This window comes from Foetidibacter luteolus (assembly GCF_009650435.1).
Classification (GTDB): Bacteria; Bacteroidota; Bacteroidia; order Chitinophagales; family Chitinophagaceae; genus Foetidibacter; species Foetidibacter luteolus.
The window spans coordinates 1-115,343 of the sequence record NZ_VVIP01000058.1; the positions used below are offsets into that span (position 1 = coordinate 1).

The window sequence follows — 115,343 nt, forward strand, 5'->3', positions numbered from 1 at the left end:
TGCAAACCTACGAACACCTGCAGATAACACTGATGCAACTCAGGAGATTGCAGCATCATTACGATGGCCGGCATGTTTTGGCCATTGACCCGCACAGGATACAATCAGCAACCCGGCGTACAATGCCCCACAAAAAGAAAAGACCGGATGAACCGGGGCATAAAATGATGCAGACCTTTTTTTGCGTGGATGCATTCAGCGGCCAGCCCCTGGCTTTTACGCTTGGCTCCTCCGGCAAAAACTGCAGCCCTGCCACCCTGCAACTGGCCGATATAATTGAACAGGGTGGGCCTTTTTATAGCCGATAAGGAGCACTTCACACAGGAGGTGGGTGATTATTTTTGTCAGCACCCAACATTTGACATATTAATGCCGGCACCTGCAATTAAAAAAATTACAGGCCGCCTGGAGCACCTGCAATACAAACCCCTGTGGGCAGGATATGCACTGGCCTGCACAGACTTTGCCTTTGACAACAGTCCCCATACTCTGAAATTATTGGTACAACGCCAGGGAGAGCGGGAGGATGCCTATAATTACAAACCATTCTTAACTACCTCCAGCCAGACAGCCCTCGAATTGGTTACCCAAATATTCCCGCAACGGTGGACAATAGAAGAATTCTTCAACTTTAACGGGGATATAGGATGGAACAGGGCCTCCACCTTTAACCTCAATATAAAATATGGAAAACAAACCCTGGCACTCATAGCACAGGCTGCCACCCACCAACTCAAAAACAAATTGCCCGATAACTACAAAAAATGGACAGCAGCGCATACAGCACAACAGGTACTCACTAACATGGAAGGGGATATCAGGGTGGAAAATGACACCATCATTGTAACCTACTACAGAGACCATGAAGCACTGCAGCTACGAAACCATTATGAAAACATAGCCCAGCGGCTTGAAGCAGAAAATGTCAACCCAAAAATCCCATGGCTCTTTGATTATAAATTAGACTTTAGATTTAAATAACTAAAATCAATTAGTACAATAAAAAAGCTGAAACTTCAGAACCATGAAAAACCGTCGCTGGTATCAAAAAAAATGCTTGAAATAATATAGCCGGGCAGGATGGCGACAGTACCTATCTTATACAAAAGCTGCCGGTAGAAACCGGCAGCGTGTAGAGAAACCAAACACTATATATCTATCTAACTACCACTAAAACATGTAATATAGATGGCCGGGGCGTTCCGGCGGGTTTACATTTACACAATACATACGTTGGCGATGCAATTATAGATTACCCGGCCCTTGTTAAAGTAGTGAGTACGTAGGTGTAACACCCGGGGTTGTCTGTAAAACAGATTTACGGGTAATGTTTCTACACGCGGTGCATACAATACCAGGTAAAAGTTCAACGGGTTTTGCTCAGTTCAGCTTTTTAAAAAAAAGGTTGGCTATAATGATTGGCTACAGCAGCGCCCAGGTTTTCTTTTAACGGGCCCGGATTTAGCCTTACCACCTCCCCTACCAATATGATGGCCGGGTTACCCAACCCAGCATATTGGGCCCGGAAAGCGATATCCCTGACGGTTCCGGTTACCATTTTAGCCTGCGGAGTGGTGCCATCTTGTATGATAGCTACAGGGGTTTCGGCCCTGCCTTCTGCCGCAAATAAATCCATAATGGCTTCCAGCTTACTCATGGCCATTAATATAACAACGGTAGCGGATGATTTTGCAGCCAGCTTTATATCAGGCGATATCCCGCCGCTCTGGGTGGTGCCGGTAGTAACCCAAAAGCTTTCATTAATGCCACGGCAGGTTAAAGGTATCATATGAGATGCCGGAACAGCCAGCGCACTGGAAATACCCGGTATTACTTCCACCTCTATGCCGGCTTCCCTTGCCGCATCTATTTCTTCCTGCGCCCGGCCAAAAACAAAGGGGTCTCCCCCCTTCAGTCTTACCACATGGCCGTGGCTATAAGCATGTTCTACAATAAGGTGATTGATTTCCTGTTGTGAAAGTGCATGGCAGCCATAACGTTTACCCACAAATTGCTTAATGGCCCCGGGAGAAGCATACTCCAGTAAAGCTTCGTTTGCCAGCGCATCATATAACACAACAGCGGCGTTTTTAATGGTGCGGATAGCTTTTAGGGTAATTAGCTCCGGGTCTCCCGGGCCTGCACCTACCAAAGAAAGAAGCTTTTTCATATTACATTTATAATTATATTACTTAAATCATATTTTCATTTCAAATTTAAAAAATATTTCCGTAATTTTATGACATAAACAATAAATTAAACATTAAATCTGCCAGTTTAAAACTTTCTTTTATTGTATATATTTTTTTACAATACGACTGCTTGCCATCATTCTTACATTAACCAATAAAATATTACAGATGAAACTTGTAATAATCGGTAATGGAATGGTCGGCTATAAATTCTGCGAGAAACTGCTTACTAAAACCGAGGCGCAGAAATTTGATATAACCGTTTTCGGCGAAGAAACACGCCCCGCTTACGACCGTGTTCACCTGAGCGAATATTTTGCGGGCAAATCAGCCGACGACCTGGCGATGGCGCCTACTGACTGGTATGCTTCCCATAATATTAAACTACACCTGGGAGACCCGGTTACCCATATTGACCGGGAAAACAAACAGGTAACCTCTCATCTTGGCATAACACTTAGTTATGATTACCTGGTACTGGCCACCGGTTCATCCGCTTTTGTTCCGCCTATACCAGGCGTGGAAAAAGAAGGTGTGTTTATCTACCGCACCATTGAAGACCTGGAGTTAATGACCGCCTATGCCAAAAAAGCCAGGAAAGGCGCTGTTATCGGCGGTGGGCTTTTAGGTCTTGAAGCAGCCAAAGCCATGATTGACCTGGGTATTACCGATACGCACGTTATTGAGTTTGCCCCCAGGCTAATGCCCCGCCAGATTGACGAGGCCGGCTCTAAAATCCTGCAGCGCAAACTGGAAAGCCTCGGATTAAAGATTTTCACCAATAAAAATACCTCTTCGATTGTAGGCCATCCTCACATCTCAGCCATGGAGTTTACCGATGGTTCCAGCATCGCCGTTGACATGCTCGTTATCTCTGCCGGCATAAAGCCCAGGGATGAACTTGCCAGGCAATGCGGGCTGGAAACCGGTAACCGCGGCGGCATTGTGGTTAACAACCACATGCAAACCAGCGACCCGGCCATCTTCGCCATTGGCGAATGTGCCCTTTACAAAGGCATGATATATGGCCTGGTTGCGCCTGGTTATGCCATGGCCGATGCGGCAATAGCTAAAATCATTTCCCTGGATACCCCCTCAGGGGATGGGGGTTTTACCGGCTATGACATGAGCACCAAGCTTAAACTTATTGGCGTAGATGTAGCCAGTTTTGGCGACCCTTTCATTTCCGGCGATGACTGCCGCACAGTAGTTTTTGAAGACACTGTGAAAGGCATCTATAAACGCATCAACGTATCGGCCGACGGTAAACATTTGCTGGGCGGCATTTTGATAGGCGATGCCGAAGCCTATAACATGCTTTTACAAACCTGCAAAAACAAAGTAGTGCTGCCACCTAACCCGGAAGATGTAATACTTGGCTCACGTGGGGGCAGCGAGGCGGATGCCGGCGCCGGCGTGGCAGGTCTTCCCGGCGATGCGCTTATCTGCAGTTGCGAAAGCATTACCAAAGATGCCATTTGCAATGCTGTAACAGCTAACGGCTGCGAAACCGTTGACAGTATTAAAAAATGTACCAAAGCGGGCACCGGTTGTGGCGGCTGTGTACCGATGATTAAAGACCTGGTGCTGCACACCATGAAAGCGCAGGGTAAATATGTACGCAACGTTTTGTGCGAACACTTCAGTTATTCAAGGCAGGAACTGTACGACCTGGTGAAGCTGAAACAATTAACCTCTTACGATGAAGTGCTGGATACTGTTGGCCACGGCGATGGCTGCGAAATATGCAAACCGGCCATAAGCTCTATATTGGCCAGCCTGTGGAATGACATGATCCTGAAAAAAGGCAATGATACCGCGCAGGACAGCAACGACCGCTACCTGGCCAACATACAAAAAGGTGGTACTTACTCTGTAGTGCCACGCATACCCGGTGGTGAGATTACCCCAGACAAATTGATTGTTATTGGCGAAGTAGCTAAAAAATACCACCTGTATACCAAGATAACCGGTGGCCAGCGCATTGATTTATTCGGCGCCCACCTCTCCGACCTGCCCGACATTTGGTCTGAACTTATCGCCGGAGGTTTTGAAAGCGGCCATGCCTATGGCAAAGCATTGCGCACTGTAAAAAGCTGTGTGGGCAGCACCTGGTGCCGTTTTGGCCTGCACGACAGCGTAAGCTTCGCTATACGGATAGAAGAACGTTACCGCGGCCTTCGTGCGCCGCACAAGTTGAAATCCGCCGTTTCCGGCTGCATCCGCGAATGCGCAGAAGCACAATCCAAAGACTTTGGTATCATCGCTACAGAAAAAGGCTGGAACCTGTATGTGTGCGGTAACGGAGGCTCCAAACCGCAGCATGCGTTGCTGCTGGCTACTGACCTTGACAGCGAAACCTGCATACAATACATAGACCGTTTTTTGATGTTCTATATTAAAACGGCTGACCCGCTTACACGAACTGCTACCTGGCTTAATAAAATGGAGGGCGGCATTAACTACCTGCGCAACGTAGTGGTAAACGATAGCCTGGGCATCGCTGGGCAATTGGAAGCAGAAATGCAATTGCTGGTTGACAACTACAAATGCGAATGGAAAGAAGTAGTAGAAACACCCGAACTGCGCAAACGCTTCAACCATTTTGTAAATGCACCTGCGGAGAAAGACCCAACCATCGCATTTGACGATATGAGGGGACAGAAGAAAGCGAAGTGGTAATTCTTTGGCGAGTGGAAAATGGGGAGTAGCGAGTAGGAAGTACAGGGTTTCAGCTTGAAATTTTCTGAACACCTCTTCAGGGGATGGGGGTTTTTGAGCCCAACGACAATACAAGCATGCAACCCAGTTGTGTCACTCACTTGTACGTTCTGAACGCTACGCAGCAAATCCGTCTCCGTAACAACATCGCTCTTTGATGAACTAAATTATAGCCCGGCATTGCAGGTTCTGGACAAACAGGCAATACCAACGGGTACAAAGAGATTTAACACTTAAAACTTGCATTCATGAACAACACACAAGTATTGCATCCTGCTCATGAACCGGATGCAACAAAACATTCTACCGGCTACCATCCTTCAGGAGATGGGGGTAGCTGGTTCGCCGCATGCGCCGTACATGATGTTCCTGACAATGGCGGCGTATGCGTAAAATACGGCGAAGAACAAATAGCCCTCTTTAAATTCAGCCGCCGAGGCGAATGGTACGCATCTCAAAATCTTTGCCCGCATAAACAACAGATGGCATTAAGCCGCGGTATGATAGGCTCTCACAACAGCGAACCCAAAGTAGCCTGTCCTTTCCACAAAAAAACTTTCTCCCTCAAAACCGGCGAATGCCTTAGCGGCGATGAGTGCAGCATCAAAACTTACCCGGTAAAGATTGAAAATGACCTGGTGTACATCGGAATTACCGCTGGTGGCAATGATTGAAAAGAGGTAACGATTTGAAACAAAGCCAGGCGTTTTTAATACCCGCTTAAATGCCGCCCAAAGATGGGAACGATGAACGGATTGCGACGCAACAGGCGATGCTATGAAATACTGACGCTGGTATCCAAAAATAAAAGGTGGGAAAATCTCGATCAATTAATAATCAAAAAAGAAGATTTTTCTCCATTCGAAGCTTCCTAACTCCCCCTTTAGGGGGTTGGGAGGTAAAAGCCCGGCAGGTGGCAGCCTAACCGGACTTTTGAAGGTTTTAAATAGATAGTCATTCACACTTAAAACCCAGTCAAATATAAATGAAAAATACATTTATAAAAATTTCAATATATGCGCTTGGCAGCATAGCAGCCACACAGCAGCTAAAGGCGCAGTTAACCATCGGCGCACAGTTGCGCACCCGCACCGAATACCGTGACGGGCAGGGCTCGCCCCTCTCCAAAGAGACCAAACCGGCCATCTTTACTTCGCAAAGAACAAGAGTATCCTTAGCCTACAATATGTACCGCTTAAAGTTTGGCGTAACCGCGCAGGATGTACGTGTATGGGGGCAGGATGTTTCTACCATTAACCGCACCACCACACAAGACAACAATGCCCTTATGCTGCACGAAGCCTGGGCAGAAATTTTATTAACTGATACAACACTTAAAAACAAAGCATTAAGCTTAAAAATAGGCCGCCAGGAATTGGTGTACGATGACCAGCGCCTGATAGGCAACCTGGACTGGCTGCAACAGGCACGCCGCCACGATGCAGCAGTATTGAAGTACGAAACACCCTTGCTTACGCTGCATGCAGGCGCTGCTTTTAACCAAAACAAAGAAAACGCATCGGGCACAGTATACAACAGCACTGTTCCCGGCAATTACGCTGCAACCACTAACGGTGGCACTATGTATAAAAGCATGGAGTTTTTGTATGCGGCAAGGAAGCTGAAGAAAGGCATCGTTTCATTCTTGTTCTTTGCCGACCAGTTCAGTAAATTTCATAACGATACCATCAACAGCGTTCCATCCAAAACTTTTATGCCCGGTACCTGGGGCAGGGCCACCACAGGATTTTACCTTAACAACAGTTTCAGCAAACTAAATGTAACCGCTTCGGCCTATTACCAGTTTGGCAAAACAGCGGCAGGACAAAAGCTAAACGCAGGGTTGCTGAGCGGACTATTAAAGTATTCATTCAATAAAAAGTTTAGCGCCGGCCCGGGTATTGATTATACCACCGGCGGCAGCAGCGGCGCTACCAGCAACACGTTTGACCCTTTGTATGGCACACCGCATAAGTTTTGGGGGCTGATGGATTATTTCTATGCCGCAAACGGCTTCGGCAAAGGCGGCCTTGTGGATTATTATGTCAAAACAAAATTCAAAGCATCAGACAAGTTCTGGCTTACCGCTGATATACACCAGTTCAGCAGCGCGGCCAAAGTACCTGCAGCAGGCGAAGACAACAAAAAGAAAAGCTTCGGCACCGAGCTGGACATAGTAGGCCAATACAGCCTTACCAAACAGGTAAGTTTTGAAGCAGGCTACAGCCATTTTGCCTCCACCTCTTTATTGTCATCGGCCAATGTAAAAAATATAGCCAACGCACAGGGCGGTAATAACTGGGCTTACCTGATGATTAACGTAAAACTGTAACCTCCCCCCCGAAGGGGAGCCAGGAAGCCCATATTATTCACCAGCCTCCATAACACCCCTTTAGGGGATGGGGGCACCATTCACCACTCACAATTCACCACCATGTCACAACAATTAACCAAACTAAATATATTCAGCCTCAAGGGTGTTCAAATGAAAACCTTTCACACCACCTGGCTCATGTTCTTTGTATGCTTTTTCGGGTGGTTTGGCCTGGCGCCGTTAATGCCCACCATACGCGAAGACCTGCACCTTACCAAAGCGCAGGTAGGTAACCTTATTATAGTTTCTGTTTCTTCCACCATTATTGCAAGGCTTGTTATTGGCAAACTGTGCGATACCTGGGGGCCACGCATAACAGCGGTACGGTTGTTACTCATCGGCTCGCTGCCCGTATTCCTGGTAGGCCTGTCAAAAGATTACACAACGTTCCTGCTGTTCCGCGCCGCCATCGGAATCATCGGCGCTTCTTTTGTCATTACACAGTTTCATACCTCCATCATGTTCGCACCCAATATTAAAGGCACGGCCAATGCCGTGGCAGGCGGCTGGGGCAACCTGGGCGGCGGCATTACCAACATGCTGATGCCCGTAATATTCGCCACCATAGTAGGTTTCGGTTACACCAAAGCCGAAGCCTGGCGCTATGCCATGATTATACCGGGCCTGATGATGCTGTTTGTAGCATGGCTGTATTACCGCTTTACCAAAGACACACCCGAAGGCAACTACAAAGAAATTGGCAAAACAAAAGCCGCTGCGCAAAAAACAGATTGGTCAGTTTTAAAAGACTGGCGGATATGGGCGTTAACCCTGGCCTATGCCATGTGCTTTGGTATGGAAATAACTTTTGACAATGTAGCCTCGCTGCATTTTGTAGATACGTTTAAACTGTCACAATCAACAGCGGGTTTATGGGCGGGCGTGTTTGGCTTTATGAACATTTTTGCCAGGGCGCTGGGCGGCATTGTATCAGACAAGGTGGGCAAACGTTTTGGCATGCGTGGCAAAGGTTTGCTACTGGCCGGCGTACTGCTGCTGGAAGGTATCGGCCTGCTCATTTTCGCACAGGCAGGCACGCTGGGCGTGGCCATCATATCCATGCTCACTTTCGCGTTATTCCTTAAAATGGCCAATGGTGCTACGTATGGTATCACGCCTTTTATAAACGATAAAAATGTTGGGCTCATCAGTGGCATTGTTGGGGCAGGCGGCAATGTAGGCGGTATGTTGTTCGGCTTCCTGTTCAAATCTCAAAGCATCACGTATGCACAGGCGTTTACTTATATCGGCTTTATCGTAATGGCCGTTGCAGGCATTGTATTGGTAACAAGATTTGTTAAGCCTGTGGCCGTAGCAAAAATGCAGCATGGTGCGGAAATGGCGGCAGCATAAACGCCATAAAAAGTGAAATACAATTATGTACTTAGCTGCATTACTACTATTAGGCTTCTGTTGTGTCACTCACTTGTACTGCAGCAATTCTACTCACCAACTGCTGCAGTAGCCTGCCCTGAGCAAAACGAAGGGATCTGTACTTTATTCAGCAAGGTGCAGCAACCCGCATATGTCATAGCAAACTAAACGGATAAGCTTTGAGCGACTTCAATAAAAATCAAGAGGCTATCAAACTCACCCTTTAGGGGGCCGGGTGTATTCGCAGACAAACTAAACAGATAAACTTTGAGCGACTTCGGTAAAAATCAAGAGGCTAACAAGCTCCCCCTTCAGGGGGCCGGGGGGTACCGTACCACCTGTTGTTATTGCGGTGTAGGGTGCGGGGTTGTTGTGCACAAAGACCGCGACGGCAAATTAAGCGTTGAAGGAGACAAAGACCATCCTGTAAACCGCGGCATGCTCTGCAGCAAAGGCATGAACCTGCATTACACCGTAATGGACAAAAGCGACCGGTTGCTATACCCTGAAATGCGCTACAACAAAAACATGCCGAAGCAAAGGGTAAGCTGGGATGCGGCCCTGGAAAGAACAGTTGCCGTGTTTAAAACGCTGATTGATAAATACGGCCCCGATTCAGTTGCGTTTTATGCTTCCGGCCAATGCCTTACCGAAGAATATTATGTAATTAATAAACTGATCAAAGGTTTTATAGGTAGCAATAACATAGATACCAATTCGAGGCTTTGCATGAGCAGCGCGGTAGCAGCCTACAAAATGAGCCTGGGGGAAGACAGTGTTCCGGTTGTTTATGACGACATTGAACTAACGGACTGCATTTTTGTGGCCGGCGCCAACCCGGCGTGGTGCCACCCTGTTTTATGGCGAAGGGTTGAAGCCGCCAAAGCAGCCAACCCACACCTGAAGATAATCGTTAGCGACCCACGCAAAACGCAAACCTGCGCCAATGCAGATGTACACCTGCAGCTAAGGCCGGGTACGGATATAATACTGCACCACGCCATAGGAAGGGTATTGATTGAGAATGGAGATATTGACATTCACTTTATCAAACAGCATGCAGAAGGTTTTGAAGCCTACCGCGATAAGGTTATGCAGCGCGGTATTGCCGAAGCAGCAGCCATTTGCGATGTACCGGAACAATTGATTTACGAGGCCGCAGAACATATTGGCAACGCCGGTGGCTTTATAACCATGTGGACGATGGGCTTAAACCAGAGCGTAGTGGGTGTAAACAAAAACCTAAGCCTCATTAACCTTAACCTGGTAACCGGCAAGATTGGCAAGCCCGGCAGCGGGCCACTTTCTTTAACCGGCCAGCCTAATGCCATGGGTGGCCGTGAAGTTGGCGGCCTTAGCAACCTGTTGCCTGCACACCGCAACCTGAACAATGAAGAAGACCGCTTGTATGTTCAGCAGTTCTGGAAAAGCAATCCCCTTTCGGCAAAGCCTGGTTATACCGCAACAGAAATTTTTGAAGCGCTGAACGATGGCCGGCTGAAAGCAATATGGATTATGGGCACCAACCCGCTGGTTAGTTTGCCTGATGTACGTATGGCCGAAGCGGCCCTTCAAAAGGCAAAGTTTGTGGTAGTGCAGGAAGTGAGCAACAGGGCAGAAACCCTGCGGTATGCCGACGTAGTATTACCTGCCGCTGCCTGGGCTGAGAAGGAAGGCACCATGACCAATGCGGAAAGAAGGATAACACACCTTAGCAAAATAACTGAAGCACCGGGAGAAGCTTTGCCTGACGCGGAAATTATTTGCCGCTTTGCCCAAATGATGGGCTTTGATGGCTTTGATTACAAACAGCCATCAGATATTTACGCCGAACACTGCCGCTTAACCGAAGGCACACATATTGACATCAGCGGTTTGAGCTACGAATTGCTGAAACAAAAAAGAAGTGTTCAGTGGCCATACACAAAAAACGAACACAACAACAGCACAAAACGTTTATTTGAAGACCACAGGTTTTATACGTCGTCCGCTAAAGCTGTAATTCATGCGGTTGACGATAGTAATCAGTCAGAACCGCTAACCAACAACCTGCCTTTAATATTAACCACCGGCCGCATACGGGACCAATGGCATACCATGAGCAAGACCGGCAAGGTGAACAAACTGAAGCAACATATTGCCAACTCATTCCTGGAAATACACCCTGATGATGCAGGCAAAAGAAACATACACGAGAACGACCTGGTTGAAGTAACCAATGCGAGAGGCAATGTAAGAGTAAAAGCAAAGCTTACGGAAGACATTAAACCCGGCGTTGTGTTTTTACCCATGCATTGGGGAAAGATTTTAAACAACGATTTAAACAGGGCCAACAATTTAACCAACAATCTTGTTGACCCTGTATCTAAAGAACCTGATTTTAAGTTTTCCGCGGTAGAGGTAAAGCGTTATCAAAAGCCCAAACAAAAAATAGTGGTGATTGGAGCCGGTGCCGGGGCTTGCGGCTTTGTAAGAAGTTACAGGGCGCTGAATACTGAAGATGAAATTGTGGTCTTCAGCAAAGAGAACTTTCCGTTTTACAACAGGGTAATGCTGCCGGATTATATCAGCGGTGTACAGCAGTGGGAACAACTGGTGAAGATGACTGACCGTGAAGAATATGAACTGAACATTACTTTACACCGGGGTGTTAGCGTTGAGCATGTAGACAGAGCAAACAAACAGGTTACCGACAGCAACGGCAGCGTACATAGTTATGATATACTGCTGATGGCCACGGGCAGCCGTGCAGCGCCCCTACGGGATATGCCACCGTTACCCGGCATATTTACCATGCGCAGCAGGCCGGATGCGGATGCGTTTAAACGGCATGTTAACCCGGCCAATGGCAAAGTAATTATTGTGGGCGGGGGCCTGCTGGGTATTGAATTGGCTGCATCGTTACGTGAAGTGAATGTGGAAGTAACCGTTATACAGCGCATATCCCGCCTGATGGACAGGCAGCTTGACCCATTGGGCAGCCAGTTATTGCACGAAGAACTCACCGACAAGGGTATTGACATTTACTACAATGACGAAATTGAACGCTTTTTGGGCAATACACAAATAGAGGGCATACGCTTAAAAAGCGGGCTGCTGATCAATTGCCAGGCGGTTGTGGTGGCTATTGGAACAGTTGCCAATATTGAACTGGCGAAAGCCTGCGGGCTGGATTGCAAACGGGGTGTTGTAGTGGATGAATACCTGCAAACCAGCGACCCGGATATTTTCGCTATTGGAGAGATTGCGGAATTCAAAGGGTTTCTTTACGGCATTACGGCTGCGGCTGAACAGCAGGCGGAAATTGTGGCGCAATACCTGAACGGGGATATTGCAAAATATTATGAGGGCTCTTTGCTGATGAACATTTTAAAGATGCATGGCACAGACCTTTGCTCACTCGGCATAACCCAATGCCCTGATGACCCGGCCTATGAAGAAGTGGTGTTTATTGACAAAGCCAAACGCTACTACAAAAAATGCATCATACACAACGACAGGCTTGTAGGCGCCATACTGATTGGCGACAAAAGTGAGTTCCTGGAGTTTCGTGACCTGATACAAAACAGGATGGAGCTAAGTGAAAAGCGTTTGCTGTTATTGCGTTCGGGCAAAAAGGCTGAACCCGTAATTGGCAAGCTGGTATGTAGCTGCGGCAGCGTGGGCGAAGGCAATATTGAAAATAAAATAAAAGCAGGTTGCATTGAGTTAAAAGCACTGTGCCAGGCCAGCGGCGCAGGAATGGGCTGCGGAAGTTGTCGCCCGGAAGTACAGGCTATCCTGGAGAAACACATGGGCAAGTACGAAGTTAGAAATACGAAGTACTTGTAAATATGTAAGATGTTTGATGTGGGATGTACGATGTAACAAGTACGAAGTTTGAAGTACGAAGTACCTTTTTTATGTAAGATGTTTGATGTGGGATGTACGATGTAAACAAAGTACGATTTACGAAGTACGAAGTACCTTTCTTATGTAAAGTGTTCGATGTGAGATGTACGATGTAACAGGTACGAAGTTTGAAGTACGAAGTACCTTTTTTATGTAAGATGTTTTATGTGAGATGTACGATGTAAACAAAGTACGATTTACGAAGTACGAAGTACCTTTCTTATGTAAAGTGTTCGATGTGAGATGTACGATGTAACAGGTACGAAGTTTGAAGTACGAAGTACCTTTTTTATGTAAGATGTTTTATGTGAGATGTACGATGTAAACAAAGTACGATTTACGAAGTACGAAGTACCTTTCTTATGTAAAGTGTTTGATGTGAGATGTGCGATGCAACAAGTACGAAGTTTGAAGTACGAAGTACCTTTATGTAAAGTGTTTGATGTGGGATTTACGATGTATAGCTGCAAACTGGCTATCTACGCTTAGATAAAAGCTGAATAAAGAACAAGGCGTACAAGAGTGCGACGCAACGGAGGCCTCATGGTAGTTCATCCAGCCGGGCCCAAAAAAATTTTGAACATGAAAGATTATTCAATCATTAAAATCAATTTTCCCGGCGGTATTATATCACCGGGAAATTTGTACAACATATTAGTGGCGGCGGGTAAAGCAAGCGTACAACAGGTTAGGTTTGGGCTGCGGCAACAATTGCTGGCAGAAGTAGCAGCGCCGGACATGCCCGTATTTACCGCAGAACTGGCAAGCCTTGGCATACACTACGAGACAGATGCGGACAAATATCCCAACATATTAAGCTCCTACCCTGCCGCGGCCATTTTAAGTACACATGGCTGGCTTACGGAAGGCATTTATAAGGATGTGCTGGACATGATGGGGACGCCGCCAATTCTGAAGATAAATCTTTGTGATGCCAACCAGAGTTTTACGCCATTGCTTACCGGCAATATTAACTGGGTATCATCTCCCCAACCGCATTTCTGGCATTTATTTATCAGGTTTCCTAAAACAAATACGGTGTATGAATGGAGGGACTTGATATATACGAATGATGTGGCAAGGATGTCGAAACATATTGAAGAGCTGATATTGCAATGTGCAGCTTTATTTTATGATAACCCGGATGCAAGTGGCGATGATTTATACAATATGGTACAAAGAGAAAATTACATAAGTAAGCAGGCAGAAAAACCTGTTGCAATGCCTGTTTTTAACCTGCCGTATTACGAAGGGCTTAACCGGTACTACGATAAATACTGGCTGGGCATTTACAGGCGAGATGAATTGTATGACACAGAATTTTTGAAAGCCCTATGTATACTTTGCCTGGAAACAAGGATAGGGTTGTTATGCGCTACACCCTGGAAATCACTTATTATAAAAAACATAGAAGAGAAAGACCGGATATTATGGAACAACCTGCTTACCAAATTCCAGGTTAATGTACGGCACGCGGCCAACGAACTCAACTTCCAGGTAGAAGATAACTGCAATGAAGGGCTGGCCCTTAAAAGGCTGCTGGTAAAGCACTTGAATGATAATGATACCAGGACCTCGGGCATTTGCATTGGTATTAAAACAAGAAGCAAAAGTGAAATTTTCAGCAGCATTCTTGTAAAGCGCAGGGCATTGCTTAAGATTGGGCGGCTTGAATTATTTTACGTGTATGATATTCTGTGTGCACATGACTTTAACCCGAACGAAAGAACAGCAATGGCTTTTAGCAAAGGAAACCCCAAAGCATTGCTGCCGGAACAATTGAGAAGAGCTATACTGGCCGCCTGCAACCAACAGGGTAAGAACATTAACCTTGCAGAAAAAAGAGCTGCAGCAAAGAAACAAAAGACAATTACCGATAAAGTTAACCGGCAACGAACGGTACATCAATGCATGCATTGTCTTACAGTGTACGATGAGGCGTTTGGGGAGCCCGATAACAATATACTGCCGGGAACTGCTTTTAACACAATAGCTGAGTCTTATCAATGTCCTTTATGTGAAGCGGAGAAGAGTAATTTTAAGGAAATAACAGTTGAAGAGACGGCAATTGCTTAATGAAATTTACTACAGTGTTCTCTTGCCAGACCATGTGCCTTTCAATGCGTCTGCCTTATTCTCCCACTGGCCGGCACATGTGTTGTTATTTAGTTTTCCGGTAAATGTGGCCCCGGAACTGGCGGTACCGGAAATATTGTTACCATTGATGGTACCATCAACAAGATAAGACTGGTTAAACCTTCCCGACTTTGAAAGACCGGTAATGATATTGCCCTGAATAAGCGCCGTAAAAGGCCCAAAATCATTACCCGCTATGCTGCCTTCAAAACACCTTACCAATTGCGAGGATGTTTCTTTTTTTACGATAACACTTATTTCGGGATGATCATCAATAGAAAGGCTGGCCGTGGGATTAGTGCCGTTTGCGTTTACATTGAAATACAACGAGCTGAATTTACCCGAAAAGTAGGCGCCTGTTATGTCCTGGCCATCCTGCACTGAACTTGTAGTTATTAAAGTGTCTTGTTTGTTGTCAAGCGTTACAAAGGCAGCTATTACACCAGGGGTATTGCCAACAGCAATCTTTACAGTTCCGGATGAGCCAACAAAAACGCCTTTATAAATACCGAAAGAAGAATTGTTGAATGAAGCTTTAGCTTCCGGCGTTTTTGCCAGCATTGTATCCGCTACAGACCCTGTGATTTTTAATGAAACACCTGCTTTAACTGTAACGCTATGCTCTTGGGGGTAAAGCGCAATGCAAACTGCGTCTGCATCAACTATCAAATCATAGTCAAGAAAAACAACACTGTTAGCGGAAGGGATAGTTGCATTGCCCCAAGTGGAAGCATCGCTCCAATTGCCTTGCTTAACATTTCTTACTGTGTCCTGGGCAGTCGTCAGTCCGGCAATACCCAATAGCATGGCTAACACAAAAAAGAATCTCATGGTGTTTACAGAGGTTGATATGTTTTGAAATAAAGTTTACCGGCAGCGTATGCAGGTTTAGGGCTTAACAAAGTTTATTGGAGCAAGTAATTTGCTAATATAATCATGAAATAGAGAAAGGCAGCAAGCAAGGTTAAAAAAATTGGCAAGGTTAATTCAGGTTCGCCATACCGGCGCCGTTAATATGCTGTAAAACAACATCAGCCTCTGCTTTAATATCATCCAGTAACTCCGTGGCGGCAGTTACATTAAATACATGCATTGTTTCGAGTAAGCGGGCCAGGTGCGCCAGTTCATCCATACCAGCCACCAGCGCTGTACCTTTTAACTTATGCGCCGCGGCATTTAGTGCCGGCAGGTTATTTTGTGACAATGCTTCCTGCAGTTCAACCAATGACAATGACAGTTCTTCCCTGGAAAGCTGCAGAAATTCATCAAGGGCTTCCATATTATTATCAAGAAACGCTACTACCTGGTTTAAGTTAAAATGCCGCTTTTCTTTTTCTAAGGTAACTGCTTCAACCGGCGCCGTTTCCTTTGCATATACCCACTTATCCAGCACCTGCAGCAAATGCTCTTCTACAAAAGGCTTTGTAATAAAATCATTCATCCCCGCTTCCAGGCAACGCTCCTTCTCCCCTTTTACATTACCGGCTGTTAAAGCTATAATGGGCACATGCGTATGTTGTTGCATAAGCCGCAGGTTACGGGTTGCCTCGTAGCCGTTCATTTCCGGCATTTGTATATCCATAAAAATAATATCAGGCTTTACCAGCCTGCAATGGGCCAATGCATCGTTGCCATTACGGGCTTCCAGTATAACAGCCTGCGGAACGGCTCTCTTAACAATAGTTTTTGCCAGCAGCATGTTAACGCTGTTGTCTTCCGCTATCAGCACGGTTATATCATGCTTCTGTGTTGCTTTTTTGTTGCTGGTCTTTGCTTCAAAGCCCTTCGTCCCTTTTAGGGATACGTTAGAAAGCGCTTTGAACAGTTCCTGCATCTTAACAGGTTTCGCTATGCGGGTATTTATCTTCAGTTCTTCACAGCACTTTATCATTTTTTCATCATCGGCAGAACTATATAAAAGTATAACGTTGGTGGCCGATACAGGCCCTGAAAAATTCTCTCTTATTTTACGGGTAGTCTCCAGGCCATCCAGGTGCGGCATGTGGTAGTCCATAAAGATGGCATCAAAACTTTCACCGCCAGCCAGCAGGTTAAGGGCGTCAAACCCGTTACGTGCCTCTACGGAAGTAATGTTTTTAAGCAGCAGCATCTCCTTTAAAATGTAACGGTTGTTATCGTTATCATCTACAATCAAAACGTGCTTAACTGCGCCTTCGTCCTGCCAGTTAACAGCTTCGCCATGCGCAGTTTTTACCTTTAAATCAAAATAAAACCGGCTGCCATACCCCGGCCTGCTTTCCAGCCTCATGCGGCTGCCCATAAGCCCCAGCAACTTGTTGGAAATGGTTAAACCCAGGCCCGTGCCGCCATACTTGCGGGTGGTAGAAGCATCCTCCTGCAAAAAAGCCTCAAAAATCTTGTCCTGTTTTTCTGCCGGTATGCCAATACCGGAATCCAGCACTTCAAAACGCAGCACTGCCTCTTCCGGAGAATGCTGATTAATTATATCAATCTTCAGCTCTATTTCACCTTTTTCGGTAAACTTAATGGCATTGCCCAGCAGGTTTATCAACACCTGTTTAAGCCTTATCTCGTCGGCCCAGATAAACCGGGGAAGGCCCGGCGGTACATGCAGCAAAAGTTCCAGGTTTTTCTGCTGTGCCTGGTAACTGATGATATCCGTGGCCTGGCTGGCCATTTCATGCAGGTCGCACTTGCTTATGTCCAGTTCCAGTTTACCCGCTTCAATTTTAGAGAAATCAAGTATGTCGTTAATAATATTCAGCAATGCGTTGGCAGACTGGTTAACAATAGAAAGGTATTGCTTCTGTGTATCGGTAAGGGCGGTTTTCAGCACCAGGTCTGTAAAGCCAATAACGCCGTTAAGCGGCGTACGTATTTCATGGCTCATATTAGCCAGGAATTCTGATTTGGCAATGCTCGCCTGCTCGGCATTGTACTTGGCCTTGCGTAATTCTTCCCGTTGCAGGCAAACCTGTGTTATATCCTGGGTAAACATCATAATGCCGCCAACAGTGCCATCATACTGGTACCAGGGCCTTACCTCCCAACGCAGGTATTGATCCTGCTGCCAGCCCGGCGGCCGCCATATATCTTCATCATTGGTTTCCACTACGCCATCCAGGCAGCGCTGGTGTATGGCTTTCCACTCCTGCGTTATGTTTGGAAACACTTCGTAATGAGAACGGCCAATCAACTCCTTCCCTTCCAGCCTGTATTCTTCCACCCATCGTTTGCTTACTGCCACGTAATTAATATCCCTGTCAAACATGGCTACGGCCGCAGGGGCATGGTCCACAAAAGCCAATAACCTGGAGCGTTCTACGGACAAAGCATGCTCTGCCTTGCGCCGTTGTGTAATATCTGTGGCTATGCCCAGGTAACCAATAATACATTCATTAATATCCCTTATAGGCGTTACCACCAGCGATACGGTACAACGTGAACCATCTTTTCTTATAAACGTCCAGGTTCTTTTATCAGAGCCGCAAATTTCAGATTTATGCACAAACACCCGGTAACCTTCTACAGGTGTATTGAATTCTTCGGTAAGCGCTATGCCAGCCAGCCGTACCTCCTCCGCATCGTGTATTATTTCCGGGGTTTGCTTACCTACCATTTCTTCGGCGGTATAACCCAGCAATCTTTCCGCCCCTTTGTTAAAAACGGTAATAATGCCATCAGTGCGGGATGCAATAATACTTACCTCGGAAGCCGATTGCAGCACATCATTAAACAATTTGCGTGAATGTATAATTTCAAGTTCCGCCTTCTTCTTATCATTAATGTCCTGCAGGGTGCCATACAACCTTTTGCAAATGCCATTCTCCATGCCTGGGTTCCCTTGAGCCCTTACCCATATTTCCCGGCCCTTTGCAGTAACAATCTGCAACTCGAGATCCCAGGGCTTACCTTCTGTTACTGCGGCATGCAGGGCTTGCTTAATCTTGTCCCTGCTATCACCGTGGTTATAAAAATTCAATGCTGTTTCCAGTTCTGGCACAAAGTCTTCTTCAACTTCATGTATGGCACGTGTGGTGGCAGACCAATATATCTTTTGCCTGGTTAAATCAAATTCCCAACCACCCACTTTGGCAACCTTACTCGTTTGCTCCAGCATCTCTTTGGTTTTTGTAAGGTCTTTTTCCAAAAAGTGCCGCTCGGTTATATCTATGGCATTGCCTATTACATAACTTTTACCATCTGCATTCTTTTCAATAACATTATTAAACATCCATATTTTGGGTGTGCCGTTTTTATGCCGGGTATACATAACGCCGGATACTTTGCCCGCAACTGCTATTTCCCGGAGATAAGCGTCAAGAAAAGTATGTTGCTTTGCAGGAACTATATCGTACAGGCTCATACTCAGCACCTCTTCTACCGTGTAGCCCAGCATACCCGCGCCGGCAATGTTTACAGAAATAAACCTCCCGTCAAGGTCGTGGGTGCACATAAGGCCCTGGGAGTTTTCAAAGAAAGATTTCAGGCTGTTCTCGCTGCTTTTTAATTGCTGCTCTCTTGCTTTATCCGCGGATATATCTCGTGCAATAGCGAAAAAGTTGCCCGAAGCAGGCTCTGGCGAAGCAGTCCATTGCAGCGATTTATAAGTACCCTGCCTGGTGCGTATGCGGTTGGTGAAATTGATAATAGAACTGCCCGAAGTAAGCTTGGCCACCTCTTTAAGTGTGCTTACCACATCTTCTTTATGAACCAGCTCAAAAAGGGAAGTTTTCAGCAAAAAAGATTCATCCCAGCCAAGTACAGCCTGGAAAGCCGGATTTACCTTACTAAAAAAACCATCCGCGCCGGCAATACATACCAAATCCCTGGAAACCTGGAAAAGCCTATCAAAGTGCCTGATTTCATCTTTCTGCTCCTGCTGCAATACAGACTGCACCAGTTGAGCGGCCAGCAGTTGCAACGTTTTTTCCTGCTTGTCGGTAAGCCTTCCCGGTACTTCATCTGCCAGACATAACACCCCCAGAACATCACCCTGTGGATGTATAAGCGGGTAGGCCGCGAAAAATTGGATAGAGGGCTTTCCGTGTACAAACGATATCCTCCTGCATTCAGGATTGCGGTCTATATGCTCAACCTGGATAACAGCGCCAGTGTTAACAGCTTCCTCGCAAAGCATGCTTGCCAATTCTTCACCACATGTATCCAGAACAACATCAAAGTGTACCCATTCGTTATCCCGGCTTTTTGTAGAAATAAATGAGGAGGAAACGTTGCAGCTTAAGCGTGCCAGTTCGGTAATGTTACCATACTCCGCACTGTTAAGCAGCTTAAGGGTTTCATTGTTACACACAAGGCTGGTGTTTTCAGCCGGTTCTTCGGTTAATGTACGCATGGATATTGTATTATCAAATTAGCAGCTCAATCATTGAAGCCATGCTTTCAAAAGGCGGGTCAGCTATCAAAAGGTACAAAAAACCTGGTAAAACACTTTACAAAGAGAGATAATTAATAACAGAGCTTTTATTAAAATTGGGTTGAAATCAATTAAAATACTCTCATGGCGTACAGCCCACGTCCACAATGTCTTTTTTATGGGCCCGGCATTGGTTTTTCATGGTATCGTCCGTTGCGTCGCACTCTTGTACCTCCGGTTCTTTGTGGCAGCTTTTAAGCGGGTATTAAAAAGCTTTGTATTTTGTTTAGCTTTCTTCAGCAAGACTTAAAGCATATCTTCTCCATCAAATTGCATGAATGAAAAAGCTGTACACATTTTTAGCAACTGTTACTTTCTTGTCTTCATGTCAAAAGCATGCTTCCATTTCCCTGGCTAAAGAAAATACCCGCCAGGTAATAGCCATACAACCTTTGGAATATTACGACCCGGCAGAACTGGCTTTTCTCCAAAAAAGGTTAAGCAGTACATTTAAAATACGTGTCAGCATCCTGTCTCCTGTTACTATTCCTTCTACATTCATCAATCGTTGGGTTGATGCCTGTTCCGCAGATTCTTTGTTACAATACCTGAAAACATTTGCAAAAGACAGCATAGCTGAAGTAATTGGCCTAACGCACAAAGACTTATATGTTACCCGCGAAATGAAAGCCGATTCATCCGGCAAGCAGGTATCGTTTACAACTACAAGAAGCATTTTTGGACTGGGTTATATTAACGGCAACACCTGCATTATCTCCGATTATAAATTAACCACACCGGATACTGCCCTGTTACATAACAGGCTGATAAAAGTGACCTTGCATGAACTTGGCCATAACCTGGGCCTGGGTCATTGTCCCGAAACCGGCTGCCTTATGTCTGAAACCAACGGAAACATGGCTATGCTTAATAAAGCAGGCAGCAATTACTGCAACAGGTGCAGGAAGAAATTACGGTAACATGAATTGTTTAAACTGGGTACCTGCTATAGTGTAAGCACAATTAAAACCTGCCTTGGGCTGCGTTTTTGTTGCCGCATAGCGAATCTAACCGTACAAGAGTGCGACGCAAGGGACGCCACATACTAGTACCTCCTGCCGGGCCCATAAATATTCTCGCAATAACCACTATAATGCAGTAAAACCAATTGCAAAATAGTTAGTCGCCAGGCATACCGGTTAACAAACGCAAAAAAATTTTGTTTCCTATACTGTACCTCCTATTTTTGCACCCCGATTGAGAATTGGCCAATGGTGTAATGGTAACACAGCAGATTTTGGTTCTGTTATTCTTGGTTCGAGTCCAGGTTGGCCAACACGGGTTACGGGATAATGCAGTTAAATGTGTTATCCCGTTTTTTATTCATTAATAGTAACGTTGCTTACTTTTTTCCAACGCAAATTTTATCCTTTACGTTCTTAAAGCGGTTGATTTCGTACCCGTGAAGTTGGATGCAGCAGTATTGTGCTGACAGGTTTTAGTGCCAGGAAAACAGTGTGTTACAAGATTGGAAAAATTGAAAGATGCAGTTAATCATGCACCAGGGCAACAGACATAAACATCCTGTCAAACGCAAGCATGGCCAGTTCGGGGGTTTCGGCATACACCACTATATTAGGATGCTCCCCGGAAATGTGGCTGGCACACCATTCGTCGCCATGTTTGAAGATAGATGGCTTTAGTAATTGTACGGAATCCGGAACAGGTATAACGCTGTACTCCAGGTGAAAATGTTGGATGAATTGAGCAGGCATTTCAATGGATTTAGCAAACGTTAGGAAATCTGGTTTTTCGGACGCTTCATTTGGCAAATCAGCGGCTATAATATTACAGCAATTTTCTGAATTCCGGCCAAAAATGGGGCTGAAAATTTTCCTATACCGGAAAATTTAATCTTTACCAGGCGACATCAAAAAGCTATATCAATTTAGCCCTGAAAGCCCATCTGACGGCCATTGTAAGTAACTTTCTGTAAATAGAAAGGGCCGCGGCAAACCGCAGCCCCACTGTATCAAAAAATGGGCAAGTAAGCTAGTTAAGCGACCTGAAATCTACCGGAACCAATTTGCTTACGCCGGGCTCCTGCATGGTTACGCCGTATATCACATCCACGGCGCTCATGGTCATTTTATTGTGTGTTACAATGATGAACTGGGAGTTTTCACTGAACTTTTGTATCATCTGCGTAAACTTGCCCACATTGGCATCATCCAGCGGCGCATCCACTTCATCCAGTATACAGAACGGCGCCGGCTTGATAAGATAGATAGCAAACAACAGTGCCGTAGCAGTTAATGTTTTTTCCCCGCCGCTCAACTGCGTTATGGACGATGGGCGTTTACCTTTTGGCTTGGCAACAATATCAATACTTGTTTCTGCCAGGTTTTCCGGGGTTTCCAGTACCAGGTCCGCTGTATCTTCTTCTGTAAACAATGCCTTAAAAACTTTCTGAAAATTATCCCTAACCCGGTTGAAGGTATCCAGGAACTGCTGGTTGGCGGTTGCCTCCACTTCCTGAATGGTTTGCAGCAGGCTTTCTTTGGCTGTAACCAGGTCGTTCTTTTGTTCCAGGATAAACTCGTAGCGCTTTTTCATTTCTGTAAAAGCCTCTATGGCTGTCGGGTTAACTTCGCCCATATTTTCCAGGCGTTTCTTCATGCGGTCACTGGTGGCCTGCAGTTCTTCCAGCGGGCTGTCGGTAATCCTGTCCTGGTCAAGTATTTCGTCCAGCTCCACTTTAAACTCCACGCTCAGCCTTTCCTTCATACCGGCCAGTTGCAGCTTAAGGTCGTTCAGCTTGTCTTTTATTTCGCCAAGCAGGTGTTCTGCCATTTCGCGGCTTTTGGCTTTATGGCGCAGTTCGCTTTCTTTGTCCGTAAGGCTGCTGCGCTGGCTATAATAAGCCTGGTCTGCTTCATTCAGTTTCTTTTCTTCCTCTTCTTTGGTGCGCAGCAATAACAGCAGGTTTTCTTCCGCGTCTTTCAGTGCCTGTTCGCTGTCTGCTATACTGCCGGAGGCTTCAGAAAGCTGCTGCGTATTCAGTTGTACCTGGTCATGCAGTTCGTTCAATTGGTTTTGCTTAAACACAAGCTCCTGCTTTAACGCAGCAATCTTGCTTTGCTGGCGGGTAAGCTGCAGGTTTATTTCATTATACACGGCAGATGCGAAATTGTATTCCTGTTCCGCCAGTTGATAATCCTGTTCCACTGTTTTCAGCTCCTGGCTGGTTTGCTGTAGCTGGTTGTTTAGTTCCAGCAACTTATCCCGGGTATCTGCAATAGCATCCTGCTCGTCCTGCAGGCGCAGTTCAATATCCTCAATGCGTTGCTGGGCATTTTGCTGGGCAGACTGCAGATTTTCTATCCTGTTCTTTGTTGCAAAAACCTGGTTGGTAAGCTGGTTGATTTCGTTTTCTGTTTGCTTGATGGTATTTTCTTTCAGTTGCTCGTTGTAGCCAATTACTTCGCTATGTTTTTGCTTAATTTCCGCCCGCAGGGAATTTACAACAGCATCCTGCAACACTATTTCATCGTGAAGCTTTTCCAGGTTTTTGGCGCGGCCTATTTTCTTTCCTTCAAACAGCCCCACACTGCCGCCTGTAAGTGTATATTTTCCTTTTACATACTTGCCGGTTTTTTCCAGCACAACCGCGCCATTGCTGTTAACAAGCGCTTCATCGTTCTCAGCAATGTACACATTGCCCAACAGGTATCCGGCCAGCTTGCTGTACTGTTCATCTACCTCAATTACGTCCAGCGCTTTTATGGTATGCTTAGGCTGGTAGCCCTCAGCATTTACTTCCTCCAGCTTTTCCAGCATAAAGAAATTAGCCTTACCCTTTTTGTTGGCATCCAGCAGGTTTACAGCCTGCAGGCCATCTTCCAGGCTATCTACCACGTAGTAGTTCAGGTAAGGTTCCAGCACATTTTCAACGGCCGCACGGTACTCTTCCTGTACATAAATGATATCGGAGAGTATGGGCACATCTTTTTTCCATTGTGGGTTGTTGTGCAGGAATTTTACACTTTCAGGGTAGCCTTCCATGGAGTCAATCAGGCTTTTTAACAACGCATGCTCGTTGCGCTTGCTATCCAGTTTGCGGGTTTCTTCCGCCAGTTCTGTACGCAGGCTTTCCAATACCTGTTGCGTTTCAAATATTTGTGCTTTGGTACGTTCATGCTGTTCCTGCAGTTCCCGCAGTTCTTCCCGCCTGGCGGCCAGGTTTTCTTCCTTTTCTTTCAGCTCGTTATCCAGTTGCTGCAACTGGTAGGAGCGGTTCTGTTTTTCATCTCCCAGTTGGGCATTGCTGCGCAACAGGTTTTGAATGGAAGTATCCGCTACGGCCACTTTTTTCTCGGCCTCAAACTGGCTGCGTTGTATCTGCTGGTACCGGCTGCGCAAGGTATCCAGGCCGGAGCGTTTGCCATCAAAATCCCGGCGTTTGTCTTCAATGTCCATTTTGGCAGCCTCTACCCTATCCTGCAAATCAGCAAGGCGGCCTTCTTCATCGCCCACCTGCATTTGCGTATACTGAATGGAATCTTCAATAGTTTTCAGTTGGCCGGCGGCTTTCTGCAAAAATTCGTTAAGGCTGGTTTCTTTTTCTTTCAGGTAATGCAGCTTCTGGTTAGCCAGGTTCTTTTCGTTTTCTTTGGTGCGCAGGTTTTGCTGCAGGTCGTTAAACGCGTGTTGCATGGCCTGCAGTTCTTTCTCCTGCTCAATAAAGCCAACTTTCTCCTGCTCAATCGCCGCTTCTGCCGTGGCTATCTCCGCCTCCAGTTGAAACTTTTTGTTGGTCTCCGCTTCCTGCTGCTCATTTAACTCTTTGTAAGTAATGTTGAAGCCCTGCAAGGAAGCTTTGGCCAGTTCTATGGATATTTCCCGGTATTCTTTTTTTATCTCGTAGTATTTCTCCGCTTTTTTAGCCTGGTTTTCCAGCGTTTTAAGTTGGTTGTTTATTTCAAAAAGCAAGTCTTCAATGCGGCTTAAGTCCATCTCCGTAGCATCCAGCTTGCTCTTTGCTTCTTTCTTGCGGGTTTTGTAGATAGTTATACCGGCAGCCTGTTCCAGCATACGGCGGCGGCTGTTCTCTTTGTCCTTAATGATATCATCCACCATACCCAACTCGATAATAGCGTAGCTGTCTGTACTTACGCCGGTATCCATAAACAGGTTATGAATGTCTTTAAGGCGGCAGCTAACATCATTCAGGCGGTATTCGCTGTCTCCGTTCTTAAAAAAGCGGCGTGTAATGGTTACAGTGCTGAATTCCGTGGGCAGCAGGTTCCTGGTGTTTTCAAAAGTAAGGCTTACTTCTGCCAGGCCGCTGGGGCTGCGGGTTTTAGAACCGTTAAATACCAGTGCCTCCAGGTTTTCGCTGCGCAGTGCAGAAATTTTCTGTTCGCCGATTACCCAACGTATGCTGTCAATGATATTGCTCTTGCCACAACCATTGGGCCCGATAATACCGGTTATGCCTTCATCAAAGCTTACCACGGTTTTATCGGCAAAACTTTTAAACCCCTTTATTTCTAAGCTTTTTAATCTCACGGTCTATCCCATTTTATCAACTGCGAACATAAGCCAATTTTCAGGTATCTGCCAATGAACAAATTACGCTGTGGAGAAGAAGTGGAAAGAAACGGTTAACAGCCCGCAATGGCATTGGTTTTCAATAAATTTCCGGCCTTCATTTAAAATATTTCCTGCAATTTTTTTGGGATACCAGCTATGGTATTTCATAGCATCGTCCCTTGCGTCGCAATCACTTTATCTTTCTGTTCATTGGGCGGCTTTTCAGACCCGGGTAGAGAATATCGAACAAGGACAAGGAATGCCGAATGAAGAATCAAATGCATCCTACTCACCATTCACCACTCACCATTCACCACTCACCATTCTAATATCGAACAAGGAACAAGGAATGCTGAATGAAGAATGAAATGCATCCCACTCACCACTCACCATTCACCACTCACTACTCCCCCTACCCGGGTCTGAAAAGATGCCATGAAAAACCAACCGATGAACGGATTGCGACGCAACGATGATGCCACGGGTGATATGGCTGGTACCATAAAAATTTTGGCGGGTATGATTTAAAATCGTTCTACACCTTCTATCTCCATTACCAGGTTTTCTCCGTAAGCGCTGGCCGGCGTTTGGTAGCCTGGCCTAAAATTTCTGTTCAGCGCTTTTTGTACAATCAGCAGGCTGCTTAAAGCGGTCAGTTCATACGCTTCGGGACAGCGCAGCCAGCCCGCAGCCTGGTTGCCGGCAGCATCTGTAACCTGGCCCCATACCAGGCTTACCGCTTTTTGCCGCATGGCATCGTCTGGCCCCGCAGGTTTTTTATCAATAGACTTTTGCACCAGTCTTTTTACAAAGCCGGTGCGTAATAACCAGTTAAACGCTTTTTGCAATTTCAGCAGTACCCATACAGGTTTGGGCATGGCGGTATAGCTTTCTATATTGGGTATGCCCGTGGTAAAATACGCCGTTGATACATCGCCCCAGGGTATGGTAATAACAAAAATATTTTTATCAGGCTTGCCATTCCCGGTTTTAAACTGTACCCACCTGCCCTTGTGCCCAATGGGCCTGGGCACAATATGGCCGTTCTGCCTTACCGCCCCCGGCGCCCCCAGCTTTTGAATAGTAGTGATAGCAGTGCCGCGGGATATGGCACTGTTAAGTATCGCGAAAGCCAGCTTTAATTCAACAGCGGCAGGCAGTTTATTCTTCAGGTACATGGCCAGGCAATCGGTAGGCACCACATCAAACCCGGAACCCGGCAACAGCATAATGCCCGCCTGCCTGGCAGCCCCGTTAAAGCTTTGCAGCATTTCAAAAACAGCAAGGTCTCCGTTAAGGTCTATATAGTGGGCGCCGGCTTTAATACAAGCCTCTACCATGGGCCTGGCGGTAATATCATAAGGCCCTGCCGCATGCATTACCACTTTGTGCCCGGCAATGGCAGCTTCCATATCCGCGGCATTGTTTAAATCCGCAATTACGTAATCAAAACCCAGTTTATCGGCAATGGGTTTTATTGCAGCTTCCCTTCTGCCGGCAAGCACTGGCCGCAAGTTGAAACGGGAAGCATATCGTGCAATAATTTCACCTGTATAACCATTGGCGCCATAGAGCAAAAAAGTATTGTAAGCCATACAGGCAAAGTACAAATAATATTCCAGTGCATCTGTAATTATCTGCCTCCATACCAGTGAAAGACTAGCCATTTATCAATTTACTTATGCGGTTGCCCGGCGTTTAATTATTAACAAACGCTTGCATAATTTTTTTGATCAGCGGCATGATATATTAGCTAAATTTAATGTTGGCCGGTATTTACGTGCCCGGGCAAAACAGCCTGCAACACAGAGAAAACTTTTTTACGTATGCAATTACACAATGCCCTTGAAATGCTTAAGCATCCACAGGTTGATGGCGCCCGGCAAACCTGGGCTGAACTGGGGTGCGGAAGCGGTACTTTTACCCTTGCCCTTGCCGCTATATTACAACAGGATAGCATGATACATGCTATGGACAGCGACAATGCAGGCTTAAGCAAGATACCAGATAACTACCAGGGTGTGAATATTCAAAAATGGCAGGGTGATTTTGTGAAAGACGGGCTGCCCTTTAACGATGTTGATGGAGTATTGATGGCCAACTCTTTACATTATGTAAAGGATAAAAAACTCTTTCTTAAAAAAGCGGCAGCACATATAAAGGCGCCAGGGTACTTTATGATAGTTGAATACAATACCACCACCTCCAATGCATGGGTACCCTATCCTGTTTGTTTTACAGCCCTTAAGCAACTGTTTGAAAACGCAGGGTACCACCAGGTAGAAAAGTTGAAGGAATATCCATCTGTTTATGGAGAAACCATGTACTCCGCGCTGGTGAGGCGGTAATTATTTTTTCGTTTTTCAGTTTTTCCGCAAGATGCTTTTATGAGTTACAGGCAGGCCATATATCTGGCACGGTTATTTTAATACCAGTTGTACAAAACATTATTGATTTATGGAAAAGATGGCAACAGAAAATCTAAAAACCCCTGCTACAGTGCAAAAGCGTAAGCTGCTTATTGTTGAAGATGAAGGCGAAATGTGTTTTCTTATTAATCTTTTACTTGCAGGCAGGGAGTTTGAGATTGAACATGTAAAAAGCATTGCTGCGGCTGTGGAATATTTGCAACAGGAACAACCTGCCGTGGTGCTTCTTGACAACAGGTTGCCTGATGGATACGGACTTGATTTTATTAGCTTTTTAAAAGAAAAATATCCCTCTACGAAGATTATTATGATTACCGGCGCCGACGCAGAAGCTAAAGATGTAGCGATAGAAAATGGTGCTGACCTGTTCCTTGAAAAACCATTCAACAAACAACAATTATGGCAGTCTGTACATGGCCTGCTGAATTAATTACATAAACCAACACAAAAAAGGGATACTGCGAAGATTTTTGCAGTATCCCTTTTCTATATCTGCAATTAGTTGCAGGTTTTATCATTCAATCCCCTTTACCCGCATGGGCAAAGTATAAACAGCTTTAGACGCTGTTATAAAAAGAACATTGCGGTTTTTGCCACCAAAGCAAAGGTTGGCTGTCCATCCTTCATTTACTGGTATGTAAGCCACTTTTTGCCCGGCAGGGTTATATACTGTTACCCCTCTGCCTGTAAGATAAACGTTGCCTTTCTCATCCAGCGTAATACCGTCAGAACCTTGCTCTGTAAATAACGTACGGTTACCCAGGCTGCCGTCTTCATTAATAGAAAAACGATAGGTTTTGTTATCGCCAATATCCGCAACATACAGGTATTTTCCATCGGGCGTTCCTGCTATTCCATTAGGTTTTACAAGGCTGCTATCCACTACTACAGCGTTCTGACTGCCTGCCGGTAAATAGTACACATGCTGTCCCGGTATATCAGGTTCCGTACGTTGCCAATAAGGGCGTGCATAAAAAGGGTCAGTAAAATAAATACCTCCCGGTTTATCAATCCACAAATCATTGGGGCCATTTAGTAGTTTGCCATTATAAAGGCTCAGCAATGTATCCACTTTACCGCTAAGGCTAATGCGCAATAGCTGGTCCCGCTCATCAGCGCAGGAAATAATATTATTGGCCGCGTCAAAATACAAACCGTTGGAGCGGCCCGTTTTTTCCATAAACAGGCTTAGCTTACCGTCTGTTCCGTATTTCCAGATCCTGTCGTTAGGCTGGTCTGTAAAAAAAATGTTGCCATCCTTATCCACCGCGGGGCCCTCAGTAAAACTAAACTGTTTGGCCACCAGCGCCGGGGCTATGGCGCCATTAACAAGAGAGTCGTTGTCAAAAGCGGCATCCTGCGCAAACGCAGGCAGGCAAGCCATTGCCATACAGCAAAACAACAGTAGCATGTTTTTCATATCGCGTCTTTGCCGCAATATAATCACAAATACAATTATGTACCCGGCAGCAGGAACAACTATGAAGCTTCCGTTGCGTCGCACTCTTAGCTGTTGGATATGCTATGCAGCTTTTCCCACATAGTAGCTGCTGTATAAGGCTGGCGGCTGGTAACCGGCAGCCCAATATTATTAAGTTAAGCCCCATCGGGGCTTCCTGTTTGTAGAAACAAAATCATTTAGATGAACGGATGCCATGGAGTGGCTACCCAATCGTCGCTTAAGGGTAGCCGCTATGCGGCATAATTACCTTGTCGTATGCTATTTCTACAAACATGTAGCACCTACGGCGCAAAGAACAAAGGCTTTCTTCTTAACTTAATCACATTAACCGGCATCCTGCTTCTGGCTGCAACTTTAAAAATTCGCACAGATACCTGATATTGCAGAGATTTGCTTATACAATTTTTTGTTGCACCTGTTATTAAAACATCGTTATGGAGCAAGGCTTTTTATTCCAGGCCATGATATACCTGGCAGCGGCGGTAATTACAGTACCCCTGGTTAAAAAAATTGGGTTAGGCTCTGTGCTGGGCTACCTGGTAGCGGGCATTATTATAGGCCCGGCCTGCTTTAAGCTAATAGGTAAAGAAGGCGAAAACCTGATGCACTTTGCAGAGTTTGGCGTAGTGATGATGCTCTTTGTGATAGGTCTTGAACTGGAGCCTGCCACGCTGTGGCGCTTACGAAAAAACATAGTGGGCCTGGGCGGTCTGCAGGTTGCCATTACTACCATAGTTGTGGCAGGCTTTGCCATGTTGCTGAACATGGGCTGGCAACAGGCATTGGCGCTGGGTATGATTATTTCCATGTCTTCTACGGCCATTGTGCTGCAGTCTTTGAATGAAAAAGGGTTGATGAAATCAGCCGCAGGGCAAAGCGCTTTTGCTGTATTACTGTTCCAGGATATAGCGGTGATACCGATGCTGGCTTTGTTTCCATTGCTGGGCACGGGTAACAGCAGTGCAGCCACTCACGGCACCGGTTTTGCCGGCAGCCTGCCGGGCTGGGCGCAAACATTGCTGGTATTGGGCTCTGTAGCGCTGGTAATAGTTTCCGGCCGTTACCTTATGCGGCCCCTCTTCAGGATAATTGCCAAAACCGGCATGCGGGAAATGTTTACCGCTACCGCTTTGCTGTTGGTTGTAGGTATAGCCGTACTTATGACCTCTGTTGGGCTTAGCCCGGCACTCGGTACTTTTTTGGCTGGCGTGGTGCTGGCCAACAGCGAGTACCGGCACGAACTGGAATCTGACATTGACCCATTTAAGGGCCTGCTGCTGGGCCTGTTTTTTATAGCCGTGGGCGCTTCCATTGACTTTAACCTTATTGCCGCGAGGCCCATGTTAATTGCCGGTCTTGTACTGGCTATTATGACGGTTAAATTCCTGGTGCTTTTCCTGCTGGGCAAATCGTTCAGGTTAAGCAATGCGCAGAATTTCCTATTTAGCGTTGGCCTTTGCCAGGTGGGTGAATTCGCTTTTGTGCTGCTGAGTTTTTCTACGCAGGAAGGCATACTGTCAAAAGATGTTACAGATATCATGATTGCCGTTGTAGCCATCAGCATGGCGCTTACGCCGCTGGCAATGATGCTGAATGAAAAATTTATTGTCCCCCGGCTATGTGCCGGCGACCCCGATGCCACCCCTGCCCGTGAACCGGATGTAGAAGAACAGGACCATCCTGTTATTATTGCCGGCTACGGGCATTTTGGCAGTACGGTTGACCGCTTTTTGCGGGCCAACAATATTGGCGCCACCGTATTGGATATTGACAGCGATAATGTTGACCGTGTACGGCGCATGGGCTTTAACGTGTATTATGGCGATGCCAGCCGCCATGATTTACTGCAGATTGCCGGGGCGCATAAAGCCAAACTTATCATTATTGCCATTAGCGATGAAGATAAACGCAGGGAAATGATTGATACCATTAAAAAACATTTTCCTAACCTGCGCATGCTGGTGCGGGCCAGCAACCGCTACGACGCCTATGACCTGATGAATGCAGGCATGCTGCACATTTACCGCGAAACGCTGGATACCAGCATACGCATGGGGGTTGACGCCCTGCGCATGCTGGGCTACCGTGCACACGAAGCCAACCGCTGGGGAAAGACTTTTTTTGTACAGGATGAAAAGACATTAAAATACCTTTCTTCCATTCGCAATGATGAAGAATATATTAATGCCGTCCGGCATAACTCCCGGGAAATGGAAGCGGTGCTGGAAGCTGATAAAAAGTTGCTGCATTTTACCGCCGATGAAGGCTGGGACGGCCGGCCTGGACTGGATTAGCCGATGGTGTGAAAATAAAAATCATCAAATGCTTCCAAAAAGTTGTGATACTATTAGTCAACCTCTTTGAGGTTGAATATCCCTGTCAAAATACCAACCCCGGATTTTATCAGGGGCTATTAACATTTTAGCCTTTCAGGCTATTGGATAATTTATCTTGCTTAATTAGGGCTGACAAAAATGTAAGCAGGCCCAGCTTAAAGACAGTTATAATCTCTAACTAAAAAATGTTTTTTCAACGCATCATCAACTATGCAAAAAGTACTTCGTACTTCATCATTCGTACTTTAAGAAAACACCCTGTCTTCTTTTTCGTATTCCCTTTTAATACCTTCTACCAGGTCGTCTTTAGAGATGCTGTTGCTTTGGCGGCTGGCACTTTGCAGGGCTGCATAGTGCACTACGTTCATAATAGCGGCGCCGCTTAGCTCGTATTTACTGGCTATTTGTTGCAGGTCAACAGTTTTATCAAGGGTTGCTTTAACCGGCAGGCAGGATTGCCAAATGCCCAGGCGCTCCGTGGCTGTGGGCATAGGAAAGTGGATAATGGCATTGAACCGGCGCACAAAGGCCTGGTCAATATTGCTTTTAAAGTTGGAAGCCAGTATAATAAGGCCCGGGAAATCTTCTACTCTTTGCAGCAGGTACGATACCTCCTGGTTGGCATATTTGTCATGGGCATTTTGTACGCCGGAACGTTTGCCGAACAGCGCATCGGCCTCATCAAAAAACAATATCCAGTCTTTGTTTTCGGCAATGCGGAAAACATTTTCCAGGTTCTTTTCTGTTTCGCCGATATACTTGGAAACCACCTGCGATAAATCAATGCGGTACACTTCTTTGTTAAACTGTTTGCCCAGCAGCGTTACCGTAAATGTTTTACCCGTACCGGAAGGCCCATAGAACAAGGCGCGGTAACCGGGCTTAACACGCTTTTCCATTTGCCAGTTGGTTACCAGCGTTTCGTTGTATTGCAGCCATACACGGATATCTTCTATCTGCCGGCGTGTTTTGCTGTTGATGATAAGGTCCTGCCAGTCCATTTTTGTGGTGACAGCTTTGGCCGGAAAATCAGGGCCAAAACGGGGCTTTGAGCTATGGCCGGTGGTAAACAAATCCACATATTCCTGCTGCAAAATAATCTTGCCGCTCATGGGCGGTTCCCCATCTTTAACAGCTTCCAGTTGCAGTATGTTCTTCCTGGCAAAAAAATGTTCCTGCGAAAAATAACTGGTGGCCTGAAGGCGCTTGCTTACGTCAGCGCCCGCCAATATAAAAAGAGCAGTTTCACCGGTAGGCAAAGAACCACGGTGGTGTTGCCCTTTAACGGCGCCTATTTCCGCGAATTCGCCACCATTGGGAAGATAGCTCTGAATAATCGCATCCAGGAAGCCGGGCTGTACATGCGGCGCAAGGGCCAGCAACAGTATGGTAAATTCTTCTGCATGTAGTTGATGGTGCACCAGGAAGCTGTGCAGCGGGCCATTGTCTGGTACAATAACAGGTTGCGGAAAACGGAATTCAAAAGCTTTCTCTTTATGAAAATATTCCTGTAGCCGGCGGTCTGTAACTTCTTTTAGAAAGTCAAGCGCATGTATGATATTCTGGTGCTGGTTTTGCAAATGGATGCTGTTTAAGGTTTGAAATTACTTTAAAAAACACATGACGCATACCTTGCGCAACAGCCTTTATGTAGATAATTAGCTGTATTACCACCTCGACAGGGGTTGCAGGGGGTAAATCGCTGCTATTCCCTCACCAATGGTATAATAGGCTGCATTTTTGCTGCCTGACCGCATAAATGCATCTCTTGATGGCTATTGACCCTACATTTAAGTGCAGGAATATGCAGGACACCTAATTAACATTGAACCTTAAATAATTAAACATTGCGCTTACAGTAGTTCATTATTCAATTTTTTCCACAAGCCATGTACACCAGTCTCGGTGTGCCTGCCAAAACTGCCACATGCCTTATCTTTGCTGTTTAATCAGCATTTTGCAAATGAAGGTACGTGCAGCTATTATAGACATGAACAATGGCCTGCCCAACCAGGGCATGCGGTGCATCCGTGAAATATTGGAACAATGGGGAAAGGCCAATAATTACTCCGTAAGTTATGATGAGTTTGATATACGGCAAAAACTTGAAGTGCCCGATTTATCCTACGATGTATATATATCCAGCGGGGGGCCGGGCTCGCCCCTGGAAAGCGAAAACAGTGCATGGGAACAACGGTATTTTGACTGGATTACGAGTGTGCTTAATCATAATAACGGAATAAACGGGTATCCGAAAAAACATGTGTTTTTTATTTGCCACAGCTTCCAACTTGCCTGCCGGTATTTTAACATAGCAGAAGTTTGTGCCCGCAAATCAACTTCATTTGGCGTTTTCCCGATACATAAACTGGAGGAAGGTATTGATGAAATAGTTTTTGATGGATTGCGTGACCCCTTTTACGCGGTTGACAGTCGTGATTACCAGGTGATTAAACCGAATTGGAAACGATTGAAAGAACTAAAAGCCCGCATATTAGCCATAGAAAAAGAGAGGCCGCATGTTCCTTTTGAGAGGGCCGTTATGGCCGTTCGTTTTACCGATAACCTGGTAGGTACACAATTTCACCCTGAAGCAGACGCGGTGGGTATGAGCATGTACCTGCAGCGAGAGGATAAAAAAGAAATGGTTATTGAAAACCATGGTGAAGAAAAGTGGAAAAGCATGATAACCCAGTTGAACGATCCGGATAAAATTATGTGGACGTACAGCCATATACTTCCCAACTTTTTAAATGTGGCGGCTGAACAAATAACCGCAAACAACGCTTCCAAAAATAATTAAATAAACCAGGCTATATTATTGACAGTCAATGTTCTGTTATTTGAATAGTTAGCCTGCGTGTGGAGGATGCTGCCGTATCTGTACCGGTTAGCAGCAAGGTATAAAGTTTGGATTTTTTAAAGATATAATTCTTTTTTTCGGCCAGCACTACTGAATCTTTAGAGCGCCACACTGTTACGTTGCATGTGTCAGCCGTAAAAGCGTCAAAGTTTTGAAAAGTATTGGTAGTATCCTGGTCATTAAAAGTGCGGCCTGTTGCTTTATTAAATGACGTATCTTTTTCTGTCGGCTTTATCATCATATCCACCTTTGCCAGGCCTGGGCTAAACTGGAAAAACCTTGCTTTGGCCCTTGCGGTATCAGCAATAAAATTGTCTTCAATAATAATAGGCCTTATCCTGCTTAATGAGTCAATTGCATATAAAGAATAGTATTTACCGGTGGTAAGCGTACCTGTAAAGCTGAATAAGGCATCGCTGCTGCCGGTATTGGTAAGCTGCATACTGTAAGTGCCGGGAACTGTTGAAACATAACCGGATGATGCTGCATAAGTTAACCCACCGGATATGACATTGGCGTTAACCAAAAAATCAAGTGGGCCAGCATCGGGGGATACATTGGTAAAGCCGATGTTGCAATTGCTTACTGTAACCTCACTTTTTTTGCAGGCTTGTAACAAGAAAATAAATAAAAACAAAACAAATGGAATTTTTACAGGAAGTTGCATGAGCCTGTTATAATTACAACAATGATAGGGCAAAAAAACTATAACTATTTCTAAAAAGAATGGCTGTTACTTGAACAGCCATGTATGGTTTTTAAAAGAGGCTTCAGGTTTGTATAACTTTCATCACCTTGTTATGCAGGTAATGGATAATTCAAAAGGATAATGAATAATTCTAATCCATCAAATGGATTTGGCAATATTAGCAGTTCAATTACTAAAATCCTGCCAAAAACTAAATTTTAGGATAAATTTTAAAGGTTTGCATGAAATCCAAATTTCTGAAGATGCCATATCAGCCAAGGTTGCTGGACAAAGACCTTTGCTTCATGCGCATTTGTTTTAATGTAATCATCCTGTTATTTTCTGCATCCCATATTTTAAGCTTCAGGCAGGCGGCGATATCTGCCGGTTTTAGCGAGGTTGTTTTAGCAGCCTGCAGTTCAGCTATGCCTTTCATGGCCTCAGGCAGGCGGTAAAATGGTATGCGGGCATTAAGATGATGTATATGATGATAGCCTATATTGGCTGTAAACCAATGCATTACGCGGTTCATTTTCATATAGCTTGATGACTGCAATGCGGCTACCTCGTAGCACCAGTTATTACGGCAGCTAAAGTACACACCTGGAAAATTATGCTGGGCATAAAACAGGTACGATCCTATGGCGCAGGCTACAGTGTGGGGAACAAAAATGCAAAATAACCAACCCTGCCAGCCAAAGAACATAAACAAAGCCACTGAAAGTGCGAGGTGTACAATCAGGGCCACGAGGGAATCTGCATGTTTGCCAGGGCTACTTGCGAAAGACCGTATGCACATGCCATAAGCAAACATGGTTAAGTAACCAAACAATATAGTTAGTGGATGACGGATAAAGAGATACTGCCGCTTTTCAGCGCCAGACATCGCTTTAAATTTTTCCTCGCTGGCTACGGGAAATGACCCTATTTCCGCACTGAATAACTTGGAATTGTGCTTGTGGTGATAATCATGCGACCTTTTCCAGATACTTTCCGGAGCAAGTATATAAATGCCAAATAACGTCATGATTATTTTGGCAAGCTTAGAGCGTTGCAAAATTGCAGAATGCTGGTAATCGTGGTAAATGACAAAAAAACGAACGATCAGCAATCCTGAAACAATGCTTGCCGGTATTACAATCAATAAGGATGGAACGAACAATGTTAGCGCCAGTGAAGTTGCAAGCAATAGCATGGTTGACAAAAGTGATAACCAGCTTGTGCGCTTACATTCTTTTGCATAGGGCTTAGTAGCAAGAATTAATTGTTTACCAGATAACATGAAGGGTATTTGCAGCAAGATAACGGTTTAATCGGTTCGGCGGCTATGTTTCCATCTCCTGTGTGACCAAAGCCATATCTCAGGCTGTTCTTTAATATCTTGTTCCAGTTTGCGTGTGTGTTTTTCAGAAATTTCTCCTTCCCTGGTCTGGGCTGGGTTTTCTTCCAGCATTTCAGCATAAATGCGGTAATAACCCCTTTTTGCCCTTTTAACGGTTACGTAAATAACCGGGTAATTGAATTTGCCGGCAATTTTCTCCGTTCCCCAAAAAACAGGTGTATCCTGGTTTAAAAAATTAGTCCAGTAGGCATAGGTATTCGATGGTGTTTGGTCTGCTATAAAAGCAGTGGTGGTAACCTCATTCCTGTAGCCCAACATAGCACGGCCTGTATCCTTCATGGCAATAAGCCCGTTGCCAAACCTTGACCTTATTTTGAACATGAGCCGGTTAAAACTTTCGCTGGCTAAAGGGTGGTATATTACATAAAGCCGCTGCCTGCAGCATAAAGCAAAGGTATTGCCTGCCCATTCCCAATTGCCATAATGCCCCATTACCAAAACGGAGCTTTTGTCTTCATCGGCCATCCTGTTAAAAAGAGCAAGCGCTTCGGGATCAAACTGGCAGCGCTCCAGCATTTTTTTGCGGGAGATGGTAAGGGTAACAAAGGTTTCCAGGAACATATCGCAGAGGTAGCCATAAAACTTCCTCGCTATATCATTAATTTCAGCCTCTGTTTTCTCAGGGAAAGAGTTGCGCAGGTTGGTAAGTACTATCTGTTTGCGGTAGCCGGTAACGCGGTAAACTATAAAAAAGGCAAAATCTGCCAACAGGTATAAAACCGGGAATGGTAAAACAGACAACAAATACCAGAAAGGCAATAAAAGGTAATAGGAAATGTTGATTTTCTTGTTTTTAGCCATGTTGCGGAAATGGGGCGCAAGATAATTTGCTTTTAAAGATAAACCGGCAGAATTGTAATGAATCGTTGTTAAAATATGCTTTGCCGTGCCTGCCTGTACAACTTGCGGTTACGCAGTTGCGAGACAACAACAATCAAACAAAAGCCCCGGTAGAAACCGGGGCCGCTATATAGTCACATGAGAAAAAACTAATTTTGTCCGCCTGATTTTACGCGGTTCTGCACATCTTCCGCACCGGTTGACCTGCGCCTTGGCGATTGCCCGTTGGTGCTGCCAAAGCGATACGTAAATGTGATGATGGCCCTGCGGTTATCCCAAAAACTGTGTATTTTGGTATAACCCCGGTTCATATCTGTACTGCCACGGAAACTCATAATATAAAACGGGTCGCGAAGGTTTAACCGTATACCGGCTTTATCTTTTAAGAATTTTTTGCCCCCTCCTACCGAAAACATACCCATGGGCCTTGCCAAAATGGAGCTTGTTTCTAACTGGGTTGAGCTGTAAAAGCCACTTATCTCGCCACTCCAGCCTTTGTTAAAGTTAAACTGGTTGCTCATGTTGGCGGTAAAAGCGGTGTAGTTAACGTTGATGCTTTCCCCATCCAGAAAGCCATTAAACTGGTTGTTGTAAATGTTGGCAAAAACATTTAACGTCCACCATTTTTTAAGCTGCTTGTTGTAATTTATTGACAGGCCGATGTTTCTGCTGGAGGCCACATTAAGCGTTGTTTGATAAGTAGTGTAGTTGGAGTCTCCGGGAAGTTTTTCCGTAAGCAGTACATCGTTAATGATATCTGAAACGGTGGTAAAATTGGCCGATACATTAAGCTCTCCTTTGTAGTTGTAGCTCAACTCAATATTATGGCTGAACTGCGGCTGCAGGTTAGGGTTGCCCTGGCGGTACGTATACCTGTCTAACTGGTACTGGAAAGGATTGAGCGATTGATAATTCGGGCGTTCAATACGCCTTCCGTAAGACAGTCCAAAGGTGTTTTTATCGTTAACATTGTAGCTGACATACGCCGTTGGAAAAAGCCGGGTGTAATTACGGTGAAAAGCGGTATCACGGGTAACCTGGTTGCCGTCAACAACGGTTTGCTCTGCACGAAGCCCAAGCTGTATTCCGAATTTTTTTATTTGCTTTTGCAGGTTAATGTACGCCGCGTTAATATTTTCCTTGTACAAAAAGTGATTGCTTCTTTGCATATCCGGTTTCCACTTTCCGGCGCCGTTATCGTACAGTGTGTATTGGGCGTCGTTATCAGTTTTTACATAACTGAACTTAACACCGGCTTCCAGCGTAGCACCTTTTTTCAACGGTTGTTTATAGTCTGCTTTAAAGCTATAAATATCTATGTTGGCGGGCAGGTAGCCATTCAGCAGGTAAGGGTTGGGATTGTTGGGGTCGCTATCCGCCAGCAAAACACCCTTTGCGTCGTAGAGGTAGTTATTGGAGTATTGGTTACCCTTGGTCCGGTACAAAATATAATCAGCGTCTATGTTTAGTTCCTTTCCGGCGGTATCAAGTTTTTGCTGCAGGTTAAGGTTAAAGCCCAGGTTGGTCCATGGGTCATGGGTTTGGGAGGTTGCCTGGTTGTACCCTACAAAATGGTACAGGCTGTCAAAAATATCGGCGCGGGATTCTGACTTAAACCTGTCGTTTTCAAAGTTGCCTGTAATAGCAAAACCAAAGGTGGATTTCTTGTTCGCAAACCAGTCTATACCCGCTTTAAAGTTTTGCGGCCTGCCGGAATATTTGCCAAAAGTATACTGGGAAGAATACCTGTCGTAAGCTGTATTCCTGTTAAGCCTCGAGCTTCTGTCAATATAAATCTCATTAAAACCCTCCCAATAAGAATAGCCGTAGTTACCGTAAATATTAACCTTGTCTTTACGCCAGTTTAGGTTAATGCTATTGGTATTTTTAAAGTACCTGGCAAAAATGGCGCTTGTAGAAATATTGCCGTTAAAACCATTATTACGGTTCTTTTTAGTTTTGATATTAATAACCCCTGAATTACCAGACGCGTCATACTTTGCCGAAGGCTGGCTCATTATTTCAATCTGGTCAAGCTGGTTAGACGACATGTTTTTCAGGTAATTAGTCAAATCTTCCCCGCTCAGGTAAGCAGGTTTGCCATCAATTAAAATAATTACGCCACGCTTGCCTTTAAGGCTAATGTTGCCGTTGTTATCCACTGTAACGCCAGGGGATTTTTCCAGTACTTCCAAAGCGGAAAGCCCTGTGTTGGTGGGCGACGCATCTACGTTAACCACTGTTTTATCAATCTTGTTTTCTATCAGCGGACGGCGTGCAGTAACGCTTACACCAGCCAGCGCTGCCTCTTCCCGCTGCAATACCGGCTCAGTAACAATGGTTGTTTCCCCAGCCTTAACTTTTACAGCAGTAAAATATTTTTGATAACCAATGGCTTCCAATTTAAGCAGGTAATCGCCGGCCTTAACATTGTCCAGTTCAAACAAACCGTTTTTATCTGTAACGGCAATTTTTACAAGTACACTGTCAGCCAGCTTTAATAAAGATAATGTGGCAGATTCCACGGGCTTCGTGTTATCCTTAACATAGCCGGTAAGCCTTCCTGTTTGTGCATTTGCAAAAGAGCATAACAGGGTTACAATACAAGCAGTTAATATGCCGGCTAATACTTTCATCTGTGGTACAATGAAATGGTTGTTGGTTTGATTGCAACGCTAAATTGAAAAAGGCAGGCGGAGAAAAAATGTCAAAAATGATAAACGGAATAATTCAATTGTAGTTGGAAAGGTTTCGTAGATGGGGCATCTCTCCCGCCTTTCAACGGTTTTTATAGGCCCGGCGGGCCCATGACGACAAATAATTATGAGCCCGGCTGGAAAGTATTAATTAAGCTGCCGTTGCGTCGCACTCTTGTGCTGTTGGATTCGCTGTGCAGCTTTTCCCGCAGTGTAGGTTAGCGCCGTTGTTCTACTAATATGCGCCTTAACTGTTCAATGTTTTTTTGTTTAAAGTTTAATGTTAGCAGCGGGCATCGAATAGCTTCTGCACTTGATCATTCAAGCAAATTTTAAGCCTTCTAAACTTCAACAGACCGGCAACCAGCAACTTGTAACCGGTAACGGGCTTTCGGGTGAGGGATTGAAGCGGTTACCCCGGTGAGGCCATCGCAGCAGGGGCTTTGTGCCGGAGTAATAGCGGAAAGCCCGACCCCTTGCGATAGCTTGGGGGCACCCCCAAAAACAAGTACGAAGTGGGAAGTACGAAGTACTTTTTCTATGTAAGATGTTAGATGTGGGGGTGTACGATTTGGGATGTACAATGTTTGAAGTACGAAGTACTTTTTTATGATGTTAGATGTGGGGTTTACAATGTGAAGGGAACCTATGCAACAGGCTAATTTAATACCGGTTTTACCTGGTGCCGGTTGGCAGCAAGCAGGTGCCGTACATCCCCGGCAGTTTTTGTAAACGGCCCGGAAGACTCAATTTTTAAAGTAGCCATTGCTGCGGCAAACTCACCGGCTTGCTGCAGGCTGTCGCCCTTGATGCGGCGGTACAGGTAACCCGCCATATAGGTGTCGCCACAGCCGGTGGCGTCCACAACAGAAGAAGGTATGTAAGCAGGTATATGAAAAAAATCATCGCCATTGTAGATAACCGAGCCCTTGCTGCCCAGCGTTATTACCACTTCTTTTACCCCCCAGCTAAACAACTCCATAGCGGCCTGCCGCACACTGCTGTAACCGGTAAGCACTTCCATTTCGTATTCGTTTGCCTTAAGCACATCTACATATTGCAGTGCCTCTTTTTTAGCCGGCCAGTCAATAGCAACTACATCCTGGTTTTCCACTTTTCGCAGGTAGCCCTGCACATCCAAAGATACTTTGCCGATACCTGCCAGGTGGCGTATCAGCTCTACCGGCATATCATCTGCCAGTAAAGGGCCCAGGTGAAATATTTTGGCCTGGGTGTGTTGTAACTGGCTAACTGAAAATGCATCAGCCTTTTGTGTTACCCGCTGAATGCGGTGATCCATATTTTCCGGGTAAATATTTTCGAAATACACGGTATGCCGGCTTGGCAACGCCTGTACGGCAACTCCTTTAGCGGCAAGCGCCGACACTATACTCATTTCCTTTTGTGCCAGGGCGGTTATTAGGGAATAGCTTACGTCCATATTGCGCATAGCATGAGAAAAATAAAAAGAAGTGCCGCCGGGCATGTGCACCACCGCACGGGTGGTAACCACAGTATCCAATGTAATATGCCCCACACAACAGATATCTACCATAGCTTGTACTTGTTACGTTTAGGTTAGCCAAACTGCAAATGTAATAAGAAAAGATTTGTACTTAAGGTAAGAAGGGGCCGTATTTAGCCAGCACTGTTTGAACTTATGTAACTATAGCTTTACCCTTCTTTTGCACACTGTTTTTAAAAAAGCAACAATGTTTTTGGCTGGAATCCATTTTCCCTTATTTTTGCGCTCCCAAAATACAGGAATGGCCTCGTAGCTCAACTGAATAGAGCATCTGACTACGGATCAGAAGGTTTCAGGTTTGAATCCTGACGAGGTCACTGAAAAGCCGGCAAATAATCATTTGCCGGCTTTTGTGTTTTTGTAAATAGCATCAGGCAGAATATAGCCATAATACTTCACAACAGGCAACCGCTGCAAAATGCCGCATTTATAGCTTTTTATCAGGATGTTCCTGTAATACCTTCTCTTTCGCCATAAAAAAGTAGATTTGTTTACCAACATACACGGCCAAAACTATGGACCTCAATACTGCCCAAACAAAGGCTAACTGCATGATAGTAGATGACGATGAAATAGCCCGGCTGAATATTATGTCGCTGGTAAATAAGTTTCCTGCACTGCATATTGCAGGTGTATTTGATAACGCTGAAGAAGCTTTTCTGGCGGCAACAGCCAATGCCCCGGATGTACTGTTGCTGGATATTGATATGCCGGTATTATCCGGCCTGCAACTGAGGGAAAAACTTTTCCATATACCTGCCTGTATTTTTATTACATCCTACCCCGACTACGCCGTAGAGGCTTTTGAAAAAGAAGCGCTGGATTTTTTGGTAAAGCCCGTAAATGCTGACAGGTTTGCAAGAACAGTTGAGCGGCTTACAGCATATTTAGCGGTACGCAATAAGGCTGCCCGGTTTGACAGCACGCCAAATGACAACAGTTTCTACATAAAAGACGGGCATGATAAAATAAAAATTAAACTGGGCGACATTGTATACCTGGAAGCCCTGAAAGACTATACCCGGATTGTTACCCTTACTAAAAGGTACTGTGTACTTTCCCTGCTTGGTAACCTGCTGAAGGAAAAACCCTTCCATACATTTATGCGCATACACCGCAGTTATGCCGTACAAAAGGATTATATTTCTAAAATTACGGCAACGGAAGTGCTGGTAAAAGATATTGCGCTGCCGGTTGGCAGAAATTACAAAGAGGCATTGGCTGCCCTTAAATAACCTGCATGAAAAAACTGCTGCTTCTTATTTTACTGCCCGTAACCATTACCGCGCAAAAAACAGGCCGCCTGTTGGTTGATTCCCTGCTACATCAGGCCCTGCCTATTGCCGGGGATGATACCATAAAAGCCCGTTTGTACCACCGTGCATTTAATGAACTTACTTACATCAATATTGAAGAAGCCATGCAAATTGCGAATGCCGGCCTGGCGCATGCTGAAAAAATGAAATGGCCCAAAGGCATTGCTGTTTTTAATGACAATATCGCACAGGCCTACAGCTCCATGGGTAACTTTGATTCAGCCATCAGCCACTTTTCTATCTCTCTGAAGACGCATACAAAAGCAGGCGACAAGCGCAATATGGCCTCTACCAATAACAATATGGGTACGGCAGCACAAAACATCCGCTCTGATTATACGGCAGCGGTCAGTTATTATTTTAAAGCCCTGGCCTTGTGTGAAGAAATAAAGGACAGTACGTTAATGTCAGCTACGCTGGGCAACATAGCGGCGGTGTATATGATACAGAAGAACTACCCTAAAGCATTGGCCTTTAACCAAAGGGCCCTGATAATACGGGAGAAGCTGGGCAAGCCTGATGAAATTGCCAATACGCTGGAAAATATAGGAAAAGTATATATCAGCCAGCAGCATATTGACAAAGCAAAAGGTTGCTTTAACAAGGCGCTGGCCATGTATCAATCGTCTGGCAACCTGATGGGGCTCGCTTCTGTGTGGTCAAGCCTTTCCTTAACCTACGGAAACGATTACCGCAGTGCTATTGAAGCCAGGATACAGTCAAAAGAACTGTGGGATGAGGTAAACCCCATGCACAGCGATGCCATAACCAATACCGGCAACCTGGGCTTAGCCTATCTTGATGTGGTGCGTTACGATACCAGCCATAAGGTAAAGTATAGCAACATTATGCCCGGCAATAAAACTGCCTTGCTAAAAAAAGCAGAAGAACACCTTAGCATGGCCATACAACTAAGCGGGCAAACAGGCGCCATTGAAAGCCAGGCTTATTTTACCGGTTTACTGGCCGAGTTGCAGGAATTTAAGGGCGATTATAAAAATGCGTACTACAATTTTAAAAACTACGCAGAAACACGTGACTCCATATACTCCCAGGAAAACAAAAACAAAATTGCCGAAGCCGAAAGCCAGCGGCAAATAGCCGTTCGGGATAAACAGTTAGAGCTAAACAAGCTGGCTTTGATGGCGGAGAAAAGGCAACGCCTGGCCATGCTTACCGGCCTGGTATTGCTGGCTATTATCGGGGCGTTGCTGTACAAGCAAAACCGCCTGCGCAAAAAGAACAATACAGCTTTACGGCAATTAAATACGGAACTGGAAGACGCCAACCGGCTTAAAGCAAAATTCTTCGCCATACTTACGCACGACCTGAGAAACCCTGTAGCCAGCCTGTTGGATTTTCTGCGTTTGCAAAAAGAGGAACCGGGCCTGTTGTCTGCTGCACAGGCTGCGTTTCATCAGCAGAAATTAACCGCATCCGCAGAAACGCTGCTGGAAAACATGGAGACCATGCTGCTTTGGAGTAAGGAGCAAATGAAGAACTTTAAGCCCATGATGAAAGATGTAGAAGTAAGCGCCTTGTTCAGCAACCTGCAGAAGCTATTTTCAGAAACTAAAACAGTACAATTGCTTTATAATAACCCGCAAAACCTCAGTATATATACAGATGAAAACTACCTGCACACCATCATGTATAACCTTACCGCCAATGCGGTTAAGGCTCTACAGCATACTCCTGGTGCAACCATAACCTGGCAGGCGTATGAAAAAAAAGGTGCAACTATTCTTTCTGTTACAGACAACGGTCCGGGCATTAACCAGAACGTATTACAAACCTTAAACAATGTAACGGATGCCGTAAACGCCAAAACAGGCATGGGCCTGCATATAGTAAGAGACCTTGCCAAAGCCATTAACTGCAGCATTACTGTAAAATCGGCGCCGGGCAGCGGCACAACTTTTATACTGTTTGATTAATCCCTGCCCTTTCTGTTTTACCCTTAACTTTAGCCAAATCTAAATGCCGTATATGCAGCGTGTATTGCTTAGCCTTGTAGCCGTTGTGTCGTTCGTTTTACTTGCCTGCCCGGGCAATAAATCTATCAGTGCCCCTTCTCCCGTAAAAGATTCCGTTGAAAAAATAATAGGCGCCGATATTTCATTTCTGCCGCAGTTGGAAGATGAAGGCATACGCTTTTCAGTAAAGGGTAAAACCGGCGATGCCTTCAGTATTCTCAAACAGCATGGTTTCAATTATATAAGGCTCAGAATTTTCAACAATCCGCAGGCTGACAGTGGCTATTCAGCCAAAGGTTACTGCGGGCTTGAGCAAACCAAAAAAATGGCCAAACGCATTAAGGCGGCTGGCATGAAATTCCTCCTTGATTTTCATTACAGCGATACCTGGGCCGATCCCGGTAAGCAGTACAAACCCGAAGCATGGAAAAACCTCAGCTTTCAACAGCTTAACACTGCCCTGCACGATTATACCAAACAGGTATTGCTGGCATTGCAACAGCAGGGCACTTTGCCGGATATGGTGCAGGTGGGCAACGAAGTAAACCACGGCATACTGTGGCCAGACGGTAATATTGTAAACCTTGATACGTTGGCAAGTTTTCTGAATGCCGGTTTAAAAGCAGTAAAAGAAGTTTCGCCGAACATAAAAACCATGTTGCACATTGCCAACGGCGGCGAAAATGAGAAGTCCCGGTACTTTCTTGACAATATGCTTTCCCGCAATGTTGTTTTTGACATCATCGGGCAATCCTATTATCCGCAATGGCATGGCACCCTTGCTGATTTACAAAGCAACCTTACAGACCTTAACAACCGCTACCCGCGCCCCATTGTTGTGGTTGAATACACGGCCCATAAACAGGAAGTAAATGATATAGCTTTCGGTGTGCAAAAAGGGCTTGTTAAAGGCACGTTTATATGGGAGCCACTGAATACATGGGAGTTCATCTTCGACAAACAAGGCAGGGCCATTGATTCTCTCTTGAACATCTACCCTGCACTCGCCAAAAAATACCAGGTAAAATAATAACCGCAGTAAAAGCCGCATGATACCAGCGTCCGGTTTTTCATGGCGGCCCGGTTGCGTCGCAAACCTTTCATCGTTCGGTTCATCGGACGGCTTTTAAGACCCTGATAGATTGCAGGGGGCGTACATTCTCATTTCCACTTATAAACCTGCCCGCAAAAGCAGCAGCGTGTTGCACTTTGGGTGAGGGATTGAAGCGGATACCCCGCTGAAGATTTGTGCGGCGGATTTGTGGCGGAGTATGAGCGGAAAGCCCGACCCCTTGCGCAGCTTGGGGGCACCCCCTAAAAATCTTATCACAGCAGAACGCGAAAACCTGGATAAACAGTCCCTTAAATCATCGTTACCCTCAACCATCTGGCTAATTGGCACAATATTTTAATATGTTACCTATACAACATTAGCTAACCCGAAAAGAATATTATATGGCTACAAATATCATAGACGCATTACAGCAACGGTTAGGTTACGGGCCATTGCAAAAAATTGACCCGAATACACAGGAAATAAAGGACGCACCTGACTCAAATGGTTCGCTGCTGGCGCAAGCTGCCATACCCGCTACATTGGTGGGCATTTACAAACACACCCGCAGCAACGAAGATGCTGTGAAGCTTGTTAGTGGAAAAAATTCTACATCCCTGCTTTCATTGTTGTTTGATGGCGCCGACAGCGAAGTGATAGCTAAAGTTGCTAAATATGGAAGCGTCTCCGGTCAGCAGGCTGAAGAAATAATGGAGCGTACTGCTGCCGAAGCTTTAACGGTTATTAAAGAAAGCACGGGCACTGATAGCAGCGGACAGGTAATTAAAGATTATATGGCAGCACAACGGCAAAACATACTGCTGTACCTGCCTGCTGAATTGCAAATTGGCAACCTGCTGAACGATAATACTGTTGACGACCGCACCAATAAAATGGAAGGCCCGGTATCTGACTTCATGCATAAAATTGAGAAAGCCTTCTCTTCATCAGACTAAAACCTCTATAACAATCACCAATTTTAAAAGCACCAATCAAGATGAGAACAGCAGGTATCATACTAATCATCGCAGGCATCCTTATGTTTGTTTTCAGGAGCATCAACTTTACCAAAGAAGAAAAAGTTGTTGACGCCGGCCCTATTGAAATAAACCGTAAAGAAAACAAAACCATTGGCTGGCCCACCTATGCTGGCGGCGTAGCCGTGGTAGCGGGTGTAGTGCTTGTGCTGGCAGGCAAAAAAAGAAGCGCTTAATTTTTTTAGAGGAAACATTAAACAATAACGTCCCGCATAATATGCGGGATTTTTTTTGCAGCTACTTCTTTTTCAATCCGGCCAATGTTTGGGTAATAAAATCTTTTGATAACCACTTGCCACGCAGCACCACTCCTTCCACGTTCGCCGTTTCACTTATATCCGTTAAAGGGTTTCCATTCAATAATACCAGGTTAGCCACCATATTTTTCTTCACCTGTCCCTCATCACTCTTTTTATAGAAAGATGCAACGTTTACAGTGCTTGTCCGCAGTGCTTCATAAGGTGTAAGGCCGGCATCTACCATATATTTCAGTTCGTGGTGCAGCGAAAAGCCAGGCACATCAAATACCTGTGGTGCATCGGAGCCGGAAAGGATACCGGCATTGTTTTTATAACAGGCCGCTATCAGTTTTTTACGTAGGGTAATATAATGGACAATCGCCAGTGAATCGTATTTACTGTTGGCCATCAGGCTTTTTTTGGCGTTTATCCAGTCGCTGGTGGTTTTAGCATCCATATAAACCATTTCAGGCTCGGCAGCCAGGGCCTCCGGCGAATGATACGGAGAGAACCATCTTTCTGCCAGCGCCTGTGTTGGCACCACCCAAACATTGTGTTGCTTTAACCCGGCAAGCAGTTTAGGCAAGGCGTTGGTATCGGCACGGGCGGCTATAAACATACCGAACAAACCGGCATCCTGTTCTTTTACATTTTCAATGCCGGGCACAAGGCTTTCCACAAAGCCATCCATGTGGTCAATAGTTGCATAATCCGCATCAATGGCACGCCATACGCCTACCTCATAAGGCACATGGCCGGCTATGGGTATGCCAACCTCCTTAGCTGTTTTCACCAATGCGGCAAAAGGCTCTTTTTTAATGCCGGGGTGTATTTTCAGGAAATCATAACCTGCACTTTTTTGCTCACGCACCAATGCTTCGGCTGCCTGCGGGGTTGGCACAGTTTGCCCGTTAAAAGAAGGGCCTGAAGTGTAGAATTTAGGGCCTAATATTTCCCCGCTGTTTACTTTGTTCCTTAATTCAATATGCCGCGGGTGGCCAAGCATTCCCCTTATGGTAGTTACACCGTTTACAGCGAATAACAGCAACACTTCCTTCATTGGTTCTATATCGTCTATCGGGGGCACATGCGCATGCATTTCAGCCAGCCCGGGTATAAGATATTTGCCCTTGGCATTAATAATTACCGCGTCTTTACTGTAATCAACACTTCTGGTATTACCCATGCCTGTAATCTTGCCATCACTTATCACAACATCCTGGTCCGCCAATACGGTTTCCGTATCCATCGGTATTACGTTAACTGACTTGAACACTGTTTCAGTGCCTTTTCCGGTTTTTTGTTGCGCATTGCAGGATAACAAGAGTAACGCTACAGCAATAACAAGCAATGGTGATTTCATGCAAGGTGGTTTAAGAGAAGTGAACAGGAAATATCAACTGAAAGTTAAAATAATAATAGCAAACGTTTTGGTATGGGTATTGTAAACTATTGATTATAAGTAAAAAAGCCTGGTGCATTTTATTGGCAAACCAGGCCATTACATAACCATTTAAAACTATTTGTATGAACAAACAATTAATTGCAGGTGGTATAGCTTTAGGAGCGGTAGCTATTGGAGTGGCTGCTTATTTTTTTAGGAGAAGCAAAGCAGAAAAATTGGTTGATGATGTAGAAAATGCCGCCAGTGATGCACATTCCACCATGAATAAACACATGCGCAATATAGAGCGCAAAGCTGCAAGAGCATTTAACAATGGTGTACCTGCTTAAACTAATTTGAACAAGTAAGCGGGAAGGTTATAACAAAACTAACCTCACATAAAAAAGTCATGAGTTCATTTAAACAACTCATGACTTTTTCATTATGCACCATAAGCCTTACTCCGGAACAAGCATTCAAATTCTTTTTCCCGAAACAAAACCAGCAAATGTTTATTGTAATGCTTCTTTCCTGATGCTTTCAATTTCTTCGATGCTGCGCGGTAAAAGATCTCCGCCCAATAAACGGCTGCCATTAGCGGTAACCAGGTAATCATCTTCTATTCTAACCCCGCCAAAATCATTATAATCTTTTGCCGCATCATAGTTAATAAATGCTGCATGCCTGTTTTCCGACTCCCATCTTGCCGTTAATTCAGGAATAAAATACAAACCAGGCTCTATGGTTACCACAAATCCCTCCTGCAACTCCCTGCCCAGCCTTAATGATTTTAACCCGAATTCCCTGCTCTTCTTTAGTTGTGGCGTATACCCTACATACTCTTCTCCTAAGTTTTCCATATCGTGTACGTCAAGCCCCATCATGTGGCCAAGCCCGCATTGAAAAAACAAAGTGTGGGCGCCCGCCGCTACAGCTTCTTTGGCATCGCCCTTCATCAAACCAATTTGTTTAAGCCCCAGCACCAATTGCTCGCAGGCTATAAAATGAACATCTCTAAACTGTATGCCGGGCCGCAGTGCAGCTATTGCCGCTGCCTGTGCGCCCTTCACAATTTCATACACTTCTTTTTGACGGTTGGTAAAAACCGCATCTACGGGAAAAGTGCGGGTAAGGTCGCCGGCGTAGTGCATGGCAGTCTCCGCGCCTGCATCGCAAAGGGCAAGCCTGCCACTGTTAAGCACATTGTTTCCGTAATGGTTATGCAGTATCTGGCCGTTCCCTGTAAATATAATGGGGAAGGATAGGTTGCCGCCGCCTTTAATGGCCGCAGCATGTACAAGGGCAGCCACCTCTGCTTCCGTTTTGCCAGCCGCGGTGGCCCGCATGGCTTGCAGGTGCATGGCCGCGGTAATATCAACCGCCTTTTCTATTTCGGCTATCTCTTCTGCAGTCTTAACAGAACGTTGCGCTACAACGGCTTTTATAAGGTCAACCGAAGCCATTTGTTTAAGGCCGGCAACAGGCACATTTAAAAGAGTGCTCAGTTGTATTGCCGTCTCAGAACGGTAAGGTGGCACAAAGCGCAAGCGCTGGTTTTTCAGGCTGGCAGTCTCAATATAACTGGCCAGTTCTTTTAATGGCAGTACATCTTTAATGCCACATAAGGCGGCCTGTTCCTCTATGGTAGGTTTTGGCCCCATCCATACAATGTCATCCATGGTTAATTCATCGCCAAAAATAATTTCCCTGTCGCCGTCAATATCAATCAAAGCAAACAGGCTGGCCCTGTCTATACCGGTAAAGTATAAAAAATTACTGTCCTGCCTAAAATGGTACCAGTTATCTTTATAGTTCATGCTGCTCTCTTCGTTGCCTGGCAACAGTACAATACCAGTACCCAGTTGTTGCTTTAATTGCTTTCTTCTTTCAATATAAACTTCGCTGTTAAACATACCGGTTATTTAATTTTCACAAAGCAGCTAAAGTACAATAATCAGCCGCATAAAAAACTTAGACATGATACCATTCAATTTTTTTGGGACGGACTGCAGTACTACTATGAGGCGTCCCTTGTGTCACTCCTTGTACGACTTGTACGCTATGCAGCTTTTCAGCCCGGGTAGATATTACTTTAGGCGGGGCCCTGGGTACTACCAGTTGAATGATTATTAATACAAAATAACGCAGGCACGAGCTTACAGTATGTACAGAAATTTTTCAATTGCCCTTTGGGCTAAATGTAAATAGCCCCGGGTTAAACCCAGGGTTAAAGATGAATCGCACAGCAACCCTGCAAGGGTTGAATACGAAAGAGGTTCAACCCTTGCAGGGTTGGGTTGTCCGGATGCAGTAACCCCGGTTTGCAACCGGGGCTATTCTTAGTATAACCTTTCAGGCTTTTATTGATGGCTATTTTTGCTGGTATGTTTTCTTAATGCTTAACTTAATGAAATGCTCCTCCCGGAACATAACGAGCCTTTGCGCTTATGCAACCTAATCCTATGTCCAATGTTTATAGAGCCAGCCTTACGGGTTATGGTTTCGGTCACCGCAGGTGCCGGAAACATTATCTATCAGGGCCTGGAAAGCCGCCATGAAAAACCAGCCGTACAAGTGAGTGACACAACGAAGCTTAATTGAAAAACCATTCGCCCGTACCATAAAATCCTGGAAACGTCGGGTTAAAACAGCATTGAAAAGATAAATACGGCAGCACTAAATTTTACCGGCAATGAATTTTAACCGAAAATTGTTGCATGTTAGTGACTGAATGCTGCTGAAGAAAATTGTCATATCACTTGTGTCGGCACTTTTTGCGCTGGCTGTTTACGCCCAGCCATCTAACCTGCGTACAAAAAAAATAGCGGGCAGCGCTACTGTAAAGCTGGATTCGCTGAGTATTGTACCGGGCTCTGTCTCCATTAAAAACTACGACAGCATTTACTACAGCCTTGACGCCATCAACGGCCTGCTGCGCTGGAAAAAACCGGCGGCGACAGACAGCGTTACTGTTGTATACCGCGTATTTCCACTACGGTTAAATGCCGTGGCACAGCGCTACCGGTTTGACAGTGTGCAAAACAACTTTGTGGCCGCCCCTGCCTACAAACCAAACCGCGGAGCAGACCAGGCTTCGCTGTTCAACTTCGGCAAGCTTAATTACAACGGCAGCTTTGGCCGCAGCCTTAGTTTTGGCAACAGCCAGGATGCAGTTTTTAATTCTCAGCTAAACCTGCAGTTGAGCGGTTTTATCGGCGATAGCATTGAAATGGCCGCCGCCATTACCGACAATAATATACCCATACAGCCTGATGGAACTACGCAACAGCTAAACGAGTTTGACCGGGTGCTGCTGCAGTTTAAGAAAAGAACCTGGGAAGTTGACCTGGGCGATATTGACCTGCGGCAAAATCAATCTTATTTCCTTAAATTTTACAAGCGTCTTCAAGGTTTAGCATACCGGCAGGACTATAGGGCCGGCAAAAACATCAGCGGCACTTCGCTGGTAAGCGGCGCCATAGCAAAAGGAAAGTTTGCCCGCAATATATTCCAGGGCCAGGAAGGCAACCAGGGGCCTTACAAACTGCAGGGCAATAACAACGAGTTTTATTTTATACTGCTGGCGGGCACCGAAAAAGTTTTTATTGACGGCGAACAGATGCAACGCGGCGAAGACCAGGATTACGTAATTAACTACAACACCGCCGAAGTAACTTTTACCCCCAAAAGGATGATCACGAAAGACAAACGCATACAGGTGGAGTTTGAATATGCTGACAGGAACTACCTTAACTCCATGCTGTACGCCAGCAACGAAACAAAGTTTGGCAAACGGCTTACCGTTAATATTTCCGCTTACAGCAATGTGGATGCCAGGAACTCCCCCATTAACCAAAACCTTGATAACGACCAGAAACAATTCCTGGCTAACATAGGCGACAGCATACAAAACGCCTTTTACCCGGTTGCCTCTGTTGACAGCTTTTCAACCAGCGCTATCCTGTATAAAAAAATATGGATGGAATACCCCGGCGGAGGGGATTCCATTTATGTGTATTCCACCAACCCGGATAGCGCCCGGTACAACCTGAATTTTATTGAAACCGGCTTTAACAAGGGCAACTACCTGCCTTTGTACAATGCAGCAAACGGCAGGGTGTACCAGTGGGTAGCGCCGGTAAATGGCGTACCGCAGGGCAGCTTTGAACCAGCCGCCTTTTTGGTAACCCCCAAAAAGCAACAAATAGTAAGTGTGGGCGCAAGCTATCTGCTGAACGATAAAACAACCGCTTCGGCAGAGTTTGCCAGCAGCAAATATGATATAAACACCTTCTCTCAAAAAGATAAAGGCAACGATGTGGGTTATGCAGGCAAACTGAACGTGCAACGAACAGAAAGCTGGAAAACCCGGCAGGGCAAACAAATGAACCTGCTGGCCAACGCCGGTTATGAATGGGTAGATAAAAATTATCAAACCATTGAACGGCTGCGTGGCGTAGAGTTTGGCAGGGACTGGGGGCTGGACTATGTACCGCAGCACACTTCAGAAAAGTTACCATCCTTTAGCCTGCAACTTGCAGATGATAAACTAAACAGTGTTTTATACCAGTTTACCAGTTACATAAGGGGCGACGGTTATAAAGGCTACCGCAATACCATACAGCACAACCACGATGTAAAGGGGTGGCGTTTCAACAATGTGTTTAACCTTACCAACATAAATACCATTGCTGACAAAGGCTTTTACTTAAGGCCCACTATTGACATCAGCAAATCTTTGCCGGCTTTTAAAGATTACGTTATAGGCGCCACCTATGCACTGGAGCATAACCAAATTAAAAACAGGCTGGCAGATACCGTAACGCCAGCCAGCTTTGCTTTTGAAACCATATCGGCCTATCTTAAGTCTAACCCCGCGGCCGCCAACCGTTGGTCGTTCACTTATTTTACCCGCAGCGATAAACTGCCTTATGGCAAAACGCTGGCCCGTGCAGACAGGAGCCACAACTATAACTTTCAAACCGAACTGCTGCAAAACAAGCACCACCAGTTCAGGCTGAATGTAACCTACCGGCGGCTGTTCATCATCAACGATAAAATAAGTACCCAGCAGGCCGACAACAGCTTGCTGGGCAGGGCTGAATATTACATAAACGAATGGAACGGCTTTGTAACCGGCAACATTTTATACGAGCTTGGCGCCGGACAGGAGCAGCGCAGGGATTTTTCTTACATAGAAGTGCCCGCAGGCAGGGGTGAATACGCCTGGAACGATTACAATAAAGACGGCATACCCCAGTTGAACGAGTTTGAAACAGCCCTGTTTCAGGACCAGGCCAAATACATACGCGTTTACACGCCTACGTACGAATATGTAAAAGCTGGCTATACGCAATTCAACTATGCCCTGGCGCTGAACCCCAGGGCCCTGGCAAACAGCATAAAGCACAAAGGCTGGAAAAACTTTATTACCCGGTTTAACCTGCAGTCATCCCTGCAAACGGCCAAAAAAGAAATCTCCGGTGGTAAGCCGCTGTTCAACCCTTTTCAAAGAAGTGTTGCAGACAGCGCCCTGATTAACCTGAGTTTTATACTAAGCAATACCCTTGCCTTTAACCGCAGCAGCAGTGCCTGGGGCGCAGATGTTACCAACGTGCGGAATTACAATAAAGCCTTGCTAACCTACGGCGCGGAAACAAGGCAACTGAACGAATGGACTTTACGCGGCAGGGTTAACATTGCCAAAACCTGTACCATAGAGCTGCTGCAAAGGCTGGGCTGGAACAACCTGTTCACCCCTTCTTTCGGCAACAGGAATTACAGCCTGGATATACGCTCTACCGAGCCCAAATTCACGTATATTAACGGCACAAAATACCGTGTGCAAACCAGCTATGTGTTTACCCGCAAGAACAACCTTGTTGCATACGGTGGCGAAAAGGCAACCAGTAATGCCTTTAACCTGGAGGGCAAATACAATGCGGTACAAAACACCAGCTTTACCGCCAAATTCACGTTTGACAACATCAGATACACCGGCGAAACCAACTCCACAGTAAGCTATATTATGCTGGATGGGTTGTTGCCGGGTAAAAACTTTTTATGGACATTCGATTTAACCAAACGCCTTCTCAACAACCTGGAACTTACTTTTGAATACGAAGGCCGCAAACCCGCCGAAGGCAGAACTATTCATATTGGCAGGGCAGGTATCAGGGCGTTGTTGTAATGATGATTCTTTATTATATCGGGCTTTACACTTAACTTAGAAGCAGTTTTTACATCCTTACCTGCACGTATTACATTTTTCGCCAAAGTTATCAATGGTTATTAACCAACATGGTTGCTTTAAAAGCAAACCTGTTTTAGCTATACGCCACGGTAAGGATGCAAACTATATTCATTAACATTAAATGCGTGCTTGTATGAAAACAGTTTGTCTTTACTTTAAGGTGCACCAGCCATACCGCCTGAGAGATTACCGCCTGCATGATATTGACATTGACCACTGCTACGAAGATGTTACAGCCGATAAAGAACTCATCAATACCATGGCGGAGGAATGTTACCTGCCCACTAATAACATATTGCTGAAAGACCTGCTTGAACAGGATGGAAAATTCTGCATAACCTTTTCCATGAGCGGCCTGGTAATAGAGCTATTGCAGCGCTACCGGCCCGATGTAATTGAATCTTTCCAAAAACTGGCTGCCACGGGCCATGTAGAATTCCTGGCGGAAACATATTATCATTCCCTCGCTTCCCTTCATTCGCAAAGTGAATTTAAACGGCAGGTAAACATGCATACGCGGCTTATACAGCAAACCTTTAAGCTAACACCGGCCGTTTTCAGGAATACGGAAGTAATCCATAACAACAGCATTGCGCAAACGGTAGCCAGCCTTGGCTATAAAGCCATCTTGTGCGAAGGGCTGTCAGGCATTTTGCAGGGGCGCACCTCCAACAGGCTTTATTATCCCGGCGGCGGCAACAACATCATCCTGCTCTTGCGCAACTCAGCATTGTCAGATGATATCGCCTTCCGCTTTAACGATACGCAATGGAACGAGCACCCCTTAATGGCAGATAAGTTTGCCCAGTGGCTTCATAACCATACTGGCGGTACAGAAGTCATCAACCTTTACCTTGATTATGAGACCTTCGGCATCCACAAACACAGAGATACCGGTGTACTTGAATTTTTGCGTGCCCTGCCCACCGAAGTGCTGGCACACAGGGGCTTTAATTTCTCAACGCCATCTAGGGCCATAAGTATGTATAGTCCGTCCGATACATACGATGCGCCGGAAACCGTTTCCTGGCAAGGCCACCCAACGGGCAGTGCGCTTTGCTGGGAGAATGTGATGCAAAACAACACCCTCAAAAAAATTTACAGTATAGAAAGCATGGTACACGAAACAGGCTGCGCCACATCGCTGGATACCTGGGGCAGGCTGCAGGCTGCGGATTATTTTTACTACATGGCCGATAACCACACCCCCACGCATTATGAGCGTTACTACTATCCGTTCGCAACAGCTTATGAAGTGTTTAAAAACTATACCAACCTTGTGGCCGATTTCGAAATATCCCTCATCAAAAAAACGGTAATCAACAAACGGGAAAGCCAGTTTGCCAAAATCATGTAACCCATGAGTTCATTAATGCGTGATTATCTCTGGGGCTGTCAGCAATAGTAAGTTTGTTGGGCTGTGGTCCCGGCTTTTCCCGCATTATAGGGTAATGACAGCCGTTTAATAATTATCCGGAAGGCCTCTTTTACATTAGGCTCTTAAGGAGCTTTGGGCACGGCTGTCCGCTCCGCCATAGAATAATACTGCATAGGTTGGCCAAACTTTTATGGTGCTTACAGGATAAAATTATGCCGCAGCCCAAAGGGCTTAATGTGAATAGCGCCGGAGGAAATCCGCGGGCGGCATTTAATGATAAGATACCAACCCCAAAGGGGTTGAATAGTGCCATTGCGCATTTTATCTTGTTGGCGTTAAGCAGCAAAAACAACATTTAGGTATAACCGGGCGCTGCAGGTGCCGTATATCCCGCACTGTATTAAATAATAACATGAGGAATTGCTATCAGCCATCTTTACAATAACGCATCACATTATTCTAAATACGCTGCTGATAAAACTCTAATTTTAAACAACAAACCAATCATTGCATGCGTAAGGTATTGCCGGCCATTTTTTGCCTGGCGCCCTGTTTTGCAAAGGCGCAACTAAACGACAGCACTATCATCCTCAAGCTAAGACGCATTAACCACCAGGTATCCGGTGGGGCATGCAATACGGGTAATGGCCGGCTCATCAGCAACAGGGCTATGAACCTTTTCCTGTCAGATAAAGTGGGCAGCTACCTGTCTAATACTACAGACCTTTCTTTATTCAAAAACAACCTAACACTTAATACCGGTACGGGTAGCTTTAATGTCAATCACAATTTCTATAATTCAAACAAACCGGATGAGCCGGCAAAAAAATTCTTCTCAGCCGGGGCCAGCGCCAACCTGTACAATACCTACAATGCAGCCATCAATAACAGGAAGTATAACAACGAGCTTGGTTTTACTGTCAAGCATACCTGGATGGGGAAAACTGCGAGCCATTATAGTTGCACAGCGCAATCATCTTCTACCGTTTCTCATAAAACGTACATGGATGTACAACGGTCTTTAATATTGCGGCAACTGGAAACAGAACTCACCAAAGACAGCAGGGAATTTGAAACTACCCTTGATTCTCTTTATAAAACCCGTGCAATACCCGCCGATACGGCAGGCTACTACAAAGCCGTTAAAGACCCCTTCTATCAAAACCTGGAAGCGAAATACATACGCCGGTTTGCTGACATGCAATGCGATGCCCTACTGGAAAGCAACAGCTATAACAGCATCAGCACCAGTTGGACAAGCCTTTTTGCGTACCTGCCCGTACTTAAACAGCATGCAGCCGTAACGCCAGGCCTAACAGCTAAACTCCAAAACAAAAAGAGCTACCCACTGGAAGCAGGCCTTTACCATACGAGGTTTTGGGAAATCCGCAAGGCCGGCCGTTTCTTTTTAACAGGCAGCATAACCGCATTCCTTAATAACTCCGCAAAAGCTGACCTCCTGAAAAAAATAACACAGGATGAATACAGGCGGCTTGGCGGGGCAGACAGCGCCTCTTTAAAAGCCTTTACCGGTGAGGACATATATACCGGTGCATACAGTAATTTCATCACGCCGGCGGCAGCCATAAGGCTGGTTTATTATCCGCCATCTTCGCACATTGGCATAAGTGTGTCAGCGGAAAAAAATATGGGCACTTACCATCCTTTCAACCTGTGTGCAGGTATGCCGGTTGTACTGATAAACAAACAGGGTAAATCTTCCTTCAACATAGAATTCAGGGTTAGCAGTTTTGATGTAACCAACCAGGTAAGGCCGGATAAATCTTTTGGAGAAAAAACATCGGTAGCGGTACTCTTTGGAATTCCTTTCAGCAATATTGTTTATTAAGGTTACATAACGTAAGTGCAAAGGCTTATTATGTTCCTGGAGTACATATTGTGGATAGAATAACCATTTACGTTCTATTATCTTCCAAAGGAACTTTTTTGTGTCTATCCTTGCCGGCACAGGCACAAAGCGTTCCGCTGGAACGCAGGTAAAACTATCGCCATGTTCTACCAACAAAGTGTTCCTCCGGAACACAGGTTGTCTAACGTGTAATACTCCCTAACCCTGGTGCGTGTCTTCACGCACCACTACTACCAGAGTCTTAACGGCCGCCATGAAAACAGAACGATGAATGGATTGCCAGCCAGCTTATTATTTTATTTTGGCGCTCACTACTCCCTGGTGCGTGTCTTCACGCACCAGTGCTACCCGGGTCTGAACAGCCGCCCATTGAACCGGACGATGAAGTGATTGCGACGCAACGAAGCCACCACAAGTACTGTCGCTGGTATCAAAAAAAGATGAGTTGAAAAAAGAAAATCCTACCCCTCACTGCCACCGTCGCCGCCATTGCCACGTCGTTTGCCAAACAGGTCAAAATCAGCATTGCCAAACTTGTAGCTAAACGTAACCCTGAAAGTGCGGACACTCCACCGGCTGTAGGAGTCCTGGTAGAAACGTTCTGTATCGTATATGGAACCGAAGCGCCGTGTGTTGAAAATATCGTTAACGGAAATGGACAGAGCACCGGCCTTGTTCTTAAGAAACTCTTTGCGCAAAGCAAAGTCTGACACAAACTGGCTCTTGGTTTTGCCCTGCGGTATTACACGCGGCGACTCATACTCTGCCACCAGTTGAAAGCTGAGGTTATTAAACAGTTTGCTTTTGTCGGATTGAATTTTGTAACCCGCGATAAGCTTTGTATTATAATTGAAGCCCGTATTGCTAAGGTTTAATTTATTAACCTGTGCATTGGTTTCCCGGTACTGTAGGTTAAGGTTATAAGTAAGGTCTAGCTCTTTAAAAAACTTTCGCTGTACGGTAAACTCTGCCCCCATGCGGTTGGTGTAACCCGCATTGATAAAGGTATTGAGAATGGCATTGGGCGAAACGCCTGCATTGCTTAACTGCTGGTATAGCTGTGGTGAAATGGTATCGCTGTATTCGGTGATATCCCCGCCGTTGTTTCTAAAGTACAGCACACCCAAAAAGCTGCCCTCTTTAAAACGGTTAAAGTAGTTAAGTTCAAAAGAATGTACATATTCCGGTGTTAAAGCCGGGTTACCCTGGGAGATATTCAAAGGGTCGTTGATATCTACAAAAGGGTTTACTTCCCAAAAACGCGGCCGCCTTATACGTTTGGAATAATTAAACTGTATGTCTTGTGTTTCCGTTAATTGTTTGGTTAAGAAGAAACTGGGGAAAAGGGCACTCCAGATATTGCCGATCTTGTCAGGATAGCTGTAACCAAACTTAAAGGCGCTGTCAATCATTTCACCGTCAAGCTTCGACATTTCTACACGCAAACCCACCTGGTATTTAAAGCTGTTTATTTTGTTGGCATAATTAAAGTAACCGGCATTAACTGTCTCGCGGTATTTATAATTATTGCTCAATGGCAGCTTGGTTTCGCCGTTTGACTGGTCAACGGAAAAAGCGCCGAACGTGGTATTGTTATCATTGAGGTAAGTGCGCAGGCCGAATTCAACCTTCTTATTTTCGTTAACCGTGTTGGTATAATCCAACTGGGCGGTAAACTGTTTGTCTTTACCCGAACCTGCATTGCGCACCACGTTATCCGGCTGGTAAGCACTGCCATCAGGGTTAAACAACTGGGTGGTGATTAACGTAGCACTGTTGCGGGAGCCGCTGTTGTAGGTAACATCCAGGGTTAGCTTTTTGTCGGGCCTTTCAAATACGTGATCAAAGATGAGGCTGCTGCTGTTTCTGCTGAATTCAGAAGCACCGTCAGAAAAACGAAGGCCGGTATAATCCAATACCTGCGCGGCATCCAGGTAATCCTGGTTTTGCGTTTCGTTGTTGCGGAAACGTCCCCTGGTAAAACCTTGCGTAAAAGTTACAGTGTTTTTGTCGTCAATATAATAATCGGCGCCAAACCGAACGGAATTAAACCTGCGTGTACGGTTGTTATCGGATACCTGGTTAAAGTAATCGGTAATGTTGCCGTTGTCTTTGTTTTGCCGGAATGTTTTTTCCGTGGTAGCGCCACCGGAGCGGTTATAGTTAACGCTCCCAAAAAAGTTAAACTGCCTCTGCCGCACGTTAAGGCTAAGGTTACCGTTTAACACGCCCGGTGTGCCCCCGCCTACAGATGCCAGCCCGTTGAACCCTTTGCGTTTATTTTTCTTCAGCACTACATTAATTATACCACCGGCACTGGATGCATCGTATTTTGATGATGGGTTGGTAAGCAGTTCTACCCGTTCAATATCATCGGCAGGTATCTGGTCAAGCGTTAAGATAGTGGGCCTGCCGTCAACAAAAATCTGCGGGCTTGTATTGCGCATTTCAACATTACCATTTACGTCAACAGTAAGGGATGGTATATTACGCATTACATCTACGGCTGTGCCGCCTTGTGCGGTAATGCTTTTTTCCACGTTGAATATCTTCCTGTCAATGCCAAACTGCATGGAGGGTTTGGTGGCGGTAACCGTTACGTTCTCCAGGGTTTTTACATCCTGCTCAAGGGCAAGGATACCAACGTCGGTAATACTGCCAGGCGAAGCGGTATTACCCGTTGGCCTTGAAACAGTTACCTGTTGCTGTAAAGCTTTGTAACCAACTGTTGTAACAATTATCGTATAGGCAGGCGCAAATGGCACATCGTTAAATTCAAAAGTGCCGTCAAGACCTGTAATAACATTCCCGGTAAACGCGGCATCTTTCGTTTTTTCTTCGTCGGAGATATCGCTCAGCAATTGTATGCGGGCACCTGCTATAATGCTTTGGGTAGTTTTATCGGTAACAATACCTTTTATTTTTACCTTACCGCTTTCAGCCATGCCTGATGTGCGCTGCTGTGCAAACACAACACCAATAACAAACAACTGACAGAAGAGGAGTAAATATAATTTCATTATAAGTTAAATTTTACCGTTAAATAAGCCCAGGGATTTCAGCCGTTACACAGCCGGGAAGCAATCGCAGGATATTGTGTTAACCGGAACAGGAAACACAGAAACAGCAAAAGAAACCTATTTGTAAGTAAGGCAAAAACGGCAACGGCAATTTTGGGATTTTGTTTGCTATAATATCGGTGAGAACGGTATTATATGGCGTAAGTAAAGAATGAAGATTTGCTGATAAAAACTATACTTCTCAGCCCACAAAAATCAGTCCATGCATAGCTTTCCCGCTACAAATAATAAATATAGCCGGCTACGGCACTTTTACTTCACCTTCCTTCATTTTATACCAGTACTTTATCCTATTCGCTTTTACCACAATCATTACAACACCCGGCGTATCTACCCCTTCATTAAACCACTGGTTAAGGGAAGGTACCCAATGCTCCTGCATAACAGTTTTTGATTTTATTATACGGGCTTTGCCGGCAACACTAATAAACATACCCTCTTTGGTATTAAAGGTTAAGTTTACAGAACTGTCATCCAGTATCTCTTTTACTTTCTTGGTTTTCTCAAAACTAAAAAAGTAAGAATTGCCGTCGTACTTCACATCACCATTGTTACTCATAGGTCTTGAAGTGAGTGTACCCCTGCCGCTTTTTGTAGTGAACATGCACAGGTCTATGTTCTTCATTTTACTGCTTATATACTGCAATGTTTTCTCTGCCATGATTTTTACTTTTCTGTAAACAAACCAAAGGCTGCGCCAATTATAATACCAGGCAAACCCGTAGAACAAGACTATATTAAAGCCTCGCCTGTTTACTACCTGGCAGTAAATATTCAATAAAGATTAAACAACAGCCCATACTGCTACAGGTTATTATGCGCCGCCACTACAGCAGCGGGTATTTTAATACACTTCAATCACCGGGGCATGCGCAATTTATCCACGGCTGACGTTAAAAGAGCGGTTATTATATCTCCAACAAAAAAGCGGCAGGAATGCCGCTCTTACTGTTTCTCCGTTTATTTAACCATTCCAAATCATGAAAATCCTTCTGACTTTGATAACACAAAACTACAACCGCAGGCGCCGTTGTTGTTAGCCCAAACAGCCGCAGCTTTGCGCCGGAAAGACAATCATGATTATCCCCTACCCTATCTCCGCGTTTTTCTTCATGGTATCCCAATATTCTTTACCATAGCTCACAAATATTTCACTGCCGGCTTCAATATTTTTAGTGGATTTAATATAAACCTTGTTGCCATCTTTCTCGTAACAGGCATTGTTAAGCTTACCCTCAGCTCTCGAAAAACCCCTGGCATCATTAGCATAACGGGCCAGTGCCTCTTTATGAGGAGCCGCATTAATAACATATTTGCTGCTTACATAAAAAATGTAGCCATTGGCGCCATCGTTATGCTCTACTTCCTTCCAGGTGGTAACGGTGCCGGTATATTCCACAATCCGTGTTCCTTTGGGTATAAATTCACGGGTAAACAAGCCTTTGCCCGCATTGGGTAAAGTTGATTTTTTAACAACCAGTTGCTTCTCCAGTAATGCCATAACGGGGTTATTTTTGAAGATGGGATGAATGCTCACTAACGCCGTAAATATACGTGGCGGCAGTAATGCAGCAGCAATATTTTTATGGAGCCCACCTGCAGGACTACTATGAGGCGTCCCTTGCGTCGCACTCTTGTGCTTTATATCTTTACGGAGCATTTAAGCGAAGGGGGCGATAACAGCGAACCCTTCATATCATCGGATTACAAAGCCACTTATAAAATCCTACCACACACCCGCAATATTTCCAGAGGCCACAGAAGTTTCTGCCGCTTCCGGCGGCAGAAACAAAAACTATATGGTGGAAAAAGCCGCGTAGCGAACAGAACGTACAAGTGAGTGACACAACGGAAGCTAAATTATGTCCTGCTGCCGGTCCCATAATTTTTAATACGCCCGTTAGGGGATGAGAGCACTACTCATCATAAGGCGATGGGCTTACTGCCGTCCAACCGCCGTCTATTACCAGGCTTTGGCCGGTAATGTGCCGGGAGGGCTTTGCGACAAGGAACAACGCAGCATTGGCTATATCAGACGGGTAAGCTGGCCGGCCCATGGGGGTAATGTGAGACCAGGTGGCCTTGTAGTCTTTGTCCTCTGCCGTTCTTTCCGTCATGGTAGCGCCGGGGGCAATGGCGTTTACATTTATATTAAAAGAAGACAGCTCAATCACCAGGTTCTTGGCCAGCATTTCAAGTGCGGCCTTTGTCATGCCGTAAGCAGCCAGGTTTTTATGGGCCTGGTGACCGGTAACGGATGACATAAACAATATGCTGCCCCCATCCTGCTGCTGTTTCATTTGCCTGGCCGCAGCCTGCGCCAGAAAAAAGCTGCCACCCAGGTTGGTGTGCAGCACCTTGGAAAAAGCGTCAGGCTCATAATTAAAAAAATCGCCGAAAAGGGTAATGCCTGCGTTGGCAATGGCTATGTTAAGGCCGCCGTATAGTGATACGGCCGTATCCACCATTTCGCGGATAAAACCAACATCAGACGCGTCTCCTGCAAGGCCGGTACACTTGCCCTTATACTTGCTGTTAACCCCGTCTGCAGCCTGGGCGGTAAGCGCCGGGTCAATATCGTTAAGTATAACGGAACAACCCGCCGCTGCCAGTTGCATGCAAATCTCCAAACCTATGCCTTGCCCGGCACCTGTTACAATGGCGGATTGCCCGTTGAATGTATTTGCGTACATGAAATTTTTTTATGATATATGTGTAGAGACGCGATGCATCGCGTCTTTACTAATGTGAATCCCTGGTAACCTCGCTGCCGGAGCCCCCTTTCAAAAAATCAAGATCGGCGCCTTTGCTGGCCTGCTCAACATGGTTAATATACAAGTGCACATAGCCCCGGCCCGGTTTTTTGGCAATGCTCTTCCAGGCTTTTTTCCGGGCAGCCAGTTCCTCATCGCTCACATGCACCTGCAGCAGGCGTTGGTGTACGTCCAGTTCAATGATATCGCCGGTTTGCACCACGGCAAAATTACCACCGGCAGCAGCTTCCGGCGAGGCATGCAGTACCACCGTACCAAAGCCGGTGCCACTCATACGTCCGTCGGATATGCGTACCATATCCGTAATGCCTTTGGCCAACAGCCTGGCAGGCAAGCCCATATTGCCCACTTCGGGCATGCCGGGGTAACCTTTGGGCCCCACATTCTTCAGCACCATTACGCTGTTTTCATCAATCTCCACGCTTTCATCATCCACACGTGCCTTATAATCTTCAATATCTTCAAACACTACGGCTTTGCCGGTATGCTTCATCAGGTGTGCACTTGCAGCCGAAGGTTTAATGATGGCGCCATCTTCGCACAGGTTGCCTTTTAAAACTATAATGCCCGATGTTGGGTTAAAAGGCGCATCAGCGGTAGCTATCACCCGCTCGTTAAAGCAGCAGGCTTCGTTATAGTTTTCCTGTATGGTTTTGCCGTTTACAGTAATGCAGCTATTGTTCAGTTTACCTTCCAGGCTTTTCATTACAGCAGGCAAGCCGCCGGCGTAGTAGAGGTCTTCCATAAAAAACTCACCGGAAGGCTGCAGGTTGGCCAGCAAGGGTATACCTGCGGAATATTTGTCAAAGTCTTCCAGGTTCAGTTCAACCCCAATCCTGCCGGCAATGGCCAGCAGGTGCACCACAAAATTGGTAGAGCCTCCAATGGCCGCGTTTACCATAATGGAGTTTTCAAAAGCCTGCCTGGTAAGCACGTCGCTCATACAGCGGTTTTCTTCCACCATCTTCACAATCTCGCAGCCGGATAAATGTGCCATTACTTTCCTGGCACTGTCAGATGCCGGTATGGCTGCATTGCCTGGCAGCGAAAGTCCCAAAGCTTCTACCATGCACGCCATGGTGCTGGCCGTGCCCATAACGGCGCAGTGGCCGTCGCTGCGGCAAAGGCCGGCTTCTGCAAGGGTAAGCTCTTCTTCTGTCATTTTACCTTGCCGGTAGGCTTCGCTAAAACGCCATACATCGCTGGTGCCTATGCTGGCGCCACGGTGCTTGCCGGTAAGCATAGGCCCGCCAGATACCACGATGGTGGGCAGGTTTACGCTGCCGGCGCCCATTACCAGCGATGGGGTTGTTTTATCGCAGCCACACAACAGTACTACGCCATCCATGGGGTTGGCACGTATGCTTTCTTCCACATCCATACTGGCCAGGTTACGGTACAGCATGGCAGTAGGTTTTATCAGGGTTTCGCCCAGTGACATTACCGGAAACTCCACGGGATAGCCGCCGGCTTCCAGCACGCCGCGTTTTACACACTCGGCCAACTCCCTGAAATGCGAGTTGCAGGGCGTTAGCTCACTCCAGGTATTGCAGATGCCGATAATGGGCTTATCTGTTAACTCGTAAGTAGGTATGCCTTGTTTTTTCATCCAGGCACGGTATATAAAACCGTCTTTGCCTTTTCTTCCAAACCATCCTTTGCTGCGTAATTTTTGTTCCATTGGTATCAATAAATTTTGAGGTTTTTTTTATGCGACGGGCTTTGGTATTTCATGGAGACTTCGTTGTGTCACTCACTTGTGCGTTCTTTATTTCATGGCGGCTTTTAAGCGGGTATTAAGAACTGCTACAGTTTCTTCTTCACCAAACAAACATGTCATATCGTGTCTCAACAGGCAGTTTAAAAGTGCAGGCAATCGTTACTTGTTTATCTATTGGTGAATGTTTCATGGCAGCATATTTACCGGGTAAATATACCGTATTTTAATTCCTGTAAAAAAAGCCCGGCCTGGTTCTTTAGCACGCTGCTATACCAACACATCATTACAAAAAAAGCCTTCACAATGTAAGGCAAAGCTCACAACAAGCCAGTGCTCATCAAACTATCATTTCGGTAATTGTATTAAATCAAACGGGGAAAACCTGTGCTGGTTATACAACCACGTACCTTCTCTATAATTTGTTTGTTCAAATTTTGCCCCGCAAACTCTTTATTGTAAAATTGTGCCCAAACTAAGTTCATTAATATTCCTCTTTAAAAGCAGCCCAGGTTTACATGCAGAACAAATGGTTTTCTCTTTACTCAAAGCTCTGTTTTATATGCAGTGTTGTATTTTTTGTTTTTGTGTTGCTTGCCAAACTGCATGTTGGTGTAGATGTAAATTATTATTCCCTGGCCGGGTTTATTATAACGCTGGCATTTCTTTCTTTTATCCTTAATTTCATTGCCGCGGCGGTGCTGCTTTTCTTCCTGGTAAAAAAGGAACCAATTGCGGCCCCGGTATGGGTAACCTATGTTAATGTATTCACTTTCTTGTTTCAAATGTTTTATTTCCTTTTCTAATGATACACCAAATCCTCAAAGACAAGCCTACCAAACTCTTTATCAGTTTTGCAGCGTTCTTTGTTGCCAACGCCCTGATAGCGGAATCCATAGGCACAAAAATTTTTTCGCTGGAAAAACTGCTGGGCACCAGCCCGGCAAATTTTAAACTGTTTGGAGAAAGCGGGCTTGGTTTTAACCTTACCTGCGGCGTGCTGCTATGGCCGCTTGAATTTATTATGACAGACATCGTAAACGAATACTACGGCCCCCGTGCTGTCCGCAGGATTTCTTATACGGCCGTGGCGCTGATAGCTTATGCTTTTTTGATGTTTTATATTGCAATGGGAGTTCCGCCTGCCGATTTCTGGTATTCCACCGGGGTAAAAGACGGGGTTCCCGACATGTCAAAGGCCTTTAACTCGATTTTCGGGCAAGGCATGTGGATAATATTCGCAAGCATTACAGCTTTCCTTGTAAGCCAGATTATTGATGTTACCGTTTTTCACCGTATTAAAAAGTTTACAGGCGAAAAAAAAGTGTGGCTTAGGGCTACGGGGTCAACTTTAATATCGCAACTTGTTGATAGCTTTATCGTTTTGTTCATCGCCTTTAAAATTGGCAAAGGATGGAGCTGGCAGCTTGTATTCGCGATTTGCTTAATCAACTACGCATACAAATTCACCATGGCCATCGTTCTCACACCCGTTATCTATTTCGCGGAAAAAAGAATTGAAAATTATGTAGGCCATGAAACTGCCCGTAAAATGAAGCTGGCTGCCATGGGCAAAGAAGAAGAGTAACCCATAATACAATTTGTACCAGCTATTTTTTATAGGTAAGTAAGCCCTTTTTTAAGGTTAACGCCACACTCTTAAATTTTAAAGCGCTATGCCCGCTGTTTAATTGTAGTAACTTTATTGTCATCTTAAAACCTATTACATCATGGCCATTTTTAAGCTAACCGTTAATGGTAAGGAACAACAGGTTGATGTGGACGCGGATACCCCCTTACTTTGGGTACTCCGGGACAGCCTGGGGCTTACAGGCACCAAGTATGCCTGCGGTATTGCCCAATGCGGTGCATGTACCGTTCACCTGAATGATGTGGCAGTACGTAGCTGCATGCTGCCGGTATCGGCGGTTAAAGCGCCGGTAACCACCATTGAGGGCCTGTCAGAAAACGGCGACCACCCCGTACAGCTTGCCTGGGATGAAGTGGACGTTCCGCAATGCGGCTACTGCCAGGCCGGGCAAATAATGACGGCAGCCGCCCTGCTAAAGAAAAAGCCCCATCCTTCGGCAGAAGAAATAGCCAACACCATGCATGGCAATATTTGCCGTTGCGGCGCTTATCACCGTATCCGCGAAGCAGTAACATTAGCCAGCACAAAAATGTAATCTATGCTAACCATCAATAACAGCAGCAGAAGAAAATTCATCAAGCTGTCATCCCTGTCAGCAGGCGGTTTAATGCTCAGTTTTAAATGGAGCGGTGCCGGCGCAAAAACGCCGGAAGTATTCAAACCCGGCGCAATAGAGGGCGATGTTGTTTTCAACAATTACCTCAATATTGCAACAGATGGTACCATTACCATCTTCTCGCCCAACCCGGAGCTGGGGCAGAATATAAAAACATCCTTCCCGATGGTGGTGGCCGAAGAACTGGAGGCTGACTGGAAAAAGGTGAAAGTAGTACAGGCTGCGCTGGATAATAAGTTTGACCGGCAGGTAACCGGCGGCAGCGGGGCCGTGCCCCATTCATGGATGTTACTGCGCAAAGCAGGCGCTACCGCCAAATACATGCTTATTGCCGCCGGGGCCAGGCGCTGGGGCGTACCCGCTGCTGAATGCCACGCCGCGGATGCTTTTGTTGTTCATAAAGCCAGCGGTAAAAAACTGGGCTATGGAGAATTGGCAGAAGAAGCTTCCAAGATGCCTGTTCCGGAAAACGTAACGCTGAAAGACAGGAAAGACTTTAAAATAATTGGTACCGCCGTTAGAAATGTAGAGAACAAAAATATCACTACAGGCAAGCCGCTCTTTGGCCTCGACTTCCAGCGGGAAGGTATGCTCATCGCTACCATACAAAGGCCACCGGCTTTCGGCACCAAAATTAAGTCTGCCGATATAGCCGCGGCCAAAGCCATGCCCGGCATTGTGAATGTGGTGCAGTTTAAAAACAATGTGGCCGTGGTAGGTAAATCAACCTGGCAGGTGTTAAAAGCTAAAAAGGCTTTGAAGATTACCTACGAGAAAGACGGCAGTGTTGAAAGCACGGCAGACCATGAGCAACTTTTTACAACTTTAATGGATAGCGGTAAAGCCACTGTACGCCGTAAAGATGGAAATGTGGATGCGGCATTTAAAAACGCCGCAAAAATTATTAAAGCTGAGTACGAATGCCCGTTTATTGCGCACAACCCCATGGAGCCCATGAACTTTTTTGCGCATGTAAAGGAAGACAGCGTAGAGCTGGCTGGCCCCAGCCAAACACCGGCTGGTGCCAGGGCCGCGGTATCCAAGTTGCTCAACATACCTGAAAATAAAATAAGCCTTGAGCTTACCCGCCTGGGTGGCGGCTTTGGCAGGCGCCTTAAATTTGATTACGTTACAGAAGCCGCCGAAGTATCCAGCCTGGTAAAGGCGCCGGTTAAGGTTATCTGGACAAGAGAAGACGATATGATGGGCGGCAGTTACCGCCCTGCGGTGCGCTACCGTTTTGAAGCAGCGCTGGATGCCTCCGGCACAATGATTGGCTACAAGCTGCGTGGCGTAGGCATTAACGCCGGCAACAGCACCAGGGAAGACAATTTTCCTTCCGGCGCTGTAGATAACCTGCTGATTGATTCCGTTGAGTATGAATCGCCCATTACCACCGGCCCCTGGCGTGCACCTATCACCAACTTCCTGGCTTATGCCGAGCAGGCTTTTATTGATGAAGTGGCCCATGCTGCCGGTAAAGACCCCGTACAATACCGGCTTGACATGCTGCAGAAAGCAAGAACCAATCCTGCCGGCGCCATCAAGTACGACATAGCCCGTATGGAAGGGGTTATTAAACTGGCCGCCGAAAAGGCTGGATGGGGCAAAAAGCCCGGCGTACACCAGGGTTTCAGCGTGTATTTTTCGCACCGCAGCTACGTGGCGCAGGTTTGCGAAGTGGCTGTTGAAAAAGGCCTTCCTGTGGTGAAGAAAGTGTTTGCCGCATCCGACTGCGGGCAGGTAATTAACCTTACCGGTGCGCAGCAGCAGGTAATGGGCGGCATTGTAGATGGGTTTGGCCATGCCATGTACAGCAAGCTGAGTTTTAAAGATGGCGCCAGCGAACAGAACAATTTCGGCGCCTACCGCCTGGTACGCATGAAAGAGATACCAGAAATAGAAGCCTATTTTGTTGACAATGGCATTGACCCCACGGGCCTTGGCGAGCCTGCCTTGCCACCCACCGGCGGCGCGGTTGCCAACGCCATTTTTAAGGCCACCGGCAAACGGTTATACAAGCAGCCTTTTATTGAACAGGATGTATTTAAAAAAGCATAAATAAAAAGCCACCGTACCGGTGGCTTTTTATTTATAATACAGTTTATGGTCCCTGCAGAAGGATTACTATGAGGCGTCCCTTGCGTCGCACTCTTCAACGGCTTGATACGCTATGCGGCTTTTACCACCGGGTAGCATTTGTTTCTGCCGCCTCCGGCGGCAGAAACGGGAAGATTGCTACTGAAACATGGAAGGGAAACAAGGAATAACTCAAAACTAAACCGGCCATGTTTTATTCAAAACAACGTATCAACATATCGCACCTACGGCGCTCATGGAAAACCGGTTCTTTTCTTACCTACTAACATGCCGCCTCTACGAGGCTTTGGTTGTTCAATGTTCTTTTGTTCAATGTTCAGTGTTATTAGCAGCACACTAAAAATATTATATGTATTTCACAACATGATAATGGCGTTATATGTTCCGGTGCCACGTTTTGCGCAACGCACGCAACGATGGCTACAAATCTCAAAGCATCCGCTACTTTGGCTAAAGCCATCCTGTGCGGTTTTTACTAACCCAAGCCTTTAGGCTTGGGTTAGTACTTCTTAGCGCTATGGCTTTAGCCAAAGTTTTCATTGTAAATCATTACCAAAATACTCCCAAATTACCTTCCCCAACCCGGCGCTTTAAAAGCCTGAAAGGCTTTACTAACAATAGCCGGTTATAAACCGGGGTTACACGCAACGCAACATCCCAACCCTGGAGATTGAATATACAGGAAATTCAACCCCTCCAGGGCTGTAGGCGCATTTTCTATTTCACCACGGGCTTCACCCGTGGCTATTGTAATTTATGCCCTGCGGGCAATGAGGGAAAATGCTGTCATTCCTTCCCTTCTCACTTACCACACCTACAGTACTTTAAAAGCCTGAAGGGCTTTACTAACAATAGCCCCGGTTGAAAACCGGGGTTACAAGCAACATAACATCCCAACCCTGAAAGGGTTGAATATGCTGAAAATCCAACCCCTTCTGGGTTGTCGACGCATATTCTATTTCATCGTGGGTTACACCCGTGGCTATTGTAGTTTATGCCCTGCGGGCAATGAGGGAAAATGCTGTTACTCTTATCCTGTATGCAAAAAAATTAACAGGCTGCACCTTCGGGTGAGGGATTGAAGCGGTTACCCCGCTGAAGCCTTCGCAGCCCGGCCCTGTGGCGGAGTAATAGCGGAAAGCCCGACCCCTTGCGATAGCTTGGGGGCACCCCCTGAAAATTTTTAGTAACTAAAAAACGCTATCCTTTAACTACACACAATACCCGTTACAGCTACCTGTTTGTTGAGATAATGCTACATTTCGTAAAGCCATTTTGCCGTATGATGTAAAATATCTGCCCGCATTACCGGCCTGCGGTACATTGAACCCTGAAAAACATGAAAGAAAAGGGGGGAACAAAATTTAATGTTGCGTTTTGCGCAGAAAACATACTTTTATTACGAACAATTTCGTTCATCTTCCGGCAACCAACTTAAGTACCACTTTAACCGATGGCCGCAAAGCGGCGTAAGCTTTACAAAATTGCATTGAATAAACAATCACAGGTAACTGCCTGCATGTTATTGTTGTGCCCAACCTCTGGCAAGTTTGACGCACAACCCGGACGCCGTTTCTACGGCGTCTTTAAAGAGAAACCGAAGCATAAATATATTGTTTGCCTAACGCAGAAACAAGATTTAAAATAACAGTGTGTACAAGTTGGGAATGACACACTTTAAGGGCGGCCCATTTCTATCGGCTGCCGCATTATTTAAAATGTTACAGCAGTTATGGCAACACTTAATGAATGACAAAATGCTTACCCGGTTTTACCAGCAGCTCGCAGCCTGCGGCAATGGTAAAGGGTGTATGTAATATACATTGTCCGCCGGGCAAAGGGTCTATAATAACCTGCGTATTGCTGCCGGGCGTGGCAACAGGCGGCTGGCTGTTCACCCAATTACCGGCCAGTTCCCAATCACCGTTTCCCGTAAAAACATAGGTGGCTTTTATGCCTGTAACATAAGGTGTGATGTTAAAGTAATGAACCCTGGGTGGCACATCCAGGTGTATGGGGCCTACGGTACGCTCAAACCTCTCGTTGCTGATGTAACCATAAGCATCGCCGTTAAAGCAAATACCTTCGGCCTGCCCCATCGTTAACACATCCGGCAAATCAATTTTTCTTTTGTTGCCTGAAAAATAGCGTGTGCCGGTATAACCGTACAGCAGGTGCATAAAATGCCGGCCCGTACCGGATACCTGGTAGCCCAGCAAAACAACCAGCTTTTGATAGGGCGATTTGTCTGCCCCGGTAACCAGGTAACCGGTGGCAAGTGTTTCCACCGGCTGCGCCTTGTAGGTTCCGGCAGAGATGCCTTTAATTACATAGTGCGTGGTATTTTGTTCAACCCAGTTTTTGGTAAAAAGGTGAATGCGGCCGCTATCTATCAGCATAGCCTCGCAATCAAACTGAGTATTGTTGGGTGATGATTTTTGCGGGGGTTGCGGTTGATTGGCATAAGTAAACTTAATGGTGGATATTTTGGAAGCGGGTACGTACACTACCGGGTTGTTTTTGAAGTTGGCCGGTATGGCAGACAGGGGAAACCTGTATATTTTAAGGTCTGTTCTTGCACCGGTGGCGTTGTTGCCAAAATCACCAATGTAAAAATAGCCGTTATAAAAGGCAATATCTTCCCAATCTACATTGCTGGCGCCTTTTAAATAAACAGTTTGCAAAATTCTTCCGGTTATACTGTCAACCCGGTAGATAGCGGCGGCCCCTCCCCCGTCGTTAAAAGACCATAAGAAATTACCCGCCATTTGCAATCCGCTGGTTTCAATAAGCGTATCACTTAACCTGTCAACTTTTACGGGAGGAATATATTCCACCGCGTTGTAGATGCAGCTTCCATTATTGGCCGTTGCGGCCGGGTTGTAATTGGTGGCCGCGGAATCTGTACAGCCATACACCTGGCTAACAGCATGCTGCGGTAATGCCATTACAGTAACAACGAATGCGCTAAATACGAAACTAAAATGATAAGTATGTAAACTTTTCATGCAGGTAGCCGGTAATGTTGCACAAGATACTTATAGCGGGCTGCTTTAAAGACATGAACATGCAGTAACCAGAGAGTACATTCCTTTACGCTGTACTGTGTACCCGGTAATAAACAGTTTCTGTAGCCATGGTTTCTTCGCCTTGCGGGGTAATATTCCATGCGGTAATAACAAGTTTATCGGCATCCTCAAGCTTCAGCTCGGTACGCCAGCCCCACCGTTCCGGCATTTCCGGCATGCCATAGCTGCCAAGTACGGAAAAGCTGGTGCTATCAGCAGCACCGCTTTCAGAAAACATGATGCCGGTACTCATGTGAAAGCTGTCAACCCAGGCGGCCTGCCATTTGTTATTGGCGATGTCAAAGCCATAGATAACCATGCCCTCAAAAGGTTCTCCGTTAATATGGCCGTTGTACTCATGCAGCATAAAGCGGCCACCTAATACAGGCCTGATAGTCCCTTTCATGGGCGATTCGTCGGCAAGGTTGCCAGGCTCGAACCAGGTACGGGTAATGCCTTCCCAATTGCCCTGCAGCAATCCCAGTTGATGGTGCCTGCCATTTTCTTTAGATGCAACAAATTTTGACATAATTGAATGTTGTACTGTAAAATAGGGCAATATGGCGGATAAAAGAAGTAAACAGTACAGTTATGTTACGCTTTGCAGCCTATGCGTCGTTCGGCCGCAACAAGTATAAGAAACGATTAAAATAACAGGGCCTTCAGTTTGCGGTCAAGGTTATAAATTACATTTGCACGTAAAGGTCCGTACAGGTTTACACATCTTGTAATTTGATCTAAAGTTAAAGCAGGGTAGGTATTTTGGAGTTGCCTTACCTGTAATTCATCAGCCAGGTTAACATATATACCGGTTTGCGCAGATGCTGTTCTTAGTGGTTCCATAGTTTTTTAAGCCTTGGTTTAGTAGCACGAATTAACGAACGCAACTAATTGCATGCAAGACCGCCCGGATGATTTAAGGATGGTTTACAGAGCCTTTAAACCTGTTTTAAGAAACAGGTTGTTATTAACCCGTTTTTAAGAGTTGGTTTAACCATAACTCTGCCAAAATTGACAATAACGCCATAACATGCAGTACCCATGCAAAATTTTATTTAAACAATAACCAACATAAACCCTGATTAAAACGGGAAGGGCCGCCAGGTAACCCTTTTACCAATCTTAAAAACCGTAATTACTATGAAACTTTCACAACAGGCAAAAGCCTGCATTATCATTCTGCTTTTTGTAGCGCCAGCCTTTGCTTACAGCCAGTACCGTGGCACATCCTATTGCGAAAAACCAGTGTACCCAATGCTGGAGATTTCCGCCGAAACCGGGAAACAAACCGCGTTTAATATTTCAGCGGGTCTTACATCGCTAAACAGCCCGTTCTCTGCCCACTTACTGGTTAACATTGCTACAAAGGAGGCAACATTTGGGCATGAAGACGAGCCCGATGTAACCATTAATCCCATGCTGATGCTGAGGGCTCTTATTGCACATAGCCCCACATACCGGCATAATATGGAACTGGTACTGGCGGGTGGCACCAGCGATTACCGGGCAGGTATCAGGTATTTTTATACACTTAACGGCAGTGCAGCCGCGTTTGTGCAGCCCACCCTTAACAGCAAGGGTTATGTAACCAATTTTGGTGTTAGCATTGTGCTTTAAACCATCAAACAGCGGGCCTGCATTACAAGGCGGTGATTAGCGTTACTGCCGGTGAATGGCTGCCGGACACTGTCATTAAGTTAAGCCCCATCGGGGCTTCCTGTTTGTAGAAACAAGATCATTTTAGATGAACGGATGCCACGTAGTGGCTACCCAATCGTCGCTTAAGGGTAGCCGCTATGCGGGATAATTCCCTTGTTGTATGCTATTTCTACAAACATGTAGCACCTACGGTGCAAAGAACAATGTCTTTCTTCTTAACTTGACATTGGGCTGCCGGATTGAAGCACAAACGAGACAAAACAACTGATTGTTGTTTTGGCAAAGTTTGCGAACGCAGTTCTGCCCGCAGCCACGAGGTAGGAGTGGTGAGGACTTGCAGCGAAAAGCCGGGACCACAGCTATAACAAAGCTGCAAAAGCCGAAAGCCCCAACCTGTTTTCTCTTACCCGGCTTCCCTGTACTCTTTGGGGGAAATGCCTGTAGCCCGTTTAAAAAATTTGCCAAAGGAAGACTGATCGGCAAAGTTTAGCATCATACATACCTGTGCTATGGTAAAGCCGGGAATTTTAAGCAATACTTTAGCTTCGAGGGTTACCACTTCGTCTATTAACTGCCCTGCGGATTTGCCGGTTATCTCTTTCACCACTTCAGACAAATACTTGGGCGTTACAAAAAGTGTGTCAGCGTAAAAACGAACGCTTCTGTGATTGCGGAAATGCAAGAAAAGGAGGTTATGAAAACGCATATTAAGCTCTTCTTTACGGGTAAGCTTACCGGTGGCTTCGGCAGCGTGGAATTGGTACAGGGCATCTATCTCGTACAGCAGCGATATGATAAGGTTGCGGGCAATTTCTTTACGATAGGGATAATCGTTTTTTTCCACCTTTTCGCGGATAAGTTTAAAGAAATTAAGCAGCGAGGCCGCGTCTTCATCTGTAAGCTTTAAACCTGCATAGGCGTTGGGTTTAAAGAACCCCAGGTTATCCAGCACATGGGTGTTAAGCTGGTTATCTAACAGGAAAGGTTTCGTAAAAAAAATAATACGGGCGTTCAGGTCGGCACTGTGTTCAACAATCTGAATAATATGATGCGGGGTAACAGAAAGAAAGGTATTGGATGAAATAAAATATTCCTGCAGGTTTAGTTTTATACGGGCCGATCCACTGGTGCAAATGCCAAATACGTAAAAGTTAGTACGCATGGCCGGTGCAGGTGCAATAACAAAACTCTGCTCTGGTGAAACGTAAAAGTCAGTATCGCTCCAATTGATGTTTTCTTCGGCAAGAAAGGTACGGATGTCGAATTCCGGCAACCTGGGATTATTCATAAAGCGGGATTATGCTCCCCTTAAGTTAATAAATAAATTCAAAAAACAGAGCAGGGCGCTTAAAATTAATACAGTGTTGCCACATTTGGCCACCTGGAAAAATGCCTGAGAAGACTAACGTTGTGAAAAATCACATCTAAAAAAAATATTTATCCCATTGGTTACGGTCGCGAGTAGATGCAACTTTGTACTGTTGTTACGATACGAGCAAGTAACAGTAACAATAATTTTTCATTGGGGGTTATATGCTGAAATAAACGGAGGTTTTTCAACCTCCGTTTTTGTTTGTGCGCCTTTTTTGAGATTATCCCTTTTTGGATTTATAATTTTCTTTTGCCTTATCCATCATTTCTTTTTTAAAAGTTTTATACTTTTCAAACTGCTCCGGGGTAAATATTTTTTCCAACTCCCCGTCTTTATCCCCCATTGCGGATTTTGCTTTTCTCATTTTAGCAAACCGGCCGCCGCCATCATTTTTAAGTGCATCCATTTGCCGGGCATACTTAAGGTTAACTGTGCTTACCTTTTGACACTGTTCATCCGTTAGTGCGAGTTTTTCCTTCATCATATCGCTCTGCATCTTTGCCCTTTCTTCCGGCGTGCTGTTTTTCAGGTTAGAAGATTGCGCTTGCGTTGCAACAAAGGCTGACAATGCAAGCACTACAGAAAAAATGAGCACTTTAAACTGTGAAATTCTAATTGTTTTCATTTTCTTTTTTTTGATGTTGATTAAATAGGTATTTAATAATTGTAAAATGACTGGATGCTGGATGCTGAATACTTAAACAGCCCTTCACGGGAAAGTCTATCTAAAAATGACTACCAGTTGATAACATAACTGCTGCCGTTGCCTAGCTCTACCGTTGCCTTTTTATTTCCTTGAAATATTACCTGCCCTGAATAACTGAAAGAGCCGCCGCCACTGCCTGCGCCGCTAATGTTTATTGCGGCCGTACCTGAAATAACCTGGTAGGTTTTCTTATCAACCAATATATCAGTTGAGGTTATGATAATGGTACTGCCAAAGGATTTCTTGTTTCGCACTTTTGAGATTTGTGTGCCGGTACGCTGGTATGTTGCGTTTAAAAGATAATTGCCCCCGTTTTGGGCTTTCCATGAAACATCTACCTGGGCATGGCTGCTGTCGTTTGACGACATGCGTGGCGCATCATAGCTGGTTTTGCCGTTGCTTATAACAAGCAACCCGCCGGGTATGCCTGCACTGCAGTTAACACTAATGCTTTGCTGGTAAGCATAACTGTAAGTTACAGCCGCCCCGGCCACATTTTGCCCGGCAATAGCAGTATCCTTTTGTATACCGCAGGCAGATGATACGGCGGCGGTTCTTGCGCTGCTCTCTGCAAGCAATACAAGGCCATCACTTTCTGGAGAAACAGCCTGGCTTACGGCGTCAGCGGCATCATCTATGCTAACAGTTTCCGGCGTAACAGCCTCCTGGTTTTTGGAGCAGGAAGCCATCAGTACAGCAATTGCAGAAACGGCTAACAATTTTGTTGCTTTTGAAAAATTTGGCTTAGTGAAATAAATTTTCATTACTTGAAATTTTAGTTTGTGTGAATGGGATTAACAGACGGCGGTATGTGCTGAAAATTTAACCGCCAGCGGTGAAGCTGACAAAGACAGGGGCGAACTATCCTTTATAATGCATTTTATTGCGGAATAAATCAATAAACCCGCGGAACATAAGCGTAAAAGGGTTATAGCTGATGAGGCCACTGGTTATGCCATAAACGGGTTTTTCCGTTTCCGGTTGCCAGGTTTTAAACAGCCTGTCCCAAATCATGAATACGCCACCAAAATTTTTGTCAATGTATATGCGGTTACTTCCATGGTGCACCCTGTGGGCGGAAGGCGTATCTATCCATCCTTCCGCAAAGCCAAGCTTACCTACAGCTTCCGTATGCATAAAAAACTGGTACAGCAGGTTAAGGGCATAAGATGCAGCGATGAATGCCGGGGGAAAACCAATTACTGCCAGCGGCATAAAAAACAAGGGGCTTATCAGTGCGCTGAACCAGTTAAGGCGGTAGGCGGTGGTAAGGTTCATACACATTCCTGAATGGTGTACCAGGTGAAAAGCCCATAAGGGTTTCCATACGTGGGATGCCCGGTGAAACCAGTAATAAATAAAATCAGCCAGTACAAAGCATATCGCAAAACTCCACCAGGATGCAGGTATATTAAGTACAGCATACCTTGATGCAAAACCAGTTACACCCAACTGGTAACCTGCAAATAAGAACTTGGAGAAATGAAACCCGGCAAAAATAGCCAGGTTAGTAAACGTGTCTTTCACTTTATAAGCCTTTTTTCCGCTGCCCCAGCTCCAAATAATTTCTGCCAGTATAAAAAACAGTAAGACTATTAAAAACCATCCCCTGTAATGTTTCATGTCAATTTGTTTTGTGAATGCTATCTCTTCACAAAATTTGACCATCACAGGTAAAATAAAAGGCGCATTACCGGTGAAGCGGACAACAAGCTGGTTGAAACATCAGCGGTTCATCCATTGCTTAAACTCGGGGGCCCTGGCCTTGCTTACAATTACCTTCTCAGCAGGCAAAGGGTGCGTTACAACAAACAACCTTCCATTAAAATAATACTCAACTTCTTTAATACATTCCCGGCTGATGATAAACTGCCTGTTGGCCCTAAAAAAATTATGGGGGTTAAGCTCCTGCTGCAGTTGTTCAAGGGTAAGCTCAATAATGTAACTGGCGCCACCGGATGTATTGGCATAAACCACTTCGTTAACAGTATAAAACCAGGCTATTTCCTGTACATTCAACGGTATAAGCTTATTGCGGTAATGCACCAGGAAAGATTGCCTGTAAACGCTGGCCCCTGCTTTTAGGTCACGGGCTATTTTTAGCAGATGGTTATAATCTGCAATGGCGGGAGTATTTACCAGGCGTTTGAATTTTTGTATGGCCGCGGTAACATCCGCGGCTTCAAAGGGTTTTAGCAGGTAGTCTATGCCCCCTGCCCTGAAAGCCTTTAAGGCATACTCATCGTAAGCAGTAACAAATATCACAGGTTTATCAACAGGTATCGTTTCAAATATCTCAAAAGACAAACCATCGCTCAGGTGTATATCCATTAACAACAGGCTGCATTGTTCCATATTTATTTTTAGCCAATTTACAGCCTCATGTACACCCGTAAGCACAGCAAGTACCTCTATATCCGGTTCCGCCTCCAGCAACAAACGGGCAAGGTTCCTTGCCGTAGCAGGTTCATCCTCTATAATAGCAACAGGTAATTTCATTTTTTATCTTTCAATGGAAGTTTAACAATAAAGCAATCATTTGTTTTTTCTATCTCCACTTCCCTGTGCAGCAGCAATTTGCAGCGCTCATTCAGGTTCTGTAACCCAATACCGGTGCTGCTTATGTGGCTGCCGGAACCAGTAAGGTTATTACTGACAGTTACAATACCCTGCTCTACCTTTACCTGTACCCGTAAGGGTTTTTTTAAAGATGCAACGTTATGCTTCAGGGCATTTTCCACCAATGGCTGCAGAGACATGTGGGGAAGCTGGCATTGATGATACCCGGCGCTTTCCTGCATAACAAATACAAAAGCATCTTCATAGCGCATTTTCATTAACTCGGCATAAGAGTTTACAGCATCCAACTCTTCTTTTAAAGAAACCAGGTGTACATCCGCCTGCTTTAAACTGTACCGGTACACCCTGGAAAGATGGCTGATGTAATTTTGAGCCTTAGCCGGGTCTTCTCTTACCACAGCGGAAAGGCTGCTTAAAGCATTGAAGAAGAAGTGAGGGTTTAGCTGTGCTTTCAACAAGGCCATTTCAGCATTAAGGTTGGCATTGCGCAGCCTTTCGTTTTCCATGTCTTTATCGCGGCTTTCCTTTAACAGCGATATAATACGAAGTTCAAGCACGATGAGCAGCAAACTAAGGTTCAGCCGCAAAAAATAGCCACCCCGAAAAAGAAATCTTTCATCAAAAATATACTGCTGCAGCCTGTTGCCGGCAATAGCAAATATTGCCGTGCAGGCTAAGTTGAGCAATATAACAGGCAGCACTTTCTTAAAGAAGGGTTTCTTGAAAACACCTGGCAAAACCCGCCTGTTTATGTAGAAGATAAATAAGCAAAACAAAAAATCATACAGCAGTTGAAACAGCAGGGTATAGCCGCTGAAATGCCAGAATTTTGCCAACAGGCTATCCCTGTTCAACACAAAAAGTTTTGGCATGTTTAGCGCTATGGCGATAAACATGGCACTGTATATGTAAATCTTTCTTTCCTTAACCACACGCATATTCAACATTAATAACATTAAGGCTTAATACATTATAACTTGCCGGTGAAGCGTACAAACAGAAGGTTGAAATTACAGGCAATGACATTTGTTGCCGATGCGATGTTTAACACAACCTGATCCTTTGCCGGAAAAGCACAACACTTCGGATACCAAAACTACATTTCCTGAACTTGGCAGATATCGGTAAAGCTTTTATTTTTGCGCCACTAAACTCTTACAAACATGAAAAAACTAACTGCAGTCGTGGTGGCTGCCTTCTGTATCTTATCCACAGCCCGTTCCCAGGAAGCAGAACCAGGAACCATTGAATTAGGTATCGGTACCGGTTACAACCTGTCATCCGTAATGATCTCCAACAATCAAACCAACAGCGCCTACCGGGGCAGTTTTAATGCAAGCTTTTCCGCCGATTATTATTTTTCTGACAGGTGGAGCATTAAAGGGAAAATCATCTACGACCAAAAAGGCTGGAACGAAGGCTTTATTGATATTGATAGTGTAGGCTACGCTACAACAAACTACCGGTTAAATTACATTACCATACCTGTTATGGCCAACTGGCATTTTGGAAGAACCCGTAACTGGTACCTGAACTTTGGCCCTTACGCCGGCTTTTTGTTAAGTGCAAAAGAAACCTCGCTAAACACAAATCTTAAAAATTACATGAAGGGTACCGACTTTGGTCTTGCGTTCGGCATTGGTGTTAAGTTTCCTATCTCCGAAAATACCAGGCTGGGGCTTGAATATGATGGCCAGAGCGGTGTTACAGACATCATAAAAAACAATTCAGGCACAAGCATACGAAACATAAGAAGCAGCTTTAATGTGGGGCTTCATTTTATGCTTAACTAATTTCTTCTTTAAAACAAATGTGGGATTACATCCCACATTTGTTTTTTGTCCGGACTTCAGTGCTACTATCATCGCCTGTTGTGTCACTCACTTGTACGTTCTGTCCGCTATGCAACAATCCCTCTCCGAATCTTCCTCTTCTTTCTCCATCATTTAAGACAACTTAAACAATTCGCCAGTAGAATTGCATGTGTTTACTTTGTATTTTTTGCTGATGATACGTACAAAGCTTGCTTTCATTACAATCATCGTGATTTCTTCTATATTATGTGGTTGCTCACCCATCACTAACTCAAAAAATTTTTCATTCCTCCATCAATATGCATGGAATGAAGATACGCTAAACAGCGTAGCCATTTTTCTATCTGACAATCAAACTTTCAAGTACTCTTTTATACAAGTTGACAGCACAGGTAAGCTTCAGGCGCAGCAAATATTTTATGGTACTTTTAAAGAGATGCCGGATAGAATTCAACTGTATTACAGGAAGAACAGGCAACCTACCGCAGCACTACCCTATCTTATCAGGGAAACATCCGGCGGATACTTTATTCAAAACTTTACCAATCAGCATAGGCGGATATTTTTAAGATTGATACGGACAGGAATGCGTTGAATGCTAATTTAGACAGGGCCTTTGCACACAATAGATTAAGTAATTAACTTAGAAAATCTATGAATAATTCAGATATCATCACCTGCCGCCTTATCAACCAGCAAATAGCAGCCACAAATTGCAAAACACCGGAAGACGTGGTAAAATGGATGGTGGCCATGCAGGCACAGGAATACGCTATGGCCAAATGGGCTATTGGTTTGCGTTTAGAAAAAGCATCCGATACGCTGGTTGAAGCATGCTTTAACGAAGGAAAAATTTTAAGAACGCACCTGATGCGCCCTACCTGGCATTTTGTATCACCGGAGGATATACGCTGGCTGGTTGCCTTAACAGCGCCAAGGGTAAATGCTATAAACGCCTACTATTACAAAAAATGGGAACTGGATAACTCAGTTTTTAAGCGCAGCAACAACTGCCTGGTAAAAGCATTGCAGGGCGGCAACATGCTTACACGTACCCAATTGCAGGATGCGCTGGCCAAAGCCAAAATAAAAGCAGATGGCGTGCGGCTGGCCAGCATACTAATGAAAGCAGAATTAGACGCGATTATCTGCAGCGGCCAAAGAATTGGCAAACAATTCAGCTATGCTTTGCTGGAAGAAAGGGCTGCGCCGGTTAAAGCTTTATCAAGAGCGGAAGCACTGAACAAATTTGTGGCGCAATACTTTACCAGCCGCGGCCCGGCCACCTTGCAGGACTTTGCATACTGGAGCGGTCTTAGCATGCAGGATGCAAAAGACGCTGCTTCTTTTCTCCCATCCAATTTTGAAAAGATAACTATTAACAAACAGGAATATTACTTTATACCGGGAGATATAAAAGCCATGCAGGAAACTGTACGAAAAAATAGTAACCGCATTACTTTCCTTATGCCTGATTATGATGAGTACGGCATGAGCTATAAAAACAGGGAGGCCATGGCGCCAAAAGGCAAGTCCGTTAAGCTGGCAGATAGTACTCCGGCCCCTTATCACAGCATTGTTTTGAATGGTTTGATGGCAGGTGGCTGGCAAAAAACCGGTACCGATAAAAAGATGGAAATTGCAACCACCCCCTATTATAGCTGGAATAAAACACAAACCACCGCGGTTGAAAAAGCCGTAAAAAGGTATAAGGCATTCGCAGCCAAATAAAGGTTTGGCCAAGGGATTAATACCCGCTTAAAAGCCGCCATGAAAAACTGAAAGATGAACGGATTGCGACGCAACAGGCGATGCCATAAAAATGTATAGCTGGTATCAAAAAAATGTTCATCTCGTGGAACTCACTTTTTCAATTGCCTGTTGTTGATGATTTGTTTCATTACTTCTTCTTTCAGGTATTTACTCACAGGCACCTGGTATTTACCGAGGTACAGCATATTGCCCTCTATGGATTGAATACTGTTGATACTAACCAGGTATGATTTGTGGGGCTGTATGAAAGCCGTGGCAGGCAAGGCTTCCTGCAGGCTTTTGAGCGTTGAGTGCGTTATTAATTTACGCTCCTGTGTGTATATGGAAAGATAATTGCCCATGGCTTCCACAAACAATATTTCGCTGAACAAAAGTTTCTCCAGGCGGGTATCTGTTTTGATAAAGATATAATCCGCCGTGGCCTGCTGCCTGCCGGCGAAATAATCTGCGGCACGGTTGGCCGCTTTTAAAAACCGGTCAAAAGAGATGGGCTTTAGCAGGTAGTCCAGTACATCCAGGTCGTACCCCTGTATAGCGTATTGTTCGTAAGCTGTTGTAAATATTACCTTGGGCGGGTTATTGCTGCTTTTTAAAAATTCTATGCCGGATATATAAGGCATTTCTATGTCAAGAAAAATCAAATCAACCTGCTGCTGTTTAAGCAGAGAGTTTAGCTGCAGCGCATCTTCGCAAACACCTGCCAGGAAAAGAAAATCTATCCGCTCCACATACCCTTGCAGGCCCTTCCTGGCAAGGGGTTCATCATCTGTTATCACGCATTTTATCATAGATGCCATATCAATTATATTCTATGGTTAAAAACGCTGTAAACTCACCCGGTTTCTTTTCCGTCACCAGCTCATGCCTGCCGGGGTATAATAATTCAAGCCTTCTCTTCAGATTTTCTAACCCGATACCTTTTTCTTTTTTAACCGGTATTTCCACCGGCGTACTGTTGCTTACTGAAAAGATTATTCTGCCACTATCTTCTTTTGCTGCGATACTAAGTTTGTAACCGCCCCCCACATATTTAAAAGCGTTTTCAACCAGCGGCAAAAAAAGTAACGGATACACTTTCTGGCCATTCAGCGCTTCATCAAAGCAAACGGTAAGCTGCAGTTTGTCTGAAGTTCTTGTTTTCTGCAGGTCTATAAAATTCCGCAGGTAATGCAACTCCTGGCTTACCGGTACGGTTTGCTGCTGGTCGTACAACTGGTACCGCAACAACTCTGAAAATTTTTCTATGCTGCGTTTGGCTTCCGGTATGTTGTCATCCATCTGAAAGTATATGGTGTTAAGCGCATTGAACAAAAAATGCGGATGGTATTGCGCTTTTAAAAACTTTAGTTCTGTTTGTAACTGGTCGTTGGTTATTTTCTCCAGCAATGTTTGCTGATGCACATACTGCTTCAGGTAATTGTTACCTCTTACTATGGCAAAATACAGCAGCAAATACAACCCTGGAACAATATGAATAATCACCACATCATTCAAGCCAAGGCCATCATCTGTTAACGCGGCCATGGGGGTAACCGTTACATTAAGGGCTACCATTACCCAAAAATAAACGGTGGCAAATTCTGCCAGTATCCGTTTTGCGTTCAGCGGTTTTATTGTTTGCCTGCTAAACTTTCGGGCGAAGTAGTTTACAACAAATTGAAAAATGTAGCTTGCAAAAAGAACCGTGGTTATTTCAATGGCATTTAGTTTCCAGGAGCGCTCCCAAAAAGTCCTGTCTGCATTGGTATCGTTTACCAGCCTTACGCTGGTATAGATGATCATACCAAAGAAAAAGGGAAATATATATTTCGAGAAGAATTTCATGCTGCTGTAAAATAAAGTTATTTAAGCGGTTTGCAGCAGGTCTCGTTCTGGTTGGGCCTCGTTGGCTGCCTGCTTTTTTACTGGCTGTTTAGGCTTCATTCCGAACATGAACCTGGTTAAATTATAGGGCCTGATAAAGAGATGGTAAATACCCAGCGTTAATGCAAAAGAAACCAATACAGTAAAGGCGTACTTCATTCCTACACCTTCGTTTACCTGTACAACATAATACACAACAATTACAATAACTGTTTGGTGCAGGATGTAAAAAGGATAAACAGCCTGGTTGATATAGTTAAGGGAGCGGTGTGTTTTGTTAAGGTATTTTTTTCCATAACCTACTGCCGCCAGTAACCAGGCCCAGGCGGTAACAACCTGCAGGCACAGATAGCCATAAGTGCGCCAGTCGCTGCGATAATTTTGTAATACCTCCCATGGTTCCAGGCCGTTCCAACGTACATAATTGATAGCGATGATGGTAATAAAAGCGGCACCGAGTGAAGTACGCCTGTTTCTTTCAAGACTCTCCATAAAAAGGGGGTGCGCAATACAAACAAAGCCAACCAGCAGGAAAGAAAGCCAGTAAAGCAGGCTGCCCCAGTCGTGGATAAGGTCGTTGGTGCGTGGAAAGAGCAGCGTAGTAAAAGTATACACCAATATGCCGGGCACGGTTAGCAGGTATACCCATTTGCCTCTTGCCATCCAGTTAATGCGCTGCAGCAATTGCCGGCCCTTATGGCTCATTACAAATACAAAGAAGGGCGTAAATAGTACATCGTACACAAAAAGATAGGCAATAAACCACAGGTGGTGCCAGCTTAAATCGCCTTCGGGGTAAGGTTTACCTGTAAAAATGCGGGGATAAAAATCGAAGAAATTGCCCTGGAAACCCTGGGTAACCCTCTCCAGGTAAATTTGTGGGGGAACTACCAGCAACATACCGAACAGCAGCGGCAGCAGCAACCTTCTGAAACGCAGGCCCACAAAGGCGGCGCCACTTTTTTTCTGCAACATAAAATAACTGACAGTGCCGGATATAAAAAACAACAGCGGCATGCGGAAACGGCTTAGCCAGAAAATGAACTCCAGCAATAGGTTACTTGTTTCTTTGTTCTTAATATGCCACCACTCCCCATGGGCAAAAGCCATGGCTGAATGAAAAACAAGAACGCCGAAAATGGACATGATGCGCAACCAGTCGAGATAAGCTTGCCGGGAAGAGGTTTGCATAATTTTTTATTTTTTACAAACCTACCCGGCAGCTACAGCCTTATAAAATGCGTTTGATATGTGGACTGTTTGCGGTGATGAATAGACGATTCATGCTTCTTAATAATCTGAATACTCGGCCGGGTACAGAAAAAATATATCGGATTTGGATACTGTGTTTTTGTACTGTTCATCCGCCACCAGCTTTTTCCATTGAGCGTCTTCAAAAAAAGCTTTCCAAAGCTGGTCCCGCTGTTCCATATTGTTGAATGTGGTCATATACATCAGGTTAGGCATGTGGCTGCCGCTAATTACCTCAGCATAAAATACCGCGTTAAAACCCAGCCTTTTAAACAGGCCAACTTCATCGCCCGTATTAAACATTTTCACCTTGCCTTTATAGTATTTTTCTGTAGGCCCCTCGTAACTGCGCATTTCGTACACACGGTCTTTTTTAGCAACGGTTAGCGCTGGCACCGCCGGTTGCGGCATACCACTGAATGCCCGGGTTAAAATTGACTCTATGCGCCTGTAAGGGGCATTATTATGTGGTGCGGCAATGTAATCTTTTCCATCTTCCAGGTATTGCTTGTCTACCTCCAGCTTTTCTTCCAGTTGGTCAAACTCTTCAAGGGATGAAAAAGGTATAAATACATAAACCAGCCGTTCTGCGCTGTCTTTCTTAATGGGCTTAAATACACCCACATGCGGTATACCTGCCCGGTGCAGTGCCGGCAAGTAGGCTTTTTCCAGGTATTGCTCCGTAAGCTGTTCCTGTTGTTCACTGGCCAGGTGGTATATTTTTAATTGATAATAATATTTCTTTGATTCCTTACCCAAGGCTGTAAGCTGAAATAACAGGCAAACAGTGATTAACATTAGAAAGCTGCGAAATTTGTTTGGTATTTTTGTTGTGGTAAGCATTTTACAGTAATCGTTTGGTTGTTAATAAGTAGATGATTGGCCGAATTTAGCAGTTCAAATTATCAGGTTATTGTTAATTTGGCAACCGTAAAATGACCGCTGGAAACTGTAACGCCAGCAAATACAAATCAAAACTTTATTTTCTATTTTACCCAACTTAATTTTTACATAGCTAACAAAACCATTGTGTGATGCCGGAAAGAAAACTCACCTCTACCAACTATCGTAACCAGTCGTTCCTGGAAGAAAAATGTGCCTTGAATGAAATGCTGGACTTGTTAAGCAAGCGCTGGATAACAGACATACTGTTCGCCATAGAAGAGGGCCACAACAGGTTCTCTGCCATTAGAACGGAGCTTAAATACATCAGTGATGCCGTGTTATCCGACAGGTTGAAACTGCTGGAAAAAGCCACCCTTATCGTGCGCCGCTCCTTTGATGAAATTCCTGTAAAAGTGGAGTATTCCATCACAGAAAAGGGCAGCGAACTTTCCAGTTTACTGGATGAATTATGCCACTTTAGCGAAACGGTTTTCCACGAAATTGCCGAAACCGACAACGAGACTGTTAGCAGTTAATGTGGGCTATACGGGCCTGAAAAGCCGCCATGAAATACCAACCGTACAAGTGAGTGACACAACCAAAGTCCCCATGAAATACCTGCGGCTGGTCACCAAAAAATATTACAAAAAAAGAGGGCTGCTAATGCGTCCCTCTTTTTTATTCCTGCTTATTTCTTTTACTTTAAAGCAAACACCACGTTTACTTCAAACTGTAGTTTTATCTTTTTAAAATCCACGTTCATGGGTGCACCTGCATCGGCCGCTTCCATTTTCATCCTGACGTTGTCGTACAACATGGGACGTGGATAATCCTGGTTAATTTCATTGGCATCGTTAATGGCTATGGCGCCGCCAACCTGCTCATCAATAGCCGCTGCCAGGTACGTTGCTTTTTCTTTTGCCGCTTTTATGGCCTGTATCTTAAGCTGTTTTTTCAGCTCATCCATTTTGCTGTGAGAAACCTTACTGATGTTGAAACTCTGCGTGGCTTCATCATCCAGTTTTTCAACCAGTTCATCCATCTTTTTGGTAGAAGCAAGCTTAATGGAGTAAGTGATGTTAGCCTTCATATCCGGGTTTTCTTTTTTTCTTTTTTTATACCACCAATAGTTGTTATCGTAGCCTGAATAACTTTGAACGCTTATCTCATTTTCAGTAAGCCCGATACTTTTGCAGGCAGCCAAAAAATTATTCTTAATGGCTTCTATGGATATTTTTCCCGCTCCTTTTTTATCATACTCCTGCAAGGTTACCTGCACATATATTTCATCGGGTATAATTTCCATATCGGCAACGCCGGTAACGTTAATGGTTTTTTGTTTAGCGGCGCCTGTATTTTCCTGTGCTGTAGCTACTAACATGGCAGTTGCTGTTAACATGGTTACTAAAATCTTCTTCATAAAATTATACGTTTTAAACAAGGATGTGGCAAAGATTGTAATTACATAAGTACAAAAAATACAGGGGTTTATCTTAACATTATATTGACAATGCTTATTTTGCAACGCAATGCTTTTTTAAGCTTTCTACAATGAAAAAATTTACTGACCGTTTGAAGCATATAAAGGTTGTACGTGCATTGGTTTATGGTATTGTTGGCGCTATTACATACCCCGGCCTCGCCATTGTAAACAGGTTACGCATAGAGGGCACGGAGCATATAAAATCGTTGCCCAGAAAGAATGTGCTGTTCGTAAGCAACCACCAGACTTACTTTGCGGATGTAATTATGTTCATACATATTTTTTGCGCCGTTAAGTGGCGTAAAAACAACCGTTTGGGTTTGCCATATTACCTGTTAAACCCGTTTACCAGGCTCTATTTTGTTGCAGCCGAAGAAACCATGAACGGAAGTTTCATCAGCCGCTTTTTTAAACTTGCCGGCGCATTAACGGTTAAACGTACCTGGCGGGCGGAAGGCAAGGAAGTAAGGCGCGGACTTGACCCTTCTGACACACGCAAAATTACAGACGCTTTAAAATCAAGCTGGGTTATTACCTTTCCGCAGGGCACCACCAAGCCTTTTGCGCCGGGCCGCAAAGGCACTGCCTATATCATCAAAAATTTGCAGCCAATAGTTATACCTGTTGTTATCAACGGTTTCTGGCGTGCGTTTACCAAACGCGGCCTTACCTTTAAAAAAACGGGTTCGTTGTTGTCCATCCGTTTTAAGCCGCCAATGGCTATAGATTACTCTCATTCTGCCGAAGAAATTTTGGAGCAGGTTATGCACGCCATCGAACAAAGCAAGGAGTTCATGCTTAAAGGCAAGCATCATTTAATAAGTGCGCTGGATAAATAAAGGGTAACAAAAACTATCAGGGCGCCTGCCGAAGGCACTGGGCTTTCCGCTCATACTCCGGCACAAAAGCCCTGCTGCGATGGCCTCACCGGGGTATCCGCTTCAATCCCTGGCGCGGTGGTGACACAGGCTGATCATTCACCCACTGCTCGTGGCGTAATGCGTATCAAAACAAAAGGCGCCCTGCAGGAACGCCTTTTGAAATGTAAAATGTTATTAACCTACGACAGTACACGCTCTTCAATTTTACCAGTCTGTTTGTTTTTGATGATTACTTTTTTGGCGCCGTAATGGGTCAGCTCTTCCTTTACCAGGTAATGATCCGCATCATATTCTGTAAGGTGGCTTTCTTTGGTAAGCCCCTCTTTGCCACGCCATATATCCAGTTGAACAGGTTCCCATTGTTTGGTTTTGGCACTTTTGTAAGCCGCATCCAAAACAGCGTTTACCACGTAGCCATCGTAAAAGGTTTCCTTGGGGTCAACACCTTTTTCCATACTGTTGAACATGTCCATAAACATGTGGTTATAACCTAACTCGTTCAGTTCATCCCCCACCGGAAACAACCAGCCCGTATTGCTCTCCGCTTTCTCGGCAACATAGTCGGCACCCTTTCCGGATGTAAACATTTCAAAGCCGGTACGCAAAAAGCTGTTAATCCAAATGGTGCCTTCGGTACCCATTACCTCGTCACGTAGGTCAAGCCCACCCCGGAATGTCCAGCTTACCTCAAACTGGGCGATGGCCCCGTTTTCATATTTTATCAATCCGATGGAATGGTCTTCCGCATCTATTGGTTTCACTTGTGTATCAGCCCAGCACATCACTTCAACGGGCTTAATGTCTTTACCTATGTAGCTACGGGTTATTTCAACACAGTGGCAGCCCAGGTCAAGTATACAGCCACCGCCGGCTTGCTCTATGTTCCAGAACCAGTCGCTGTGCGGGCCTGGGTGCGTTTCCCTCGACTTAGCCCATAACACCCTGCCGATTGCGCCGTTTTTAACGCTTTCAAAGGCTTTGATAAACTTAGGGGTATATACCAGATCTTCCAGGTAACCATTGAAAATACCGGCCTCTTCCACGGCCAGCAGCATGCGTTTTGCTTCGGCAGCATTACGTCCAAGCGGTTTCGTGGTAATAACGGCTTTTTTATGTTTGCAGCACAACAGCACCGCTTCTTCGTGAACATTGTTAGGCAGGGCTATACAAACCACATCCACATCAGGATGGGCGACGGCCTCTTCCATAGAAGTTGTCCAGTGTTCGCAGCCATAATCCGCGGCAAATTTTTTGGCGCTTTCTTCCCTTCGTGCATAGATGCTTATGATCCTGTCTTTACTCCTGTAACCGTGCAGCGCATCCGCATAAAAACGCCCAATAAAACCGGAACCCAGCATAGCAATTCTTTTCATGGTATAATGTATTAGAGTTAATGGCAAGTATTAGATGAGCTTTGTTGAAAAGTTATTGTTAAGCAGTAGCTTGATTAAGCTGCTTCTTTTCTTTAAAAAAAAGTGCAAAATATATCAACACGCCTACAGCAATATAAGCGGGTACAAACCATATTCCCAACCAGTTGTGCTGCCCTTCGGCAATCTTGTATTTGTCAACAATAATCCCGGAAAACCAGGTACCAATCACCATGCCTACGCCGTAAGTGGCAAAAGTGAACAAACCCTGGGCGGCATTCTTGATTTTCTCTCCTGCTTTCTTTTCTGTGTACATGTAACCGGTAACAAAAAAGAAATCGTAACATACCCCGTGTAAGGCTATACCGGCATACAGCATCCACATATTATCACCGGTGTTACCGTAAGCAAAGCAAACATACCGCAGTATCCATGCTGTCATACCCATCAGCAGCATGTTCTTTACGCCAATCCGGTTAAACAGGAAAGGAATCGCCAGGATAAATATCGCTTCTGAAAACTGGCCCAGCGTCATTTTAGTAGCTGCGTTTTCTACCTTAAGCTCATTTAAAAAGGGGTTGGCAAACCCATAATAAAAAGATAGTGGTATGCACACCAGTATGGCAGCTATAAAGAAAATGAGGTAGGGCTTATTTTTAAACAATACAAAAGCTTCTGTGCCCAATGCTTTGGATGCAGAAGCATCGCCGGCGTTTGCTTTTGGAGGCGTGTTGGGCAATATGAAGCTAACCAGGCCCAACAAACCAGATGCCCCGGCTGCCATATAAAAAGTTGAGGACGTTTTTTCGATACCCAACTGTCCTATCAAAACACCTGCAACTATCCAACCCACTGTTCCAAATACCCGTATCCAGGGAAATTGCTTGCCCGGGTCTGTCATCTGGTGAAAGGCAACACTGTTGCTAAGGGCAATTGTTGGCATGTACAACAATGAGTAAAATAATATTACCCAATAAAACGTGCTGCTGCTTTCAATAGTAGTGGCAAGAAACAACAGGGCCGCCCCAACCAGGTGTAACACACCCATTATACGCTGTGCGGCAAAATACCTGTCTGCAACCATGCCCACAAAAAAAGGCGATATGATAGTGGCAATGGCCAGTGCGCTGTATGCTGCGCCTATTTCCACTCCACTGGCCTTAAGGTTTTCACCCATGTAAGTGCCCATTGTAACATACCATGCTCCCCAGATAAAATACTCTAATAACATCATCAGCGATAAAAGAAACCCTGTTTTTGCTTTCATGAATCTTGACAGTTTATAGTTCAATAGTAATTAAGCGCCGGGAAATGGGGTTACGCGACAACTGTGTACCGGGAGTTTATTATCAATTATCCGCAATAGCAACCTGTTTTGATACAGCATGTTATCTCTCTTCAAATATATGTCTTTGTAATGCTACTGTGTAATTGTTTTGCAACCGCTATTCATATTTTACGAAGCGTATCCATGGTGGGGTTTTCCACCGCATGAAGGCGTTGTAAAGGGAATCTGTGTCACCACTGCGCCAGGGATTGAAGCGGATACCCCGGTGAGGCGATCGCAGCAGGGGTTTGTGCCGGAGTATGAGCGGAAAGCCCGGTGCCTTCGGCAGGCGCCCTGAATAATTTCAGTTAAGTTACAGCAAGCAAAAAGGGCAAAACCTGCCGGTTTTGCCCTTTGTTATTTTGTTGCCTTTTAAGGCTGGTTTAAACAGTTTATTCTGCCGCTTTTTCTTCAGTAGAAGAAGGGGCTTCTGTTTTTGTTTCTTCCACTACTTCCGCTTCGCTGATAGCAGGGGCCGCTGTTGCTGCAGTAGCAGCTTCAGCTTTTTTGCCGGCACCGCGGCTACGGCGTGTCCTCTTAGCAGGCTCGTCAGCTTTAACGGCTGTTTTGCCATATACTTCGTTGAAGTCAACCAGTTCTATCAATGCTTTTTCAGCATTGTCACCAGGGCGTATACCCAATTTAATAATGCGGGTATAACCACCGGGGCGGCTGGCTATTTTAGGGCCAACTACTGTAAACAGTTCTTTCACAGCTTCTTTATCCTGTAGGTAGCTAAACACTACACGGTGCTGGTGCATGATTTCTGTTTGGCTGGCGTTCTTTTTGGTTTTGGTAACCAGTGGCTCTACATAAGTTCTGAGTGCCTTTGCTTTAGCCAATGTAGTAACAATACGTTTGTGCACTATTAGCTGGCTGGCTAAGTTTGAAAGTAAGGCATCTCTGTGGGCTTTTGTACGGCCCAGGTTATTAATCTTGTCTCCGTGACGCATGGCTGTTGTTTTATGGTTTGCACCGTGCCAGGAATTACAAACCTTGTTATAAAATAGCTTTGAGCTTGAAGCTACGTGCTGCGAGTTTCTTACTCACGGCTCATAACTAATGGCCCGCTGCCTTTAGTCTAAATTGTCTAAACCTAATTTGCCGAGGTCCATACCGAAATGCAGGCCTCTTTCGCTTAATACCTGTTCAATTTCGCTCAGGGATTTCTGACCGAAGTTCCTGAACTTCATCAGGTCTTCCTGTTCGTATTGTACAAGCTCGCTCAAGCTGTTGATCTTAGCTGCTTTCAGGCAGTTAAAGGCACGTACGGAAAGATCGAGGTCTTCCAGCGGTGTCTTTAGCACTTTACGCAACTGCAGTACCTGCTCATCAACAACATCTTCTTTCTTGTCTTCTTTGCTGTCGAAAGTGATGTTTTCATCGGTGATGATCATCAGGTGCTGAATCAAAATGCGGGAAGCTTGCTTAACAGCATCTTCAGGGTGGATGGTACCATCGGTAGAAACATCAAGAACCAGTTTTTCATAGTCAGTTCTTTGTTCTACACGGTAGTTTTCAATACCATACTTCACATTTTTAATAGGTGTATGGATAGAGTCTATTGAAATAAAACCAAATGGTGCGTCTTTCAGTTTATTTTCTTCAGCGGGTACATAACCACGGCCTTTTGCTACGGTAAATTCCGCATCAATTTTAGCGGTTGTATCCATGGTGCAGATAACAAGTTCGGGGTTCATCACCTCGAAGCTCTGAGAGGCTTCGCCCAGCATACCGGCAGTAAACTCGGTACGGCCTTTAATGCTAAGGCTTACTTTTTCGTTGATCACATCGTGGTCAACTTTTTTCTTAAACCTAACCTGTTTCAGGTTAAGGATAATTTCGGTTACGTCTTCCGTAACACCTTTGATAGTGGCAAATTCGTGGTCAACGCCATCAATCTTCATACCCGTAATGGCATAACCTTCAAGGCTGCTCAGCAATACCCTGCGCAAAGTATTGCCAATGGTTAAGCCATAACCTGGCTCAAGCGGGCGAAATTCGAATTGACCTTCAAAATCAGTTGCTTTCTGTAAAACGATTTTGTCAGGTTTCTGGAAGTTTAAAATGGCCATTTTATATTCCTTGTTTTTTATATTGTTATCCCTGAGCCCCCGTGGAAGCCAGGGATTAAATTTTGACTACACTTACCTAAGGCTTGCCGCCATTGGCATTATTACTTACTGTACAACTCTACAATCAGTTGTTCCTTAATGTTTTCAGGAACGCTTTCTCTTTCAGGGTAAGTAATAAATGTACCTTGTTTTTCAGTATCGTTCCAGTCTAACCAGCTAAACTTGGGGTTTTTACCGCGTATCTGGCTGGTTAAAGAAGTGTTGCCTTCGCTTTTGGCTTTCAGGCCAATGATATCGCCGGGCTGTAACTGGTAAGAAGGAATGTTTACTACATCGCCATTAACAGTAACGTGCTTGTGACTTACCAACTGGCGTGCGGCTGGGCGTGAAGGAGCAATACCTAAACGGAATACAGTGTTATCCAAACGTGCTTCCAGCAATTTGATCAAATTTTCACCGGTTACACCTTTTTTACGGGATGCTTCTACGAATGTGTTGCGGAATTGTTTTTCCAGAACGCCGTAAGTGTATTTGGCTTTCTGTTTTTCACGAAGCTGCAGGGCATACTCGCCAAGGCTTTTACGTTTACGTGCAGCACCATGCTGACCGGGAGGATTGCTGTTTTTGTTCAGCCATTTGCCATTGCCCAGGATAGGTTCTCCGAAAATCCTGGAAATTTTGGTCTTGGGACCATTGTAACGTGCCATAATCTAATCTTGTTGTGATTTTTTAATGACGATGCAGCATCTATAAAAATCTAAAATGAATACTGCACCCTTTTTTTGTTAAACAGAATGTAGAAGTATATAAATGATAAGCCCACATCCTGGTATAATGTAAACCAGGCTTAAAGTAAGAAGGAACTTTTTGCAAAATTACTTCGTATTTCAAACCTCGTATTTGTGTTATACCCTTCTTTTCTTGGGAGGCCTGCAACCATTGTGAGGCAGCGGGGTAACGTCTTTAATCATCACTATTTCTATACCGCTCTGAGAGAGAGAACGGATAGCGCCTTCACGGCCAGCGCCAGGACCTTTAACATATACGTCCACTTTCTTCAAACCTGCTTCTGCGGCTACTTTCGCAGCGTCTTGAGAAGCAACCTGTGCAGCATAGGGCGTATTTTTCTTAGAGCCCCTGAAACCCATTTTACCTGCAGATGACCAGGAGATAACCTGGCCAGATTTGTTGGTAAGGGCGATGATTACGTTGTTAAATGTAGCGCTGATATGGGCATCGCCATAGGCGTCTACTTTTACAATCCTTTTTTTCGCAGCGGCTTTTGCGCTGTTTTGAGCTTTTGCAGCTTTTGCCATAATAAAATTAATTGAGGTAATCTTCTAAAATCGAGCCCCTCCTTTCTAAGCGTGTGCAGAGAATTATCCGGCGGCTTTATACAAAAAATCCAAAAAACAAATTCCAAATTCCGGAAAACCGGGATTTGGAATTTGCCCTTTGGCTATATTACTATTTCTTAGGAGCCTTCTTTTTACCGGCAACTGTTTTACGTTTACCTTTCCTGGTACGGCTGTTGGTACGTGTACGCTGGCCACGAACCGGCAATCCTTTACGATGGCGTAAACCGCGGTAGCAGGCAATATCCAGCAAACGCTTGATGCTCATCTGTACTTCACTGCGCAACTGGCCTTCTACCTTAAATTCATTGGTGATGATGTTACGGATGGCAGCCTGTTCAGCATCATTCCACTCGTGTACTTTCTTGCTGTGGTCTATTTCAGCCTTGTCAAGAATGTACTGAGCAGTGGAACGGCCAATACCGTAAATGTAGGTTAAGCCTATTTCGCCTCTTTTGTTTTTTGGTAAGTCTATACCGGCAATACGAGCCATATCTTAATTTATAGTTTGTAGTTTTTGTTTGTGTGCTTTGAGATGTTGGCCATGGGCTTTGAGTTGTTTACTCATAGCTGGCAGCTAAATGCTCAAAGCCGGTTTTTATCCCTGGCGCTGTTTGAAGCGTGGGTTCTTTTTGTTGATAACATACAGCTTGCCTTTTCTGCGAACGATTTTGCAGTCGGCGCTACGTTTTTTTACAGATGCTCTAACTTTCATAACCTTTGTTTTTTGCAAAGCTCGTCGCTCAAAGCTCAAAGCTGTTATTTATACCTGAATATGATTCTTCCTCTTGACAAGTCGTAAGGGCTCATCTCCACACCCACTTTATCACCCGGTAAAATCCTGATGTAATTCATTCTCATCTTTCCTGAAATGGTAGCCAGTATTTCATGGCCATTTTCCAGTTTTACCCTAAACATTGCGTTGCTCAATGCTTCGAGAATTACACCATCTTGTTTAATCAGCGGCTGTTTAGACATAATTTTGGGAGCGCAAAGATATTAGTTTGCAATCGAATAATGAAAAGTTTTAAAATTTTTTTACCCTTTTCCGGACTTTTGAGATGCAATTTTAGGTTGTTTTTGCCCACAATTGTGGAAAACCGGCTTAAAAAAGCAGAATGTTTAGACACTTTAACCGTAAAACGGCAAATTAACCGACTAATGCCGTTGAAGATTATGATACCAGCTTGCGGTATTTCATGGCGACTTCGTTGCGTCGCAAGCACTTCATCGTTCTGTTCATTGGGCGGCTTTTCAGACCTCGGGCAGGGTGCCTGTGTCTGCCAGCTTTGCTGCCAGACACATAGCATAAACAACAGCTATAAAATTCCATCATTCCCTTATTTAGCAAAACCCATTGGGCAGCTTTGCTGCTAACATGCCGCTTCTATGGAGCCGGAAACCGGCTCTTCAATTATTTTTTTTATACCCGGGTCTGAAAAGATGCCATGAAAAACCGAACGATGAAAGGATTGCGACGCAAGGGACGATCCCAAAAGTTATGTTGCTGGTATCATAAAAATAAACGTAGAAAATAGTAAACCGGCACCTTCTGATATACCGCCGGAGAACAAGGCTGTCACGCCCGCTATCCCCCACTTTTCCACAGGCCTTAAGCGCATGGGGGCATGTGTTATATTTGCCCACTATGGCAAAAGCGGCTTCTGAAACCCCGCTGATGCAGCAACACAAAGCCATCAAGCAAAAATATCCCGATGCGGTGCTGCTGTTCAGGGTTGGCGATTTTTATGAAACATTTGGCGAGGATGCCATCATTGCTTCGCAGGTACTGGGCATTACTTTAACTAAACGGAACAACGGCGCCGCCAGCAGCAGCGAACTGGCGGGTTTCCCCCATCATGCGCTGGATACTTATCTGCACAAACTTGTTAAGGCGGGTTACCGTGTAGCCATTTGCGACCAACTGGAAGACCCCAAACAGGTAAAAGGGATTGTTAAACGCGGCGTTACTGAAATGGTTACGCCGGGGGTTGCCACTAACGACAAATTGCTTGAACACAACAGCAACAACTTTTTGGCTGCAGTGCATTTTACAGAAGATATACTGGGTGTTTCTTTTCTTGATATCTCCACCGGCGAATTTTTTGTGGCAGAGGGCAACCAGGAATATGTTGACAAACTATTGCAAAGCCTTAAGCCTGCCGAAGTTATTTTTCAAAGAAGTTATCAAAAGCATTTTAAAGAGGTATTTGGCCTTAAGTTTTACACCTATACCCTGGAGAGCTGGATTTTTGATGAAACCTTTGCTGCCGAAAGCCTGCTGAAGCACTTTCAAACCCATTCCTTAAAAGGTTTTGGCATTGAGAATATGCACTGCGGCATTGTATCAGCAGGCGCTGTATTGCACTACCTGAAGGATACGGAACACCCCAACCTGCAACATATTACATCTATACAAAGGCTGGAAAAAGAGGATTTTTTGTGGATGGACCGCTTTACCATCCGCAACCTTGAGTTGCTGGGTACCGGCCATGAAAACGGCAACAACCTTTTAAAAGTGCTGGACAACACCGTGAGCCCGATGGGTGCACGTATGCTCAGGCGCTGGGTACTGCTGCCGCTTAAAGACCTGCGCAAAATAAACGAGCGCCTTGGCCTTACAGAGTATTTTATTAAAGAGGTTGACCACCGCAAGCAACTACAGCACCTGATAAAACAATGCGGCGATATTGAACGGCTGGTAAGTAAGATACCTACCAAAAAAATAAACCCGAGGGAGGTACTGCACCTGGCCAAAGGCCTGCAACAAACAGAGCTAATCAGGCAGATGGCGTTGGCTTCGGGAAATGATTACCTGAAACGCCTGGGAGATGCACTGAATGGCTGCCACTACATTGCTGAAAAGATAATTAATGAAATTGCCGAAAACCCGCCCGTGGCAGCCAGCAAAGGCGGGGCTATAAAGGCCGGCATTCACAACGGGCTGGATGAGCTGCGTTCTATTGCCAGCGGCGGCAAGGAGTACCTGGTGAGTATTCAACAAAGAGAGGCCGAGAAAACGGGCATCAGTTCCCTAAAAATAAGCTTCAACAATGTTTTTGGTTATTACCTGGAAGTAACCAATTCGCATAAATCAAAAGTGCCGGCAGAATGGATGCGCAAGCAAACGCTGGCCAATGCGGAACGCTATATTACACCGGAACTGAAAGAGTACGAAGAGAAGATAACCGGTGCTGAAGACAAGATAATGGCTATTGAGCTTGACCTGTATGACAAGCTTTTGCTGGAACTGCAGGATTATATTGCCCCCATACAGGTAAACGGCAACGTGCTGGCAACGCTGGACTGCCTGCTTTGTTTTGCCGCCAATGCCCTGCAATACAATTACAAGAAACCTGATGTTCACGAAGGCCTTGAACTTGATTTTAAAGGCAGCCGCCACCCTGTTATAGAAAGAAACCTGCCCGTTGGCGAAGCCTATATTTCCAATGATATTTATCTTAACCCGGGCGAGCAACAGGTAATTATTTTAACAGGCCCCAACATGAGCGGTAAAAGCGCCATATTGCGGCAAACCGCGCTGATAACGCTAATGGCGCACATGGGCAGCTTTGTGCCGGCGGATACGGCCCGGGTTCCGCTGACGGACAAGATTTTCACCCGCGTTGGCGCCAGTGATAACCTAAGCGGCGGAGAAAGCACTTTTATGGTTGAAATGAACGAAACCGCCAGCATTATTAACAATATCTCCCAACGTAGCCTGATACTGCTGGATGAAATTGGCCGCGGCACATCTACCTACGACGGTATTTCCATTGCGTGGAGCATTGTGGAGTTCCTGCACTCCTCCCCTTCTGCGCCAAAAACCCTGTTTGCCACACATTACCACGAACTTAACGAGTTGGAGAATAAATTGCCCGGCGTTAAGAATTACCATGTTACCAACAAAGAGGTGGCCAATAAAATTATCTTTCTGCGCAAGCTGGCGCCCGGCGGCAGCACACACAGCTTTGGTATTCATGTAGCCAAAATGGCCGGCATGCCGCCTGAACTGATTGAACGTGCCAACGACATACTAAAACAACTGGAAGAAAAACATGTGGATGAGGAGAAGCCCGAAAGCCAAAAAGACGTTAGGGCATCGGGGCCGGAAATAAGGGATACCAAACAATCCGTAAAAAAATTGTCAGCACCGCAAATGCAGCTTTCCATATTCGATGCGCACAGCGAAACCTTTGATGAAATAAGGCAGATGCTTACCAGCATTGATATCAACCGCTTAACCCCTGTAGAGGCCTTAATGAAACTGAACGAAATAAAAGGCTTGCTGAAATAGAAAGAATTTTTGGGGGTGTCCCTCGTACCTCGGGCCGGGCTTTTCACTGCAACTCCGCCACATAAGCCGCCGCACAAATGCTTCAGCGGGGTTTCCGTTTCAATCCCTCACCCGAAGGTGCAGCCTGCTGCATTTTTGCAGTCTACGCTTTTATGAAATAGCTCATTACAAAGCGTGATTATTCCTGCACAACAACATAAAATCCACTTTTTTTACTGCTGCCCCAAATTAGCAACCAGGCCAAAGTTGCCCTGCTACGAAATATTTTACTTTTAACGGCAATGAAAAACACCAGCCCGAACAGGCAAAAGCAGGCCAGGGTATTACGCATTTTCCGGAAAGTGCACAGAACAACCGGGGCTTTGTTGTTTGTATTCTTTTTTATTGTCGCTATCAGTGGGCTGTTGCTTGGCTGGAAGAAAAACTCAGGCGGGTTGCTGCAGGCAAAATCCTATAAAGGCAGCTCTGCTGATTTGAAAGACTGGCTGCCTATTGACAGCCTGCACAAGATAGCCTGCAGGATATTGCGGGATTCTGTATCGCCGGACTTATCGCCAGAACTTGACCGCATTGATGTAAGGCAGGACAAAGGCATGGTAAAGTTTATTTTCGCCCACCATTTTCACGGCCTGCAACTGGATGGCGCTACAGGCAACCTGTTGTTTATTGAAACCCGTACTTCGGACTACATTGAAAAAATACACGACGGCTCCATCCTTGATTTTTACACCGGCACGCAGAATGGTGAAATAAAACTGTTTTATACATCAGTTATGGGCCTGGCCCTGCTTGTGTTTACCATAACAGGTTTTTGGCTATGGTACGGCCCCAAAAGAATGAGGCAGGCCAAACCATAGCTCCAGCTAAAAGCGGAATGTTTTCTTCAACAGTTTGCTTGCCAGCCGGCCAGTAGCTTTTTTTTTCTATATACTTTTCGCCCTGTAAATAATAGGTGATAACAGCTTTGTCAGAAGGCTCTACGATAAAGTATTCCTTAACGCCAAATTTTTCATATTCGGCTTTCTTTTTAACCAGGTCGGCATTCTTGTTCTTGGGCAACAAAACCTCAACAACAATATCCGGTGCGCCGTAAACACCATCGGCATTGATTAGATTTTGGTTTTCTTTGGAAATAAAGAAAACATCCGGCTGAACAGCATTGTTATCGCCAAGAAAAACATCAACCGGGGCATAACATACTGTTCCGGCATTATTTTCTTCAGCAAAGGCATCAAGCGCTTTGAAGATGCTCTTGGCTACTTCAAAATGATTGAAATTGGGGGACGGGCTCATATAAAAACGGTTACGGATTACTTCAATAGGGGTGCCCTCAGGCAATAGCCTGTAGATATCTACCATTGTTTTGGGCTTGTTGAGCAAAACAGACATGGTTCAAATTTACAAAAGGGATACTAAACAGGTAAGCAGGCAATAGCTGTTTCTGTATTGCCCTAAAACGCCAGGCTTTTTTTGAGCACCTTACTTACGAGCCTATTGCTGGTCCTTCGTTGTTCAATGTATTTTTCATCCTGGAGATAATAAGTAATAACAGACTTATCAGAAGGCTCTACGATAAAGTATTCCTTAACACCAAATTTTTCATATTCGGCTTTCTTTTTAACCAGGTCGTCATTTTTGTTTTTGGGAGAAAGCACTTCAACAACAATATCCGGTGCGCCGTAAACACCATCGGCATTGATAAGTTTTTCGTTTTCTTTGGAAATAAAGAAAACATCCGGCTGAACGGCATTGTTATCGCCAAGAAAAACATCAACCGGGGCGTACATTACCTTGCCGGATTTCTGCTTTTTTACTTCTTGTTTTAAGGCATCAACAATTTTATCAAGCACTTCAAAGTGTTGAAGATTGGGGGACGGGCTCATATAAAAACGGTTACGGATTACTTCAATAGGGGTGCCCTCAGGTAATAGCCTGTAGATATCTACCATTGTTTTGGGCTTGTTGAGCAAAACAGACATGGTTCAAATTTACAAAAGGGATTTGAAAAAAAGACCACTATTGCCAAGAGAAAACACTTTACTTCCATTACGGAATAAGCAATAATAATATCTAAATATATAGACCGCCAATTCACAATATCATAAGTTTTAAAGTTATATACGATTGCAGGCTATTTGAAACTATGATTTTTTCAATTTACTGTAAATCTAAACTAAGATACAATGTATCGCCAGTAAGTACATGGCTCAACTTATAAGATTGTATCTCCTAAACTTGATTGAGGTTTAAGCTCTTTTTCATTTTTCACTAACGGATATAGTTTTACCTTTATTATTCCCGAAATTATTAACTCAATAAACCATATCCTATGTCAAAAGTAGAAGTCCAGTTAGTGAGCACAAATATCCACAGCTTTGCAACTATTTTACATCAAGGCTCATGTTTAAGATTCTCCAAATTTCCTGGCAACTTAAAATGCGATCGCTTAGGTTCCCCCTATTGCAAATCAAAGTCCTTATAGTCGGTACAAAATTGTAACCAGTTGCTTTTTATCTATAATTTCTTTTTATAAAACTGAAGCCTGTTTCTCTAAGTTTCAAAATCATTAAATTCCCCGTTTTGAAAAAAATTATTTCTCCAAAGTTTATTTTCCTCTTTTCAATGCTCGTTTCTTTAGCCTGGTTAATTTTAAGCATTACATCATTATTCATTAAACTGTATTCCCCGAGCGAATTAACGATAGCATCCTTCCTTGATTTTTTGGCAACTCCTATCGATATTAGATTTCTCGCATCATTTGGATTGGATTACATTTGTACAACGACGCACACGCGTATTAGCAGCCTTAGCCTATGGTTCTACTTTTTGTTACTTATAGGAAGTTTTACTTATCAAATTAGCCAGTACAAATCATTTAAAATTCTTAAATTCTGTTTTTCCTGCATCATTATGTACAGTGTTGTTGATATAATTGTCCTTATTTATAAAGTCACGGGGGTAATAAATCCAGTATTTAATGACCAACACTATTTCCTGATGATATTCAGTTTATTAAAAATGGTTGGTTGGGGATGGCTTTCGTGGAAAATACTGAGTTTTTTTAAAATTAAGCCAGTAATACCGGCTGATACAGAAGAACCAAACAACATGCCATCAAACCATTATGTTGATACAACGAGGTGGCAGCGTTTTGCACATTTTATTATAGATACGGTACTCGCTTTTTTTACTTGCTGGCCAATATTTCTTTATTTGGTATTAGATTTACAAGATTCTTCTAACAATTCAATAGGAGAACGGAGTTTATTATTCCTTACTATTGTAACCTCCACGTCTATTTATTACCTTTTTTTTGAGTCTCTTTTTGGAACAACACCTGGTAAGTTGCTGACTGGGTCTAAAGTAATAGATGAAAACGACAAAAAGCCTTCCCTTAAAACTATTATTTTACGTACACTTATACGAGCCATTCCCTTTGAGGCATTATCCGGTTTTACATATTTGTGGCACGACACATGGAGTAAAACCTACGTAATAACCGAAAAAAACAATGAGGCAACCAAAACAATTTTACTGTTTTTATTGTCGGCAGCATGTGTTGCAGCAGTACTTATCTATATTAAAACATCTGAGACAATATTGTGATATATCCACAATTTTCTATACGCAAGTACCAAAAACCCTGCTGCACAAATAGGATATAATAATTATTCCATTTATTTACCCTGTGGGAAAAGCTGCGTAGCGAACCCTACAGTACAAGAGTGCGACGCAACGGATGCTTAATGCTTGTTCCTCTGCCGGGCCCATAAAAATTATCCATTGTTTACAGATAACTAAGCCACCATTGTGTGTGCGTTTGCTTATACCTGGCAAACCAGCGGCAGGGAAAATACAATACAGCAATTACACAAAACCATATTAGGTAAACAATGGGCAGGCTGTACCCAAAATTTGCCGGCCTGAACCAGAAAAGGGTTTGCTGCGGATCAACTTTTTGGCTTAGGGTATAACCGGATGCGAAAAAGAAAATAAGGCAAAGCGTATGTATAAGGTAAAAATGAAAGAGGTAATAAAAGAAAGGCACTTTGCCGTACACGCTGACTATTTTGGAAAAACGGCCCTGTATATTTTCCGTTAAGGCAAGAACTATCAACGACGGCCCGATAGTCATGCAGCTATATAACAGGGACGGCGGATACTTGGTGGTATTAAGAAAAGAGAGCAAAGTGAACACAGCGTTTTTTTGAGTACTCCAATGGGCGGGATCGCCATAAACATTTATAAAGCGAACTATTACAAAAAACGCCACCACCAGCAACCCATATTTAAGCAGGATTTTTTTACGTTGTTGTTGCGAAAAGGAAGCCGTAAAATAAAAGCCCATTGCATAACCCAGCAGCATAAGGCCCGTCCACGGCAGCGCTGTATAAAAAACCAGCAGCCCCCTGTTGCTTGTAAACGGGATAAAATTGGGGCCACCGCTTATAAGGCTGTTGAGCAGCACAGCACCCGCATTATCATTAGCAACAGGAAAGAAATCAAAAATGTTGTGGCACAGCACCAGGGCGGCGCCAACAGCTATAATTACTTTCATGGATGTGCGTATGAGCAGGCCCAGTATTACCATGCTGAAACCAATGGCCCAGATTACCTGGAAAATAATGGAGTTATAAAATGGGTTGAATGTAAGCCCAAACGTAATAACCACCATTTCTACCAATATAAGCCAAAGGCCTCTTTTAATAAGAAAACCACTTTGCCGGACCTTTGTTTTTTTAAAGCCGGCCAAGTATGCGGAAAGCCCGGAAAGAAATACAAAGGTTGGCGCACAAAAATGGGTAATCCAGCGGGTAAAAAACAAAACAGGCGTTGTTGTATTCATATCTGTAGGGTCGGCAGTCATGGCTGTTTCATGAAAAAAATCACGAACATGGTCAAGGGCCATAATGAGCATAACGAAGCCACGGAGAAAATCAACAGACTGTATTCTTTTATTATTAGCGGTAGTTTGCATGCCAGGCAGTTAAGTTTACGGAAAGATACGTTTTGCATTAGTTATGCCTATGCCCAAATTAGGGAGTGGCATTTTGTTAATGGTGAATGGCGGCATACACAGAATATACCATTTACCGGATGCAGAAATTATGGTTACCTATATAAACTTAAGCTGGGCCAGTATTTATCAAGCTTCATTTACAGTAACCTGTTTTGCATGGGATGGCATAAGCTGCTGCATTACCAGGCTAAGCAGCACCACTGACAAAGCACCTGCTACGTTAAGCCAGAGAAAACCAAGGCCGATGATGTCGGTATGGTCAAGGATAAATAAGGCTATAACAATAAGCTCTCCCACAACGGCGCTCCAGAACACAGCATCGCTGCCAATACGCTTCATATAAAAGGCAACCAGGAAGATACCGAGTATAACGCCATAAAATAATGAGCCAAGTATGTTTACCGCTTCTATAAGGCTGCCCATACGATTGGAAAACTCGGCGATAATTATGCAGAATACCCCCCAGGCAAACGTAAACCATTTTGACAAACGATAGTGGCGGCCCTCGTGCAGGTGGGCATCATCCGCATGAGGCTGGTGTTCTTTAAAGCGGCAATAAAAATCTATCATGGTACAAGACGCCAGTGAGTTAAGCGCCGCGGCAATAGAACCCCAGGCAGCAAGAAATATGATAGCGATAAGCAAGCCTACAAGACCCGCCGGCAGGTTATCTACCACAAACCGCAGGAAAATGTAATTGGTATCGTTGGTATCTATGGAACTGTCTGCCTTTTTAAGCAGCACCTTGTAATCTGCACGAATTTTATCTGCCTGCTGGTTGGCTGCACGTATGCTGTCTTTTAATACTGCCTCATTGCCACCCTTGTTGTGAGAAGCTGCCACGTAAGCTGTTGCCAGGTTTTGTTGACGGCTGCTTATTTGGTTGTACTGGCTCTCCAGCAGTTGCAGCGAATCCCCATATTTGGTTTGGTACACTTTTTCGCTAACGGCACTGTTGTAAAAAACCGGGCCGCTTTTAAACTGGTAAAAAGTAAACAACAAAGCACCCAGCAGCAATATTAAAAACTGCATAGGCACTTTAACCAGCCCGTTCATCAATAAACCCAACCTGCTTTCGCTACTGTTTTTGGCAGTAAGATAACGGCCCACCTGGCTTTGGTCTGTACCAAAATAGCTAAGCGCCAAAAAGAAACCGCCAATTATCCCGCTGATGATATTGTAGCGGTCTTTCCATTCAAAGCCCTTATCTGTAAAGCCACTGGTAATAACATTCAGCTTACCGCTGGCGCCGCTTACTTTAAGCGCATCTGTAAAACCTACCCCTTGCGGCAGCAGCTTTACAATATAATACCCTGCCACAAACATGCCTGCAAATATGATGGCCAGTTGAAGCTTTTGGGTATGCGCCACTGCCCTTGCCCCGCCGCTTACCGTATAGATAATAAGCAGGCCGCCCATTACTATATTGGTCCAGTAAATATCCCAGCCCAGCAAGGACGACAGTATGATGGATGGCGCATAAATGCTGATACCTGTTGACAACCCCCTCGACAGTAAAAACAAGGCTGATGTGAAGGTTCTTGTTTTTACATCAAAGCGTTGCTCGAGATATTCATACGCGGTAAAAACCTTTAGCTTATTGAAGATGGGTACAAAAGTGATAGACAGGATGACCATGGCTATGGGCAGCCCGAAATAATACTGAACAAAGCGCATACCATCCGTAAATGCCTGGCCCGGTGCGGATAGAAAAGTAACGGCACTGGCCTGGGTACCAACAATGCTGAGCAACACAATATGCCAGGGCATGGTGCGGTTACTGAGGAAATAACCTTCCATATTTTTTGTGCTGCTGCTTTTGTACAAGCCATAAGCAATAATGCCGGTAAGTGTTACTGCCAGTACTGTCCAGTCAAGACTGCTCATGAAAATTTTTTAGTGAACCAAAGAAAGAAAATTATCAAAACCACCAGTGTAACGACTACTAATGCATACCAATGGCTCCATTTTTTTAATAACGGTATATTTTCTTTTTCAGGCATAATATAGTAAGTGGTTATTGGCAAGCAGAAATATCATCGTTTTTTACTGGCGCAATCACCGCCGCCGCCTGGTAGCAAGCCCGCTGATTAAAAACCCGAGTACCAGGCCTATTAATAAACCGGCTTTTACATTTTTAATCAACCAGCCTAATAACACGCCAAGCAGTATAAGAAATAATAGGCTAACCTGCTTTCTTCCTCTCATTGCTGGTTGGTTTTATGTTGTGGCAACGCGATTAAATTAGCCATCAGGCGGTAAGCCCCGCTTACACCTGCAGGCAGCTCCCTGAAAAATACCAGCCCGGTATATACAAAGTTGCCCTTACCGTAAGGCGCTATAATAAGGCTGCCGTTGCTTTCTTCTTTTTCACCGGAATCTTTCATGGCAAGCGGCGTTTCAAAATGGCTGTCCAGTTGGTCTGCATGGTATATGCTGCGCTCTTGTATCCAGCCATCAAAATCCTTCTCAGCTATCTTGTTAGGATGATTTAATACCGGATGATTTGGCAATAATACATGAACCTTCGCACTTTCCTCTGTAACTCTCGTTCTGCCAATGTTAAAATTGTAATGGCCAATTTTTGCTTTCATAGGCCCCACGTTGCTGTTGGTGTTGTACTGAACAATCAAATTTCCGCCGTTCTGTACATAAGCCATCAATACATCATTCCTGTTGCTTAACCATTCGTGTATATTGTAAGCTCGCACGCCTGTAAGTACGGCATCAAATTGCCGCAGGTTGGCTTCCGTTATTTCCGGCTCCGTAAGCAGCTTTACTTCATACCCCATCTGCACAAGGCTTTGAGGTACTTTATCACCGGCACCGGCTATATATCCAATCCTGTTGCCAGCGGTTTTTATCTCCTCTGTAATAACCTTAACATTGTCGCGGTAGAAATAACTGATGTGCGGGATATGATCAAACTGTATGGTGCGCAGGTAGTGCCTGTACTGCAGTTTTTTGCCACGCAGGCCCACGGTAACAGTAGCCTGCAGGTTTTTATCTGTGCCATTAACCTGGCCTTTAAAAATATCAGCCAAGGCAATAACGCTGCTGAATGTTTTGCCTGCAACAAAATCAACCACCGTGTCTTTTACATATAAGGGACTGCTTGTTGCTGAACCAGCCTGCCTGTCTTTTGTTACAGCGGCATAGGTTGGCTGGCTTAACTGTACCTGCACATTAACAGCGGCAGCGGTAATATTAGATTTATATTCAACCTTTACAGCCGGTTTTCCGGTACGCTCATTACCCGGTTGTATATTAGATAAAATAACATTGGGTGACAGCGCAACTGTTACGGGGGCAATTACCACAACGGGTTCGTACAATTCTCCCTTAACCGGGTCAGTATATTTGTACATCACCGGGCGGCGGATAAATAATTTTTTCCCGTTTGCATTAAAGATAAATGTCGCGGTATAAGCAGCGTGGCTTTCAGGCTCACCTATTTTTAACTGGTCGTCCGTTTCAAAGCTACCCTGCTGCATAGCTTTTTCCAGCCAGTAAGGCTGAGAAAATTCCTTTGATGAAAGCACTTCTATTTTACGGCTAAAGGCGGCATTCTGGTTTACAGCCAACGCCCAGTTTACTGTTGTATCAAAAGCATTGAGGCGTATACTCTCCAGGTTTATCCCGGCATTGTTTCTTTTGTTTACAAAAAACTGAACATTCAAACTATCCCCGGGCACAGCATACTCACTGTTGCTGGTGGCCTCCGCAAAAATACCGGCACAAGCCAGTATCAACTGTTCAATTTCCTGCAGCTTTTTTTGCCCCAATATGCCCCGGGCGAAAAGGATGTTTACTGACTGGTATAAATCCACCAGGCTGTCGACAGAGTTTTCAGGATGGGTAAAATTGTACGTTGCTATAATGTTATCAATCTTACGCTCTACAGCTTCGTATTGCAGGTTTTGTCCGGACTGCCTGTTTACCAGCGATACTTTTACAGCCGCTTCTTTCTGCGAGGCAGACCAGTTACGGAGGTCCCTGTATAACTGGCTGGTATTTTTTGCGGATGTATCTGCGTTATTCAACCTTAACCAGGTAGTCTCAACACCATCCATCAGGTTAGCAGTTGGCGCTTCGCCCCCGGTTGTTACAAAATATTCAAACGCCTGGCCACGCTGCCTGGGCACGCCAAAACCCTGGCTCTTGTGCTGGCTGCGGCTTTCACTGGCAATTTCGCCATAGCTCTTGCCCTGTATGGCATTGTATTCGCCTACGTCAATTTTAAACTGGTCGCTACTGGTTGTATTCGTGCTGCCAAAATTGTAAGTATTCCACAATATCCTCTTGGCCTGCCAGGGTTGTACACCATACTTAAATTGCCCGGGGAAGCGTGTGCTGTCTGCAGCCACTTTAAAAGCCTCATTGGCCAGCAGGGCAGATGCCCAGTGGTGGCCATGCCCGGCCCGCTCATCACCGGGAAAGCGGGTAATAATCACATCCGGCTGAAACTTCCTGATTACCCAAACCACATCGCTCAATATTTTATCGTGCCCCCATATAGCAAGCGCTTCATCTGCGCTTTTACTAAAGCCAAAATCATAGGCCCGGCTAAAGAATTGTTCCGCCCCATCTATCCTCCTGGCGGCCAGCAGTTCCTGTGTACGTATCAGGCCAAGTTCAATGCCTTGTTCATCACCAATCAGGTTCTGGCCCCCATCGCCCCGTGTAAGGCTAAGGTAACCGGTACGATATTGTTTTTCCTTTGCCAGGTAGGCCAGCAGGCGGGTATTTTCATCATCCGGGTGAGCGGCTATGTACAACACGCTACCCATTACCTTCAGCTTCTTTAACTGCTGGTAAATATCCGCACTGCTGTAAGACGGTTGTATTTGAGCGTGAGCAAAAGAATGAAGCAGTAAAATAATGGCGGGTAAAAAGCATTTCTTCATCGGCTTAAATTAGGATGAGCGAAGATAAGCGATAGCACAATGGATAATCCTGCAGCAAAAAAAAGCCCACCCTTTGCAAGGTGGGCTTAACAAAAAATTACAAGGTAATTTTTAGCTTACAGGTATTTTATGGGCCCGGCAGCAGGAACTGCCATTAGGCTTTACTTGCGTCGCACTCTTGTACGTTCTGTTCGCTGTGCAGCAGCATGCGTTAGTTGAAATTAAATCTCAAGCCAATTTGGCTGGTCCACCTGGCAATATATGATGGAACAGTGCTTGTGCTTATCCCCCAGGGTGTTCTTGTATTATTCTGTGGATTATAACGATACTGTGGTGTTAAGTCTGAACTGCTTTTATAACCTGCGAAACTAACCAGGGCATAGTTATCATTGCTTAAGAAATAAGTGCGCCCCCAGGTTCTGTTAAGAAAGTTGGTGAAGTTAAACATATCGTAGGTTAACTGGAACTGGTAACGGTTTTTACCTACCCTAACATTAAAATCCTGTATAATTTTCAGGTCTATGATATTGGTAAAGGGTAACCTGGCACCATTTCTTTCAGCGTACTGGCCACGCCTGTTGTTTAGGTATGAGTTATCGGAAATGTAAGCTTCCAATGCAGCTTTTTGCTGTTCCGGCGTATAAGTAACAGGTGTAGAGCCGGGGATAGTATTATTCAAAAATGTCATGCCCTGTATATCAGAACTGGTAGGAACGTACATTAAGTCATTACCACCAGAGGCGTCATCTCTCACCACGGCGCCACTGTAAACATAGCTAAACGGAGCGCCGGACTGGCCGGTATAAACTAGTGAAACAGTGGTAGCCAAAGATTTTTTCAGGTAAGTAAACTTCTTGCTTACATAAGCAAAAATCCTGTGTCCCTGGCTAAAATCAGACCTTGACCTGGTAATGTTGTTTCTTCCGTTAACTGTTTCCATAAACCTCCATTGGCTCAGATTAACAGAGCTTGTACCCTCGTTAATGGTATACGCATCACCATAGGTGTAATTAACATTAAAGCCAAAACCGTTTTGCATCCTTTTGTCAATTGTAAAGGTAAAATTGTACGAATAGCCTTTACTTCCCTGCGCATTTGACAATAATATCGCATTGTCATAGGGGTTTCTTCCATTAGCCGTAATAGGTATGGTATTAGGTGCCGGGTAAACCATACGCCTGTCTGGCCCCACCGAATTACCAGATGGAGGTAATATGTTGATGTTGGTATAGTTAATCTCGTTAATGTTCTTTGTCAGGATTCCTTCTACTGTAAAGGTCCATACTTCTCCTATGCGTTTATCAACAGCAAGTGATGTCCTGAATACTTTGGGCATTTTGAATTTTTCAGCTATCAGGTTTAACCCGCCCTTACTTAAAGTTATTCCTACATCGCTGGCACGCCATTGTCCAAAGGGGTTTGACCTAAAGCGGATGACATCCAAAGCTGCCGTATTCTGGCTACTGCTGGCGGTAAAGCCTCCCTGGTTTATACCATTGTTGTTGTAAATACCACCAGGCCATACCAACGGAATTCTGCCTGTAAACAGGCCAAGACCACCCCTGATAGTAACACTCTCTTCAGGTATTTTGTAGGTAAACCCTAACCTAGGTGAAATTGAAACCGGTATGCTTGGCCTTAAACCAGACCTTGCCCCCTGCAAATCATAATACTCAGAAAACTTTGGCAAAGCAGAATCGTTGGTAAAGGCGTCTGTAGCTGGCTGTGTAAGGAACCTTGAGTAGTCTGCCCTGATACCAAAATTTAAAGTAAGGTTTTCTGTTGCTCTATACTCATCATTTACAAACAGCGCCAGCCTCATTGTCTTAAATTTAGCTGCAGCGGCGGTATTGTCGTCTGTTTTATTATCTATAAGCGAATAGCCCACCGAATATTGACGGGGCTTGGCATCATTCAGAAAATCCTGTAGATTATTGTACTGGTAGTTACCATACGTGTTTTGGATAAACACGTTAAATGCATCGTTTATTTCATTGTCAGTACCAAAAGTAAGCACATGCTTACCAAGGTTCACTTTAAAGGCATCGAAGAAACTGAAATTTTTCTGGGTCAGCTTATTCTGGGTTGAGCTGTTGTCCGGCCCTACTATTAAACCGTTGCCGCTTGAGGTGCCGGTGTTATCCAGTATCTGTATCCTTGGAAACGGATCTCCAAGAGGGTTACGGTCATCCAGCACATCAGTGTAAGTAATCAAAAGCTTATTGCTGGTATTTGCACTAAAATTGCTTTTTAGTTCAAGCGATGTAGAATTTGTTCTTGTAGGAAAAAGATAGCCGTTGTTATAAAAATTAATGGCTGTGGTACTGCTGGATACAGTATTGTACCTGTCGCCTTTTGTATAACGATGGCTTACGGACAACTTATGTTTGCGGCTGATATTCCAGTCAATCTTTGCAGATATGCGGTCAGCATTTACTTTTTCCGGGTTATCGAGAAAACTTCCCGCATCGTAATTATATTTTGTTTTCAGGGCGTTAAGCAAAATATTTATAGAATCCAGCTTGGTATTGCCGGTATAGGAGCTAAGGTCAAACGGTTGAGGCCTTAAATCTCTTTGCTGTTCAGCATTGATAAAGTAGAACAATTTGTTTTTAACCAGCGCTCCGCCAAGCCTGAAACCATAGGTTTTGTTGGAAAAGTCGCCAAGCCTTTTAGCTGTTGATTTATCGCCTGTTGGGTCTTTTCCTGTTAAATTCTGGTTACGGTAAATGTAATAAACAGAGCCCTGTGTTGTATTGGTGCCGGAACGCGTTATTGCATTAATGCCACCGCCAACAAAGTTACCCAACGAAGCATCATAAGGAGATATTACTACCTGGAACTGGTCAATGGCATCAATAGAGATGGGGGCAATGGCTGCTTGCCCACCATTGGTACCTGACGCAGAAAGGCCAAACACGTCATTATTTACGGCGCCATCCACATAAAAGGAATTATAGCGGTTATTCTGTCCTGCTATACTTATGCCGCCTTCACTGTTGGTAAGCTTTGCCTGCGGTACAGCTCTCAGATAATCAGCTATGTTTCTGCCTACTGTAGGTAAGGCCTGCATCTGGTCTCGGCCAATTGTAGTTCCGGCCCCTCCTTTTCCGCCTATATCCGCTGTTCTTCTTACGCCGCTAACCACTACAGCCGCTAATTCAGCAGCACCCTCGCCTAACACAACATCCACGCTTCCTGTTTCGCCCAAATTAAGATATACTTCTTCTTTTTTCTGTTTTTCAAAGCCAACATAAGTAACCTCTACGGTGTAGGGGCCGCCAGGCTGCACGTTATTTATCGTGTACCTTCCGCCTGTTCTTGATGTGGTTGTGTAAACTGTACCTGTAGGCAGGTGGGTGGCAGTAACTGTGGCGCCGGTAAGCGCTTCGCCTTTTGAGCTTTTAACGATCCCCGCAATATTACTGGTGGTAACCTGCGCCATCATAAATGCGGGTAATAATAAAGCAATAAGCAGTTGTAGGTTTTTCTTTTTCAACATACGCATAATAGTTTTCATGGGGCAAAGAAACTACTTTCTGTTAGTTCAGCACCCATACGTTATTAACATTTTATTATTTTAATTTTTAATACAGTGCAGCGTTTTTTCCGCCTGCGAAAACCTAAAATGCATAAATACAGCCCGCTATATGTAATTTTGCCGCATATATTTTAGTTATGCTGAACACAATTGAGAGTGCTATCGAGGATATCAGGCAAGGCAAACTGGTAATTGTTGTAGATGATGAAGACCGTGAAAACGAAGGTGATTTTGTTACGGCTGCCCGCAATGTTACCCCTGAAATTATCAACTTTATGAGCAAGGAAGGCCGCGGCCTTATTTGCGCCCCTATTACAGAACAACGTGCCAACGAACTGGAACTCAACCTAATGGTTAACCGCAATACCGCATCGCACGGTACGCCTTTTACCGTTAGTGTTGACCTTATTGGTTATGGCTGCACCACCGGCATCAGCGCCCATGACCGCAGTAAAACCGTGCAGGCGCTTATTAACCCCAACATTAAGCCTGAAGAATTTGGCCGCCCGGGCCATATCTTTCCGCTAAGGGCTAAAGATGGTGGCGTGTTAAGGCGTACCGGGCATACCGAAGCTACAATTGACCTGGCCCGCCTTGCTGGTTTTGAGCCCGCCGGTGTGCTGGTTGAAATTATGAATGAAGACGGCAGCATGGCCCGTGTACCCGAACTGAAAAAGATTGCCGAAAAATTCGATCTTAAGATCATTTCCATCAAAGATTTAATTGAATACCGCCTTAAAAGCGATTCGCTTATTGAAGAAGTGGTGCGTGTAGATATGCCTACAAAATACGGCCACTTTAAGCTGGTGGCTTTTAAAGAAATTCTTACCGGCGGCGAGCACCTGGCGCTGATAAAAGGCGAATGGAAAGAAGATGAAGCCGTACTTACCCGTGTGCACTCCAGTTGCTTTACCGGCGATATACTGGGCAGCTTTCGTTGCGATTGCGGGGAGCAGTTGCACAGTGCTATGCAAATGGTGCAGCAGGAGGGCAAGGGGCTTATATTGTACATGAACCAGGAAGGCCGTGGCATTGGCCTGATGAATAAACTGAAAGCGTACAAGCTGCAGGAAGAAGGCATGGACACAGTTGAGGCCAACATTCACCTGGGTTTTGATATGGATGCCCGTGACTACGGCGTGGGCGCCCAGATACTCCGCCACCTTGGTGCTACCAAGCTTAAGCTAATGAGCAACAACCCCCGCAAACGTGCGGGGCTGAAAGGCTATGGTATTGAGATCGTGGACATTGTTCCTATAGAAATAAGCCCCAACGAGCACAACGAAAAATACCTGCAGACAAAACGTGACAAACTTGGCCACGAAATTTTGTCTCAAAAGTAATTACGCTCATAGTTTTTTTATAGATACTGTAATGCCCGGCGTACCGGGCTTTCTTTTTTGGTGGCCGGCGACGGTAACACAGATGAGGCATCGTTGCGTCGCACTACGTTCATCGTCCTGTTCGCTGTGCAACTTTTCAGCCCAGATGGGATTTTTGGTTGGTGCGTGGAGACACGCACCACGGAGGAGAGATGTTTTTTGCCACGGAGACACGGAAAAATGTTTTTGCAAAGCAACCACCCGCCTTTGCCACGAAGTGCCAGAGACTTGAAAGAAGCAACGTTTTACCTGTGTTTAAAATTGATGTGATAAAAAATACTTACGATGATAACACGGGCAACCTTTCCAGCTAAAAGTTTCTGGCGCCGCAGGCGGCAGAAACATACATCTCGCAAAACAGCCACCCGTCTCTGCCACGCAGTGCCAGAGACTTGAAAGCAGCAGC

The 115,343-nt window shown here is 44.9% G+C and carries 86 protein-coding genes and 2 tRNA genes; 37 read left to right on the top strand and 51 right to left on the bottom strand.

The genetic code is table 11. From position 1 onward, the window contains the following. Window positions 1-308, top strand: a 308-nt coding sequence (locus F0364_RS29005; protein ID WP_207632746.1) for a hypothetical protein, incomplete at its 5' end; no start/stop codon positions are given. A 61-nt stretch (window positions 309-369) separates the two neighbouring features. Further along, on the top strand, window positions 370-981 hold the full coding sequence (locus F0364_RS17970) for a hypothetical protein (protein ID WP_153798607.1): 612 nt from the start codon (window positions 370-372) through the stop codon (window positions 979-981). A 412-nt stretch (window positions 982-1,393) separates the two neighbouring features. Here F0364_RS17970 and cobA read toward each other — a convergent pair whose 3' ends face one another. Further along, window positions 1,394-2,170, bottom strand: coding sequence for a uroporphyrinogen-III C-methyltransferase (gene cobA, locus F0364_RS17975; protein ID WP_153799192.1), 777 nt, complete (start codon window positions 2,168-2,170; stop codon window positions 1,394-1,396). A gap of 190 nt (window positions 2,171-2,360) precedes the next feature. Here cobA and nirB point away from each other — a divergent pair, with 190 nt between their 5' ends. From nirB to F0364_RS18005, 6 genes are all read left to right on the top strand, one after another. Further along, window positions 2,361-4,874, top strand: coding sequence for a nitrite reductase large subunit NirB (nirB, locus tag F0364_RS17980; RefSeq protein WP_153799193.1), 2,514 nt, complete (start codon window positions 2,361-2,363; stop codon window positions 4,872-4,874). Between the two features lie 287 nt (window positions 4,875-5,161). Then, entirely contained in the window at window positions 5,162-5,587 is a 426-nt protein-coding gene (nirD, locus tag F0364_RS17985; protein WP_153799194.1) for a nitrite reductase small subunit NirD, read from the top strand. Between the two features lie 311 nt (window positions 5,588-5,898). After that, entirely contained in the window at window positions 5,899-7,245 is a 1,347-nt protein-coding gene (locus F0364_RS17990; protein WP_153799195.1) for an alginate export family protein, read from the top strand. 102 nt (window positions 7,246-7,347) lie between these two features. Beyond that, the gene (locus F0364_RS17995) at window positions 7,348-8,640 is read left to right on the top strand and encodes an MFS transporter (RefSeq protein ID WP_153799196.1); all 1,293 of its coding nucleotides are present in this window, start codon (window positions 7,348-7,350) and stop codon (window positions 8,638-8,640) included. A 288-nt stretch (window positions 8,641-8,928) separates the two neighbouring features. Next, window positions 8,929-12,492: a nitrate reductase gene (locus F0364_RS18000; RefSeq protein ID WP_153799197.1), complete on the top strand. Its 3,564-nt coding sequence runs from the start codon at window positions 8,929-8,931 to the stop codon at window positions 12,490-12,492. Between the two features lie 642 nt (window positions 12,493-13,134). Further along, a complete protein-coding gene (locus F0364_RS18005; RefSeq protein WP_207632747.1) occupies window positions 13,135-14,628 on the top strand; it encodes a rubredoxin in 1,494 nt (497 codons plus the stop codon). Between the two features lie 9 nt (window positions 14,629-14,637). On the opposite strand, the gene F0364_RS18010 is transcribed toward F0364_RS18005, so the two are convergent. Beyond that, complete coding sequence (locus F0364_RS18010; protein WP_153799199.1) at window positions 14,638-15,519, bottom strand: hypothetical protein; 882 nt, start codon at window positions 15,517-15,519, stop codon at window positions 14,638-14,640. Window positions 15,520-15,670: 151 nt separating this feature from the next. Then, window positions 15,671-20,026: a PAS domain S-box protein gene (locus tag F0364_RS18015; RefSeq protein WP_153799200.1), complete on the bottom strand. Its 4,356-nt coding sequence runs from the start codon at window positions 20,024-20,026 to the stop codon at window positions 15,671-15,673. 359 nt (window positions 20,027-20,385) lie between these two features. On the opposite strand from F0364_RS18015, the gene F0364_RS18020 reads away from it, so the two are divergent. Together F0364_RS18020 and F0364_RS18025 are read left to right on the top strand one after the other, a co-directional pair. Then, window positions 20,386-21,027: a matrixin family metalloprotease gene (locus F0364_RS18020; RefSeq protein WP_153799201.1), complete on the top strand. Its 642-nt coding sequence runs from the start codon at window positions 20,386-20,388 to the stop codon at window positions 21,025-21,027. 285 nt (window positions 21,028-21,312) lie between these two features. Further along, window positions 21,313-21,383 (top strand) — tRNA-Gln (locus F0364_RS18025). A gap of 214 nt (window positions 21,384-21,597) precedes the next feature. Here F0364_RS18025 and F0364_RS18030 read toward each other — a convergent pair. Then, window positions 21,598-21,822, bottom strand: a complete 225-nt coding sequence (locus F0364_RS18030; RefSeq protein WP_153799202.1) for a hypothetical protein — start codon at window positions 21,820-21,822, stop codon at window positions 21,598-21,600. Window positions 21,823-22,099: 277 nt separating this feature from the next. Next, window positions 22,100-25,618, bottom strand: coding sequence for a chromosome segregation protein SMC (gene smc / locus F0364_RS18035; RefSeq protein WP_153799203.1), 3,519 nt, complete (start codon window positions 25,616-25,618; stop codon window positions 22,100-22,102). A 70-nt stretch (window positions 25,619-25,688) separates the two neighbouring features. Here smc and F0364_RS18040 point away from each other — a divergent pair, with 70 nt between their 5' ends. After that, the gene (locus F0364_RS18040; protein WP_153799204.1) at window positions 25,689-26,009 is read left to right on the top strand and encodes a hypothetical protein; all 321 of its coding nucleotides are present in this window, start codon (window positions 25,689-25,691) and stop codon (window positions 26,007-26,009) included. Between the two features lie 157 nt (window positions 26,010-26,166). Here F0364_RS18040 and F0364_RS18045 read toward each other — a convergent pair whose 3' ends face one another. Further along, window positions 26,167-27,309, bottom strand: coding sequence for a saccharopine dehydrogenase family protein (locus F0364_RS18045; RefSeq protein ID WP_153799205.1), 1,143 nt, complete (start codon window positions 27,307-27,309; stop codon window positions 26,167-26,169). A 159-nt stretch (window positions 27,310-27,468) separates the two neighbouring features. On the opposite strand from F0364_RS18045, the gene F0364_RS18050 reads away from it, so the two are divergent. Both F0364_RS18050 and F0364_RS18055 read left to right on the top strand, forming a co-directional pair. Further along, complete coding sequence (locus F0364_RS18050) at window positions 27,469-27,990, top strand: class I SAM-dependent methyltransferase (protein ID WP_153799206.1); 522 nt, start codon at window positions 27,469-27,471, stop codon at window positions 27,988-27,990. Window positions 27,991-28,099: 109 nt separating this feature from the next. Continuing rightward, window positions 28,100-28,501 carry a response regulator gene (locus tag F0364_RS18055; RefSeq protein WP_153799207.1) on the top strand — a complete coding sequence of 134 codons (402 nt, stop codon included), beginning with the start codon at window positions 28,100-28,102 and terminating at the stop codon, window positions 28,499-28,501. A gap of 84 nt (window positions 28,502-28,585) precedes the next feature. On the opposite strand, the gene F0364_RS18060 is transcribed toward F0364_RS18055, so the two are convergent. Next, entirely contained in the window at window positions 28,586-29,491 is a 906-nt protein-coding gene (locus F0364_RS18060; protein WP_153799208.1) for an SMP-30/gluconolactonase/LRE family protein, read from the bottom strand. A 476-nt stretch (window positions 29,492-29,967) separates the two neighbouring features. Between F0364_RS18060 and F0364_RS18065 the strand changes: the two genes are divergently transcribed. Further along, window positions 29,968-31,827, top strand: a complete 1,860-nt coding sequence (locus tag F0364_RS18065) for a monovalent cation:proton antiporter-2 (CPA2) family protein (protein WP_153799209.1) — start codon at window positions 29,968-29,970, stop codon at window positions 31,825-31,827. Window positions 31,828-32,114: 287 nt separating this feature from the next. Here F0364_RS18065 and F0364_RS18070 read toward each other — a convergent pair whose 3' ends face one another. Continuing rightward, complete coding sequence (locus F0364_RS18070; protein WP_153799210.1) at window positions 32,115-33,449, bottom strand: ATP-binding protein; 1,335 nt, start codon at window positions 33,447-33,449, stop codon at window positions 32,115-32,117. 383 nt (window positions 33,450-33,832) lie between these two features. Between F0364_RS18070 and F0364_RS18075 the strand changes: the two genes are divergently transcribed. Further along, window positions 33,833-34,672, top strand: a complete 840-nt coding sequence (locus F0364_RS18075) for a type 1 glutamine amidotransferase (protein ID WP_235921141.1) — start codon at window positions 33,833-33,835, stop codon at window positions 34,670-34,672. Between the two features lie 25 nt (window positions 34,673-34,697). On the opposite strand, the gene F0364_RS18080 is transcribed toward F0364_RS18075, so the two are convergent. From F0364_RS18080 to F0364_RS18100, 5 genes are all read right to left on the bottom strand, one after another. Continuing rightward, entirely contained in the window at window positions 34,698-35,399 is a 702-nt protein-coding gene (locus F0364_RS18080) for a DUF4397 domain-containing protein (protein ID WP_153799212.1), read from the bottom strand. A gap of 292 nt (window positions 35,400-35,691) precedes the next feature. Next, entirely contained in the window at window positions 35,692-36,615 is a 924-nt protein-coding gene (locus tag F0364_RS18085) for a fatty acid desaturase family protein (protein WP_235921142.1), read from the bottom strand. Between the two features lie 114 nt (window positions 36,616-36,729). Then, on the bottom strand, window positions 36,730-37,623 hold the full coding sequence (locus F0364_RS18090) for a lysophospholipid acyltransferase family protein (protein WP_153799214.1): 894 nt from the start codon (window positions 37,621-37,623) through the stop codon (window positions 36,730-36,732). A 188-nt stretch (window positions 37,624-37,811) separates the two neighbouring features. Further along, entirely contained in the window at window positions 37,812-40,298 is a 2,487-nt protein-coding gene (locus F0364_RS18095; RefSeq protein WP_153799215.1) for a TonB-dependent receptor, read from the bottom strand. Window positions 40,299-41,016: 718 nt separating this feature from the next. After that, entirely contained in the window at window positions 41,017-41,913 is an 897-nt protein-coding gene (locus tag F0364_RS18100; protein ID WP_153799216.1) for a PfkB family carbohydrate kinase, read from the bottom strand. Between the two features lie 213 nt (window positions 41,914-42,126). On the opposite strand from F0364_RS18100, the gene F0364_RS18105 reads away from it, so the two are divergent. The 6 genes from F0364_RS18105 (at window position 42,127) to F0364_RS18130 (ending at window position 47,442) form a co-directional block, all read left to right on the top strand. Then, window positions 42,127-42,200: transfer RNA gene (locus F0364_RS18105), tRNA-Arg, on the top strand. Between the two features lie 198 nt (window positions 42,201-42,398). After that, a complete protein-coding gene (locus F0364_RS18110) occupies window positions 42,399-43,118 on the top strand; it encodes a LytR/AlgR family response regulator transcription factor (RefSeq protein WP_153799217.1) in 720 nt (239 codons plus the stop codon). Window positions 43,119-43,123: 5 nt separating this feature from the next. Further along, window positions 43,124-45,136, top strand: coding sequence for a tetratricopeptide repeat-containing sensor histidine kinase (locus F0364_RS18115; protein ID WP_153799218.1), 2,013 nt, complete (start codon window positions 43,124-43,126; stop codon window positions 45,134-45,136). Window positions 45,137-45,188: 52 nt separating this feature from the next. Next, on the top strand, window positions 45,189-46,205 hold the full coding sequence (locus F0364_RS18120; RefSeq protein ID WP_207632748.1) for a glycoside hydrolase family 53 protein: 1,017 nt from the start codon (window positions 45,189-45,191) through the stop codon (window positions 46,203-46,205). A gap of 425 nt (window positions 46,206-46,630) precedes the next feature. Further along, window positions 46,631-47,185, top strand: a complete 555-nt coding sequence (locus F0364_RS18125) for a hypothetical protein (RefSeq protein WP_153799220.1) — start codon at window positions 46,631-46,633, stop codon at window positions 47,183-47,185. 41 nt (window positions 47,186-47,226) lie between these two features. Continuing rightward, entirely contained in the window at window positions 47,227-47,442 is a 216-nt protein-coding gene (locus F0364_RS18130) for a hypothetical protein (protein WP_153799221.1), read from the top strand. A gap of 61 nt (window positions 47,443-47,503) precedes the next feature. Here the strand turns inward: F0364_RS18130 and F0364_RS18135 are convergent, their stop codons facing one another. After that, window positions 47,504-48,868, bottom strand: coding sequence for an amidohydrolase family protein (locus F0364_RS18135; protein WP_153799222.1), 1,365 nt, complete (start codon window positions 48,866-48,868; stop codon window positions 47,504-47,506). 164 nt (window positions 48,869-49,032) lie between these two features. Here F0364_RS18135 and F0364_RS18140 point away from each other — a divergent pair, with 164 nt between their 5' ends. After that, entirely contained in the window at window positions 49,033-49,239 is a 207-nt protein-coding gene (locus F0364_RS18140) for a hypothetical protein (protein WP_153799223.1), read from the top strand. 162 nt (window positions 49,240-49,401) lie between these two features. Here F0364_RS18140 and F0364_RS18145 read toward each other — a convergent pair whose 3' ends face one another. Next, window positions 49,402-50,802, bottom strand: coding sequence for an aminopeptidase P family protein (locus F0364_RS18145; RefSeq protein WP_153799224.1), 1,401 nt, complete (start codon window positions 50,800-50,802; stop codon window positions 49,402-49,404). Between the two features lie 848 nt (window positions 50,803-51,650). Between F0364_RS18145 and F0364_RS18150 the strand changes: the two genes are divergently transcribed. From F0364_RS18150 to F0364_RS18160, 3 genes are all read left to right on the top strand, one after another. Continuing rightward, window positions 51,651-55,079: a DUF8818 domain-containing protein gene (locus tag F0364_RS18150; protein ID WP_235921143.1), complete on the top strand. Its 3,429-nt coding sequence runs from the start codon at window positions 51,651-51,653 to the stop codon at window positions 55,077-55,079. 196 nt (window positions 55,080-55,275) lie between these two features. Continuing rightward, window positions 55,276-56,499: a glycoside hydrolase family 57 protein gene (locus tag F0364_RS18155; protein ID WP_207632749.1), complete on the top strand. Its 1,224-nt coding sequence runs from the start codon at window positions 55,276-55,278 to the stop codon at window positions 56,497-56,499. Between the two features lie 532 nt (window positions 56,500-57,031). After that, window positions 57,032-58,369 carry a hypothetical protein gene (locus F0364_RS18160; RefSeq protein WP_153799227.1) on the top strand — a complete coding sequence of 446 codons (1,338 nt, stop codon included), beginning with the start codon at window positions 57,032-57,034 and terminating at the stop codon, window positions 58,367-58,369. 482 nt (window positions 58,370-58,851) lie between these two features. Here F0364_RS18160 and F0364_RS18165 read toward each other — a convergent pair whose 3' ends face one another. From F0364_RS18165 to F0364_RS18190, 6 genes are all read right to left on the bottom strand, one after another. Then, window positions 58,852-61,410, bottom strand: coding sequence for a TonB-dependent receptor (locus F0364_RS18165; protein ID WP_153799228.1), 2,559 nt, complete (start codon window positions 61,408-61,410; stop codon window positions 58,852-58,854). Window positions 61,411-61,711: 301 nt separating this feature from the next. Continuing rightward, a complete protein-coding gene (locus F0364_RS18170; RefSeq protein WP_153799229.1) occupies window positions 61,712-62,131 on the bottom strand; it encodes a pyridoxamine 5'-phosphate oxidase family protein in 420 nt (139 codons plus the stop codon). Between the two features lie 426 nt (window positions 62,132-62,557). Beyond that, a complete protein-coding gene (locus F0364_RS18175) occupies window positions 62,558-62,971 on the bottom strand; it encodes an SET domain-containing protein (RefSeq protein WP_153799230.1) in 414 nt (137 codons plus the stop codon). A gap of 415 nt (window positions 62,972-63,386) precedes the next feature. Beyond that, a complete protein-coding gene (locus tag F0364_RS18180; protein ID WP_153799231.1) occupies window positions 63,387-64,163 on the bottom strand; it encodes an SDR family NAD(P)-dependent oxidoreductase in 777 nt (258 codons plus the stop codon). A gap of 49 nt (window positions 64,164-64,212) precedes the next feature. Then, window positions 64,213-65,925: an IlvD/Edd family dehydratase gene (locus F0364_RS18185; protein ID WP_153799232.1), complete on the bottom strand. Its 1,713-nt coding sequence runs from the start codon at window positions 65,923-65,925 to the stop codon at window positions 64,213-64,215. Window positions 65,926-66,506: 581 nt separating this feature from the next. Then, a complete protein-coding gene (locus tag F0364_RS18190; RefSeq protein WP_153799233.1) occupies window positions 66,507-66,746 on the bottom strand; it encodes a hypothetical protein in 240 nt (79 codons plus the stop codon). A gap of 20 nt (window positions 66,747-66,766) precedes the next feature. Here F0364_RS18190 and F0364_RS18195 point away from each other — a divergent pair, with 20 nt between their 5' ends. The 3 genes from F0364_RS18195 (at window position 66,767) to F0364_RS18205 (ending at window position 70,289) form a co-directional block, all read left to right on the top strand. After that, window positions 66,767-67,549: a queuosine precursor transporter gene (locus tag F0364_RS18195; protein ID WP_153799234.1), complete on the top strand. Its 783-nt coding sequence runs from the start codon at window positions 66,767-66,769 to the stop codon at window positions 67,547-67,549. A 142-nt stretch (window positions 67,550-67,691) separates the two neighbouring features. Then, a complete protein-coding gene (locus F0364_RS18200; RefSeq protein ID WP_153799235.1) occupies window positions 67,692-68,147 on the top strand; it encodes a (2Fe-2S)-binding protein in 456 nt (151 codons plus the stop codon). 3 nt (window positions 68,148-68,150) lie between these two features. After that, the gene (locus F0364_RS18205; protein WP_153799236.1) at window positions 68,151-70,289 is read left to right on the top strand and encodes a xanthine dehydrogenase family protein molybdopterin-binding subunit; all 2,139 of its coding nucleotides are present in this window, start codon (window positions 68,151-68,153) and stop codon (window positions 70,287-70,289) included. Between the two features lie 1,781 nt (window positions 70,290-72,070). Here F0364_RS18205 and F0364_RS18210 read toward each other — a convergent pair. The 3 genes from F0364_RS18210 to F0364_RS18220 all read right to left on the bottom strand — a co-directional run bounded on the left by F0364_RS18210 (window position 72,071) and on the right by F0364_RS18220 (window position 74,239). Then, the gene (locus F0364_RS18210; RefSeq protein ID WP_153799237.1) at window positions 72,071-73,336 is read right to left on the bottom strand and encodes a T9SS C-terminal target domain-containing protein; all 1,266 of its coding nucleotides are present in this window, start codon (window positions 73,334-73,336) and stop codon (window positions 72,071-72,073) included. A gap of 85 nt (window positions 73,337-73,421) precedes the next feature. Beyond that, a complete protein-coding gene (locus tag F0364_RS18215; RefSeq protein WP_153799238.1) occupies window positions 73,422-73,925 on the bottom strand; it encodes a DUF1579 domain-containing protein in 504 nt (167 codons plus the stop codon). Between the two features lie 116 nt (window positions 73,926-74,041). Next, on the bottom strand, window positions 74,042-74,239 hold the full coding sequence (locus F0364_RS18220) for a hypothetical protein (RefSeq protein ID WP_153799239.1): 198 nt from the start codon (window positions 74,237-74,239) through the stop codon (window positions 74,042-74,044). Between the two features lie 297 nt (window positions 74,240-74,536). On the opposite strand from F0364_RS18220, the gene F0364_RS18225 reads away from it, so the two are divergent. Further along, on the top strand, window positions 74,537-75,013 hold the full coding sequence (locus F0364_RS18225) for a hypothetical protein (protein WP_153799240.1): 477 nt from the start codon (window positions 74,537-74,539) through the stop codon (window positions 75,011-75,013). 445 nt (window positions 75,014-75,458) lie between these two features. On the opposite strand, the gene F0364_RS18230 is transcribed toward F0364_RS18225, so the two are convergent. From F0364_RS18230 to F0364_RS18255, 6 genes are all read right to left on the bottom strand, one after another. Then, window positions 75,459-76,343 carry an AraC family transcriptional regulator gene (locus tag F0364_RS18230; RefSeq protein ID WP_153799241.1) on the bottom strand — a complete coding sequence of 295 codons (885 nt, stop codon included), beginning with the start codon at window positions 76,341-76,343 and terminating at the stop codon, window positions 75,459-75,461. 304 nt (window positions 76,344-76,647) lie between these two features. After that, on the bottom strand, window positions 76,648-77,052 hold the full coding sequence (locus F0364_RS18235) for a DUF4890 domain-containing protein (RefSeq protein WP_153799242.1): 405 nt from the start codon (window positions 77,050-77,052) through the stop codon (window positions 76,648-76,650). A 110-nt stretch (window positions 77,053-77,162) separates the two neighbouring features. Then, window positions 77,163-77,897, bottom strand: a complete 735-nt coding sequence (locus F0364_RS18240; protein WP_153799243.1) for a hypothetical protein — start codon at window positions 77,895-77,897, stop codon at window positions 77,163-77,165. A 97-nt stretch (window positions 77,898-77,994) separates the two neighbouring features. Beyond that, on the bottom strand, window positions 77,995-78,756 hold the full coding sequence (locus F0364_RS18245) for a sterol desaturase family protein (protein WP_207632751.1): 762 nt from the start codon (window positions 78,754-78,756) through the stop codon (window positions 77,995-77,997). A 102-nt stretch (window positions 78,757-78,858) separates the two neighbouring features. Continuing rightward, on the bottom strand, window positions 78,859-79,632 hold the full coding sequence (locus tag F0364_RS18250; protein ID WP_153799245.1) for a LytR/AlgR family response regulator transcription factor: 774 nt from the start codon (window positions 79,630-79,632) through the stop codon (window positions 78,859-78,861). After that, window positions 79,629-80,669: a sensor histidine kinase gene (locus tag F0364_RS18255; protein WP_153799246.1), complete on the bottom strand. Its 1,041-nt coding sequence runs from the start codon at window positions 80,667-80,669 to the stop codon at window positions 79,629-79,631. The genes F0364_RS18250 and F0364_RS18255 overlap by 4 nt, the downstream gene beginning before the upstream one ends. A gap of 207 nt (window positions 80,670-80,876) precedes the next feature. On the opposite strand from F0364_RS18255, the gene F0364_RS18260 reads away from it, so the two are divergent. After that, complete coding sequence (locus tag F0364_RS18260; RefSeq protein ID WP_153799247.1) at window positions 80,877-81,506, top strand: porin family protein; 630 nt, start codon at window positions 80,877-80,879, stop codon at window positions 81,504-81,506. A 675-nt stretch (window positions 81,507-82,181) separates the two neighbouring features. Beyond that, the gene (locus F0364_RS18265; protein WP_153799248.1) at window positions 82,182-83,258 is read left to right on the top strand and encodes a winged helix DNA-binding domain-containing protein; all 1,077 of its coding nucleotides are present in this window, start codon (window positions 82,182-82,184) and stop codon (window positions 83,256-83,258) included. 131 nt (window positions 83,259-83,389) lie between these two features. On the opposite strand, the gene F0364_RS18270 is transcribed toward F0364_RS18265, so the two are convergent. The 4 genes from F0364_RS18270 to F0364_RS18285 all read right to left on the bottom strand — a co-directional run bounded on the left by F0364_RS18270 (window position 83,390) and on the right by F0364_RS18285 (window position 87,212). Continuing rightward, window positions 83,390-84,097: a LytR/AlgR family response regulator transcription factor gene (locus tag F0364_RS18270; protein ID WP_153799249.1), complete on the bottom strand. Its 708-nt coding sequence runs from the start codon at window positions 84,095-84,097 to the stop codon at window positions 83,390-83,392. Window position 84,098: 1 nt separating this feature from the next. Continuing rightward, the gene (locus F0364_RS18275) at window positions 84,099-85,124 is read right to left on the bottom strand and encodes a sensor histidine kinase (RefSeq protein ID WP_153799250.1); all 1,026 of its coding nucleotides are present in this window, start codon (window positions 85,122-85,124) and stop codon (window positions 84,099-84,101) included. 21 nt (window positions 85,125-85,145) lie between these two features. Then, window positions 85,146-86,354, bottom strand: coding sequence for an acyltransferase family protein (locus F0364_RS18280; RefSeq protein WP_153799251.1), 1,209 nt, complete (start codon window positions 86,352-86,354; stop codon window positions 85,146-85,148). A gap of 99 nt (window positions 86,355-86,453) precedes the next feature. Beyond that, on the bottom strand, window positions 86,454-87,212 hold the full coding sequence (locus F0364_RS18285) for an NIPSNAP family protein (RefSeq protein WP_153799252.1): 759 nt from the start codon (window positions 87,210-87,212) through the stop codon (window positions 86,454-86,456). Between the two features lie 236 nt (window positions 87,213-87,448). Between F0364_RS18285 and F0364_RS18290 the strand changes: the two genes are divergently transcribed. Next, window positions 87,449-87,835 (top strand): winged helix-turn-helix transcriptional regulator, encoded by a 387-nt coding sequence (locus tag F0364_RS18290; protein WP_153799253.1) that lies wholly within the window; start codon window positions 87,449-87,451, stop codon window positions 87,833-87,835. Window positions 87,836-87,996: 161 nt separating this feature from the next. On the opposite strand, the gene F0364_RS18295 is transcribed toward F0364_RS18290, so the two are convergent. Next, complete coding sequence (locus F0364_RS18295) at window positions 87,997-88,719, bottom strand: SIMPL domain-containing protein (protein ID WP_153799254.1); 723 nt, start codon at window positions 88,717-88,719, stop codon at window positions 87,997-87,999. A gap of 131 nt (window positions 88,720-88,850) precedes the next feature. On the opposite strand from F0364_RS18295, the gene F0364_RS18300 reads away from it, so the two are divergent. After that, window positions 88,851-89,621: a lysophospholipid acyltransferase family protein gene (locus F0364_RS18300; protein ID WP_153799255.1), complete on the top strand. Its 771-nt coding sequence runs from the start codon at window positions 88,851-88,853 to the stop codon at window positions 89,619-89,621. A gap of 221 nt (window positions 89,622-89,842) precedes the next feature. On the opposite strand, the gene F0364_RS18305 is transcribed toward F0364_RS18300, so the two are convergent. The 9 genes from F0364_RS18305 to infA form a co-directional block, all read right to left on the bottom strand. Beyond that, window positions 89,843-91,036 (bottom strand): Gfo/Idh/MocA family protein, encoded by a 1,194-nt coding sequence (locus F0364_RS18305; RefSeq protein WP_153799256.1) that lies wholly within the window; start codon window positions 91,034-91,036, stop codon window positions 89,843-89,845. Window positions 91,037-91,094: 58 nt separating this feature from the next. After that, window positions 91,095-92,300, bottom strand: coding sequence for a nucleoside permease (locus tag F0364_RS18310; RefSeq protein WP_153799257.1), 1,206 nt, complete (start codon window positions 92,298-92,300; stop codon window positions 91,095-91,097). Between the two features lie 452 nt (window positions 92,301-92,752). Then, window positions 92,753-93,313: a 50S ribosomal protein L17 gene (rplQ, locus tag F0364_RS18315; RefSeq protein WP_153799258.1), complete on the bottom strand. Its 561-nt coding sequence runs from the start codon at window positions 93,311-93,313 to the stop codon at window positions 92,753-92,755. Window positions 93,314-93,436: 123 nt separating this feature from the next. Beyond that, complete coding sequence (locus F0364_RS18320; RefSeq protein ID WP_153799259.1) at window positions 93,437-94,435, bottom strand: DNA-directed RNA polymerase subunit alpha; 999 nt, start codon at window positions 94,433-94,435, stop codon at window positions 93,437-93,439. Between the two features lie 101 nt (window positions 94,436-94,536). Then, window positions 94,537-95,142: a 30S ribosomal protein S4 gene (rpsD, locus tag F0364_RS18325; protein WP_153799260.1), complete on the bottom strand. Its 606-nt coding sequence runs from the start codon at window positions 95,140-95,142 to the stop codon at window positions 94,537-94,539. Between the two features lie 198 nt (window positions 95,143-95,340). Beyond that, the gene (gene rpsK / locus F0364_RS18330) at window positions 95,341-95,751 is read right to left on the bottom strand and encodes a 30S ribosomal protein S11 (protein WP_153799261.1); all 411 of its coding nucleotides are present in this window, start codon (window positions 95,749-95,751) and stop codon (window positions 95,341-95,343) included. A 151-nt stretch (window positions 95,752-95,902) separates the two neighbouring features. Continuing rightward, complete coding sequence (rpsM, locus tag F0364_RS18335) at window positions 95,903-96,283, bottom strand: 30S ribosomal protein S13 (protein ID WP_153799262.1); 381 nt, start codon at window positions 96,281-96,283, stop codon at window positions 95,903-95,905. 105 nt (window positions 96,284-96,388) lie between these two features. Beyond that, window positions 96,389-96,505, bottom strand: a complete 117-nt coding sequence (gene ykgO, locus F0364_RS18340; RefSeq protein ID WP_153799263.1) for a type B 50S ribosomal protein L36 — start codon at window positions 96,503-96,505, stop codon at window positions 96,389-96,391. Between the two features lie 44 nt (window positions 96,506-96,549). Beyond that, window positions 96,550-96,768: a translation initiation factor IF-1 gene (infA, locus tag F0364_RS18345; protein ID WP_153799264.1), complete on the bottom strand. Its 219-nt coding sequence runs from the start codon at window positions 96,766-96,768 to the stop codon at window positions 96,550-96,552. A gap of 670 nt (window positions 96,769-97,438) precedes the next feature. Here infA and mutS point away from each other — a divergent pair. Further along, window positions 97,439-100,087, top strand: a complete 2,649-nt coding sequence (mutS, locus tag F0364_RS18350) for a DNA mismatch repair protein MutS (RefSeq protein WP_153799265.1) — start codon at window positions 97,439-97,441, stop codon at window positions 100,085-100,087. Window positions 100,088-100,368: 281 nt separating this feature from the next. Beyond that, window positions 100,369-100,944, top strand: coding sequence for a PepSY domain-containing protein (locus F0364_RS18355; RefSeq protein ID WP_153799266.1), 576 nt, complete (start codon window positions 100,369-100,371; stop codon window positions 100,942-100,944). Here F0364_RS18355 and F0364_RS18360 read toward each other — a convergent pair. Both F0364_RS18360 and F0364_RS18365 read right to left on the bottom strand, forming a co-directional pair. Continuing rightward, window positions 100,883-101,476 carry a Uma2 family endonuclease gene (locus tag F0364_RS18360; protein ID WP_153799267.1) on the bottom strand — a complete coding sequence of 198 codons (594 nt, stop codon included), beginning with the start codon at window positions 101,474-101,476 and terminating at the stop codon, window positions 100,883-100,885. The two genes, F0364_RS18355 and F0364_RS18360, sit on opposite strands and share 62 nt — an antisense overlap. A 62-nt stretch (window positions 101,477-101,538) precedes the next feature. Further along, window positions 101,539-102,066, bottom strand: coding sequence for a Uma2 family endonuclease (locus tag F0364_RS18365; protein ID WP_153799268.1), 528 nt, complete (start codon window positions 102,064-102,066; stop codon window positions 101,539-101,541). Between the two features lie 601 nt (window positions 102,067-102,667). Between F0364_RS18365 and F0364_RS18370 the strand changes: the two genes are divergently transcribed. Further along, window positions 102,668-103,693, top strand: coding sequence for an RDD family protein (locus tag F0364_RS18370; protein ID WP_153799269.1), 1,026 nt, complete (start codon window positions 102,668-102,670; stop codon window positions 103,691-103,693). Between the two features lie 181 nt (window positions 103,694-103,874). On the opposite strand, the gene F0364_RS18375 is transcribed toward F0364_RS18370, so the two are convergent. The 5 genes from F0364_RS18375 to F0364_RS18395 all read right to left on the bottom strand — a co-directional run bounded on the left by F0364_RS18375 (window position 103,875) and on the right by F0364_RS18395 (window position 113,516). Beyond that, complete coding sequence (locus F0364_RS18375) at window positions 103,875-105,065, bottom strand: acetyltransferase domain-containing protein (protein WP_153799270.1); 1,191 nt, start codon at window positions 105,063-105,065, stop codon at window positions 103,875-103,877. Window positions 105,066-105,233: 168 nt separating this feature from the next. Further along, a complete protein-coding gene (locus F0364_RS18380) occupies window positions 105,234-106,994 on the bottom strand; it encodes a sodium:solute symporter family protein (RefSeq protein WP_153799271.1) in 1,761 nt (586 codons plus the stop codon). A 171-nt stretch (window positions 106,995-107,165) separates the two neighbouring features. Then, window positions 107,166-107,315, bottom strand: coding sequence for a hypothetical protein (locus tag F0364_RS18385; protein ID WP_153799272.1), 150 nt, complete (start codon window positions 107,313-107,315; stop codon window positions 107,166-107,168). Next, window positions 107,312-110,014, bottom strand: a complete 2,703-nt coding sequence (locus F0364_RS18390) for a PIG-L family deacetylase (RefSeq protein ID WP_153799273.1) — start codon at window positions 110,012-110,014, stop codon at window positions 107,312-107,314. The genes F0364_RS18385 and F0364_RS18390 overlap by 4 nt, the downstream gene beginning before the upstream one ends. Before the next feature lie 211 nt (window positions 110,015-110,225). Next, entirely contained in the window at window positions 110,226-113,516 is a 3,291-nt protein-coding gene (locus F0364_RS18395) for a TonB-dependent receptor (protein WP_207632752.1), read from the bottom strand. 176 nt (window positions 113,517-113,692) lie between these two features. Between F0364_RS18395 and F0364_RS18400 the strand changes: the two genes are divergently transcribed. Next, window positions 113,693-114,898 carry a bifunctional 3,4-dihydroxy-2-butanone-4-phosphate synthase/GTP cyclohydrolase II gene (locus tag F0364_RS18400; protein WP_153799275.1) on the top strand — a complete coding sequence of 402 codons (1,206 nt, stop codon included), beginning with the start codon at window positions 113,693-113,695 and terminating at the stop codon, window positions 114,896-114,898. Window positions 114,899-115,343 lie beyond the last annotated feature (445 nt).

Excerpts from the sequence above, each read along its gene's own strand:
- F0364_RS17970 (WP_153798607.1), top strand. The coding sequence starts at position 370 with ATGCCGGCACCTGCAATTAAAAAAATTACAGGCCGCCTGGAGCACCTG.
- cobA (WP_153799192.1), bottom strand. The coding sequence starts at position 2,170 with ATGAAAAAGCTTCTTTCTTTGGTAGGTGCAGGCCCGGGAGACCCGGAG.
- nirB (WP_153799193.1), top strand. The coding sequence starts at position 2,361 with ATGAAACTTGTAATAATCGGTAATGGAATGGTCGGCTATAAATTCTGC.
- nirD (WP_153799194.1), top strand. The coding sequence starts at position 5,162 with ATGAACAACACACAAGTATTGCATCCTGCTCATGAACCGGATGCAACA.
- F0364_RS17990 (WP_153799195.1), top strand. The coding sequence starts at position 5,899 with ATGAAAAATACATTTATAAAAATTTCAATATATGCGCTTGGCAGCATA.
- F0364_RS17995 (WP_153799196.1), top strand. The coding sequence starts at position 7,348 with ATGTCACAACAATTAACCAAACTAAATATATTCAGCCTCAAGGGTGTT.
- F0364_RS18005 (WP_207632747.1), top strand. The coding sequence starts at position 13,135 with ATGAAAGATTATTCAATCATTAAAATCAATTTTCCCGGCGGTATTATA.
- F0364_RS18010 (WP_153799199.1), bottom strand. The coding sequence starts at position 15,519 with ATGAGATTCTTTTTTGTGTTAGCCATGCTATTGGGTATTGCCGGACTG.
- F0364_RS18015 (WP_153799200.1), bottom strand. The coding sequence starts at position 20,026 with ATGCGTACATTAACCGAAGAACCGGCTGAAAACACCAGCCTTGTGTGT.
- F0364_RS18020 (WP_153799201.1), top strand. The coding sequence starts at position 20,386 with ATGAAAAAGCTGTACACATTTTTAGCAACTGTTACTTTCTTGTCTTCA.
- F0364_RS18030 (WP_153799202.1), bottom strand. The coding sequence starts at position 21,822 with ATGCCTGCTCAATTCATCCAACATTTTCACCTGGAGTACAGCGTTATA.
- F0364_RS18045 (WP_153799205.1), bottom strand. The coding sequence starts at position 27,309 with ATGGCTAGTCTTTCACTGGTATGGAGGCAGATAATTACAGATGCACTG.
- F0364_RS18050 (WP_153799206.1), top strand. The coding sequence starts at position 27,469 with ATGCAATTACACAATGCCCTTGAAATGCTTAAGCATCCACAGGTTGAT.
- F0364_RS18055 (WP_153799207.1), top strand. The coding sequence starts at position 28,100 with ATGGAAAAGATGGCAACAGAAAATCTAAAAACCCCTGCTACAGTGCAA.
- F0364_RS18060 (WP_153799208.1), bottom strand. The coding sequence starts at position 29,491 with ATGAAAAACATGCTACTGTTGTTTTGCTGTATGGCAATGGCTTGCCTG.
- F0364_RS18065 (WP_153799209.1), top strand. The coding sequence starts at position 29,968 with ATGGAGCAAGGCTTTTTATTCCAGGCCATGATATACCTGGCAGCGGCG.
- F0364_RS18075 (WP_235921141.1), top strand. The coding sequence starts at position 33,833 with ATGAAGGTACGTGCAGCTATTATAGACATGAACAATGGCCTGCCCAAC.
- F0364_RS18080 (WP_153799212.1), bottom strand. The coding sequence starts at position 35,399 with ATGCAACTTCCTGTAAAAATTCCATTTGTTTTGTTTTTATTTATTTTC.
- F0364_RS18085 (WP_235921142.1), bottom strand. The coding sequence starts at position 36,615 with ATGCTATTGCTTGCAACTTCACTGGCGCTAACATTGTTCGTTCCATCC.
- F0364_RS18090 (WP_153799214.1), bottom strand. The coding sequence starts at position 37,623 with ATGGCTAAAAACAAGAAAATCAACATTTCCTATTACCTTTTATTGCCT.
- F0364_RS18095 (WP_153799215.1), bottom strand. The coding sequence starts at position 40,298 with ATGAAAGTATTAGCCGGCATATTAACTGCTTGTATTGTAACCCTGTTA.
- F0364_RS18100 (WP_153799216.1), bottom strand. The coding sequence starts at position 41,913 with ATGGTAGATATCTGTTGTGTGGGGCATATTACATTGGATACTGTGGTT.
- F0364_RS18110 (WP_153799217.1), top strand. The coding sequence starts at position 42,399 with ATGGACCTCAATACTGCCCAAACAAAGGCTAACTGCATGATAGTAGAT.
- F0364_RS18115 (WP_153799218.1), top strand. The coding sequence starts at position 43,124 with ATGAAAAAACTGCTGCTTCTTATTTTACTGCCCGTAACCATTACCGCG.
- F0364_RS18120 (WP_207632748.1), top strand. The coding sequence starts at position 45,189 with ATGCAGCGTGTATTGCTTAGCCTTGTAGCCGTTGTGTCGTTCGTTTTA.
- F0364_RS18125 (WP_153799220.1), top strand. The coding sequence starts at position 46,631 with ATGGCTACAAATATCATAGACGCATTACAGCAACGGTTAGGTTACGGG.
- F0364_RS18130 (WP_153799221.1), top strand. The coding sequence starts at position 47,227 with ATGAGAACAGCAGGTATCATACTAATCATCGCAGGCATCCTTATGTTT.
- F0364_RS18135 (WP_153799222.1), bottom strand. The coding sequence starts at position 48,868 with ATGAAATCACCATTGCTTGTTATTGCTGTAGCGTTACTCTTGTTATCC.
- F0364_RS18140 (WP_153799223.1), top strand. The coding sequence starts at position 49,033 with ATGAACAAACAATTAATTGCAGGTGGTATAGCTTTAGGAGCGGTAGCT.
- F0364_RS18145 (WP_153799224.1), bottom strand. The coding sequence starts at position 50,802 with ATGTTTAACAGCGAAGTTTATATTGAAAGAAGAAAGCAATTAAAGCAA.
- F0364_RS18155 (WP_207632749.1), top strand. The coding sequence starts at position 55,276 with ATGAAAACAGTTTGTCTTTACTTTAAGGTGCACCAGCCATACCGCCTG.
- F0364_RS18160 (WP_153799227.1), top strand. The coding sequence starts at position 57,032 with ATGCGTAAGGTATTGCCGGCCATTTTTTGCCTGGCGCCCTGTTTTGCA.
- F0364_RS18165 (WP_153799228.1), bottom strand. The coding sequence starts at position 61,410 with ATGAAATTATATTTACTCCTCTTCTGTCAGTTGTTTGTTATTGGTGTT.
- F0364_RS18170 (WP_153799229.1), bottom strand. The coding sequence starts at position 62,131 with ATGGCAGAGAAAACATTGCAGTATATAAGCAGTAAAATGAAGAACATA.
- F0364_RS18175 (WP_153799230.1), bottom strand. The coding sequence starts at position 62,971 with ATGGCATTACTGGAGAAGCAACTGGTTGTTAAAAAATCAACTTTACCC.
- F0364_RS18180 (WP_153799231.1), bottom strand. The coding sequence starts at position 64,163 with ATGTACGCAAATACATTCAACGGGCAATCCGCCATTGTAACAGGTGCC.
- F0364_RS18185 (WP_153799232.1), bottom strand. The coding sequence starts at position 65,925 with ATGGAACAAAAATTACGCAGCAAAGGATGGTTTGGAAGAAAAGGCAAA.
- F0364_RS18195 (WP_153799234.1), top strand. The coding sequence starts at position 66,767 with ATGATACACCAAATCCTCAAAGACAAGCCTACCAAACTCTTTATCAGT.
- F0364_RS18200 (WP_153799235.1), top strand. The coding sequence starts at position 67,692 with ATGGCCATTTTTAAGCTAACCGTTAATGGTAAGGAACAACAGGTTGAT.
- F0364_RS18205 (WP_153799236.1), top strand. The coding sequence starts at position 68,151 with ATGCTAACCATCAATAACAGCAGCAGAAGAAAATTCATCAAGCTGTCA.
- F0364_RS18210 (WP_153799237.1), bottom strand. The coding sequence starts at position 73,336 with ATGAAAAGTTTACATACTTATCATTTTAGTTTCGTATTTAGCGCATTC.
- F0364_RS18215 (WP_153799238.1), bottom strand. The coding sequence starts at position 73,925 with ATGTCAAAATTTGTTGCATCTAAAGAAAATGGCAGGCACCATCAACTG.
- F0364_RS18220 (WP_153799239.1), bottom strand. The coding sequence starts at position 74,239 with ATGGAACCACTAAGAACAGCATCTGCGCAAACCGGTATATATGTTAAC.
- F0364_RS18225 (WP_153799240.1), top strand. The coding sequence starts at position 74,537 with ATGAAACTTTCACAACAGGCAAAAGCCTGCATTATCATTCTGCTTTTT.
- F0364_RS18230 (WP_153799241.1), bottom strand. The coding sequence starts at position 76,343 with ATGAATAATCCCAGGTTGCCGGAATTCGACATCCGTACCTTTCTTGCC.
- F0364_RS18235 (WP_153799242.1), bottom strand. The coding sequence starts at position 77,052 with ATGAAAACAATTAGAATTTCACAGTTTAAAGTGCTCATTTTTTCTGTA.
- F0364_RS18240 (WP_153799243.1), bottom strand. The coding sequence starts at position 77,897 with ATGAAAATTTATTTCACTAAGCCAAATTTTTCAAAAGCAACAAAATTG.
- F0364_RS18245 (WP_207632751.1), bottom strand. The coding sequence starts at position 78,756 with ATGAAACATTACAGGGGATGGTTTTTAATAGTCTTACTGTTTTTTATA.
- F0364_RS18250 (WP_153799245.1), bottom strand. The coding sequence starts at position 79,632 with ATGAAATTACCTGTTGCTATTATAGAGGATGAACCTGCTACGGCAAGG.
- F0364_RS18255 (WP_153799246.1), bottom strand. The coding sequence starts at position 80,669 with ATGTTATTAATGTTGAATATGCGTGTGGTTAAGGAAAGAAAGATTTAC.
- F0364_RS18260 (WP_153799247.1), top strand. The coding sequence starts at position 80,877 with ATGAAAAAACTAACTGCAGTCGTGGTGGCTGCCTTCTGTATCTTATCC.
- F0364_RS18265 (WP_153799248.1), top strand. The coding sequence starts at position 82,182 with ATGAATAATTCAGATATCATCACCTGCCGCCTTATCAACCAGCAAATA.
- F0364_RS18270 (WP_153799249.1), bottom strand. The coding sequence starts at position 84,097 with ATGGCATCTATGATAAAATGCGTGATAACAGATGATGAACCCCTTGCC.
- F0364_RS18275 (WP_153799250.1), bottom strand. The coding sequence starts at position 85,124 with ATGAAATTCTTCTCGAAATATATATTTCCCTTTTTCTTTGGTATGATC.
- F0364_RS18280 (WP_153799251.1), bottom strand. The coding sequence starts at position 86,354 with ATGCAAACCTCTTCCCGGCAAGCTTATCTCGACTGGTTGCGCATCATG.
- F0364_RS18285 (WP_153799252.1), bottom strand. The coding sequence starts at position 87,212 with ATGTTAATCACTGTTTGCCTGTTATTTCAGCTTACAGCCTTGGGTAAG.
- F0364_RS18290 (WP_153799253.1), top strand. The coding sequence starts at position 87,449 with ATGCCGGAAAGAAAACTCACCTCTACCAACTATCGTAACCAGTCGTTC.
- F0364_RS18295 (WP_153799254.1), bottom strand. The coding sequence starts at position 88,719 with ATGAAGAAGATTTTAGTAACCATGTTAACAGCAACTGCCATGTTAGTA.
- F0364_RS18300 (WP_153799255.1), top strand. The coding sequence starts at position 88,851 with ATGAAAAAATTTACTGACCGTTTGAAGCATATAAAGGTTGTACGTGCA.
- F0364_RS18305 (WP_153799256.1), bottom strand. The coding sequence starts at position 91,036 with ATGAAAAGAATTGCTATGCTGGGTTCCGGTTTTATTGGGCGTTTTTAT.
- F0364_RS18310 (WP_153799257.1), bottom strand. The coding sequence starts at position 92,300 with ATGAAAGCAAAAACAGGGTTTCTTTTATCGCTGATGATGTTATTAGAG.
- rplQ (WP_153799258.1), bottom strand. The coding sequence starts at position 93,313 with ATGCGTCACGGAGACAAGATTAATAACCTGGGCCGTACAAAAGCCCAC.
- F0364_RS18320 (WP_153799259.1), bottom strand. The coding sequence starts at position 94,435 with ATGGCCATTTTAAACTTCCAGAAACCTGACAAAATCGTTTTACAGAAA.
- rpsD (WP_153799260.1), bottom strand. The coding sequence starts at position 95,142 with ATGGCACGTTACAATGGTCCCAAGACCAAAATTTCCAGGATTTTCGGA.
- rpsK (WP_153799261.1), bottom strand. The coding sequence starts at position 95,751 with ATGGCAAAAGCTGCAAAAGCTCAAAACAGCGCAAAAGCCGCTGCGAAA.
- rpsM (WP_153799262.1), bottom strand. The coding sequence starts at position 96,283 with ATGGCTCGTATTGCCGGTATAGACTTACCAAAAAACAAAAGAGGCGAA.
- ykgO (WP_153799263.1), bottom strand. The coding sequence starts at position 96,505 with ATGAAAGTTAGAGCATCTGTAAAAAAACGTAGCGCCGACTGCAAAATC.
- infA (WP_153799264.1), bottom strand. The coding sequence starts at position 96,768 with ATGTCTAAACAGCCGCTGATTAAACAAGATGGTGTAATTCTCGAAGCA.
- mutS (WP_153799265.1), top strand. The coding sequence starts at position 97,439 with ATGGCAAAAGCGGCTTCTGAAACCCCGCTGATGCAGCAACACAAAGCC.
- F0364_RS18355 (WP_153799266.1), top strand. The coding sequence starts at position 100,369 with ATGAAAAACACCAGCCCGAACAGGCAAAAGCAGGCCAGGGTATTACGC.
- F0364_RS18360 (WP_153799267.1), bottom strand. The coding sequence starts at position 101,476 with ATGTCTGTTTTGCTCAACAAGCCCAAAACAATGGTAGATATCTACAGG.
- F0364_RS18365 (WP_153799268.1), bottom strand. The coding sequence starts at position 102,066 with ATGTCTGTTTTGCTCAACAAGCCCAAAACAATGGTAGATATCTACAGG.
- F0364_RS18375 (WP_153799270.1), bottom strand. The coding sequence starts at position 105,065 with ATGCAAACTACCGCTAATAATAAAAGAATACAGTCTGTTGATTTTCTC.
- F0364_RS18380 (WP_153799271.1), bottom strand. The coding sequence starts at position 106,994 with ATGAGCAGTCTTGACTGGACAGTACTGGCAGTAACACTTACCGGCATT.
- F0364_RS18385 (WP_153799272.1), bottom strand. The coding sequence starts at position 107,315 with ATGAGAGGAAGAAAGCAGGTTAGCCTATTATTTCTTATACTGCTTGGC.
- F0364_RS18390 (WP_153799273.1), bottom strand. The coding sequence starts at position 110,014 with ATGAAGAAATGCTTTTTACCCGCCATTATTTTACTGCTTCATTCTTTT.
- F0364_RS18395 (WP_207632752.1), bottom strand. The coding sequence starts at position 113,516 with ATGTTGAAAAAGAAAAACCTACAACTGCTTATTGCTTTATTATTACCC.
- F0364_RS18400 (WP_153799275.1), top strand. The coding sequence starts at position 113,693 with ATGCTGAACACAATTGAGAGTGCTATCGAGGATATCAGGCAAGGCAAA.